We start from the raw sequence: 112,798 nt of genomic DNA, 5'->3' as shown, positions 1-112,798 counted from the left end.
GGCGGCGGCTATGTCACGAGCTTCATCGACATTACCGAGGACGCCCGCATTCGCGACGAACTTGGCCGGACCTTGGGAGAGCTGGAGACCCGTGTCGCGGACCGTACCCGGGAACTCAGCGACACCAATGCACGGCTTGCCGAGGCGACGAAGGACAAGACCCGTTTCCTCGCCGCCGCGAGCCATGACCTGCTCCAGCCGCTGCACGCAGCGCGATTGTTCGCCGCGGCCCTGCAACGCGAGGTCGAGGGAACGCCGCATGTGCTTGCCCAGCGCATCGACGGCGCAATCGTTGCGGCAGAGGGTCTGCTGCGCGCACTCCTCGACATCAGCAAGCTCGATGCCGGTGGCGTGCAACCGAGTCCGGAGCCGATCGATCTCGCGCCCTTTCTCACGAACCTCGCTGAAGGGTTCGCGCCGATGGCGAAGGAGAAGGGGCTGCGTCTGCTGACCGGCCCGCTTGCCGGTCATCTCGATACGGATCCGGGCCTGCTCCGCTCCGTATTGCAGAATTTCGTTTCCAACGCCCTGCGCTACACGCAGCATGGCGGGATATTGCTCGGCGTCAGGCGCAGGCGCGGCATGATCCGGATCGACATCGTCGACACCGGGGTCGGCATCGCCGCCGACCAGATCGAAACGATTTTCGGGGAATTCACCCGCCTGGGGGCGCTGGACGTCGAAGGATTGGGCCTTGGCCTGGCTCTCGCCCGCCGGATCGTCCGGCTGCTCGGCGGCAGCATCGAGGTGCATTCCGTTCCGGGAAAAGGCAGCCGGTTCAGCCTGCTCATGCCCGAAGGCACAGGACTGACCGCGCCGGAACCGGCCCCAGCAGTCAAGGCCGCTGTCCCGGAGGCGCGAGACCTTGCCGTGCTTGTGGTCGATGACGATCCAATGATCGTGGCGGCGACGGAGGCGCTGCTGGCCAGCCTAGGCCACCGGACCCTGACCGCCGGGGATGGCGAGACCGCCCGAAAGCTAGCGCATAGAGCGGACGCGGCGCTGGTCGACTTTCAGCTTGGCGGCGACGAGGACGGCCTCGCCCTGATCGCGGCGCTGCGGCGCCGGCAACCGGCCCTGCCCGCCGCGCTGGTCACGGCGGAAGATGAAGCGAGCCTTGCTGCACGCGCCGCCATGCTCGATGTCGCCTTCATCGCCAAACCCGCAGCGCCGGAAGCCATTTCGGCCTTCCTCGCGCGCGTCAGTGGTTGAGGTCGAGCCCCAGCGAACGCGCAACCAATGCCGCCTGGGTGCGGTTGTTCACATCGAGCTTGCGCATGATCGCCGTCATATGCGCCTTCACGGTCGCCTCGCTCATCATGAGGTCGTGCGCGATCTGCTTGTTGAGCTTGCCGTGCAGCACTTCCAACAGGACCTTCAACTGGGTCGGCGTCAGGGAGGCGATCTCCTTCTGCACCGCATCTTCGGGCCGTGACGGAGCGGGCGGAAGCCTATGGCCGCCCATGGCCCGCGCGATCGCCGTCTCGATCGTGGGCAGGTCGCTGTCCTTCGAGATGAAGCCGACCGCGCCCAGCGCCTGGGCTTCCTCCGCCGCCTTCGCCCCGTCGGCGCTCGAGACGACGAGGATCGGCACGCCGGGCTGTTCGGCATGCAGCAGCGCGATGCCCGAATAGCCGACCGCGCCGGGCATCTTCAGATCGAGCAGGATGAGGCGCAGGCCCACCGCTTCGCTCGCCGCCCGCACGGCGGCGGCGAGCGTGCCCGCCTCGATGATGCTGGCTTGCGGAGCGACCTTCATCACCGCCACCATCAGCGCCTGACGGAAGAGCGGGTGGTCGTCCGCGATGAGAATCGTCTCTATTGCGCCTCTTCCAACCATGGTCTGTTGGCCAGCAGATTATCGACCACGGAGGGATCGGCAAGCGTCGACGTGTCGCCAAGGTTCGAAACATCGTTTTCCGCGATCTTCCGCAGGATGCGCCGCATGATCTTGCCGGAGCGCGTCTTGGGCAGGCCGGGCGCGAACTGCAACACGTCCGGCGAGGCGATCGGGCCGATCTCGCTGCGGACCCAGCGGATCAGCTCGCCGCGCAGCGCTTCGTCCGGTTCGACATCGGCATTGGTGGTGACATAGGCATAGATGCCCTGCCCCTTGACCTCATGCGGCATGCCGACGACGGCGGCCTCGGCAACCTTGGGATGCGCGACGAGCGCGCTTTCGATTTCCGCCGTGCCCATGCGATGGCCGGAAACGTTGATGACGTCATCGATCCGGCCGGTGATCCAATAATAGCCATCCTCGTCGCGCCGGCATCCGTCGCCGGTGAAATAGCGCCCGGCGAAGGTCGTGAAATAGGTCTGGAAGAAGCGGTCATGATCGCCCCAGACGGTGCGCATCTGGCCCGGCCAGCTATCCGCCAGGACGAGACAGCCTTCGCCCGGTCCCTCGATCAGCCGCCCCTCGCCATCGACCAGCTCGGGTTTCACGCCGAACATCGGCAATGTCGCGGAGCCCGGCTTCAGCGCCGTGGCGCCGGGCAGCGGGCTGATCATCGCGCCGCCGGTCTCGGTCTGCCACCAGGTGTCGACGATGGGGCAACGCCCCTCCCCCACGATATGGTGATACCATTCCCATGCCTCGGGATTGATCGGTTCACCCACGCTGCCGAGCAGGCGCAATGTCTTGCGGCTGGTCTTGCGCACCCATTCGTCCCCCTCGCGCATCAGCGCGCGCAAGGCGGTGGGGGCGCCATAGAAAATCTCGACGCCGAACTTGTCGACGACCTGCCAGAAGCGGGAGGGGTCCGGGAAGTTGGGCACGCCCTCGAACATCACGGTCGTCGCGCCGTTCATCAGCGGCCCATAGACGACATAGCTGTGTCCCGTGACCCAGCCGATATCGGCGGCGCACCAATAGATCTGGCCGGGGCGATAGTCGAAGACATATTGGTGGGTCATCGCAGCCCACAGGGCATAGCCGCCGGTCGTGTGCAGCACCCCCTTGGGCTTGCCGGTCGAACCTGAGGTATAGAGGATGAACAGCGGGTCTTCGGCACCCATCTCCTCCGGCTCGCACTGGGCAGGCTGGTTTTCGACCGCGTTGGCCCAGTCGATGTCGCGTCCTTCGACCATGTTCACCCCGGCACCCGTCCGGCGGAGCATGATGACGGTCTCGACATCGGGACAATGGGCGAGAGCGGCGTCGACATTCGCCTTCAACGGAACCTTCTTGCCGCCGCGCAGACCCTCGTCTGCGGTGACGACGATGCGGCTCGCGCAGTCCTCTATGCGACCGGCGAGCGCTTCGGGCGAGAAGCCGGCGAAGACGATCGAGTGGATGGCGCCGATGCGCGCGCAGGCCAGCATCGCGACCGCCGCCTCGGGCACCATGGGGAGATAGAGGGTGACGCGGTCGCCCCGCTTCACGCCCCGCGCCTTGAGCAGATTGGCGAAACGGCATACCGCTTCATGCAATTCGCGATAGCTGATGCGCCGCTCAGGCTCCGCCGGATCGTCGGGCTCCCAGAGAATCGCTATGGCGTCGCCGCGCTCCTCCAGATGGCGGTCGAGACAATTGGCCGACAGGTTGAGCGTGCCATCCGCGAACCAGCTTATTCCGAAATCCTCCGCCGAAAAGCTCGTCGCCTTCACCTGGCTGAATGGCCGTATCCAGTCGAGACGCCGGGCTTCTTCGGCCCAGAAACGCTCCGGCTCCGCAATCGAGCGCGCATACATCTCCCGATATTGCGCGGCGTCGACCAGCGCCTCCTTCGCCCACTGGTTCGGAACGGGATAAACGCCCTGGTCCATAGTCTCGCACTCCTCTCCTCGATCGCTACCGATCCGTGGACCGCATCCTAAAGGCCGCCGGCGCATATCGGACCCTAGACGAAGGTCGTAGATCCCCGACCATGGTTCGGCTGTCGCCTTGCCGTGGCATGCGCGATCTTCACCCTATCCGGACAACGAGCCGGGGCCATGGAGAGGTCGATGCCAAAGCAAATGAGGCCATTGTTGCGCATCCTGCTGGGAGCGACGGCGCTTGCCGCCCCCCAACTGACTCATGCGCAGACCACGAAGGAGTCGGATCTGGCGGCGCGTCTGGAACGGCTGGAGAGCGAAGTCACCCAGCTCCGGACCGAACTCGCCGCAGCGCGCAACCAGCAGGATGAAACCGCGGCCACCGCAGCCGCCGCCGTCCGCAAGAGCGATGATGCTTCCGCGCAGGTGACCAAGCTGGCGGACAGCACGCCCAAGCTCGGTTTCCGTTCGGGCAACACCAATGTCGTCCTGTCCGGCTATGTGAAGCTGCTCGCCAGCAGCGCGCGATACAGCGGCGGCGACGACCCGAGCAACACGCTCGGCCGCGACCTCTACCTCCCGCAGTCGATCCCGGTCTTCAATCCCGCGTCCCCAACTTCGCCAACCCGCGTCACTGATTTCTCCGCAAAGCAGACGCGCTTCTGGGTGGACGCCACGACCAAGCTCGGCAGGCATGCGCTCAAGGCCTATATCGAGTTCGATTTCCAGGCCGCGCCCGGCACCCCGCAGGCGCTGGGCCAGGGCACGCAGCGCACGACCAACGCCTATGATCTGGCGATGCGCCGCGCCCTCATCCAGTTCGATCGCTGGACCTTCGGCCAGGACTTCACCAATTTCTCGAACCCGGCGGTTTTTCCGGAAAGCACCGACTATGTCGGGGGCGTCGACGGCCTGATCTTCGTGCGTCAGCCGATGGTGCGCTACAGCCTTCCGCTGAGCCACGGCCTGACCCTTCATCTGGCCGCCGAAAATCCGGAAACCGCTTCCGCGACCGCCGGCGCGCCCGCCCTCATCGAAAATGGCGAGGATCATGCGCCCGACATGACCGGCCGCCTCGAATATGCGGGTGGGTTCGGCTTCCTCGATCTTGCAGTGCTGGGGCGCCAATTGCGCGTCGACAATGCGAAGACTGGCGCTGCCCATATCGTCGATTCCCGTCTCGGTTGGGGCATCAGCACCTCCGGCAAGATATTCCTGGACGCCAAGCATGGCAGCGACATCCGATTCCAGGCGACCTATGGCGAAGGGATCGGGCGCTATCTCGGCCTGAACTTCGGGCCGGACGCGGTTCTCCAGACCAACGGGCAGCTCGCCGGCGTCCGCAACCTCGCCCTGTTCGGCGCGGGCCGCTATGCGCTGGACGATCAGTGGCGCGTCAATCTGATCGCGAGCTATCAGCGCATCTTCTACGCCGACGCCCTCGATCCCGCGACGACTGCGGGTATAGCCATGTTCAATCGTCAGGCATGGAGTGTCGCGGGCAACCTCTTCTATTCCCCGGTGAAGAATGTCGACCTCGGCATCGAGTACCGACATGGCGAGCGCCGGCTCGTCAACGATCTCAACGGCCACGTCGATCGCTTCGACGTCGCGGCGAAGTATAATTTCTGACAGGAGGGACTGTTATGGCTTCGACATATGACGGACTGCCAAAGCACCACCAGGCGACGCGAAGCGAGAAGCTGATCATCACCGCCAGCTCGCTCGGCACCGTGTTCGAATGGTATGATTTCTATCTCTATGGCCTGCTGACCGCGATCATCGCGGCGCAGTTCCTGACGGGTCTCAACCAGACGACCTCCTTCATCATGGCCCTGCTGATCTTCGCGTCCGGATTCATCGTCCGCCCCTTCGGCGCGATCTTCTTCGGCCGTATCGGTGATCTGTTCGGGCGCCGGTACACATTCATCATCACGCTGCTCGTCATGGGTCTGTCGACTTTCCTGGTGGGTTGCCTTCCCACCTACAAGTCGGTCGGGGTCGCCGCGCCGATCATGCTGGTGGTGCTGCGCATGTTCCAAGGCTTGGCGCTCGGCGGCGAATATGGCGGCGCGGCGACCTATGTCGCGGAGCATGCGCCCAACAACAGGCGCGGCTTCTACACCAGTTGGATTCAGATCACCGCGACCGCAGGTCTCGCAATGGCGCTGCTGATCGTCATCACGGTCCGTTCGCCCATCACCGGCGTCGGAGAGGAAGCGTTCAAGGACTGGGGATGGCGCATTCCCTATCTGGTTTCCGGCCTGTTCCTCATCGTCGGCCTGTGGCTGCGCCTGAAGCTGCATGAATCGCCTGTCTTCCAAAAGATGAAGGCAGAGGGCACCGGCTCCAAGTCACCGATCAAGGAGGCGTTCGGCCAGTGGAAGAACCTCAAGATCGTGCTCATCGCCTTTTTCGGCGCGATCGCGGGCCAAGCCGTGGTCTGGTATTGCGGCCAGCTCTACGCGATGTTCTTCCTTGAAAAGATGCTGAAGATTGACGGGCTGACCGCCAACACGCTCATCATCATCGCACTCATGATGGCCGCGCCCTTCTTCCTGTTCTTCGGCTGGCTGTCCGACCGCATCGGCCGCAAACCCATCATTCTCTCGGGCTGCGCACTCGCCGCGCTGACGCTGTTCCCGGTCTTCCACGCGCTCACCGATGCCGCCAACCCCGCGCTCGCCCGGGCGCAGGCCGCCGCGCCCGTGACCGTGACAGCCGACCCGTCGGAATGCTCTTCCCAGTTCGACCCGGTCGGCGCGAACAAGTTCGACAAGACGAGCTGCGACATCGTCAAGAACGCGCTGGCCAAGGCGGGCGTGAACTACACCAATGTCGTCGCCGCGCCCGGCACCGTCGCGACGGTCGCGGTCGGTGACAAGCGCTTCACCGCGCCCGATCCGTCCCGGCTTTCGGGCGAAGAGAAGAAAGCGGCCATCGCGGCCTTCTCCGCCCAACTGATCGGCGCGCCCGCAAGCCCCGCAAAGGCGGCCGAGGGCGACAAGCCAGCCGTCGCCGCCCAGCCCGTTGTCGAGGGAGAACTGGCCAGGGTCGGCTATCCCAGCAAGGCCAATCCCGACGAGATCAACAAGCCCCTCGTCGTCGCGCTGCTCTTCTATCTCGTCCTGCTGGTGACGGCGGTTTACGGCCCGATCGCCGCGATGCTGGTCGAATTGTTCCCCAGCCGCATCCGCTACTCCTCCATGTCGCTGCCCTATCATATCGGCAACGGGTGGCTGGGCGGGCTGCTGCCGGCCATCGGCTTCGCGATGGTCGCCGCGACCGGCGACATCTATTACGGCCTCTGGTACCCGGTCATCGTGGCGGCGGGAACCGTCGTCCTGGGCCTGATCTTCCTTCCCGAAACCTTCCGGCGTAATATCGACGGATAGCGGAACCCCCGGCCGGCGCGCCCAAAATCCTCTGACATTGTCGAGGATCAATGCGCGCCGGCACTCGGCCCCCTAAATCTGGCACCCTTGAAAAGGGAGACGTTTTCATGACCGACGCCACGCACATCCTCACCCTGCCGACCCGTTCAGGCCTCCAGCTTCACGTCCGCCCCGCGGAGGAAAGCGACGAACCTCTGCTCGCAGCCTTCTTCGACCAGGTCAGCGACGAGGATCGGCGCTTCCGCTTCTTTTCGGCCATCCCGCATGTCGGCCACGAACAGCTCGACCCGCTGATCCATGCCGATCATTTCCGCAGCGAAAGCATATTGGCATTCGATGGCGCCACCGGCGATCTCGTCGCCTCCGGCATTCTCGCCTGCGACAATGCGCTGGATACGGCCGAAGTCGCCGTTTCGGTGCGCGGGGACTATAAGGGCCGGGGCGTGGGCTGGACGGTGCTCGACCATCTGGCCAGCGAGGCGCAGAAGCGCGGCGTGCGGCGCGTCATCTCGATCGAAAGCCGCGACAATCACGGCACCATCGAACTGGAGCGCGAAAAGGGCTTCGCAGTCGAAGCCGTCGAGGGCGATCCGACCCTGGTGATCCTTGCCAAGACATTCCGCTGAACAAGGGAGGCATGATGAGCGCTTCGCGCAAGTCGGTTCCATGGCCATTGCCGAGCACCGCCGACTGCATTTTTTGGCTCGCATCGCCGCTCTACCTCGCAGCGGAAAAACTGCCCCGCATTGACGACCGACCCGCAACTTATGGAAAAATGGTGCACCCGACGGGATTCGAACCCATGGCCCTCAGATTAGGAATCTGATGCTCTATCCTGCTGAGCTACGGGTGCTCCGGTGACGGCTCTATTCTGCGAAAAGGGCGCGGTCAATTCTTCGCTTCGGGGGGAACCACCGGAAAAGGCAAGGGTGCCACTTCCACCCCTTCGGCAATCAAGGCTCGCGCCTCGCTGAGCGCGACTTCGCCATGGATGCTGGCCCGATCCTGCTCGCCATAATGCATGGCGCGGGCCTGTTCGGCAAAGCCGCGCCCGACCCAGGTGGAATCCTCCAGCGCCTTTTGCTGTGCCTTGGCCAGCGCCTGCACCAGTTCGCGCATCTTCGCCTCCTCGCCTGCGCCCATGATGATGGACGCGTCGCCCGAGGATGCGATTTGCGGCACGGTTTCCGTGCGGCTGTTACCCTTCGGCGCGACCGCCGGCGCCATCACGGCCTTGCCCACATGTTCATCGCCGCAGAGAGGGCAGGCCAACAGGCCCCGCGCCTTCTGATCCTCATAATCGGCGCTGGAGCCGAACCACGCCTCGAACACATGGCCTTGGGATTCGCATTTGAGGTCGAAAACGATCACGACACTGTCACATCCATGGGCAAGGATCGCCGATTGGCGAGCGCAGGCACCCGCCCGCGCACGTCCTCTATGCGCGACAGGTCGATCTCCGCAAGAGCAAGACCTGCCTGTTCGCCCATGTCGAGCACTATGTCCCCCCATGGGTCAGCGATCAGGCTGTGCCCATAGGTGTCGCGACCGTCGGCATGATGGCCGGTCTGGGCGGCGGCGATCACAAAGCAGCCCGCCTCGATCGCCCGCGCGCGGAGCAATATGTGCCAATGCGCCTTGCCGGTCGGGACGGTGAAAGCCGCAGGCGCGAGCAGCACCGTGGCGCCCGCATTGGTCAGCGCCCGGTAGAGATCGGGAAATCGCATGTCGTAGCACACCGACAGGCCCATGCGCGCCCAAGGCGTATCGACCGCGACGACCTGCTCACCCGGACCATAGACCGACGATTCGCGCCAACTTTCTCCCGTCGCCAGATCGACGTCGAACAGATGGATCTTGTCATAACGGGCACGGATTTCGCCGCTGCCATCGATCATGAAACTACGATTGGCCCAGCGCCCGTCGGTTCGCTCGTCCTTCAGCGGAAGGGAGCCGAGATGCACCCACAACCCCTTTTTCGCCGCCGCTTCGCGCACGGCGGCCAGCACGGGATCGTCCTTCTCCGAACGCAGCGTCGCCGCCGCCCGCTGCCGGTCGCGGTCCACATAACCGGCCATTTCCGGAGTGAAGAGCATGTCCGCCCCCTCCCCCTTCGCGCGCGCGGCCATGTCCACGATTGCGGCGGCATTGGCGGCGGGATCGATCCCGCTGGTCATCTGGAAGATCGCGGCGCGCATCCTGCTATGCTCCGAGCAACGCGTCGAGCTTGCCCTGGCGGTCGAGCGCCGCCATGTCGTCGCTGCCGCCGATATGTTGGCCATCGATGAAGATTTGCGGCACGGTGTTCCCGCCCTGGGCGCGCTCCAGCATTTCCTGGCGCTTGGGCCCGCCCATGGTGATGTCATATTCCTCGAACGCCACGCCCTTGCCGTCGAGCAAGGCCTTTGCCCGGGCGCAATAGCCGCACCAGGCCTTGGTATAGATTTCGACCTTCGCCATAATTCACTCCTTGGCCATCGAAATTGTGGTTCGACGGCCATTTGTCAATCGGCACTGTCCGGCAGTACCCGCGCCCAGCACAGCAGGTGAACGCTTGCCGCGCCGCCTCGTTTCAGCGTCCGGGCGCAAGCCGCCGCCGTTGCGCCGCTGGTGTGCACATCATCGATCAGCAGCACCGCGCGGCCCTTGAGTCCATGCTGCGGGGTCAGGGCAAAGGCGCCACGCACCGCCTTGGCCCGGAGTTTCGGGGTCATGCCGCGCAAGGGCTTGGTCCGGCGGGTGCGCAGCAGGGCGTGATTATCCACCGGCACGCCCGTCAGCCGCGCCAGATGCCGGGCGATCAGGGCCGACTGGTTGAAGCCGCGCCACCACAGCCGCCAGCGATGCAACGGCACCGGCACGATGACGGCATTCTCCACCACCGGAACCTGCCGCGCCATCTGCTTTGCAATCAGCCGAGCGAGACCAATGCGCCGGCCATATTTGAGGCGCAGCGCCACGGCGCGGGCGACATCGCCATAGGCCAGCACCGCCTGCGCGCTGTCGAAGGGCGGCGGATCGGCCAGGCAGGCGCCGCATTCCGCTCCGGCGCCGCGATCATAGTCGAACGGCACGCCGCACCGGGCGCAGCACGGAGCGCCCAGAAACCGCATTCCGCTCCAGCAACTCAGGCAGAAGGCATCGTCCGCGTCCACGATCTCGCCGCAGCCGGGGCAGCGCGGCGGCAGGGCGTAATCGAGCGCCGGGCGCCACAGGCTTTTGAGAAAGGGGGCGGTCTTGTGCAGCGGCGAAAGGGACATCATCTCCCTTGTTCCCGCTCCTTCGCCGTTGCACAAGGCCCGCCATGACCAATGCCGACATCTTCGATCGCGCTCTGCGCACCAGGCGGCGCGACCGGATGATGGAGCGCTTTGCCGAGCATGACTTTCTCTATCGCGCTATGCTGGACGAACTGCTCGACAGGCTGGGCGATGTGCAGCGGGATTTTACCGAAGTGCTGGTCATCGGCTGTCCCGACGGCAGCGCCAGGGCGGCGCTGGAGGCGATGGGCAAGCGCGTCATCTGCGCCGATCCCGGCTTTGCGGCGGCGAAGGCGCAGGGAGGCGTACAGGCCGATGAGGACGCCCTGCCCTTTGCCGATGAAAGTTTCGACCTGGTGATCGCTTGCGGAACGCTCGACAGCGTCAATGACTTGCCGGGCGCGCTAATCCTGATGCGGCGGGTGTTGCGGCCCGATGGGCTGATGCTGGCGGCCTTTACCGGCGCGGGGTCGCTGCCACGGCTGCGGGCGGCGCTGATGGCGGGCGAAGGGGACCGGGCCGGGCAGCATATCCATCCGCAGGTCGATGTGCGGTCGGCGGGTGATCTGCTGGCGCGGGCTGGATTCACCATGCCGGTCGCGGATGGGGATATGCTGACGGTGCGCTATGGCGGTGTCCTGCGGCTGATGCACGACTTGCGGGGGATGGGTGCGGGCAATGTGCTGGTTTCGCGGCCGCCTGCATTGCGGCGGGAGGCGCTGGCGGGAGCGGCGGAGCATTTCGCGGCGGCGGCGGACAGCGACGGGCGAACGGCGGAGCAGATGGCGATCCTGTACCTGAGCGGGTGGAAGGCCGATCCGAGCCAGGCCAAGCCAGCGCGACGGGGGAGTGCGAACATGTCCCTGGCCGAGGCGCTCAAGCCGAAGCATTGACGGCGGCGCGATAGGATTTGGGTGATATGAGTGACACGAAGCTATTGTAAAGCGGGCCGGTGCCCCTTGCGCCATTTGGTGAACAGGTGGCGCGCCAGCATGGCGGGCGGCATCCGCAACCAGTGCGAACGCAGATAAAAGGCGAAGCGGAGCAGCTTGCGCCGCTCCCGCCCCCAACCGTCCCGCGCCAGCAGCCGGGCCGCGACGATCCGATCCCGGACCGTCAGCCGCCCACCCTCGCCATAAAGCGCCGCTGCCAGCCGCCGCGCCTGCCGCACATGAGCCGCAAGACCATGCCGCGCCGCCCGCGCCTCCAGCGCGTCAGCATCCACCCCGTCCAGCAGGCAGTATATGTCCCAGAGATTGCGCAGCCCCCCCGCCAGATCGCCATCGGCCAGCAAATGCGCGGCGGCATGGCAGACCCTGTCCTCCGGCGAGAGCATATATAACTCATTGGTGATGGGAACTGCCTCAGCAATCATCGCTCCGGCATCGGGCGTCTGCCGCGCAGTCAAGGGCAGGACGGTATGGTGCACGTCGATCATCCGATCGCGCCCGGCATGGATCATCGGCGGCAGTTCATGCATCCATTGCCGGTAATAGGCGTCGTCATAAGGGTCGTCCTTGACCCACTCCCACCCTGCGCGGAGCAGCGCATGCTCGACCTGCTCCATGGCCTCACGCGGCACCAATATGTCGAGATCCCCGATGAAGCGCCCCTGCCCGGCGCGCAGCCCCGCCGCAGCATAGGCCGTGCCCTTGAGGAGCACGACCGGCACGTCGAGGCCCGCAAGCGCCTCCGCCGCACGATCCGCCTCCCACAGCGCCTGCCGCGCTTCCCGTTCCGCCTCCAGCCGCGCATCGCTCAATATCGGCCGCACCGCTTCGGGCACTGGCCGGTCCTCGATCCGCAAGGCCAGCGTGCCGATCAGCCGCTCTGCCCGCGCCATGGCGATCAGGTCGTTCCACCTGCGCGCATCCAGCACCATGACCCCATCGGGATCGCGCAAGGCCTGCACGAGCAGCCGAGCGCTCATGCCAGTTCCCCCCACAACCGCTCGACCAAGGCGATGGCCTCATTCCCCGAGGGAAAATCGATGGCGCGGGCAGGCACATTTTTGACGAAGCGGGTCAGGGCGGCAAAGCCCGGCTCGCCCAGAGCGACATAGTTGGTCGACGCCTGGGTCAGCCGCATGAAGACCTCACCCTGCCCAACGGTCCGGATATCGGCTTCATGACCGAAACGGGGAAACAGCAGCAGCGCGGGCAAGGCGCCCTCCTCCATGCGCCCGACGGCCTCACTGCGGGGAATGAGGTGGCGAATGTCGCCCTTGGCCGTCCCGGCGAGCAGCGGCCCCATGCGCGTCGGCGGCGCCTCCGCCGCCAGCACGTCGATGGCGCGGTTCTTGAGCGAAACCAGGCGCGGAAAGGGAAAGACCGCGCCCGTCTCCAGATCGAGCAGCGCGAACTCGTCGCCCATCAACCGCCAGCCTCGCTCACCCAATTGGGCGGCCAAAGTGGATTTGCCGGAACCGGACTCGCCCGTCATCACAAGCGCTCTTCCGTCCTTCTCGACGCTGGAGGCATGCAGCAACAGATGCCGCCGCCAGCCCAGCGCCATTTGCAGGTTCATCCCCATTTCCGCCGCCAACAGGCCATGTGCGAGGCTCATCGGCGCGGCATCGGCCAGGCCATGATCGCCGGTGATGTAGATCGATGGCCGCAACCAGCGCCGGAACAGACCCGCCGGCTCCAGCCGCACGGTGAAATCGGCTACCTCGTCCACGGGCGTGGGATAATCGGCATAGAGCCGCGCCAGCGCCTCCACCGGCTGGCGCCAGGCCGATCCGATGCGGAAGCTTGCCGGACCGATCTTCAGGGACAGCGCATGCTTCACGCGATGCGGACCAGTCCCAGGGTGGTCAGTTCAGCAAGATGGGCCTCTACTTGCGGCACCGCCTCCTCCGCCGGGCCCAGATCATAGAGCCGGGTCAATTCGACATGGACCTCACCCGCCGTCAGCGCCGCGCCTTCCTCCAACGTCGCCAATATCTCCGGCACCGGGCTGATCACCATATGGGTCTGTCCCGAAGGCCGGTGATAAAGCAGCACCATATCCTCCAGCACGCAGGAGGCGATGGCGTCCGGACTGTCCTGGCAATAGCGGCGGGGCATGGTCACGAAACGGAGCCTTCGGATGGGAATGTCGCGCCATCCTTAGGACAAAGGAGTAGCCAAGTGCCTAACGCGTCAGGCTATTTTGCGCGATGCCGCTCCATTGCACGCCATCGGTCCGGACCAGCCGGGCAAAGGCGCGCAAATAGGAGTCAAGGGCGCTTTCGACGCAATGCTCCCGTACCGCCTCCCCCAAGCGCGCGGGCGAAACCGGATGCTCCAGCGCCCAGAGGATCGCTTCGGCAAAGGCATCCGCATCGCCCACCGGCACTGGCGCATGCTGGCCCGCAGCAGCCAACGCCGGATGAATATTGGGCGTGGAATCGGTCGCCACCACCCCCGTTCCGCAGCCCAGCGCCTCTATCAGCGTCGCGACCAACCCCTCCCAGCGCGACGGTTGAAGCAGCAGATCGGCCTCGGCCATCAGCGCCGCCAGTTCCGCCTGATCATTCACAAAGCCCAGAAATTCGACCCGCCCGGCTATGTCCAGCCGCTGGCAAAGCGCCTCCAGGTCGCGGCGCAACGGCCCCTGCCCGACGATCTTCAACCGCCAGTCGAGATGCCTCAGCCGGGCAAGCGCGAGCAGCGCCGTCGCCTGATCCTTCTGCTCGGCCAACCGCCCGACCATCAGGAAATGCCGGGGCGTCCCCTCCGACCTCGCCTCGCGATCCTGCCGCAACCGTTGCAGCAAGGGGGTGACGGTCGGGCGCGGCAGCAGCGTCACCCGGCGCCCTTCCAGCGGCCCGGTTTCGGCCAGGGTCAGCCGGTCCGCCTCACCCATCACGATGGTCATGGCGCTGGTGCGGGCGATGGCGCGAAAACGGCTGCGCCTGACCCAGGCGGACAGCCCCCGCTGGTGCGGGCGGACGATCGGGTTGGAAATGCGGCAAACCGCCTGTGTCGCCGTGCCCAGCGCCGCCAGGGCGCACAGCATGTTGCTCTGATTGCCCGCCGAATAGAGAATATCGGGGCGGTGCCGCCGCACCATGGCCGCCAGAGCGGGGAATTGCGCGATCATCGACAGCCGCCGGTTGAGAGGCGGGGCAGGCACCCGGCGCACGGTCAACAGCGGGTCGATCAGCCCGGCCACCGGGCCGTCCACCCGCGTCATCCACAGTTCGACGTCCACGCCGCGCATCAGCAGATGATTGGCCAACAGAATGGCAACCCGATCCAGGCCGCCATCGCTGGGTTCATAAAGATAGATCGCGACCGAACAATTTTGCGTCACCCAATGGGGTGTATGGAACATGGGGTCGCCCTTGCTGCGTCTGACGGGATCGTCGAAGTCTCGACGCCGTCAACGCGGGCGATCCGTAAAAGTTCGGGCCGTAAAAGTTCGGGCCGTAAAAAGTTCGGTCGAAAATCCCGCCTTCGTTCAGCGGGGCATTTGCAGCGATGCGTAGCAGGTAAAGCCGCTCGTGCCGGATTGAAGGCGGCGGATATAGTTCAGATAGGCCTGATTCTGGTCATAGCTGGTGCCGGGCAGACGGCCGCCTCGCAGCGCCTGTTTCACCTGATCGCCGGTAAAGCCCTGCCCGGCGCCGGGGAAGGCGCCCTGCGTGCCTGCCGGCACGACCTGCCCATTGGCGGCGATATAATTGCCCGAACGACCCTGGTCGGGAACGGGGATCGTGCAATTGAGGACCGACGCGGCCGTATTCGCCAGCGCCGGGCGGATCGATATGATGGCAGATGCCGCGACCGCTCCGCCCATCAGCAACTGACGGCGCGACGGCACGGCAAGGTCCGGTCCGTCGTCCTGCGACTCGGCATTGTTCCGAGGGGGCAAAGGCTCGCTCATGTCATCCTGATCCGCTATCGCGCTTGCCAAACTGTAAAAATTGCACGCTATTGCGACGGTCTTTGCAGCAAATGCGTCAAATTTCCAGCTTGGTAACCATGAATCGCCTGACCGCTTCCCAAATCACCGCCTCGCTCGCCGTCCTGCTGCTGGCTACCGGGGGCGCGCTGATGATCGGCGCGGAGCCGCTCGACATCATCCTGCCGGTGCTGGCGGGGCTGGTGGTGCTGATCATCGCGGCGGGAGGCGGCCAGATCCCGGCGAAAACGCTGCCCGCTGCAGCCGTGGAGGCCACCGACATCATCGCCCATCCCGATGCCCGGAGCCTGCTGGAAGGCATTTCCGATCCGCTGATGCTGATCGAGCGGGGCCGGATCATCTCGGCCAACCGCGCCGCGCAGCGCTTGCTGGGCGCGCATATCGAGGGGGAAGATGCGCGCATCGCCATCCGTCATCCCGCCGCCGCCGAACGGCTCGCCAGCCTGGCGCCGATGGCCGAGCCGGTGATGATCGAGCTGGTCGGCCTGGGCAGCCGCGACCAACGCTGGCAGATGCGGATCGCGCCCGTGGGCGAAGACGGAAATGTCCGGCGGCTGGTCCATCTGGCCGACCATAGTGGCGCCCATGCGGCGGAAAAGATGCGCGTCGATTTCGTCGCCAATGCCAGCCACGAGCTGCGCACGCCGCTGGCGGGGATATTGGGCTTCATCGAAACATTGGCCGACCCCGATCTGGGCAAGGATGACGAAACGCGGCAGCGCTTCCTGAAGATCATGGACGGCGAGGCGCGGCGGATGCAGCGGCTGATCGACGATCTCATCTCCCTCTCCCGCATCGAGGCGGAGAAATATCGCGCGCCCGACAGCGCGGTCGACCTGTCCGGGCTGGTGGCCGAGGTGGTCGGCGTGTTCCGCACCAGCCATGGCGAGCGGGGGCGCGAGGTGGAGATGGAGATCGCGCCCGACCTGCCCGATGTGCAGGGCGACCGGGCGCAGCTATCGCAACTGCTCCACAATCTGATCGGCAATTCGGTCAAATATGGGCGCGCAGGCACGCCGATCCGCGTGACCTTGAACGAGGGGCCGAGCGGCATGATGCGGCTCAGTGTTGCGGACGAGGGGGAAGGCATCGGCCCCGATCATCTGCCGCGCCTGACCGAGCGATTCTATCGCGTCGATTCGGGACGTAGCCGCGCGGTCGGCGGCACGGGCCTGGGCCTTGCCATCGTCAAGCATATCGTTGAGCGGCATCGCGGGCGGCTCGATATCGCCAGCGTGCTGGGCAAGGGCACCACCATCTCCATATTGCTTCCCCGCATCGCCGTGGAAGAAAAGGCGCTCGCAGCAAAGGCTTGAACAAAAAAAGACAGCGACAGGCCGGGCTTCCGGCCCCATTGTCATAAAACTGCAATCCGATTGTCACAAAGGCGCGACGTACCGCGGCTACGGCGCATGCCCAGAGGGGGGCGGCGAGAAGCGAATCGCGGCCTTTGACGAAGGAGAATATCCCGTGAAGCATTTCGCTCTGATGGCTGCCACCGCTGCGGCCGCACTCACTCTCGCCGGTTGCGGTCAGCAATCCGGCGGCACGGCCGGCGGCACCCGCGACCAGATCCGCGCGGTCGGTTCGTCCACCGTCTATCCCTTCGCCACAGCGGTCGCTGAGATGTTCGTTCAGGGCAATCCCGGCATGAAGTCCCCGATCATCGAATCGACTGGCACCGGCGGCGGCATGAAGCTGTTCTGCGCGGGCGTCGGCGCCCAGCATCCGGACATCGAGGATGCTTCGCGCCGCATGAAGAAGTCGGAGTTTGAGGACTGCCAGAAGAATGGCGTCAAGGACATCATCGAAATCCAGATCGGCGTCGACGGCCTCGCCTTTGCCGAAGCCAAGAACGGCCCCGGCCTGAAGCTGACGCCAAAGATCGTCTATGAGGCGCTGGCCGCCAATCCCTATGGCAAGGGTCCGAACAAGGCCGAGACCTGGAAGGATGTCGACCCCAGCCTGCCCGCCACGCCGATCAGCGTCTTCGGCCCGCCGTCGACCAGCGGCACCCGCGATTCGCTGGCCGAGCTGATCCTGACCAAGGGCTGCGAGACCGACCCGGCGATGAAGGCGCTCAAGGAAAAGGACGAGAAGGAATTCAAGGCCACCTGCACCCGCATCCGCGAAGACGGCAAATATGTGGACTCGGGCGAGAATGATAACCTCATCGTCCAGAAGCTGGGCGCCAACCCCAATGCGCTTGGCGTGTTCGGCTACAGCTTCCTGGAAGAGAATAAGGACACGTTGAAGGACGTCACCATCAACGGCGTCGAGGCGACCTATGAAACCGTCTCCACCGGCACCTATCCGGGCGCCCGTCCGCTCTACATCTATGTGAAGAAGGCGCATATGACCGCGATCCCCGGTCTTCAGGCGTTCCTCAACACCTTTGCGGCCAATTGGGACCCCAATGGCGCGCTGACCAAGCGCGGCATGGTCGCGGCGCCGGAAGATGTGCGCAAGGCAAGCGTCGAAACGGTCAAGTCGCTGGCGGTCCTCGACGGCTCCAAGCTGAAATAAGACAGGGAATATGACAGGTCCTGCAATCCTTCTGCTGCTGGCCGGCCTGGGCGCGATCGCCTGGGTCAGCGCCCGCGCCCGCGCGATGCGGCTGCAAAGCGCGGCGCGGGCGTCGGGCCGCCGCGACGCCATGCATAGCCTGCCGGGCTATCATGGCTGGTATGTCGCGCTGTGGACGCTGGTGCCCGCCGGCATTTTCCTGGCGGTCTGGGCGAATGTCGCCCCCGGCCTCATCACGCAGGAAGTGCTGGGCAGCCCGGCGGCGCAGAGCCTGCCCGCCGACGGTTTCTCGCGCTCCGCCATTTTGGGCGAGGCGCGGGCGATCGCCACGGGCATGCAGGCAGGCGCGTTCAATCCGCTCTCGCAGGGCTTGGTCGAACCCTATAAGGACGCCATCGGCAAATATGGTCTGGCGGGCGCAGCCCTTGCCCTCGTGCTGGCCTTTGCCGGTGGCGCCTATGCCTTCACCCGCGTCCGCCCCGATTTCCGGGCGCGCACCCGGGTCGAGCGGCTGGTCATGGCGACCCTGCTGATCGCATCCCTGCTGGCGATCATCACCACGCTGGGCATCGTCGCCTCGCTGCTGTGGGAAAGCTTCCGCTTCTTCTCCATGGTCAACCCGATCGATTTCCTGTTCGGCGCCAAATGGAGCCCGCAGTCCGCTGCGCTTGGCTATGGCAATGACGATGCCTTCGGCGCGGTGCCGCTGTTCTGGGGCACGATCTTCATCGGCGCGATCATCGCCATGGTCGTGGCCATCCCCCTGGGCCTGATGAGCGCCATTTACCTGACGCAATATGCCAGCCCCACCTTCCGCAAATGGATGAAGCCGATATTGGAGGTGCTCGCCGGGGTGCCGACCGTGGTCTACGGCTATTTCGCGGCGCTTACCATTGCGCCCGCCCTGCGCGACTTTGCGGTGAAAATCGGCATTCATGGCGCCTCTTCCGAAAGCGCCCTCGCCGCCGGTCTGGTGATGGGCGTGATGATCATTCCCTTCGTCTCCTCCATGGCCGACGACAGCATCGCCGCCGTGCCGCAATCGATGCGCGACGGCAGCCTGGCTATGGGCGCCACCACCAGCGAGACGATCCGCAAAGTGCTGATCCCCGCCGCCCTGCCCGGCGTGGTCGGCGGCGTGCTGTTGGCGGTCAGCCGCGCTATCGGTGAGACGATGATCGTGGTGATGGCGGCGGGTCTGGCCGCCAACCTTACCTTGAATCCCTTTGCCAGCGTGACGACGGTGACGACGCAGATCGTCCAGTTGCTGACCGGCGACCAGGAATTCGACAGCGCCAAGACGCTGGCAGCCTTCGCGCTGGGGCTGGTGCTGTTCATCGTCACTTTGCTGCTCAACATCGTGGCCCTGCGGGTCGTGAAGAAATATCGCGAGGCTTACGAATGACCGCCAAACGCCTCCCCACCGACTGGAAGTCGGATGCGATGCGCAAGCGGATCGCCCGGCGTTATGCCGCGGAGCGCCGCTTCAAGGCGGCGGGTCTGCTGGCCGTCGCGCTCTCCGCCGCCTTCCTTGCCTTCCTGCTGTTCAGCATGCTGGGCAACGGCCTGCGCGGCTTCACCCGGACCGAGATTGCGGTGAAGGTGGACTTTCCCGCCTCCCCGCTGCTGCTCGACCCCAATGCCATCACCGACCAGGCGCTCGCCAACGCGAACCTGCCGATGGTGACGGGCGAGATCGTGAAGAAGGCGTTGAGCGCCGATGCAGAAGAGTGGGTGTCGCCCACCGCCTGGACGGTGTTGCGTGATGCGATCAAGGCTGACCCGAAAATCCTGGCGCGGACGGTGACGATTCAGTTGCCCGCATCGACCGCGATCGACCTCGCCGCCAAGAGCAAGGGTTCGCCCGACGCTGAAACAGCGGTAGAGCGTCTCAATAAGGCGAAGCTGCTGACGACCGGCATCAATTGGAGCTTCCTGACCGCGAGCGACGGCACCGATCCGACGCAGGTCGGCATTTGGGGCGCGTTCAAGGGCTCGCTGCTGACCATGTTGGTGACGCTGGCCTTGAGCTTCCCGATCGGCGTCGCCACGGCCGTCTATCTGGAGGAATATGCACGCAAAAACTGGCTGACCGACATCATCGAAGTGTCGATCAACAATCTCGCCGCCGTTCCCTCGATCATCTTCGGCCTGCTGGGGCTGTCGATCTTCCTCAACTTCCTGCACCTGCCGCGCTCGGCCGCTCTGATCGGTGGCATGACGCTGGCGCTGATGACCATGCCGGTCATCGTCATCGCGGGCCGCAACGCCATCAAGTCGGTGCCGCCCAGCATCCGCGACGCCGCGCTCGGCATCGGCGCCTCGCCGGTGCAAGTGGTGTTCCACCATGTGCTGCCGCTGGCCCTGCCCGGCATCCTCACCGGCACCATCATCGGCATGGCCCGCGCTCTGGGTGAGACGGCGCCGCTGCTGATGATCGGCATGCGCGCCTTCATCGCCACGCCGCCGGGCGGGATCACCGACCCTGCAACCGTGCTGCCGGTGCAGATCTTCCTCTGGTCGGACGAAGTCTCCAAGGGCTTTGTCGAAAAAACCTCCGCCGCCATCATCGTCCTGCTGGTGTTCCTGCTCGCGATGAACGGCCTCGCCATCTACCTGCGCAACAAGTTCGAAAGGCGGTGGTAACCGCGATGACAGCCATGATCCATGAACAGCAAAGCATGACTCCCGCCGTCGAAACCAAGATGACGGCGCGGGACGTCAAGGTCTTCTATGGCGAGAAACAGGCGATCAAGGGCGTGTCGATCGATGTCGACATGGACAATGTCACCGCCTTCATCGGCCCGTCGGGCTGCGGCAAGTCGACCTTCCTGCGGACGCTGAACCGCATGAACGACACGGTGGCGAGCGCCCGCACCGAAGGCACGATCACACTGGACGGCGAGGATATCTACGCCGCCAGCATGGACGTGGTGCAGCTCCGCGCCCGCGTCGGCATGGTGTTCCAGAAGCCCAATCCCTTCCCCAAGTCGATCTACGAGAATATCGCCTATGGCCCGCGCATTCATGGCCTGGCCCATGCGAAGGCGGACCTGGACGTGATCGTCGAAAAGTCACTGCGCCGCGCCGGGCTTTGGGACGAGGTGAAGGACCGGCTGCATGACAGCGGCACGGCCCTTTCGGGCGGCCAGCAGCAGCGCCTGTGCATCGGCCGCGCCATTGCGGTCGAGCCGGAAGTCATCCTGATGGACGAGCCCTGCTCGGCACTGGACCCGATCGCCACGGCCAAGATCGAGGAGCTGATCCACGAGCTGCGCGGCCGCTACGCCATCGTGATCGTGACTCACAACATGCAACAGGCCGCCCGCGTGTCGCAGCGGACCGCCTTTTTCCATCTGGGCGAGCTGGTCGAATATGGTGTGACGTCCGACATCTTCACCAATCCGCGGCAGGAACGGACCAAGGATTACATCACCGGGCGCTACGGCTGAGCCGGGGGAGAAAAAGACAATGGCAGAACATACGATCAAGGCCTTCGACCAGGAAATGGACAAGCTGCGCGGTCTGATCGCTGAAATGGGCGGTCGCGCGGAATCGGCGATCGAAAAGGCGATGCTGGCGCTGCAACGCCATGACAAGGAACTGGCGGCGGAAGTCGTGGCCGAGGACAAGCGCATCGACGCGATCGAGGCGGAAGTCGAAAAGCTGGCGATCGAGATCATCGCCCTGCGCGCGCCCATGGCGAACGATCTGCGCGACGTGATCGCGGCGCTGAAGATCGTCGGCGTGGTCGAGCGCATCGGGGATTATGCCAAGAACATCGCCAAGCGCGTTCCGCTGATCGCCGCCAACCAGCGCACGCAGGAGCCGATCGCGCTTCTTCCTTCCATGGGCCAGGTCGCGGGCGAGATGGTGCAGGATGCGCTGAACGCCTTTGCCGCGCGCGACGCGGACCTGGCCGTCGCGGTGGTCGAGCGCGATACGGTCGTGGACGATTTCTACAACAGCGTCTTCCGCACGCTCGTCACCTTCATGGTCGAAAATCCCAAGACGATCAGCGAATGCGCGCATCTGCTGTTCATTGCCAAGAATATCGAGCGCATCGGTGACCATGCCACCAATGTCGCGGAGATGGTCTATTATGCCGCGACCGGCCAGACCCTGCCCGACCGCGAACGCGGCGGTGCGCAGAGCCAGGAGGACTGAGCATGGCCCGGGCCAAGATGCTGCTGGTGGAAGATGACGCGGCGCTGGCCGAACTGCTCATCTGGCACTTCAAGCGGGAGGATTTCGAGGTCGCGCACACCGTCGACGGCGAGGAAGCGCTGCTGCTGGCGCAGGAAAATGTGCCCGACATCGTGCTGCTCGACTGGATGGTCGAAAGCCTGTCGGGGATAGAGGTCTGCCGCCGGCTGCGCCGCATGAACGGCACGGCGAACGTGCCGATCATCATGCTGACGGCGCGTGGCGAGGAAGAGGACCGGGTGCGCGGTCTGGAAACGGGCGCGGACGATTATGTGACCAAGCCTTTCTCGCCCCGCGAACTGGTGGCGCGGGTCGGCGCGGTCCTGCGGCGCGTGCGTCCGGCGCTGGCGGGGGAAACGCTGACCTTCGCGGATGTCGAAATGGACACGGTAGGGCACAAGGTCCGCCGCGGCGGGCAGGTGATCCCGCTCGGTCCCACCGAGTTCCGGTTGCTCAAGCATTTCCTGGAGCATCCCGGCTGGGTCTTCTCACGCGAGCGTTTGCTCGACAGCGTGTGGGGGCAGGACAGCGATATCGAACTGCGCACGGTGGACGTGCATATCCGCCGCCTGCGCAAGGCGATCAACGCGGACGGGCGCCATCATGACATCATCCGTACGGTGCGGTCGGCAGGTTATGCGCTGGATACGGATGGGGTAGCTTAGGAAGGCCGCTGCGGGTGCTTCGTGAAAGCACCCGCCCGGCTGGGGCTTACGCGGCCAGGCGCAGGAAGGGCACGGGTTCGGTCGAGCGCAGAACGATCGGCTTGCCTTCCGACGCCTCAAACAGTTCGCCGTCCAGAATGACGCTGCTATGATCCCCTTCGATGCGGATCACGTCGCCCTGTTCCAGATGGATGCCCTGCATCTGCGCCTTCCCCACCCGGTTGGTGACGCTTGCCCAGACGAGACGCAACAGCGCGGGCAGGTTCTGGTCGACGGCCATCAGCTTCATATTGCCACGCCGGCTGTCGCCCGGCTGCACGCCCAGCAACAGCTTCTCCAGCGTCGTCACGATCAGCACCGCGAAGCGTCCGGCCAATTGCCCGTCGCGAATCAGCGAGATGCGCACCGGATGGCTCGATTGCGGCAGGAATCGGGCACGAACGCCGAACAGCAGCGACACGACAACCGCCAGCGCCGTCAGGAAATGGCTGAGGCCGTTGGACAGGCCCAGCGGATAGATCTGGTTGCGGCAATAGAGCATGTAATCGGCCAGTCCCGCGCCCCCTAGGAACATGCCCAGCACCGGCCTGCTTTCCGCCTGCCCGTCGGACAGCGCGATCAATTCCCGCGCCACAACATGATCGTCGACGCCCGCCTTGGCGATCTGGACGATCCTTTCCAGCGCCTTGATCGGATCGCCATGAATGCCAAGGTCGAGCGCGATCAGATTGGTCTTGCCGTTGGGCAGCACCGCGATCGGCGGCACGCGGCCCTGGAAATGCTCGCCCTGATAGAGTTCCGTCAGCGCCGCCTGCACCGTGCCGTCGCCGCCGTTGATGACGATGACGACCGGATCGACGCGGGCGATGGTCTGGAGCGCCCGGCCGATCTGGTCGACATGCTCCACTTCATAATGGAAGATGTCGGGGTTGCTGGCGCAATAGCTGCGCACGCGCGGAAGCGTCTGCCGGTTGCCCGTGGATTTGGGATTGGACAAAAGGGCGACGCGAACCATGCTCGGGGGATCACATATATTTGAGGTTGATGGTGATTTTCGTCACGCCCGGACCGGCATAGAAGGCCGCCTTTTCGACCCCCGGCTTGCCCAGGTTGAAAATATTGATCGACGGATTGTTCGAAAAGCCGCCGCCGTCGCGTGAAATGTCGGTCTTGCCATTGCCGTCGCGGTCGTGGCGCACGGCGATGCCATATTTGCCCGGCTGCGGCACCGGCATGCAGAAACGCATCTCGCCATTGCTGGCCCTGACCGGCACGTCGATGCGGCCCAGCCATTGGCCCTTGGCCAGCCAGGCCGCCTTGGTCGCGGGATAGGATTGCACGCGCACCGTTCCGGTCGCGGCGGAAAAACCGCGAACATCGACCAGAACCGCCGGACCCTTGGCCGAAGCGGAACAACGATCCAGGTCGTTGCCGATCTCCATGCCATGGGCGATTGCCGGGGCGGCGGCGAACAAAGCCCCCACCGACATCAGACCCAATGCAACTTTGAACATGACCATCCAACTCCGTGAAGCTATAGCCGCCCGTTGAAACCGGACGGCGAGCCCCTGTTCGCCCCGCAAATCGACCTGACTCGCATATGGGGGGGGTTTGCGGCCAAATCATGGTGATGGGACGACCACATAGAGAAATGCTGACCGCCACCGACAGATATCTCGCCCGCCTGATCGCCTTGCCCATGTTGGGAACGCTGGTGATCTCCGCGATGCTGCTGGTGCTCGACAAGATGCTGAGCCTGTTCGACTTCGTCGCGGCGGAGGGCGGACCGGTCAGCGTCGTGTGGCGCATGCTGGCCAATATGATGCCCGAATATCTGTCGCTGGGCATTCCCATCGGCCTGATGCTGGGAATATTGCTGGCCTTCCGGAGGCTTGCCATGTCGTCAGAGCTGGACGTGATGCGGGCGGTGGGCCTGTCCTACGGCCGGTTGCTGCGCGTGCCCTATATGTTTGCGATCGCGCTGGCTCTGCTCAATTTCGGCATTGTCGGCTTCGTTCAGCCGCTGTCCCGCCACGCCTATGAGGCGCTGCGTTTCGAGCTGCGTTCAGGGGCGCTGGGCGCTTCGATCAAGGTGGGCGAGTTCACCAATCTGGGCAAGCGCATGACCCTGCGGATCGAGCGCAGCCTGGACGAAGGCCGCAATCTGCAAGGGATTTTCGTCCGCGCCGTGGGCAAGGATGGACAGACCGTCGCGGTGACGGCGGCACAGGGCAGTTTCCTGGCCACCGACGATCCTGACACCATCATCTTCCGCCTGCGCGACGGCGTGCTGGTCAATGACGCGCCCAAATATAAGTCACCGCGAATCCTGTCCTTTTCCAGCCACGACCTGCCGATCGACCTGCCGCAGATCGAGAAATTCCGTGGGCGCGACGTGGATAGGGAAAAGACCATCCCCGAACTGGTGGTGATCGGCCATGATCCAGGCACGCCCGACAAGCTGCGCAACGAGATTCGCGCCAATTTCCATTTCCGCATGGTCGAGGTGGCGATGATGCTGCTGTTGCCGCTGGCCGCACTGGCCTTCGCCATCCCGCCCAAACGATCCACGTCGGCGCTGGGCGTGTTCCTGTCGATCGTGTTCATCGTGACCTATCACAAGGTCAACGAATATGGGCAGGGCGTGGGGTCGCTGGGCAAGATCGACCCGATCATCGCTTTGTGGGCGCCGTTCCTGCTGTTCGCGGGGCTGATCCTGTGGATGTACCATGTGATCGCGCATCGGCCCGGAGGCCAGCCGATCGCCGCGCTGGAATATGCCTTCGCCAAGATCGCCAAGCAGGTCTTCCGGCTGCTGGGCCGTATCAGGCGGCGGCCAAGGGCGCAAACCATGGCGGAAGGAGCCGCCTGACCCATGCATCAGCTCAATTTCTTCCCGTCGCGTCAGCTTAGCTGGTACATGGCGCGACTGTTCCTGACCCGGACCTTCGCGGTGCTGGCGATGCTGGTGGCTGTGCTCCAGACGCTCGATCTGCTGGGCGAATCGGGCGACATCCTGGCCTATGCAGGCAATGGCGACGCGCAATTATGGCATTATGTGGCGCTGCGGGCGCCGCAGATCGTGGCCCGCTTCCTGCCCTTTTCCGTGCTGCTCGGCACGCTGATCATGCTCGCCAGCCTCAACCAGAATAGCGAGATCATCTCGATGAAGGCGGCGGGGCTGTCCGCGCATCAGATATTGGCGCCGTTGCTGGCCGCGGCGCTGGGCGTGGCACTGATCAGCTATGCCTTCAACGAGAGGATCGTGGCCCGCTCCACCGCCCGGCTTTCAGCCTGGCAGGCAGTGGAATATGGTCCCCTGCCCCCCGAAACCGGCATCAAGGCCAGCCCCTGGGTGCGTGACGGCAATAATCTGGTGACGGCGGCGATCGTCGCCGGTCGCGGCACGGGGGTTCAGCTACGTAAGGTGGAGATTTTCAACCGCATCAACAATACGCTGACGACGATCGTCCAGGCGCCCAAGGGCCATTATGATCCCGCGAGCAAAAGCTGGGTGCTGGAGGGCGCGCGGCAGTTCGACGTGGCAAGGGGGACCGAGCGGCAGATCGGCACGGTCCGCTTCGGCCATGATATCCGCCCCGATCAGTTCACTCTGGCCAAGGTCGATCCCGATGCGCTGACCTTCAGCCAGTTGCAGGCGGCGATCAGTGACCTGCATGACGCGGGACGGCCCACGGCGGAGCTGGAGGGAAGCCTGTGGCACAAGCTGTCGGGGCCTTTGTCCGCGCTGCTGATGCCGATATTGGGGTCGGTGGCGGCGTTCGGGCTGGCGCGTTCGGGGCAATTGTTCGTACGCGCCGTGATGGGGATGGCGCTGGGCTTCGCCTATTTCGTGGCGGACAATTTCTCGCTCGCCATGGGAAATTTGGGGGCCTATCCGCCCTTTTTGGCCGCTTGGGCGCCGTTCCTGCTGTTCCTGCTGGTGGGCGAGACGGTGCTGTTCCGGACGGAGGAATGAGAATCCGGTGACGCGCTCCCGCCAAAAACGCTGAACGTTCTAGCGGCGCACCATCGTGGAGCGGGCGATCTTGCCGACCAGCGGCCACATGCCGGGGTAATTGCCCTTGTGATAGGGAGAATCGCTCGCCAGCGTCGCCACCAGCCGCTTATGCGCTTCACTTAGCGCGTGATAGGGCACGCTTGGCAGCAGGTGATGCAGCGCATGATAGCGCAACCCTACCGGCGCCCAGATCGCGGCGAAGGGCGACGGCGGCGGGACGTTCACCGAGTCCAGATATTGCGCGGTCACGGTCATAGCCTCGCCCTCATTTTCCCAGAGATGCGCGACCAGCGTACGGAGCTGGTTGATGACGGTCATGGCCGAATGCACCGCCATATAGATGAGCAGCGGCTTCCAGCCGAAGGCGAAGATGCTGCCGATCAGCGCCAGCGCGAAGAGGCTCGCGCCCGCTTCCTGCCAGGCCCATTGGCGGGCGAACGCCCCCTCCGGCGCGCGGCGGCGATAGGCGGGATTGATCGAGAGAGCGGAAAATTCCGCCAACACCTTGCGGCGCAGCGGCGGGATGATCAAGCTGAGCGGCGTCAGCACGCCGAAACGCAGGATCAGGCCGACCGGCGCCAGCGCCGCCACCAGGATGAACAGCGGCAGCGACCAGGGCTTCATCAACGCCAGCGGCAGATATTCCGGATCGTTCGCCGTACCGTAACGAGTGCGCGCATGATGCTGTGTGTGCACGTCTTCATATAGGAAAGAGGGGATCATCAGCGGAATGCCGACGATCAGGTTCCAACCGAAGCGAAAGCCCGGCAGGGCGCCCTTGCGGATATGGGTCAGCTCATGGATGAAGCTTGCCGCGCGATAGAGCGCCAGCATCGCCACCAGCCCGAACGCCACCGCCAGCGCGGCATCGCCGGTCAGGATCGCTCCTGCCAACGCGCCGTAGCCAAGAAGGGCCGATGTCAGCATGTCGGGCCAGTAAATGGAAGGCCTGGCCGTCGACAGCTCGCGTGTCAGGTCGGCCGCGGCGCGCAGCATCGCCGCATCGTCGGGGATCGCGCTTTTCGTCCGCGACGCGGCGGCAATAAGGGGGTCGTGCACAGTCATGCCGTGGTTCCTAAGGGGTAAATGCGCTGCAATTGGGGCAGCAACATGACGATTTCGTCCTGTTGGGCCATCCGATCATGTCCCGATTGACATTCTCCAAACAAGCGACGAACTGCTCTGGGACCAACCCAAATCTCTCCAGCGAAAGCTCCGCCGTGGCCAATCAAGAACTGGTGATTACTCCTGTCATGTCCAAGGCCGACCGCAAGGCTTTTGTCGACCTGCCCTGGCGGATCTATGCCAATGATCCCAATTGGGTTCCGCCGTTGAAGGACGAGGTTTACAGCCTGATCACGCCGGGCAAGAACCCTTTTTTCAGCCATGCGGAGGCGCAATATTTCCTCGCCCGCCGGGGTGGCAAAGTGGTCGGGCGCGTGTCGGCGCATCTCGATCGTCTGGCGCTTACTCAGCCGTCCGAACAAGGCATGGGGCCGGGCACCGGCAATTTCGGCCTGTTCGAGGCGGAAGATGCGGAAGTCGGGGCGGCGCTGGTCGCGACGGCGGAGGGCTGGCTGCGGGCCAAGGGGATGACCCGTTCGCTCGGACCCATCTCACTGTCGATCTGGGAGGAGCCGGGCCTGCTGATCGAAGGTTTCGACCATAAGCCGACGGTGATGATGGGCCATGCCAAGCCGGAATATCAGGCCATGGTCGAGGGCGCGGGCTACAGGCCGATCAAGCAGCTCAAAACCTATGAGCTGGACATCACCCAGCCGTTCCCGCCGCTGATCCAGCGCATCGTCCTGTCGGGCGAGAAGAATGAACGCATCCACATCCGCAAGGTCGACAAGTCGAAATTCGACAGCGAGGCGGCGATCATCCTTGCCATATTGAACGACGCCTGGGGCAATAATTGGGGCTTCGTGCCGATCACCGACGAGGAAGTCGCGCATTTCGGCAAACAGTTGAAGCCGATCGTGTTCAACGACCTCATCATGATCGCGGAGCTGGAAGGGGAGCCGGTGGCCTTCATGATGACGCTGCCCGATCTCAATGAGGCGATAGCGCCGCTCAACGGATCGCTCTTTCCCTTTGGCTGGGCGAAGCTGCTCTGGTGGCTCCGCAAGCCGCAGGTGCGGACCATGCGCGTGCCGCTGATGGGCGTGGTGCAGCGGCTGCAATCGTCCCGCATGGCGAGCCAGCTTGCCTTCATGATGATCGAATATATCCGCCGCAACGCGACTGCGCATTATGGCGCGACCCGTGGCGAGATCGGCTGGGTGCTGGACGACAATCAGGGCATGAACGCCATTGCCGATGCGATCGAAAGCAAGGTGAACAAGGTCTATCAAGTCTACGAGAAGGATTTGTAACGCGCGTCTCAGCCCTGTCCGCGGGAGGGGGATGACCGTGCCTGGGGCACGGCTACATCCACCGCCCCCGCCGCGATCTTTACCGTCACGGGCGTCTTCGCCAGCACTTCTCCATCGATGGAGATGCGCTGTGGCGGCACCGTCTCCACCCGGAAGGATTTCCCGCGAAATTCCTCCGTATGCGCATCCCTGTCGCGCAGCTTGAAGAATTGGGCATACCAGTCCCAGGCCAGCCGCGCATGGCTGCGTCCCACCACCGCCTGGATCACGATCTCGCCCGTATCCACATCGGCCTGATCGGACAATTCTACCCCGCCATGATAGGGGCCGTTCAGGATGCGCACCTCCGTCGACCACATCCTGCGCTGATTGGTCCCATCGTCCAGCGCGAGCCGAAAGGCGCGGAAGCCTATGGAGCATTTGACCGCCCAGAGCAGATAGCCGATCCGCCCCAGATAGCGCTTCAATCTGTGCGGCACCGTTTCCCCGATCTTCGGTGACAGCCCCAGCGAAGCCGCATTCACGAAATAATCTTGGTCGATCATGCCCAGGTCGATCCGCCGCCGCCGACCACCGGCAATAACCGCCACCGCTCCCTCCAGATCGAGCGGAATGCCGAGCGTCCGCGCAAAGCTGTTCGCCGTGCCGAGCGGCAGGACGCCGAAGACGCAGTCCTTGCCCACCAGTTCATCCACCGTTCCGGACAGCGACCCATCGCCGCCGCCGACGATCACCATCGGCGCGCCCTTCGCGACCGCTTGCCCCACGGTTTCCTGCAAGCGGTCCGGCTCCTTCACCGCATGCGCGGCGATCAGGCGCAGGCCCGCCTGCTCCAGCAAGGTCTTGGCGTCCTTGAACAGCGCTTCCCCTCGGCGGGAATGCACATTGACGATCAGCACCGCCTCTCGCGGCAAGGGTTTCATTTCCATGCCTCAACAACACCCCAATGCGCGGCGGGGTCCGAAACCAATATCGGCCCGCGCTCGTTCATGACTCATGGCCCGCATCGCTCATCTGTCCGACATCCATTTCGGCGCGCATGATCCCAAGATCGTCGCCGCGACCGAAGCCTGGCTGCAACAGCATCAGCCCGACCTGGTCGTCATCAGCGGCGATTTCACTCAGCGCGCCAAACGCGACCAGTTCCGGCACGCCAGCGCCTGGATCAATCGGCTGCGCGCGGCGGGCATGAAATTGCTGGTCATTCCGGGCAATCATGACGTGCCGCTTTATAATTTGGCCCGCCGCTTCGGGGCGCCGCTACGTCGCTACCAGCGGTATATCAGCAACGATCTTTGCCCTTTTTACGAGGATGACGAGATCGCGATTCTGGGCCTCAACACCGCACGGTCGCTGACGATCAAGGACGGGCGGATCAATCATGACCAGATGCGGCTGCTGAGGGACCGTTTCGCGCGCGTGGCGGTGGGGAAGACGCGTATCCTCGTCACCCATCATCCGCTGTTCGCCATGCCGATCGGCAAGGGCGGGGAGTTGAGCGAAGCCGTCGGGCGCCATGAAGACGCGGTGCGGGCGGCGGCCGAGGCGGGCATCCACATCGCGCTGGCGGGGCATTTCCATCGCACCTATGCGGAGGCGGCGCAAAAGATGGTGGCCCATGCCGGAGGGGCGCTGGTGATCCAGGCGGGGACGGCGACCTCCACCCGGCTGCGCAATGCCGAGCCGCAGAGCTTCAACTGGCTGCATGTCCACCGCCATGACGAGATCGAATTGCAGGTGGTGGTGTGGGATGGCGCCAGCTTCCAACGGGGGCACCATGTCGCCTATTTTAAACGGAACGACACGTGGATCGGGCAGGATATGGTCGATCCTGGGGCATTGCCCGGTATCCAGGTGGCAGAGAAGGCGCGGGTTTAGGGATGCGTAGGCTATGCCGCCCTTCGGGGCGCTGGGATGACGATGTCGAAACCTACTCGGTCAGTTCCACCCAGGTCGGGGCATGATCACTGGCCTTCTCCCGCCCGCGGAAGTCCTTGTCGACCTGGGCGTCGATCAGCCGGTCGGCGGCGGCCGGACTGAGCAGCAGATGATCGATCCGGAACCCCGCATCGCGCGGCCAGGCGTTCATCTGATAGTCCCAATAGGTCCATAGTCCGCCGGCCGGATGGCGCGACGCAATGGCGTCCGTCCAGCCATCGCCCAGCAAGCGGCGATAGGCGGCACGGCTTTCCGGCTGCATCAGCGCATCGTCCGCCATGGCCTTTACCGAATAGACGTCCTTGTCACGCGGGATGACATTGTAATCGCCCGCGAGGATCGCCGGAACTTCCTCAGCCCAGATTTCCGCCGCGCGGGTCCGCAGCCGCTTCATCCAGCGCAGCTTGTAATCGAATTTCGGCCCCGGCTGCGGATTGCCGTTGGGCAGATAGATGCTGGCGACGCGCAGCCCCTTCACATCGGCTTCGAGATAGCGGCTATGCTCATCCTCCGGCTCGCCTTCCAGGCCGCGCCGCACTTCCACCGGGGTTTCGCCGCGAGCCAATATGGCGACGCCGTTGAACCCCTTTTGCCCATGCCAGATCGCGCCATAGCCGATATCTTCGATGTCCTTGACCGGAAAGGTGTCGTCGGAGGTCTTGATTTCCTGAAGGCAGGCGATGTCGGGGCGGGTTTCGTCCAGCCATTCCAGCAGACGCGGCAGGCGCGCCTTGATCCCGTTGATGTTGAAGGTTGCGATGCGCATGGACGAAATCTCCTTGCGCGCATCCCTAAAGAGGATGAGTGCCTTCCGGCAAGGGCAGTGCGGCGATTAAACCGAAAAGCTGGTGCCGCAACCGCAACCGGCGGTGGCATTGGGGTTCGTCACCTTAAACGCCTTGCCGCCCAGATCGGAGACGAAATCGACCGCCGAGCCCCGCACCAGGTCGATGCTGACATCGTCGACCACCAGCGTCACGCCGTCCCGCTCGACCGTGACGTCATCGGCCTCCACCATATCGGCCAACCCGAAACGATATTGAAAACCCGAACAACCGCCCCCCTCCACAGCCAAGCGCAAGATGGCGGGCTTGCCTTGCTTGGCGGCAATAGCGGCAACGCGGGCCGCGGCAGAAGGAGTCAGATCGATATCGGTCATGCCGCTTAGATAGGATCAAGCAAAAGGCCCGGCAAGCTTTCGCGGACCGGGCCTTTGAAAAGGGAGACGGAATGTCCGATTATTCGGCGGCCTTTTCCTGGGCCTTGGTCGGGCCACCCATGGCGATGGGCGGCTTGGTGTTCATCGCCACCAGATAGTCCGGTCCGGCGACGAAGGGGATCGGGTTGATCGCCTGGCCGTCCACGCGCACTTCATAATGCAGGTGACTGCCGGTCGAGCGGCCGGTCGAACCCATAAGGCCGATCAATTGGCCGCGATGAACATAGCTGTTGGAAGCGACCAGCAGCTTCGACATATGGCCGTAGCGCGTTTCCATGCCGCCGCCATGCGAAATCTGGACCAGATTGCCATAGCCGCTGGCCCAGCCGGCGCGGCTGACGATGCCGTCGGCGGTCGCGTAGATCTTGGTGCCGAGCGGACCCGGAATATCGATGCCCTTGTGCATCCGGGCGCCGCCGTTGAAGGGGTCGGAGCGGACGCCGAAATTGGAGGTCAGGGAGAGTTTCTCGACCGGACGCCCCGAAGGAATGTAGTTGGCCGACTTGGCCTGGCCATCGAGCCGCTGAAGGCTGGAGAAGAGATTGGAAAAGCCGACATCGGCCGGGCCGAGCGCGCTGGTGTTGATTTCCGACGCGTCCCCATAGGAATCGTCTTCGTCTGCCTTGGCCTGGGCAGGCACTGCGGCGCAAAGCGCTCCCGCCATGCCGGCTGCGCCAGCAATTTTAAGGACAGAACGGAACCATCGCGCAGCGCGCGCATTATCAGAATGAAGAACCAACATGCCGACCCCGACTATATGACCGGAGGCTTTTGCCTCTCGGTTCTCCCCACGTTAACCAAAATGCGGCTGATGCCGCCCCCGCTGTCATCAAGAGGACATGTCCCGACTCATTGTGCAAGCGGAGTGTAAAATTCCCGCGTTAAACCGGCTTGTCGGCGCGCCGAGTCGTTGAACGGAGGCTTCAACGCACCACGAAAGTGGCGTTTCACAAGGATTTGGTAATGATTTGCGGGGTTCACGCCCAATCGCTTCGTCGCGTGGCCGAACCATGTCGTCCCAGCCGCGACATGCCGAATCTCATCTGTCATGATCCGGCGTAACATGCGTGCGGAGACTTCATCTCCCGCCCCCTCGAACCTCTCTATGGTGGCGGGCGTGATGTCGAGGGCACGCGCTTCCAGAACCATCGGCACGATCGCGAGGCGCGCGAGCGCATCATGCGCCGTCTCACTGGCCGCCTGCCAAAGACCGTCATGTGCGGGCAGTGCGCCGTAAAAACTGCCAAGCTGCCGCAGCCGCCGGTCCAGCAGCGCGAAATGCATCGCTTCATCGGCGCCGACCCGCATCCACTCCTCAGTAAATTCCGGCGGAAATTCCGCGCCGAAGCGTCCGATCAGGTCGAAAGCGAGGTCAATCGCGACGAATTCGATATGAGCGAGCGCGTGAAGCATCGCGATCCGCGCCCGTTCGGAGCCGATCTTGCCGCGCTTGGGCATTTGATTGGGCGGCAGGAGTTCGGGCTTTTCCGGCCGGGCGGGCCGGTCCGGCATCGCGACGTCAAAGCGATGCGCCAGCCGCCCCAGCCGCCAGTTCCGCGCCACCGCCCGCGCCGTCATCAACTTGGGCACGGGATCGGGGGTCAACAGCACATGCGTGCAGGCTGCGCCCACGCCGTCGATGGAAACGGGCAAGGTCAAAGCGCTTTTGCCGCCTCCAGCACCTCGACAGCGTGGCCCTTGACCTTCACCTTCGGCCAGACGCGCAGGATTTTTCCGTCCGTGCCGACCAGAAAGGTCGCCCGCTCTATGCCCATATATTTGCGGCCATAGAGCGATTTTTCGACCCAAGTGCCGAAGGCTTCGCACATCTCGCCCGGCTCGTCCGAGGCGAGCGTGACGGTCAGGCCATATTTGTCCGCGAATTTCTTGAGCTTGGCGGGCTTGTCCTTGGAAATGCCGACCACCGGCACGCCCAATGCCGCGAAATCGGCGGACAGCGCGGTGAAATCCTTCGCCTCATTGGTGCAGCCGGGCGTATCCGCCTTGGGATAGAAATAGACGACCAGCGGCTTGCCCCGATAGCGGGACAGGGTGAAGTCGGCGCCCTCGGCATCCTTCAGCACCACTTCCGGGACAGCATTACCCACGTCCAGCATAGTCATTCCTCCTGATAGGACGCGGCGAGCGCCGTCCATGCGTCCCCGACCCTTTGCCGGGCCTGCGCGTAGCTTTCAAGCAGCGCTTCCCAGCTTTCGACGCCGCAGGCGCGCGCCACCAGCGGACGGGTGGCTTCGGGCGGCTCGGTCGATTTGGGCGAAACGAGGCGGGAGACCACGAGAAAGCGCGTGATGAGGTCATGCGCGGCGATCAGATCATCCGGCAGATGGCCTGCCGCGACCAACTGCTCCAACGCCTCGCGCAGATCGGGGTCGAAGGCCATATTATGGCGGAACTGCATGACATGGATCAGGAATTCCAGGTCGACAAGGCCGCCCGGCACCAGCTTCACGTCGAGATCGCTGGCCGGCGGCTTATGCTTGGCGATGTCTCCGCGCATCTTCACCGCATGGCGCGCCAGTTCGTCGAAATCCCGGGGCCGCTCCAGCGTTTCGGTAAGAATCGCATTGAGCGCCGCCCGCGCCGCGTCGGAACCAAATAGCGGCCGGGCGCGGGTGAGCGCCAGATGCTCCCAGGTCCAGGCCTCCTCCCGCTGATAGCGGGCGAAACTGTCGAGGCTGACCGCCAGCAAACCCTGCGCGCCGGAGGGCCGGAGGCGCGTGTCGACCTCATAAAGCGGCCCGGCGGCTGTCGAGACGGACAGCGCATTGGTGATCCGCTGCCCCAGGCGATTGAAATATTGCGTCGCGCCCAGCGGCTTGGGGCCATCGGACTCGGTCTCGAAACTGCCGGTGAAGAGGTAGACCAGATCGAGGTCGGAAGCATGGGTCAACACCCCGCCGCCCAGCCTGCCCAGCGCCAATATCACCATCTCCCCGCCGGGCACTTTCCCATGAGCGCGTTCGAACTCGGCCACGGTGGCGGCGCTCAGCGCTTCGATCGCGGCTTCGGCCACGCGGCTATAGCCCCGGCCCGCCTCCAGCGGATCGCCGCCCCGGATGATCTGCGCGCCCAGGGCAAAGCGTCGGTCGTTGACCCGCTGCCGCACCCGGTCGAGCAAGGCCTGATAATCCTCGCCCTCTTCCAGCCTCGCAAATTGTTCAGCCAGCACCTCCACGGAGGGCGGCGGATCGAAGGCGGAGGTATCGATGAGGCCATCGAGCAATTCCGCTCGCCGCCCCAAGGCATCGGCCAGGGTGGGCGCGTGGCTCAAAAGTTCCACCAGCAATTCCGCAAGGCCGGGACGCGCCGCCAGCAGCTTGAAGAAGTTGATCGCGCTCGGCAGGCGTCCAATGAGGTCGTCCAGCCGATTGAGCGCCCGCGCCGGATCGGGCGCCGCCGCCAGCGTGCGCATGAGGCCGGGCAGCAATTCCTCCAGCGCTTCCCGCGATGCCCCGCTGCGCAAGGCCCGGATCGTACCGGAACGCCAGCGGGTGATGCGCGCCAGCGGCGTTTCCGGATCGGCAAAGCCCAGTTCGGCAAGCTGCGCCTTTAACCGATCCTCATCATGGTACAGCGATTCCTCGGCCGCCGCCGGGGTCAGCCGGTCATAATTGCTCCCCACCCACTGCACATGCGGGCGCAGCAGGCCGAGCAGCGCCGCGCCATCCGCCACCCCATGCAGCCGCGCGACATTGTCCATCGCTTCCGCCGTCTTGGGCAGTTCGTGGGTCTGGCGGTCTTCGACCATCTGCAAGCGATGCTCGACGGTGCGGAACAGCACATAGGCCTCGTCCAGCTTCGCCGCGACCTCAGGCTCGAACACCCCCGCCGCCGCCAGCGCCTGCAAGGCCTCCCGCGTATTGCCGGACCGCAGCGAGGGATCGCGCCCGCCATGAATCAATTGATGCACCTGCGCGAAAAACTCGACCTCTCTTATACCGCCGCGCCCACGCTTGAGGTCATAGCCCGGCCCGAAGGCCTGCCCCTGCGAATAATGGTCGCGGATGCGCCGGGAGATGTCGGTGATCGCATCGATCGCTCCGAAATCCAGGCTCCGGCGCCAGACGAAGGGCCGGATCGCCTGCATGAAATAATCGCCCAGCGCCAGATCGCCCGCCGCCGGACGCGCCCGAATGAAGGCCGCCTGCTCCCAGCCGAGCGCGGTCGATTCATAATAGCCGATCGCCGCCTCCACCGGCAGCGCGATAGGGGTCGCTTCCGGCGAAGGCCGGAGCCGGAGGTCGACGCGGAACACATAGCCGTCGCCGTCCCGCGCATTCAGCAATTCGCTGACCCGCCGCCCGATCCTGACCGCCGCATCCGCCGGATCCTCCCGCTCGCCATGCGGCAGGGTCTTGGGATCGTAGAGCAGGATCGGGTCGATATCGGAGGAATAATTCAGTTCCCGGCTACCATGTTTGCCGAGCGCCAGCACGACGAACCCCCGGTTTTCCGCATCGGGATAACGCTCCGCCATGGCGGCGGCCAGCGCTTCCTCCAGCGCCTGGTCGGCAAAGTCGGACAGGGTGCGGGTGACCCGGTCCAATCCCCAGGCTCCCGCCAGATCAGCCGCCGCCGTGACCAGCGCCACCGCGCCGCGCCTGCGCCTCAAGGAGCGCGCAATGCCGTCGTCCGGGGCGGCGGCCTGCTGCGCGGCGGCCCAGGCGCCCTCGAAATCTCCGCTTTCCAAAAACCCGGCGACATCCGGGAAGCGATCCAACTGTCGCGCCAGAAAAGGCGAATGCGCCCGCATCCTGGCCGCAGCCGCCTTACCGTCCGTCACCCAAGTCTCTCCCATAATGGAGCCGATATCGTGTGCGTTTGCGACGAATGCCAGAAACTTTTATGTGCCTGGACAGTTATTTGAACATGGAAATGCAGCGTAAACCCCTCAGCCGGTCGGCCAAGATACAGGATGGCGCGATGCGCCGCGTCCTGAATATCGGCGTGCCGCAGCCCTATGAGGGCATCGGCAATGCGCTGCGTTCCACCTTCCGTGCCGGACGCGAGTCGATGCCCGACGATATGCTGGATCTGCTGGCGAAACTCGACCGGCATTAGGTTGGTTGAGGGATTTGGCTGGTTTTGGCCATTCCAAGACATTCCCCTCCCGCAGGCGTTCAAACGAGTCACGTGCCTCGTTTGAAGGGTTAGGGGTGGGCGCGAGCGAAGCGAGCTTCCGGGTTAGCCGTTGAAAATCGCCGCCAGTGTCGCGCCAGCCCACCCCCTGGCCCCCTCCCGCTTGCGGGAGGGGGGAACGACTGCAATCCACCCTGAACAGCAGCATTTTGTTTACGCTCCGCACCTATGATGGCGCGATCATCAACGGACGCGCCATATGATCTACAAGGCCTTTGCCGCCGTAACCTTGATCGCTGCACCGATAGTCGTGCTGACGGTACAGAGTTTCGTGCCTCAGACGAATGAGACGATGGCGCCTGTGATTCCGGCCCCCATTGCGGCGCCTACGGCCCAACCCGCTCCGCCTCCACTTCCGGTCAGTGACAGCTCCGACGGGATTGCCTCTTTCGGTCAGCCCATGCCGGAGGCTGGGAAACCTTTTCTGACGCCGGGCGCGGGCCTACCCGACGCTCCTGCGGTATCGCAGCCTCCGGTCGAGAACGCTCCGCCGCCGCCGGACGAAGTACCCCGATAAGGGGCGTCACGCTCCCTTGAACGTATCGCACTGGGCGGGATCGCCGCTGTCCAGTCCCTTGCGCAGCCAGCTCATCCGCTGCTCGCTGGTGCCATGGGTGAAGCTCTCCGGCACCGGACGCCTCCCCGCCGCCTTTTGCAGCGTATCGTCACCGATCGCCTGCGCGGCCTTCATCCCTTCCTCCAGATCGCCCGCTTCCATCAGCCCCGTGCGCTTGGCCCAGACGCCCGCATAGCAATCCGCCTGCAATTCCACCCGCACCTGCAAGGCGTTGCCCTCTTCTTCGCTGACGGCGCGCTGCTGCTGGTTCACCTGGCCCAGAGTACCCTCCAGATCCTGCACATGATGGCCGACCTCATGCGCGATCACATAAGCCTGGGCGAAATCGCCGGGTGCGCCGAAACGCTGGCGCAGTTCGGTGAAGAAGTCCGTGTCCAGATAGACCTTCTTGTCGTTCGGGCAGTAGAAAGGGCCCATGGCGCTCTGCGCCGCGCCGCAACCCGATGAACCGCTCTGCGAATAGAAGGACAGCACCGTCGGCTGATATTGCTGGCCCGCCTGTTGGAAAGCCGGTCCCCAGACCCGCTCGGTCGATCCCAGCACCTTCAACGACCAATGCTGGATATCGTTCAGCTTGGACGCGTCGCGACTCACCTCCCCGCTCTGCGGCATCTGACCGCCGCCGCCGCTCATCAGGCTCAGAGGATTGACGCCCATCACCGCCAGGACGATCAGCACCACGACGATCCCGCCACAGCCAAAGCGGCTGCCGATCAGCGGCAGCAGCAACCCAAGGCCACCGCCAAGCCCGCCGCCCATGCCGCCGCCACGGCCGTCCTGGACTTCGAAATTGGTGCTTTCCGGTTCATCGTCCAGCCGCATCTCGTCCCTCTCTTTCCTAACCCTGCCTAATCCATTCGGCTGCCTGTGGAAACGTCCCGTTGCGCCACGGGTTGCGGCGCATGAGCGGCCCGATGAACAGATTGTAACGAGACATTCAGTTGGAATGATGCGGCAGAATTCTATATTGCGCTGCGACATGGCCGATATCGAACCCCAGCCGCGCCACCGCGCCAATACGCCGCTGCCCCTTCCCCGCGAGGTCGCTCTGTTGTTGCAGGGCGGCGGTGCGCTCGGCTCCTTTCAGGCGGGGGTCTATCAGCGACTCGACGAGTTGGGGGTCGACATAAGCTGGGTGGCGGGAATTTCGATCGGCGCGGTCAACGCCGCCATCATCGCGGGCAATCCGCCGCACAAACGGCTCGGCCGCCTGAAGAAATTCTGGCTCACCGTTTCGGGCGGCATGCCCAACATCGTCCTGCCGGAAATCGATCATATCCGCGAAGCCGCCCATCTGATGGCGGCGGGCACGGTCGCCACCTTCGGCGTACCGGGCATGTTCCGCCCCCGCCTGTGGCCCGCGCCGCTGATGCCCGAAGGCACGCCGGGCGCGATCAGCTTCTATGACAGCGCGCCACTGAAGGACACGCTGGACGCCTGCGTCGACTGGGATCTGCTGAATGACGGGCCGGTACGGCTGTCGGTGGGCGCGGTCGACGTAGAAAGCGGCAATTTCGCCTATTGGGACACGCGCGGCCACGGCGGCAACACCCGGATCGACGCGCGCCACATCATGGCATCGGGTGCGCTGCCCCCAGGCCTGCCGCCGATCGAGATCGACGGGCGCTGGTATTGGGACGGCGGCATCGTGTCCAACACCCCGCTCGCCCATGTATTGGACCATCAGACCGACGACATGCTGGTGTTCCAGGTCGACCTCTTCCCCGCCGAAGGGCCGTTTCCCCGGCAGATGACGGACGTTTATTCCCGCGCCAAGGATATCCAGTTTTCCAGCCGCACCCGGCAGGTGACGGACCAGTATCTGCGGCTGCGCAAGGAGCATAAGGCCATCCGCGCCCTGCTCGACAAGCTGCCGCCCGAAATGCAGGACGATGCCGACGCCCAGCGGCTGCGCCAGTTGCTGGACGTGGGCTCGGTCAATATCGTCCATCTGATCTACCGCAGCCGCGCCTGGGAAAGCGGCGCGCGCGACTTCGAATTTTCCCGCTCCACCATGCTGGATCACTGGTCGCAGGGCCGCGACGCGGTGGAGGAAGTGATGCACAAGGGCGACCTCATTGCCCGCAACATCGTCAACGGGAAAAGCTCCACCTTCGACCTCGACGCCCCCGACCATCTCAAGGAGAAGCAGGCATGAGCAAATCCTTCGCCGGAAAGACCGCCCTCATCACCGGATCGACCTCCGGCATCGGCCTTGCCTATGCCAAGGCGCTGGCCGGGGAAGGCGCCAATGTGGTCATCAACGGCTTTGGCGATGCGGATGCCATCGAGAAGGAACGGGTCGGGCTGGAGACGCTGAGCGGGGCCAGGGCGCTCTATAGCGGCCATGACCTCACCAAGACCGACCAGATCGAGGCGATGATGAAGGAGGCAGCGGATGCCTTTGGCGGCGTCGACATCCTGATCAACAATGCCGGGATGCAACATGTCGCGCCGGTCGAGGATTTCCCGGTCGACAAATGGAACCTCATCATCGCGCTCAATCTCAACAGCGCGTTCCACACTTCGCGTCTCGCCATTCCCTATATGAAGTCGAAGAAATGGGGGCGGATCATCCAGACGGCGTCGGCGCATTCGCTGACCGCCTCGCCCTTCAAGAGCGCCTATGTGACGGCGAAGCATGGGCTGGCGGGCCTTACCAAGACGTTGGCGCTGGAACTGGCCACCTTCGGCATCACGGCCAATTGCATTTCGCCGGGCTATGTCTGGACGCCGCTGGTGGAAAACCAGATTCCCGACACGATGAAGGCGCGAGGGATGACGCGCGAGCAGGTGATGAACGATGTGCTGCTGGCGGGACAGCCGACCAAGCAGTTCGTCACGGTCGAACAGGTCGCCGCCATGGCGCTTTATCTGTGCAGCGATGTCGCGGCCAACATCACCGGGGCCAATATGAGCATCGACGGCGGCTGGACCGCGCAATAGTCTTGGAAGTTCTTTCCCCTTCCGCTTGCGGGAGGGAGGATATTGTTCCGGACCTGTCGCATAATCCCCCTTTAAAAACCCGATAAATTCCTCCTATGTTCCCATTCCTTCCAGGGAGACATATCGATGCGCCATGCGTTGACGGCCATCTTGGCCGCCGCCAGCCTTACATCCATTGCCCAGGCGCAAACCGAAACGGGAAAGCCCCCCGTCGGCTCACCGCCCAATGCAATCACGACGACCATCGCGAAGGACATGGATGGGCTGATGACCCTCTATCGCGACCTGCATGCCAGTCCCGAACTGTCTGAACAGGAAAGCGCCACCGCTGCCAAGCTCTCCCGGCGCCTGAAGGCGATGAAGTTTGACGTCACCGACAAGGTCGGGGGGACGGGCGTCGTAGCGGTGCTGAAAAACGGGTCCGGCCCGGTACTGCTGATCCGCGCCGACATGGACGGCCTGCCCGTAACCGAGCAGACGGGGCTGGAATTCGCCTCCAAGGTCAGGGCCAAGACCGCCGACGGCACCGAGACCGGCGTCATGCACGCCTGCGGCCATGACACGCATATGACCGCCTTCATCGAAACGGCGCGCCTCCTGTCCTCGATGAAGGACAGGTGGAAGGGCACGCTGGTGATGATCCTCCAACCCGCCGAGGAAGTGGGGCGCGGCGCCCGGCTGATGCTGGAGGACGGACTCTACACCCGCTTCCCGAGGCCGACCCACGCCATCGCCTTTCATGACGCGGCCAATCTGGAAGCAGGCAAAATCGGCTACACGCCCGGCTTCGCGCTCGCCAATGTCGACAGCGTCGACCTGCTGGTGCGCGGCACGGGCGGCCATGGCGCCTATCCGCAGGGAACGCGCGATCCGATCGTGCTGGGCGCGCGGATCGTGACGTCGCTGCAAACGCTGGTCAGCCGGGAACAGGATCCGCTGGACCCCGCCGTGGTCACGGTCGGCAGCTTCATGGGCGGCACCAAGCATAATATCATTCCCGACGACGCAAAGCTGCTGCTGACAGTGCGCAGCTATTCGGACGAGACGCGGGAAAAGTTGATCCGGGGCATAGAGCGCATTGCCAAGGGCGAAGCCATTGCGGCGGGCATTCCCGACAATAAGATGCCGGTGGTTTCGGTGAAGGACGAATTCACGCCCTCCACCTACAACCCGCCGGTCTTTGCCAACCAGATGGCGGATGTGCTGAAGGCCCATTTCCCGGCGGGCACGGTCAGCGAAACCAAGCCATCCATGGTGGGTGAGGATTTCGGCCGCTATTATCGGGCCGACAAGAGCATCGAGAGCTTCATCTTCTGGGTCGGCGGCGCACCTGCGGACCAGATGGCGAAGGCGGCGGCGGGCGAGATCAGCTTGCCAACCCTGCATAGCCCCTTCTGGGCGCCCGAGGCCGACAAGGTCATCGCCACTGCCAGCGAGGCCATGACGGTGTTGGCGATGAACATATTGAAGCGGGATTGAAGCGAAAGAGGCGAATTCGGGAATGGTGGGTTAGGGGGGACGCGGACTTTCAGTTTCCGTTCGCCCTGAGCTTGTCGAAGGGTCTTGCTGAGCAAAGGCGAAGCATGGAAGCCTCGCTCCGCTCGGCTGAGCGCTTCGACTTGCCGAAGGCAAGTTTATCCTGAGCGCCTGCCTTGGCAGGCAGACGAAGGGCTCAGCCTGAACGGATTTCTCTCGTCAGCAATTGGCCAAAACCGGCCTCCCCCACCTCACAAGAAACGCCCCGACTTTGCAGCCGGGACGTTTCTTGTTCAATCTGCCAAACCGCTCAGGCCGCCTTGCGCGCCTTGGTCAGCTTCTTCATCAGCATGTCCCGCTTCAACCGGGAGAGATGGTCGATGAACAGCACGCCCTGCAAATGATCCATCTCATGCTGGAGGCAAGTGGCGAGCAGCCCTTCCAGCCGCTCCTCATGGATGCGTCCATCGCGGTCCATCCAGCTCGCCCGGATGCTTGCAGGCCGTTCCACTTCCGCAAACTGGTCGGGAACCGACAGGCAGCCTTCATTATAGACTGACTGGTCTTCCGAGCCTTCCAGAATCTCCGGATTGATGAACACCATCGGCTTCTTGACCGGCGGCGCGCCTTCCTCGTCAGACTCCGGTTCCTGCAGGTCGATCACCAGCACCCGCTTGGGCACGCCGACCTGGATCGCGGCCAGACCGATGCCCGGCGCGTCATACATGGTCTCCAGCATGTCATCGATCAGACGCTGCAAATCGTCATCGATCGCCTCCACCGGAGACGAGATGGTACGCAGGCGCGGATCGGGCGCCTCTAGGATTGGAAGAATGGCCATCACCTTAAAATAATCCGGCGGCGGGAAAAATTCAAGCGATCGGCCTCCGCGCCCGAAGCGCCTGCGCCAAAGTGCCTTCGTCCAGATAATCCAGCTCCCCGCCGACCGGCACGCCATGCGCCAATTGGGTCAGGCGCACCGGGAACCGCTCCAGCCGCTCGGCCAGATAATGGGCGGTGGTCTGACCTTCCAGCGTGGCGTTCATCGCCAGCACCACCTCGTCAATGCCACCCGCCTCGACCCGCGCCACCAGCGCATCGATGCTCAAATCCTCCGGCCGCACGCCTTCCAGCGCGGAGAGCCGCCCGCCCAGCACATGGAAACGCCCCGGAAACAGCCGCGATTTGTCCAGCGCCCAGAGGTCCGCCACATCCTCCACGACGCAGAGCGCCCGTCCATCGCGCCTCGGATCGGTGCAGATGCCGCAGGGATCAACCGTGTCGACATTGCCGCATATGCTGCACGTCACCAGCCGGTCGTTCACTGCGTCAAGGGCGCGCAGCAGCGGCTCCAGCGCGGATTCGCGCTTCTTGAGCAGGTGCAGGACAGCGCGCCGCGCGGAACGCGGACCAAGGCCGGGCAGGCGGGACAGCGCCTGCGTCAGCGCTTCGATTTCAGGAGAAGCCATGGAACCGGAATAAGGGCTTGCAAGTCGTGGACACAAGGGGTTTGAGAGGGCGTCTTTGGAAATACGCCTTCGGCGCATTTCAGATGCGGCACCGGCCCGCGCCCCCACCCGGCCACCCATATGATATTGCCGTTGGGTGGCCGGGTGGGGGCGCGGGCCGGTGCCGAAACCCGATAAAAGGCCCACCATGCGTATCGTCTATATGGGAACCCCTGATTTCGCCGTTCCGGCACTGGTCGCGCTGGCGAAAGCCGGGCATGAGATCGTCGCGGTCTACAGCCAGCCGCCTCGTCCGGCCGGGCGCGGCAAGGCGCTGCGCCCCTCCCCCGTTCACGCCAAGGCGGAGGAAATGGGCATTGAGGTGCGCACGCCGGTTTCGCTGAAAGATGCCGATGTGCAGGCCGCCTTCGCCGCGCTGAACGCCGATGTCGCGGTGGTCGCCGCTTACGGCCTGATCCTGCCGCGCCCGATTCTCGACGCACCGCGCTTCGGCTGCATGAACATCCACGCCTCCCTCCTCCCCCGCTGGCGCGGCGCGGCGCCGATCCAGCGCGCCATTCTAGCGGGCGACAATGTCACCGGCGTCACCATCATGGACATGGAGGCGGGGCTTGACACCGGCCCGATGCGCGCCAAGCATGTCACCCCGGTCGAGGACAAGACCGCCGGCGCGCTGACGGAGGAGCTGGCCGATGCGGGCGCAAAATTGATGGTCGAGGTGCTGGACGATATCGCGCTCCATCCACCCATCGCGCAGCCCGAAGAGGGCGTCACCTATGCGTCCAAGATCGACAAGGCGGAATCGCGCATCGACTTCAGCCGCGACGCGCATCAGGTCGAGCGGCAGGTCCGCGCCTTCAACCCCTTCCCCGGCGCCTTCTTCGAATATCGCGGCGAGCGCTTTCGCATCCTGGCCGCCCATGTCGAGGAAAATGAAGGCCCGGCCGGGGAACTGCTCGACAACAGCCTGCTGATCGGATGCGGCCATGGCGCGATCCGCCCGACTCTGATCCAGCGCGCGGGCAAGGGCGCGATGTTAGCGGGCGAATTGCTGCGCGGCTATGACATGCCCGCCGGCAGCCGGGTCGACGCCTGAAAAGATGACGCGATTCGCCTTCACCGTCGAATTTGACGGCCGCCCTTTCATGGGCTGGCAGCGGCAGGCCCATGGCCCCAGCGTCCAGCAATCTATCGAGCAGGCGATCTTTGCCGTCACGGGTGAACGGGTCGCGATCCATGCCGCCGGGCGCACCGATGCGGGCGTCCATGGGCTTGCCATGCGCGCCCATGCGGACATTGCGAAGGACTTCACGCCATTTCGCCTGATGGAGGCGCTGAACGCGCTTCTTCGCCCCGCACCCGTCGCGATCCTCGCCTGCGAGGTGGTGCCCGATGACTGGCATGCCCGCTTTTCCTGCATCCGCCGGTCCTATGTCTATCGCATCGCCAACCGCCGTGCGCCGCTGACCTGGGAAAATGGGCTGGTCTGGCGGGTGATCCAGCCGCTCGATGCCGCTGCGATGCAGGAAGCGGCGCAACTTCTGGTTGGGCGGCATGACTTCACCACCTTCCGTTCGGTCCATTGCCAGGCGGAAAGTCCGGTGAAGACGCTGGACCGGCTGGACGTGGAGCGTTCAGGCGACCGGATCGCCATATATGCGGCGGCACGGTCCTTCCTGCATCATCAGGTGCGGTCGATGGTGGGATGCCTTGCCATGGTCGGCATGGGGCGCTGGTCGATCGGGGATCTGGAGGCTGCGCGGGATGCAAAGGATAGGGCGGCGCTGGGGCTGAATGCGCCGCCGGACGGGCTGTATTTCGTGAGCGCGCGTTACCCGGCGAGTGAAGCTAAAGACTCGCCCGGAACGGGGTGAAATTCGTGCTCTCATCGAACACGTCCAGCCCTTCGGCGCGCTTGAGGCTGCCGACCACCACATAGGTCACGGGCGTCAGCACCGCTTCCCAGGTTACTTTCATCAGCCAGTTAGTGATCATCACCGTCACCACCTGGGCATTGGTCCAGTCGCCATAGAAAGCCAGCGGATAGAAAAGCAGGCTGTCCACCCCCTGCCCCACGACGGTCGATCCGATCGTGCGCATCCATAGGTGCTTGCCCTCGGTCAGCAGCTTCATCTTGGCAAGGACGAAGCTGTTGGCGAACTCCCCGGCCCAAAAGGCCGTGACTGAGGCGAAGACGATGCGCCAGGTGCTGCCGAACACCGCCTCATAGGCTTTCTGGTCGGGCCAGCCCTCCGCCGGGGGCAGCTTCACCACCACCCAGCTCATCAGCGCCATAAACAGCATCGCGCCAAAGCCCGCCCAGACGCAGCGCCGCGCCCGCGCATAGCCATAGACTTCGGTCAGCACGTCGCCCAGAACATAGCCCAGCGGAAAGAAAAGAATGCCCGCGCCGAAGGTGAAGCCGCCCACGGTTGACAGCTTCGCCGCGCCGATCAGGTTGGAGAGCAGCAATATCGCGACGAAGGCCGCCATGCAGAAATCGAAATAGCGCAAAGGGCGGGCGCCCAGCGCATAGGCATCGATTTTCCTTACCCCCGGATCGGTCATGCGCCCCTGCATATCGGCCCGGCGGGCAAATGCAATGCCGCCTATGATTGCAAGCCGGCCAAAGCCCCGCTATCGAACGCCCCAACGGCCCCGTAGCTCAGCTGGATAGAGCATTCGCCTTCTAAGCGAATGGTCACAGGTTCGAATCCTGTCGGGGTCGCCATTTTCCTTTTCGGTCCGCGGGGCCACGGATCGGTCGCATCGCCGCATAGATCATGCCGCTTAAAAGCAGGCTGCCCTGGCGCGACAAATGATCGTCGTCCGAATAAAGCGGCACGCCATGCGCCATCGTCGCGCATTGGCCGCTGCGGCAGAGAAGATGGTGCGGATAGATGATGCCTACCGCGAAGCGCCGCTGCATTTCATCGAAAACGCCGAAAACTTGCCGCTGACGGCGCAGATAGTCCGCGCGCGACAGCACCAGTTGCGCCGGTTCGCTGTAGAGTTCCGCCCGCGCCAGGCTTTCGGGCACGTTGCGGCGGAATTCCGGAATGGGGGCGACCAGGATGACCCGCTCGCCCATGGCCGTCAGCGTCCCGACCGTTTCCTTCAAGCCCGAGCGGAACAGCAGTGCATCCTGGCTGAGACTCTTGTCGTCATTCTCATCCCGGCCGAGATAGCAGGGCGTTCCTCCCTCGGGTCGGCGGCCGTTGGCGCACAGACCCCATCGGGAGACGAGAAAGACGGTGTGGATGGTCGGGTTGTCGCGCAACATCGCCAGCACCTGGGCATTGAAGGCGCTGCAATCATGGCTAGGCGGTTGGTCGAGCCGGTCGAGGCCGAGCAGCGTCGGGCAGGCGGGATAGGAGGCGATCCGTCCCGAAAGCCCCAGCGCATCGCCTGCCTGATCGAAAGCGGGTTTCAGCGCATGGGCATGGGAATCGCCCCAGAGCAGAAAGCTGGGCGCCGTACCGTTATGCGCGCCCACCGCGCACAGCGTTCGGTGCCGCACCGCCGCCATGCCCGAACAGCGCTCCGGCAGATAGGCCATGCTCCGGCTCGCCGCGTCGAGCGCCGCGACCGAGGGCGCCACCCGCGCAGGTAGGCCGCCGGAAAGGTAAAGCAATGCCCCCGCCCCGCACCCGGCAACCACCATCGCCCCGGCAAAGGCGAAGGCGCGGCCGATCGTGAAGTAGTGCGCCCTGCGGAATGGTTCTTCGATGAAACGCCAGGAAAGGGCGGCGACCAGCAGCGAGAGCAGCACGATCAGCACCTGTTCCCGCAACCCCCAGTCGCCATCGGTGCGATAGGTCCAGAAAACGACGATCGGCCAATGCCACAAATAGAGCGAATAGGAGATGCGGCCGATCGCCACCGGCAGCGCGCCGCCCAACATCCGACCGACCGCCGAACCGCCCTGTCCCGCATGCAGGATCAGCATCGCCCCCAGCACGGGGTAAAGGGCGTTCAGGCCGGGAAAGGCGGTCCCGCCGGAAAAGCCGAAGACCGCCCAGCCGATCAAGACAATACCGGCAAGCGCGCAAAGCTGCGCCGCCCATCCGCTCCGCAACGGCGGCAACAGGCCGGTCGCCAGCAGCGCCCCAGCCAGAAACTCCCAGGCACGGGGGAAAGGCAGGTAAAAGGCCAGGACGGGCGCCCGGTCGACCAGCAACAGCGCGACGCCGAAGGAGAGGAGCGCCATCGCCGCCAGCAAAAGCCGGGTCCGTCCTCCCGCCCAGAAAGCGCAAAGCATCAGCAGCGGGAACAGGATATAGAATTGCTCTTCCACAGCCAGCGACCAGGTGTGGAGCAGCGGCGCTTCCTCCGCCGCGCTGCCGAAATAGCCGCTGTGCCGAGCGAAATAGAGATTGCTGGCGAACAGCACCGTTGCCGTCGCGCTCATCCCGAGCGCTCGATAATCCAGCGGCAGCAGGATCTGGCTGCCCGCCACTATGGTGACGGCGATCGTCGCGAACAAAGCGGGGAATATGCGGCGGATGCGCCGCGCATAGAAGGCGGTGAGGCTGAACCGGCCTTCCGCCAGTTCCCGCGCGATGATCGAAGCGATCAGATAGCCGGAGATGACGAAGAAGATGTCGACGCCGACAAAGCCCCCGGAAAAGGGCCAGAGGCGGACATGATAGAACAGCACCGGCAGGACCGCCAAAGCGCGCAACCCATCGATGTCGCGCCGATAGGCTGAGGCGGAACCCCCCTCTATCGCCAGGGGGACCGGCAATACGGAACAGGATGCGCTGGCGGCGATGCTCTTTCGCTCCTCTTTTCCAGGGACTTGGCAGGCAATCATGGTGATAGAGCCTGTATCGCCCGGCGCATCGGCGCATCGGGACAGCCGCAAGGGTCAAAGGTGTTAGAGGGCTGGCTGGAAGGTGCAGGGGAAGCGAACGGAAGGGATGCGGGCTTAGGCCGATCGGTCAGGCCGCTGCCGATCGCAGCAGCAGGTCGTCGATCACGGTCATGGTGAAGATCGGATCGGCGTCGGGCGGAACTTCCGCAATGGCATCGACGAAGGCGGCGCGAGTTTCCGGATCGTCATAGACCATCTTCTGGTCGAAGGCGGCGCGCCAGGTCGCTTCGTCCGGCCATTCGGCATAGCCGACGAAACGCCCGTCGGCATCGCGGTGCAGCCGCGATCCATAGCTGCCATATTTTTCGCGGATCAGGTCGGTTCCCCGGCGCCAGGCCTTGCGGAACTGTTCCTCCTTGCCGGGGTGGACCCGCCACCAATAGACCGCGACGAACATCGGCTCTCTCCTTTTCGGGAGAGAATGATGTGGCGCGGAAGAGGTTGCGAGCGAAAAGATGCATCACTGTGCTCCTGCGAAGGCAGGAGCACAGTTCAGACCTCGGGACTGGACTCCTGCCTTCGCAGGAGCACGTCATTCCATAGTCTATATTATCTGGAAATCAGAGAACCGACTGGCCGGTCTTTTCCCAGTCGGCCAGGAAGCCGGCAATACCCTTTTCGGTCAGCACATGGTTGAACAGCGCCTTGATGACCGAGGGCGGCGCGGTCATCACGTCGGCACCGATCTTGGCGGCTTCCAGCACGTGGATCGGGTGACGCACGCTCGCGACCAGAATCTCGGTGGCGAAGGAATAATTGTCATAGATCAGGCGGATATCCTCGATCAGCTTCATGCCGTCGAAGCCATTGTCGTCATGCCGCCCGACGAAGGGCGAGATGAAGCTCGCGCCCGCCTTGGCCGCCAGCAGCGCCTGATTGGACGAGAAGCAGAGGGTGACGTTGACCATCACGCCCTCGCCGGTCAGCGCCTTGCAGGTCTTGAGGCCGTCGATGGTCAGCGGCACCTTGATGCAGACATTGTCGGCAATCTTCCGCAGCACGGCGGCTTCCTTCATCATCGTCTCATGGTCGAGCGCGACGACTTCGGCCGATACCGGGCCTTCGACGATGCCGCAGATTTCCTCCACCACTTCCAGGAACTTGCGGCCCGACTTGTGGATCAGCGAGGGGTTGGTGGTGACGCCGTCCAGCAGGCCGGTGGCGGCCAGTTCGCGGATTTCGTTGGTGTCGGCGGTGTCGACGAAGAATTTCATGGGTCTGCTCCGGGGAGGGAAGGACGAATCGCGTCTCCTTTAGCGGCTCCATGCCCGATTAGCCATTATTGCCCGAACCCGGCCCTTTACCTTCGGCCCGGCGCAACATTATGACGGCGGCACCTTTCCAAAGGACCGATCCATGCTCTGCCTTTTGCGTCCGCGCCATATATGGGACGCGCTTGCCTCCATCGCAATATTCGCAGCCGCGCCCGCCGTCGCGGCGACCAGCGAAACCCAGGCATGGCTGACCGAATCGCTGACGATCAAGGCCAGCGATGCCGACATTATCAGCCTCGACCTCAGCCAGCGCTTCCGCCGCGACGCCTCCAACGGCGGCCAGCAGACGACGCGAATCTTGATCGATCATCGAATCGCGACCGGCGTGCAGATCGGCGGCGGCCTTGCCTATTTCCATTCGGGGCCGGAGCAGGAAATGCGGCTGTTCCAGCAGGTGACGCTGACCAGGGGGATATGGCTTTCCCGCACCCGGATCGAACAGCGCTTTTTCGACACCGCCGACGAGGCAAGCTGGCGGCTGCGCCAGCGGGTGCAGGCATCCATCCCGCTCGATGCGGCGCAAAAATGGACATTGATCGCCACGACCGAGCTGATGTTCCACCTGAACCGCGCCCGCCCGAGCGACAAGACCGGCCTTGCCGTCATGCGCAACCAGATCGGCCTGCGCCATCCGATCGGCAAGGCGCTGGACGTGCAATTGCTCTATATGCGTCAGCAGACCTTCCGCGATGCCCGTCCCGATGCGGTCGCGCATATCCCCTGGTTGACATTGAACTGGAAAATCTGACCCTTCTTGGCCTTGCCTCACCCGCCCCTGCCATTAGGGAGGAGGCCATGAGTTCGCGCGCCCGTGTCATCCTGCTGAACGCCGCCCTGGGGCCGCTCGACTATCGCGTGCCGCACGGGATGAACGCCAGGCCCGGCAGCATCGTCGTCGCGCCGCTGGGGCCGCGCCAGATCGTCGGCGTGGTATGGGAAGAGGACAGCTTCCCCGATATCGAGACGGTGGGCGACAATCGCCTGCGCAATATCGTGGGGCTGGTCGATGCGCCGCCGGTGCCCGAAACGCTGCGCCGCCTGATCGAATGGACGGCGGACTATTATCTTGCCCCCATCGCCGCCGTGCTGCGCATGACGCTGGCGTCGATGGCGGCGCTGGAGGGCGCGCGGACCGTCATCGAATATCGCGCTACGGGTGAATTGCCGGACCGGATGACCGAGCAGCGCAGCCAGGCCATGGAGCGCATCGGTGAGCGGCAGGGGCTGATCCGCGAGCTGGCGATGATCGGCGGGGTGAGCGACGCGGTGATCCGCGGATTGATCAAGGCAGGCGCCTTCGAGGCGGTGGAGGTCAGCGTCGACACGCCCTTCCCCACGCCCGATCCCGATCACGCCCCGCCGCTCCTGTCGGACAAGCAGGGCGCGGCCGCAGACCAGTTCATCGACGCGGTCAGGGAACGGGCCTTCGCGCCTTTCCTGCTCGACGGCGTGACCGGATCGGGCAAGACGGAGGTCTATTTCGAAGCCATCGCCGCCGCCATTCGGGAAGGACGGCAGGTGCTGGTGTTGCTGCCCGAAATCGCGTTGACCGAGCCTTTCCTCGAACGGTTCGAAAAGCGCTTCGGCACCGTGCCGGTGAACTGGCACAGCGGCCTGCGCCAAAGCGAGCGCCGGCGCGCCTGGCGGGCAATCGCGGCGGGCGAGGCGGCGGTGGTCGTGGGCGCAAGATCGGCGCTGTTCCTGCCCTATCCCAATCTGGGCCTGATCGTCGTCGATGAAGCGCATGAAGCCAGCTTCAAGCAGGAGGACGGGGTTCATTATCACGCCCGCGACGTGGCGGTGATGCGGGGACTGATCGAGAAATTCCCCGTCATCCTCGCCTCCGCCACCCCCGCCATAGAGACGCGGCATCAGGTCGAACTGGGCCGCTATCGCGAGATCAAGCTGCCCTCCCGTTTTGGCGGCGCGCAAATGCCTACGATCGAGGGCGTGAACCTGCTGACCGACCCGCCGGAACGCGGGCGTTGGATCGCCCCACCGCTGGTCCGCGCCATCGACGAGAATATGGCGAAGGAAGAACAGAGCCTGCTCTTCCTCAACCGCCGGGGCTATGCGCCGCTGACGCTCTGCCGACATTGCGGTTATCGCTTCCAATGCCCCAATTGCACCGCCTGGATGGTCGAGCATCGGCTGACCCATCGCCTTGCCTGCCATCATTGCGGCCATGTCATCCCGGCCCCGCGCTTCTGCCCCGATTGCAAGGAGGAGGATTCGCTGGTCGCCTGCGGTCCCGGCGTCGAGCGGATTGCGGACGAGGTGAAGGCTCTCTGGCCCAATGCGCGCACCGCCATCGTCACCTCCGACACGCTCTGGTCCCCTGCCAAGGTGGCCGAATTCGTGAAGTCGGTAGAGGCGGGCGCAGTCGACATCATCATCGGCACGCAGCTCGTCACCAAGGGCTATCATTTTCCGAACCTGACGCTGGTGGGGGTGATCGACGCCGATCTGGGGCTGGAGGGCGGCGACCTGCGCGCGTCAGAGCGCACCTTCCAGCAGATCGTCCAGGTGGCGGGCCGCGCCGGGCGCGGACAGAAGCCGGGCCGCGTCTTCATCCAGACGCGCATGCCGGAGGCGGAAGTGATCAAGGCGCTGATCGCCGGCGACTCCGAACGTTTCTACGAAGTCGAGACAGCCAATCGCCGTCACGCCAACGCCCCGCCCTTCGGTCGCTTCGCCGCGATCATCGTTTCCAGCGAGAATGCCGACGAAGCCGCCGAAATCGCCCGGCTGATCGGCAAGTCGGCCCCGCTGATCGAAGGGATGCGCGTCTACGGACCCGCCCCCGCGCCGCTTTCAGTGCTGCGCGGACGGCATCGCCACCGCCTGCTGATCCACGCCACGCGGCAGGTCGACGTACAGGGCGCCATCCGCGAATGGCTGGGCAACCTCACATGGAAGTCGGGCACGCGCGTCGCGGTGGACGTCGATCCCTACAGCTTCATGTGATGGAAAGCCCCTGCGTCAACATCTGCAAGCTCGACAAGGCCGGGCGTGTCTGTACCGGCTGCGGTCGCACGACCGACGAAATCCGGCGCTGGACAGGCATGAGCAAGGCACAGCGGCGGACGATCATGGAACGGTTGAAGGGCTTTTCTTCTTAATCGCCTCCGCATCGAAACGCTTCTTGAGCGCCAGCGCCGCGTCGCGCATGCCGGAGGGACGCGGCGAATAGGCCAGCGGATCGAGCAACCGGGATGCCTCGGCATATTTCCCCCGCGCAGCCACCGCCTGCGCGTAATTCATGCGATATTCGGGGGAGCCGCACCCTCTGCAACGACCCAGCTCCATGCAATAGCATTGAACCAGGGCCGCGTTGATGGCGGATAGTCTGCTGTAAGAAAAGCGAAAAGCGGTGGTTCAGCCCTGTCTTTCCCGCTCCAGCAAGGCCTGCTTGCGCTGCGCGCCATAGGCATAGCCGCCCAGGCTCCCATCGCTCCGCAAGACCCGGTGGCAGGGAATCAGCACGGCCAGATTATTGTCGCCGCAAGCCGTTCCGGCGGCCCGCACCGCCCCCGGCCTGCCGATCGCCGCCGCGATTTCGCCATAGGTCCGCGTCTCCCCCGGCGGTATGGCCCGCAGGGCAGTCCACACCGCCTGCTGGAAAGCCGTTCCGCACAGGTCCATCGGCAAATCAGGCGCATGCGCCGGATCATCCACCAGCCGCGCAACCTGCTCCGCCAATCCTGACAACGCCTCGTCGGCCGGCAGGATCTCCGCCTTGGGGAAGCGCCGCCGCAAATCCGCTTCATCCTCGTCGAAGCTGATCCGGCACAGGCCTCGCGCCGTGCCCGCCACCAGCACCGGACCCAGGCTGGTCGGCACCACGGCATGGCGAATCGCCACGCCCCGGCCGCCATCCTTCCAGGCGCTGGGCGTCATGCCCAGATGCCGCTCCGCATCGGCATAGGCGCGGCTGGGCGCATTATAGCCCGCTTCATAGATGGCGCCGGTGACGCTGCCCCCTTCCTCCAGCGCGTTTTTCAGCCGTTCGGTGCGCAGCGACCGGGCGTAGGCGGCAGGCGTCATGCCCGTTTCCCGCTTGAACAGCCTGTGGAAATGATGCGGCGCATAGCCTGCATGACCGGCCACTTCCTCCAGCGAAGGCAGCGTTTCGGCGGCGGCGATAAAAGCGACCGCGGCCTCCACCGCCAGCCGGTCGCGTCCCACCTCATCGGGGCGGCAGCGCAGGCAGGCGCGGAAACCCGCTGCCCGCGCCGCCTCCGGGTCAGGCAGGAAGATCATATTCTCCCGCCTGGGGTGCCGCGCGGCGCAGCTTGGCTTGCAATAGATGCCGGTGGTCAGCACGGCGCCCACGAACCGCCCGTCGAAGCCGCGATCCCGGCGCAGAAATGCGTCCCAGCAGGCATCGGCATCCGGCATGGCATGCATCGGGGCTTGGGGCTGTCTCATCTCGGTCATAGATAGGGCATAGCTGATGGGAAGACATCAGACTTCCCGCCGCTTGCGGTCAAAAAGCGGTTTCGCGCATTTCCGCATTGCCTCAATCCCACCATCGCATATGAATGCCGCCAATCATGGTCGCACTACTCCGTCGCCTCGCCCTAATCCTTGCTCTTGCCGCGCCCTTGAGCGCGCGCGCCGAGCAGCAGGATATCGCCGCCGCCGCCCGCGGGGTGGTCCGCGTCGTGCTGGTGGCGACCAACGGCTCCGACGCCTATTTCGTGGGGCATGGCAGCGGCTTTGCGGTCGCGCCGGACAAGATCATCACCAACGCCCATGTGGTCGAGCTGATGCGGGAGGAAAAAAATCTCGTCATCGGCGTCATCCCTTCGGAGGGGACCAAGACCTATGGCGGCAAGATCATCGCCTTTTCGGCCGGCAACGACCTGGCGCTGATCCAGTTGGAGGAAGGCAGGCTGCCGGTCAGCACCTTCTACGCTGGGGCGGTCAGCGATGGGCAGCATGTCACCGCCATAGGCTATCCCGGCACGGTCGACCGCGCCCAGGGTCTGGGCCTCAAGCAGTTGGTCGAACCGCTGGGCACGGTGAAGACCAGCGGCAATGTCTCCTCCGGCCGGGCGAGCCAGAATTTCGATACGGTGCTGCATACCGCGCCGCTCGCGGCGGGCAATAGCGGCGGCCCGCTGGTGGACGATTGCGGCCGGGTGCTGGGGGTCAACAGTTTCGGTTCCGTGTCGGACGGCAATGATGCGGAGTTCGGATTTGCGGTGTCGTGGCGGGAAATCGCATCCTTCCTGCGGCAAGCAGGCGTTGCATCGCTGCATACCGTCGTCCCCTGCCGGTCGATGGCGGAAGCGGACGCCGCCGAAGCCGCCCTCACCCAGCGCGAGGATGCGCGGAGCGAGCAATCCGAACGCGCCCGCGCCGATGCCCGCGAAGCCGCGATCAACAAGGCCCGCGACACCGCCGAGCGCGATGTCATCTCCGCCCGGGAGAACGCCATGGCCGGCGCGGCTGTGCTGCTGGCGCTGGCCGTGCTGGGGCTTGGCGCGGGCGGCCTTTTCTACAGCCAGGGACGGGAAAAACGCGCGACCTGGTGGCTGGCGGGCGGCGGCCTGCTGCTGTTCGGCGCGATCGGGCTGTTCTTCCTGAAGCCAAGCTTCTCCAGCATCGACGAACGCATCCAGTTGCCCGAGGACAAGAGCGTCACCGGCAACAATGCCTATGCCTGGGCAGGCGACAATATCTGTCGCGTGGACGTGAATCGCAGCCGGCTCACCATATCGGAACCCAATGACATCGGGTTCCACTGGGCCGAAGGCGGCTGCGTCGACGGCAACACCCAATATGTCTCGTCCGGCACCGGCTGGCAGCGGGCGAACGTGCCCGACGACCATGGTTTCGTGACGGTCAGCCGCTTCGATCCAGCCACGGGCATGCTGCGAGTCCAGCGCTGGCTGCCCGATATCGACACCATGGCCAAGATCCGTGCGCTTGGGGACGGGCCGATCAAGGGCTGCGGCAGCGATTCCACGCTGCTGGCGAAAATCGCCTCGTTGCAGAGCGATCTTGCCGCCCTGCTGCCCGCCCAGCCCAATGAGCGCATCGTCTATCATTGCCAAAAGGGTCGGCTCGCTCCGGCCGTCCGGTGAAGACGGCCTATAAAATCCTCGATTCGGGCGTCATAAAAACTCAGTCAAATCGCGATGTTTTCATCCGAACGGTCGAATCGCGTTCCATGACTTGCATAGTCACAATCCCACTGCTAACCGGCCCCCCAACAGGGGACCGGGACGGATCAGAACCGCGCCCCCTTTTTGCATGACCGGCAAATCAAATGCCAGGAAATCAAGTGGAGGACGGTAAGCGCGTGGAGACTACCGGCGGTATTCAGGCTAGCCTCAGCGGCCGCTATGCGGTGGCGCTGTTCGATCTGGCCCGCGACGGCAAGACGCTCGACACCGTCGCGGCGAGCTTGGCGGCGCTCAAGGCGGCTTTGGCCGAATCGACTGATTTCAAGGGGTTGATCAACAGCCCCGTCCTCAGCCGCGACGCAGCAGGCAAGACGATCGCGGCAGTCGCATCCTCCATGGGGATCGATGCGCTGACGACGAAATTTCTCGGCGTGCTTGCTGAGAACCGTCGCCTGTCGCAGCTTCCCGCCGTCATCCGCGCCTATGAGACGCTGCTGTCGAATCACAAGGGCGAAGCCCGCGCCGAAGTGACGAGCGCCCATCCGCTCAGCAAAACCCAGATTACCGCTCTGCAAAAGAGCCTCAAGGCCCGTGTCGGCCGCGACGTCGCGGTCGATGAAAAGGTCGATCCCGCGATCCTGGGCGGGCTGGTCGTCAAGATCGGCAGCCAGATGATCGATTCCTCCATCCGCACCCGTTTGAATAGTCTCGCTTTGGCGATGAAAGGCTGAACATGGATATCAACGCCGCAGAAATTTCGAAGGTCATCAAGGACCAGATCGCCAATTTCGGCACCGAAGCGCAGGTGAGCGAAGTCGGTTCCGTGCTGACCGTGGGTGACGGCATCGCCCGCGTCCATGGCCTAGACAACGTCCAGGCGGGCGAAATGGTCGAGTTCGCCAACGGCGTGCAGGGCATGGCGCTGAACCTCGAAGCCGACAATGTCGGCGTCGTGATCTTCGGCTCGGACGCCGAGATCAAGGAAGGCGACACCGTCAAGCGTACCGGCACCATTGTGGACGTGCCGGTCGGCAAGGGTCTGCTCGGCCGCGTTGTCGACGGCCTCGGCAACCCGATCGACGGCAAGGGTCCGATCGAGTATACTGAGCGCAAGCGCGTCGAAACGAAGGCTCCGGGCATCATCCCCCGCAAGTCGGTGCACGAACCCGTGCAGACCGGCCTCAAGGCCATCGACGCCCTCGTCCCCGTCGGCCGCGGCCAGCGCGAGCTGATCATCGGCGACCGCCAGACCGGCAAGACCGCCGTCGCGATCGATACCTTCATCAACCAGAAGGGCATCAACGCTTCGGGTGACGAAAGCAAGAAGCTCTACTGCATCTACGTCGCCATCGGCCAAAAGCGCTCGACTGTCGCGCAGATCGTCAAGCAGCTCGAAGAAAATGGCGCGATGGAATATTCCATCGTCGTCGCCGCCACCGCTTCGGAGCCCGCTCCGCTCCAGTATCTGGCGCCCTATACCGGCGTCACCATGGGCGAATATTTCCGCGACAACGGCATGCATGCCGTGATCGTGTATGACGACCTTTCCAAACAGGCCGTCTCCTATCGCCAGATGTCGCTGCTGCTGCGCCGTCCTCCGGGCCGCGAAGCCTACCCCGGCGACGTGTTCTACCTGCACAGCCGCCTGCTGGAGCGCGCGGCGAAGATGAACGACGCCAACGGCGCCGGCTCGCTGACCGCGCTGCCGATCATCGAGACGCAGGCGGGCGACGTGTCGGCCTACATCCCGACCAACGTAATCTCGATCACCGACGGCCAGATCTTCCTCGAAACCAACCTCTTCTACCAGGGCATCCGTCCGGCCATCAACGTCGGCCTGTCGGTGTCGCGCGTCGGCTCGGCCGCGCAGACCAAGGCGATGAAGAAGGTTTCCGGCTCGATCAAGCTGGAGCTGGCCCAGTATCGCGAAATGGCGGCCTTCGCCCAGTTCGGCTCGGACCTCGACGCTTCGACCCAGAAGCTGCTGAACCGTGGCGCCCGCCTGACGGAACTGCTCAAGCAGGCCCAGTTCTCGCCGCTGCCCTTCGAGGAGCAGACCGCGTCGATCTTCGCGGGCACCAACGGCTATCTGGACAGCGTGCCGGTCAAGGATGTGACGCGGTATGAGGAGCTGATGCTCGCTTACCTGCGCCACGACCATGCCGATGTCCTCGCCGCGATCCGCGACAGCAAGGATCTGGGTGATGAGCCGAAGGCGAAGCTGAAGGCGGCGCTCGATAGCTTCGGCAAGACTTTCGCGTAAAAGCACCAACCCGTCATTCCCGCGAAGGCGGGAACCCACCTCCTGACCGAGCGCCCAGACGCAACGCAAGGGAGATGGATCCCCGCTTCCGCGGGGATGACGGAAAAAGGAAGAACGAAGCTTCGATAATGCTGACTGCCCATTCCCTCCTTGCCTGGACCGTCATGGCGATCGGTCTGGTGCTGCTGCCGGGACCGGACACCATGTTGGTGGCTGGTCACGCGGCACGGCGCGGGCTGAAGGCGGGAATGGCGGCGATCGGCGGCATCCAGCTCGGCGGGCTGTTCTACATGGCGCTGTGCGGCTTCGGCTTCCTGAGCGTGCTGAACGCGGTGCCGGGGCTGTTCATGGCGGTGAAGATCGCGGGCGCGATCTACCTCGCCTGGCTCGGCCTTTCGATGCTGCGCGGCGCCGTGAAGCCCTCGCCCGCTTCGGAAGCGCCCAAGCTGCGGATCGGCGGATCGCCCTTCGCTCAGGGTTTCATCAGCACCGTGCTGAACCCGAAGGTCGCGATCTTCTTCCTCGCCGCGCTGCCGCAGTTCGTCGGCACCGGCCCGGACGCGCCGTGGCAGGGCATGCTGCTGATCGCGATCGTTTATGGGCTGGGCTTCTTCTGGTGCGCCCTTCTGGCGGCCCTTGCCACCAAGGCGGGCCGCAAGGTCGGGCAGAGCAGCGCGATGCGCTGGTTCGAAGGCGCCATGGGCGTCGGTTTCTTTGGTCTCGCGGGCCGTCTGGCCCTTGCTCGGAATGTTTGAACTATGGCTAGCCTCAAGGAACTGAAGCTGCGCATCGGGTCGGTGAAGTCGACCCAGAAGATCACCAAGGCCAAGCAGATGGTCGCCGCCGCGAAGCTGCGCAAGGCGCAGGCCGCAGCTGAAGCCGCCCGCCCCTATAGCAGCCGTCTGAAGGCAGTCGTCGCCTCGCTGGCTTCGAAGATCGCCGGCGGTTCGGGCGAAGGCGCCTCCCCGCTGCTGGCCGGCACCGGCAAGGATGAAGTCCATCTGCTGGTCGTCGCCAACTCCGACCGTGGTCTGGCCGGCGCGTTCAACGCGAACATCGTCAAGGCCGCCCGCGCCAAGGCGCAGGAACTGATCGACGCGGGCAAGACCGTCCGCTTCTATCTGATCGGCCGCAAGGGCCGTCCGGTCATCAACCGCACCTTCCCCGGCATGATCGTCGCCCAGTTCGACACCACCGGCGCCAAGGAACCCGGCTATTCGCAGGCCGAAGAAATCGCGCATGAGCTGACGCAGATGTATCTGAACGGCAAGTTCGACGTCGCGCATCTCTTCTTCTCGCGCTTCAAGTCGGCCCTCGCTCAGATCCCGACCGAGCAGCAGATCATCCCGGTCAAGATCCCCGAGGACGCCGACCGCAACGCCATCGCCGCGACGGTGGAATATGAGCCGAGCGAGGAAGCGATCCTCGACGACCTGCTGCCGCGCAACATCACGGTGCAGATCTTCAAGGCGCTGCTGGAAAACAACGCGTCCGAACAGGGCGCGTCGATGACCGCCATGGACAATGCGACGCGCAATGCCGGCGACCTCATCAACAAGCTGACCATTCAGTATAACCGCAGCCGTCAGGCCGCGATCACCACCGAACTCGTCGAAATCATCTCGGGCGCCGAAGCCCTCTAAGATCACGCACGCAAGGAAGCAGTCATGGCAACCACCAACAATGTAGGCCGCATCTCGCAGGTCATCGGCGCCGTCGTCGACGTGACCTTCCCCGATGCGGTGCCGTTCATTCTCTCGGCGCTGGAAACCAGCAACAACGGCCAGCGCCTGGTGCTGGAAGTCGCCCAGCATCTGGGTGAGAACACGGTTCGCACCATCGCGATGGACTCGACCGACGGTCTGACCCGTGGTCAGGAAGTGACCGACACCGGCGCGCAGATCCGCGTTCCGGTCGGCCCGGCCACGCTCGGCCGCATCCTGAACGTCGTCGGTGAGCCGATCGACGAGCGCGGCCCGGTGGAAACCACTCTCTCCGCGCCGATCCACGCCAAGGCGCCCGAGTTCGTCGACCAGTCGACCGACGCCAGCATCCTCGTCACCGGCATCAAGGTCATCGACCTTCTCGCCCCTTACGCGAAGGGCGGCAAGATTGGCCTGTTCGGCGGCGCGGGCGTCGGCAAGACCGTGCTCATCCAGGAACTGATCAACAACATCGCGAAGGGCCATGGCGGCACCTCCGTGTTCGCGGGCGTCGGTGAACGGACCCGCGAGGGCAACGACCTTTATCACGAGTTCCTCGACGCTGGCGTTATCGCCAAGGACGCCGACGGCAACGCGATTTCCGAAGGTTCCAAGGTGGCGCTGGTTTACGGCCAGATGAACGAGCCGCCGGGCGCCCGTGCGCGCGTCGCCCTGTCGGGCCTGACCATCGCGGAATATTTCCGCGATCAGGAAGGTCAGGACGTGCTGTTCTTCGTCGACAACATCTTCCGCTTCACCCAGGCGGGCGCGGAAGTGTCGGCTCTGCTCGGCCGTATTCCTTCGGCCGTGGGCTATCAGCCGACCCTCGCCACCGACATGGGCGCCCTTCAGGAGCGCATCACCTCGACCAACAAGGGTTCGATCACCTCGGTGCAGGCCGTGTACGTCCCCGCGGACGACTTGACCGACCCGGCGCCCGCGACCTCGTTCGCGCACTTGGACGCCACCACCGTTCTCAACCGCGCCATTTCGGAACTGGGCATCTATCCGGCGGTCGACCCGCTGGATTCGACCAGCCGCGTTCTGGAACCCCGCGTCGTGGGGCAAGAGCATTATGAAACCGCCCGCGCGGTTCAGGCGATCCTGCAGAAGTACAAGTCGCTTCAGGACATCATCGCGATCCTGGGCATGGACGAGCTGTCGGAAGAGGACAAGTTGACCGTCGCCCGCGCGCGCAAGATCCAGAAGTTCCTGTCGCAGCCCTTCCACGTTGCGGAGGTCTTCACCGGCATCTCGGGCAAGTTCGTCCAGATCGAAGACACGGTGAAGTCGTTCAAGGCCGTGGTCGAAGGCGAATATGACCACCTGCCCGAAAACGCCTTCTACATGGTCGGCGGCATCGACGAAGCCATCGAAAAGGCAAAGAAGCTGGCTGCCGAAGCGGCGTAAGACTTCTTATTCTCCCCTCCCTTTCAAGGGAGGGGATCAAGGGGTGGGTGGTGAGCGAAGCGAACCGGTAACCTATCCCGACAGGTTGCAGGCGATTGCTGCGCAATCGCATCCACCCCCGGCCCCTCCCTTAAAAGGGAGGGGGGAGTTTATTTGATGGCACTGCATTTCGAACTCGTGACCCCGGAAAAGCTCGTCCGCTCGGAAGAGGTCTATCAGGTGGTCGTCCCTGGCACCGATGGCGACTTCGGCGTGCTGGAGGGCCACGCGCCCTTCATGTCGACCGTCCGCGACGGCGCGATCCAGATCTTCGCCAGCGCGAGTTCCGCGCCTGAAGTCATCCCGGTTCGCGGCGGCTTTGCCGAAGTGAATGAAAAGGGACTGACCGTCCTTGCGGAGCATGCCGGCTGACAAGCCACAGAACGCCCGCTCCCGTCACAAGCAAAAGGCCGCCCCCCGTATCGGAGCGCGGCCTTTTTGGTTAGCAGCTCCTTAACTTTGCGCCGGTAATCGGATGCTCAATTGGGGAGTATCGATGTCCTATATGTTCCAAGACCTTGCAGGCCTTGCTCTCGCCACATTGCTGGCGCCGCTGGTCTTGTATTTGCCGGGTCTGGGCCTTGTCCGCCTGCTATCCCGAGCGGGACTTGCGATCGAAACCTATTGGCAGCGAATCGGCTGGGCCATGCTGCTCGGCCTCGCGATCCTGCCCGTCTTCGACACGCTGCTGATCCGCGTCGCGGGCATTCCGGGCATGCTCCTGTTGAACGGCATGCTCGCCCTTTGGGGGATGCCCTTGCTTAAGGGCCGGGACCGGATCACATACCTTATTCCCTTTCTTTTGCTTGCCCTCATCTGGTGGTTGATCTGCGCCTGGAGCCTCGTCGATGTCGACATAGAGGGTAAGCTTTATCAAAGCCTGATCGCGGTCGACATGGTCAAGCATGCCGCTGTGGTGGAGCAGATCGTCCACCACAGCATCCCGTTTGGAGATCCCTTTTTCGCGCGTGATGGCATCGCAGGCTATTATCATTATTTCTATGCATGGCCCGCCGCGATCAAATGGATTGGCGGAGAAGCGATCAGCGCCCGCATGGCTTTCAGCGGTACGATCTACTGGACAGGTTTCGGCGTGGTGGCGCTCCTTTGGCGCGTTGCCGCCGATGCCGCCTTCATCCGTCCCGGTCGCGGCCCACGCCTGTTGCTGTTGGCCGCCATCCTGTGTTTCGTCGCGGGCGCCGACCTGTTGTTCATGCTTTTGCGCTATCTTGTGGTCCATCGCATCGAACCGGAACTCGATAGCTGGAACACGGAAATCCGCATGTTGGGGACGTCCGTTCTTTGGGTGCCGCATCATGTATCCGCGATGGCCGCTACATGGACAGGGATGTTGCTGGTAACACGGGCCACGCCACGTAACCGGCTATTGCTCGGCTCGGCAGCGGGAGCCGCCTTCGCGACCATGTTTGGCGAGTCGGTATGGATCGCCCTGGCCATTGCGCCGCTGCTCATGGGGTGGACAATCCTGCGATTGTCGCGACGGGACTTCACGCTATTCATAGCGGGGGCGATCGCTCTCCTGCTGTCGTTCCCGCAATTGCACGACATCATTCACGGCCGCGCGCCAGAAACCTTTCCTATCGCCTTCAGCGTCCGGCCCTTCACTGTTCTCTTCGCGGCCGATACGCCGACGACGCAGCTTTGGTGCTTGATCCTTCTCCCCCTTAACTATGGGCTGGAATTCGGCCTTTGCGGTCTGGGCGCCTATCTCTACTGGCGCAGGCACCGGCGGCCGGACAGCCAGGGTCTGGCCGTTCGCCAACTTCTGTTGTGGAGCACGATCACCGCGCTATTTATCGCCAGCTTCTTCAAATCCGTCATCATCAACAATGATCTGGGCTGGCGCGCCGTTCTTTTTCCCGTAATGGCGGTGCTGATCTGGACCCTGAGACTGGCTCAGAGCGTCCCGTCCATCCGCCAACTCCACCCGATGGCGCTTGCACTTCTGGCATTGGGTTCAGCCGGAACAGCCTGGGATCTGTTTGGCATGCGCCTCATTCGACTGCCCCTGTTTGCGGTACGGCCGATCGGGCTCAATAACTCCCCGTCCACCAGCTATGCGCAACGACAGGCCTATGAATGGGCAGATCGCCATCTGCCGCCCGATGCCGTGTTGCAGCACAATCCCTCCATTACGTTAAGAGCCGTCGATTTCGGTCTTTACGGTCGCCATTGGCCTGCCGTCGCTGATGAGCAGGCCTATCTTTTCGGCGCCGGGGTAAAAGCGACCGCAGATCGCATGGCCTTGCTGTCTCCGATCTTTACCCGCCCTCTCCCCGCACAGGACACCCTCCGCCGCGTCCGCACCGCGCATATCGACTATCTGCTGTTCGCTCAGCGCGATCCAATCTGGCGCCTCCATGGCGGACCGCCCGCAGCCTTCCCCTGCGTATATCGCTCGCAGTTCATCTGCATCGCCCCCGTGCCAAAGGCTGATCGTCCATGAAAACCCTCATCACGCTCGTCCTCGCCTATGCGCTGACGATGGCGATCGGCTTCCTCCTTTATATCGGCCTGATCCGCAGCCCGTTGCTAAGCGATGTCGGCATCCTCTTCTATCGGGGGATCATCATCGCGGGCCTTGCCGCCCTGCTGATGCTGATCGCTGGCCTGCTGCTACGTCACCGGCCGCGATTGGACCATCCCACCCTGGTCGGCGCGATTGCCCTCTCGCTGTCTTTCAACATCTGCTTCCTCATCACCTTCCCCGTGACCTTCGACCGGTCGATCACCATGTTCCTGCTCGCCCGGATCGAGCGCCATGACGGGGCGTTGGACACCGCCAGGCTGGAGCAGCTCTATGTGCGGGAATATCTGGGCGATATGCGCCAGATCGACCGGCGCGTGGCGGAACAGACCCTGTCCGGCAATATCCGCATCGACCAGGGACGCATCCATATCACCCCGCAGGGGCGGCGCCTGCTGGCCGGTGGGCGGATGATCGGTGGCTGGTTCGGCGCCGACCCGCGTTTCGTTACCGCGCCTTCGCCGGCTCCACGCCATTAGCCATTTATCAAAGTTTCCACTCTATTCACCTTTAACAATCAGAGCTGATCCAGATCATTTCGGCGGAGAATTATGAGCGCGTTTGGACGAAAAAATGGACCCGCCGGCATCAAGCCGGGTTTCGGCATCGCTCGGCCAATGCAGGGAGGCGCGCCCAAGGAGGAGATCAAGGGCGGCGAGCAATTCCCGCCGCTGGACATGACGGCGCTGCCCACGGACGCCCCGCTCGATCCCCTTTCCGCGCCGACCGGCCAGATGCTGCGCAATGCCGATGCGATGCAGCGCCTGTCGGATCGCGCCAATGCCGAACATGCCGTCGATACCGGGCCGCAGGGCTTTGAAGCATCAGTCCACAAGATCAAGGAGCAGGTGCTGCCCCGCCTGCTGGAGCGCGTCGATCCTGAAGCCGCCGCGACGCTGACCAAGGATGAACTGGCCGAGGAATTCCGGCCGATCATCATGGAAGTGCTGGCCGAACTCAAACTGACCCTGAACCGGCGCGAGCAGTTCGCGCTGGAAAAGGTGCTGGTCGACGAGCTTCTGGGCCTCGGCCCGCTCGAAGAATTGCTGTCCGATCCGGACGTCACCGATATCATGGTCAACGGCCCCGACCAGACCTATATCGAAAAGAAGGGCAAGCTCCAGATCGCGCCGATCAAGTTCCGCGACGAGGAGCATCTGTTCCAGATCGCCCAGCGCATCGTGAACAAGGTCGGCCGCCGCGTCGACCAGACCACGCCGCTGGCCGACGCCCGCCTGCCAGACGGTTCCCGCGTGAACGTGATCGTGCCGCCGCTGTCGCTGCGCGGCACCGCCATCTCGATCCGTAAATTTTCCGCCAAGCCGATCACCATCGACATGCTCGCCCAGTGGGGCGCGATGAGCCAGAAAATGGCCACCGCGCTCAAGATTGCGGGCGCCTGCCGCTTCAACATCGTGATCTCAGGCGGCACCGGTTCGGGCAAGACCACCATGCTCAATGCGCTCTCAAAGATGATCGATCCGGGCGAGCGCGTGCTGACCATCGAGGACGCGGCCGAACTGCGTCTGCAACAGCCGCACTGGCTGCCGCTCGAAACCCGTCCGCCAAACCTGGAGGGCCAGGGCGCGATCACCATTGGCGACCTCGTCAAGAACGCCCTGCGTATGCGTCCCGACCGCATCATCCTGGGCGAAATTCGTGGCGCGGAGTGTTTCGATCTGCTCGCCGCGATGAACACGGGCCATGACGGCTCCATGTGCACGCTCCACTCCAACAGCCCGCGCGAATGCCTGGGCCGTATGGAGAATATGATCCTGATGGGCGACATCAAGATCCCCAAGGAGGCGATTTCCAAGCAGATCGCGGACTCGGTCGACCTGATCGTGCAGGTGAAGCGCCTGCGCGACGGTTCGCGCCGCGTCACCAACGTCACCGAGGTGATCGGCATGGAAGGCGACGTGATCGTCACCCAGGAACTGTTCAAGTTCGAATATCATGACGAGGATGACAGCGGGAAGATCATCGGAGAATATCGCTCCATGGGCCTGCGTCCTTACACGCTCGACAAGGCGCGGATGTTCGGTTTCGACCAGCCTTTCCTGGAAGCCTGCCTGTAACGACCGGCCCGTAAAAGCCGATCTGTGACAATCTGTTGCCGGCGGGACATTTCTCGCCGGCCCGCTTGCGCCAGCCCCGCATCGCCGGCACATCATCCCCTCTCCCCGTGAAGAGAGGATTGCCGATGAACCGTCTCGCCCGCGCCGCCCTGTTGCTGACCGGCCTCTCCCTGCCCCTGCTTCCCCTGGCCGCCCAGCATTCGGGGCACCATCAGGCGGCCGATCCGATCGCAGCCGCAATTGCAGCCCCCAGCCGCACGCCTGCCAATATCGCGCGCGACAAATACCGCCACCCAGCCGAAACGCTCGCCTTTTTCGGGGTGAAACCAGACCAGACCGTGGTCGAATATGCCCCCAGCGGCGGCTGGTACACGGAAATCCTGGCGCCCTTGCTCCGCGACAAGGGTATCTTCTACGCGCTCCAGCCGACAGGCCGCTACCTGGACGGCTACAAGGCATTTCTGGCCGCAAAGCCGGAGATTTACGGCAAGGTGAAGCTGGTTCCCTTTCCCGACCAGACCAGCCTGATCCCGGCAGGCAGCGTCGACACGCTCCTCACCTTCCGCAATGTCCATAATATGGTGATGGGCGGCACCGAGACGGCGACGTTCAAGGCTTTCTACGATCTGCTCAAGCCGGGCGGGACGCTAGGTATCGTCGATCATCGCCTGCCCGAAGGGCGCGATACGGCGCAGGAAAAGACCAGCGGTTACCTCAAGGTTTCGACCATCCGCCGTCTCGCGGAAGCGGCCGGGTTCGAATATGCCGGATCGTCGGAGATCAATGCCAATCCCAGAGACACCGCCGATTGGGAGAAGGGCGTGTGGACGCTCCCCCCGACCCTGCGCAATGGGGAAGTCGACAAGGTGAAATATCTTGCCGTCGGGGAAAGCGATCGGATGACGCTGCGATTTCGCAAGCCGGTGAAGTAATCCGGCACCTAAGCTATTGCGTCCTCCCGCGGCGGGACTAAGGCGGTCGCGTGCCGTCCCTTTCCCCTTTCAGTCGTCCGCATCGCCCGCTCACCGCCATCGGCCTTCGGCTGGTCGCGGTGATCTGCCTGTCGATCATGTTCGTGACGGTCAGGCTGGTAGATGCACGCGGCGTGCATCTGGTCGAATCGCTGTTCTACCGGCAGGCGCTGGCGCTGCCCGTGGTCTTCGCCTGGATCGTTGCGACCACCGGCGCCGGATCGATCCGCACTCGGCGCATCGGGGTTCATGCCACGCGCATGGTCGTCGGCTTGACCGGCATGGTGCTGAATTTCCTGTCCTATATCCTGCTGCTCCCGGCGGAGGCGGTCACCATCGGTTTCACCATGCCGATCTTCGGCACCATATTGTCTGCCCTGATCCTGCGCGACGCGACTGGCGTGCACCGGTGGAGCGCCGTTCTGGTCGGATTTCTGGGCGTGATCGTGATGGTCCGGCCGGATGCGGGGCATTTCCCCGCAATCGGCGTCGCCGTGGCCCTTTCCGCCGCGTTCATCACCGCCAGCGTCAGCCTGCTTCTGCGCGAACTTGGGCGGACGGAAAATGCCGGGGTGATCGTCTTCTGGTTCACCCTGCTGTCCCTGCCGCCGCTGGGCGCTGCCCTGCCATTCTATGGACAGACCCATGACGCCGCGACCTGGGGGCTGCTGCTGCTGATCGGCGTGACGGGAGGGATCGCGCAAATCTGCATGACCGCCGCCTTGCGCTGGGCGCCTGTGTCGGTGGTGCTGCCGATGGACTATAGCTCGATCGTCTGGACGACGCTGCTCGGCTGGGCGATCTGGGGCAATTGGCCGATGACGACGACCTGGATCGGCGCGGCCCTGATCATTGCAAGCGGCCTTTATATCGCCTGGCGCGAACATGTCCGCGCCAGACGATTCCGATCAGCCTAGCAGTTCCGCATCCAGGCTGATCTGCGCATTCAGCAGCTTCGAAACCGGGCAATTGGCCTTCGCCTTGGCCGCCAGTTCCTGAAACTGCGCATCGTCCGCGCCCGGGATGGTCGCTTTCAGGCTCAGCCTGCTCGCGGTGATGGCGAAACCGCCCTCCTGCTGCTCCAGCGTCACGACGGCGTTCGTCTCCATCTTCTCCGCCGTCAGCCCGGCCTCACCCAAAATCAGCGACAGCGCCATGGTGAAGCAGGAGGCATGGGCGGCGGCGATCAGTTCCTCGGGATTGCTGCCCGGCACCCCTTCGAAGCGCATCGCAAAGCCATAGGGATGCGCGTCCAGCGCGCCGCTCTGGGTCGAAATCGCGCCCTTGCCGTCCTTCAGACCGCCGCTCCACACTGCCGATCCGCTGCGATTGATCTTCATGACCGTCCTCCTGTCTGCGGATGGGGAACCCCGCCGCCGCCCCTTGGTTTCATCACCATAGCGCGATTCTTTCGCAGGAGAGTGACAATGTCTGACTTAGTTGGGGCCGAATTGGCCGCGGAAAATCATCACGACCTGATCGCATCCGACCGGGTTGAAGGCACCACCGTCAATAATCGCCAGGGCGAGAAACTGGGCCATATCTCCAATTTCATGGTCGACAAGCGAAGCGGACAGGTGCGCTATGCCGCGCTGTCCTTCGGCGGCTTTCTGGGCATGGGCAACGATCATTATCCGCTGCCCTGGTCGATGTTGAGCTACGACACCGACAAGGGCGGCTATGTCGTCGATCTGGCTAAGGAAACCCTGGACGACGCGCCCCGGCATCTGCCCGACGAACGGCCCGATTATGACGACGCCTATGGCCGCAGCGTCTTCCAATATTATGGGCTGATCTACCCCTGGTGACGGGTCTCAAACGCCGTAGATGGGCGCACAAAGGAGGTATTGAGCGACCCTTCCGGCTACATGAACGCCAGATGAATCGGGCTGCCCAGATTCCGACACATTTTGTCGCTTGACCATTGTCTACTGGATAAATAGAATTATCTCTCCCTCGACAATAGGACGAGGATCTGACCATGGAGCGATTCGGACATTCAGGTGACGCGCGCCAGCCGGTCGTGCTGACCATACCGGGTCTCAACAATAGCGGACCCGATCATTGGCAGACGCTGTGGGAAAAAACGCGCGGGGATTGCGAACGCGTCGATCTGGGAAGCTGGGCCAGCCCCAGCCGCAATAGCTGGGTCACGCGGCTGGACGCGGCGATCCGGGCGGCGGACGGACCGATCATCCTGGCCGCGCACAGCCTGGGCTGCCTGGCGGTCGCCTGGTGGGGCGCGTTGCAGAGCCAGGCCTATGGCTGGCCGGTGACCGGCGCGCTGCTGGTGGCGCCGCCCGATTGCGACCGGATGGAAACGCCCGAGACGATCGGCGGCTTCGGCCCCACGCCGCGCGCGCAACTGCCCTTCCCGTCGATCGTCGTGGCCAGCCGCAACGACCCCTATATCTTCTTCGAACGCGCCCATAGCGTCGGCAAGAATTGGGGCAGCAGCTTCGTCGACGCGGGCTTTTGCGGGCATATCAACGCGGAAGCTGGCCTGGGCGAATGGCGCTTCGGTCAAGCCTTGCTCGAAAAACTGATCGACAATGCGCATGAGCAGGCCTCTGCGATGCGCCAATTACGGCCCGCCATCCCGCTGGCGCATCAGGAGCGGCGATTGGCGGCGCTGCGGGTCAACGGCTAGATTTTTTCCGGGGCGCGACAAGAGAAACTTGAGCGCCCCTTATATTTGCTTTTTTGTCTATCAATACAGTTGAGATAAAGAGCGGTTAAGAGGTGTTTATGAGTGAAAACCGATCGATTGAATTTGCCCGCAACGGCCGCAGCGAAGGGCAGCGCCACGACATCGCCGTCAGCATCGAAAAGGTGCGCAGCGTGCTGGAGGCGCTTCGTTTCGGATCTGTCACGCTGACCGTGCATGACGCGCGCGTGGTGCAGATCGACGTCACGGAAAAGACGCGCCTGACCGCCTGAAGGAACAGCGGGGGCACAAGAATACGGGGTTGCTGAACAAGGCCCGCAAGAGGGCTGAATATAAGTGGCAAGGGGTGGGCCACATTTTCCATTCCCAGACCAACGGCTTTGAGCGGATCACCGCAGAGGCCGCGATCAACATTCACCGGACATCCGGAAGGGGAATATCCATGATTGCGCGTTTTCTGTTGCTCGCCGGCGTGGCGAGCGCATCCTTCATTGCGTCCACCGCATCTGCGCAGGACGCGCCTCAACCCGTTGCGGACAGCGCTGAACAAGCCACTGCCCGCGGGGAAGTGATCATCGTCACCGCCCGCCGCCGCGCGGAAACCGCGCAGGAGGTGCCGCTGGCGATCTCCGTGATTCGCGGCGACAGCATTGAGGCGACCGGCAATTTCAACGTCGTGAAGCTCCAGCAACTGGCGCCGACGCTTCAGGTCTACACCACCAACCCGCGCAACACCTCGGTCAACATCCGCGGCCTTGGCGTGCCGTTCGGCCTGACCAGCGACGGCTTCGAGCAGGGCGTCGGCATCTATGTCGACGACGTTTACAACAGCCGCGTCGCCGCCGCGACCTTCGACTTCCTCGATGTCGCCCAGGTCGAAGTGCTGCGCGGTCCGCAAGGTTCGCTCTACGGCAAGAACACCACGGCAGGCGCGATCAACATCACGACCAACCAGCCGACCTTCGATTTCGAGGGCCGCGCCGAGCTGACCGTCGGCAACCTCAACTACAAGCAGGCGAAGGCCGCCATTTCCGGCCCGCTGTCGGACACGATCGCCGCCCGCATCGCCGTCGCCGCGACCAGCCGCCGGGGCACGATCTACAACGTCACGTCCCAGCGCTGGATCAACGAGCAGGACAATCTGGGCCTTCGCGGGCAACTGCTGTTCAAGCCGACCGACAATTTCAGCCTCACTTTGTCGGGCGACTACAGCAAGCAGGACCCGGAATGCTGCGGCACCGTGTTCGTGCGAGTGGGCACGACGCAACGCCCGATCACGCGCCAATATGATGAGCTGGTCAAGGCGATCAACGCCAATCCGAACCCCGCCTATCCGGGCCGCAACTATGCCGTGCCCAGCCGCAATCCCTATGACCGGCTGACCGATCTCGACAGCAACCTGAACGCTGGCAACAAGATCGGCGGCGTGTCGGCCAAGATAAAGTGGGATGTCGGCCCCGGTACGCTGACCTCCGTCACCGCCTGGCGCTTCTGGGACTGGAAGCCGGAGAATGACCGCGACTTTACCGGCCTGTCGATCGTGTCGAAATCGCAGAATCCCTCGCAGCAGGACCAGTATAGCCAGGAATTCCGCTATAATTACGAAAGCCAGAAGATCGACTTCGTGGTCGGCCTGTTCGGCTTCAAGCAGCGGATCGACACGCAGGGCACGGAGCAGCAGGGCGCAGACGCCAGCCGCTGGAGCCTGACCGGCGCGAATGCCGGGAATCCGAGCATCCTGCAGGGCCTGACCGCGACCAACACGCAATGGCTCAAGAGCACCAGCGCGGCGCTGTTCGGCCAGCTAAGCTGGAAGGTGACCGACGCCCTGACCATCCAGCCAGGCGCGCGCCTGAACTACGACAAGAAGTCGGGCTTCTACCAGCGCGTGGTCACCACCGGCTCCGGCGCGGTCATCAACAGTTGCGCACCCACCGCGACGCAGGGCAATGCCGTGCTGACAGCGCAGTGCGGCGTCTACCAGCCGCAGCTCAGCGCGCCGTCCGACAGCGCCTGGAACTTCACCTACGACTTCAACGTCAATTACAAGATCGCGCAGGACATCCTGGCCTATGCGACCTATGCGAAGAGCTTCAAGACGCTGGGCATCAACCAGAATGGCTTGCCGCTCAATTCGGACAATACGGTGAACTACGACGCGGGCACGGTGAAGCCGGAACGGGTCAACCATTTCGAAGTCGGCCTGAAGACCCAGTTCTGGGACCGCCGGGCGACCTTCAACCTCACCGCCTTCCGCACGGAGATCAAGAATTTCCAGGCGACGGTGAACGGCGGCCAGTTCGGCACCGTGCGCGGCTATCTCGCCAATGCTGACAAGGTCCAGTCGCAGGGCATCGAAGCGGACTTGAAGGTCGTCGCCAGCGATCGCTTCACCGCTTATGCCAACGGCGCCTATACCGACGCCAAGTACAAGAAGTTCACCAACGCGCCCTGTCCGCCCGAACTGTCCGGCGGCACCTTCGTGACCGGCAACCAGACACCGGGCGCACCCGGACAGCCCGGACTCAGCCCACGGGCCTGCGACATTTCCGGCCAGGACCTGCCCGGCGTGTCGAAATGGGCCTTCTCCTACGGCGCGGAATATAACATTCCGGTCACGCTGCTGGACAAGGATGGGCAGCTCTATCTGGGCGTCGACGGCAATTACCGGTCGCATTGGAATTCCAATGCCTCGCCGTCCATCTATACGGAGGTGAAGGGCTATGCCCTGACCAACTTCCGCGCCGGCTTCCGGGGCGAAGGGTTCGACATCTTCGGTTGGGTCCGCAACGCCTTCGACGTCAACTATATCGAAAATCTGCAGGTCGCGCCGGGCAATACCGGCCTGATCGCCGGCCAGCCCGGCGACCCCAGAACCTGGGGCGGAACGATCAAATTCTCGTTCTGATAGCGCCCACGGCCTCATGATCGAGGCCGGCGTCTAACGAGGTTCACCCCTGCGGGGAGCGACACAGCCCTGTCGCTCCCCGCATTTTTCGATGCCGCCATGATCCGATTGGACATCTGCCCGATTTGCGCCCGGCGTCCCGCTGGGGTAGAGCGCGTCCCATGTCCACGACCTTCACGCTCGATACGTCGACCAGCCGCGCCAATCCCACGCCCGCGCCGATGAAGCGCTTGATGGTGCCCGCCATCCAGCGCCGCAAGTTCGAGGGGAAGACGGAGCAGCCGCTGGTGATGCTGACCGCCTATACGGCGCGGATGGCGCAATTGCTCGACCCGCATTGCGACATGCTGCTGGTCGGGGATTCGCTGGGCCAGGTGGTTTACGGCCTGCCCTCCACCCTTGCCGTCACGCTCGACATGATGATCGCCCATGGCGCCGCCGTGGTGCGCGGCAGCTATCATAGCGTCGTACTCGTCGACATGCCCTTCGGCAGCTATGAAGCCTCCCCGCAACAGGCCTTTGCCAGCGCCAGCCGCATCATGGCCGAAACCGGCTGCGCGGGCGTCAAGCTGGAGGGCGGCGTAGCGATGGCCGAAACCATCTCCTTCCTCAGCCAGCGCGGCATTCCGGTGATGGCGCATATCGGCCTGACGCCTCAGGCGGTGAACGCGCTGGGCGGCTACGGCGCGCGCGGCAAGAGCCAGGAGGAGCATGCCAAGATCATCTCCGACGCCCGCGCCGTCGCACAGGCGGGCGCTTTCGCCATGGTGATCGAGGGGGTGATGGAGGACATCGCCGTCGCCGTCACCGACAGCGTCGACGTGCCGGTGATCGGCATCGGCGCATCGGCCCATTGCGACGGGCAGGTGCTGGTGGCGGAGGACATGCTGGGCATGTTCGAGCGCGTGCCCCGTTTCGTGAAGCGCTATGAAAATATCGCGGAAACGATCGAAAAGGCCGCCGTCCAATATGCCGAAGATGTCCGAAACCGGAACTTTCCGACCGAAGATCAGGTCTATCGGCCCAAAAAGTGATTTGCGTGAGCGCAGTGCGCCGCTAATGATCGCGCCTTCCGCGTGCCTTATCTGACGAATTTCTGGAGACCCAAGTGGCCCTGACGCCGCAAAACAGCGAAGCCTTCATGCGTGAGGTCGACGAGGCCGTCCGGCAGGACCAGTTGCTGACCTTCTGGCAGCGCTTCGGCCGGTGGATCGTCGCGGCGGTGGTCATCGGCCTCGCGGTCTTCGGCGGCTGGCTCTATTGGCAGCATTACACCAAGACGCAGTCGCAGGCCGTGTCCGAGGAAATGGACAAGGCGATCGCCACGGCCGTCGGCGGCGGCACGCCCGACGCCAAGGAACTGGACAAGCTGACCCAGGCGAGCCAGCCCGGTTTCCGCGCCTCCGCCCTGCTGGTGAAGGCGGGCACGGCCGCGCGCAAGGGCGACAGCAAGGCCGCCATCGCCGCCTATCAGGCGATGGCCAATGACAGCTCGCTCGACCAGCCCTATCGCGACCTGGCGCTGATCCGCCAGACCACGCTGGAATATGAAAATCTGCAACCGCAGCAGGTGGTCGACCGGCTGAAACCCCTCGCCGTGGAGGGCGCGCCCTGGTTCGGCAGCGCCGGGGAACTGGTCGCCATCGCCTATATGAAGCTGCGCAAGCCTGACCTGGCCGGGCCGCTGTTCGCCGCCATGGCGAAGGACAGGAACGTGCCGCAGTCGATCCGTTCACGCGCGCGACAGATGGCGGGTTTATTGGGTGTGGATGCAGTCGAAACGCCGATCGTGGCGGGACAGGAATGATTGGGCGCATGGGAAAGCACAGCATGACGAAATTTTCGGGCGCCAGTCGCGCCGTGACTGTGGCCGCGATGATCGCCCTGCTCGCGGGCTGCGGCGTGATCGGCGGCAAGAAGGGCGGCCCCAAGACCCCGGTGATCGGCAAGCGCACCTCGATCCTCAGCAATGAACAGGGGGTGGAGGTCGATCCGACCCTGGCCGACGTGCCGGTGGCCCTGCCCGAACCCTATGCCAATGACCAATGGTCGCAGCCGGGCGGCAGCCCCGCCAAGACCATGGGCAATCTTGCGCTGGGCGCTTCGCCTTCGCAGGCCTGGACCGCTTCCATCTCGGGCAGCACGCCTCAGGCGCGCCTCGCCTCCGCCCCGGTGGTGGTCGGCGGCAAGCTCTATGTCATCGACGCCGATGCGCGGGTGATCGCATTCGACGCCAATAGCGGCGCGAAGCTGTGGCAGACCGCCCTGCCCGCCGAAGGCAGCGGCCGCGCCCTGTTCGGCGGCGGCGTCAGCGTGATCGACGGCAAGCTCTATGCCAGCACCGGCGTGGGTGACGTCGCCGCCATCGACGCCAATACAGGCGCAGTCCTGTGGAAGAAGCGCCCCGGCGGCCCGCTGCGCGGCGCGCCGACGCTCGCCAACGGCCATGTCTATGTGATGGGCCAGGATAATCAGATCTTCGCGCTCAACCAGACGGACGGCGAAGTGCAGTGGACCGACAGCGGCACGTTGCAGGTCACCGGCATTTTCGGCGTGGCCGCTCCGGCCGCTGCGCAGGGCACGGTGATAGCAGGCTACAGCTCGGGCGAGCTGACCGCCTATCGCTACGAAAATGGCCGGACGCTGTGGGGCGACGCGCTGTCGCGCACCAGCATCTCGACGGCGGTGGCGTCGCTAACCGATATCGACGCCGATCCGGTAATCGATCGCGGCCGCGTCTTCGCCATCGGCCAGGGCGGCCGCATGGCCAGTTACGAACTGGTGAGCGGCCAGCGCCTCTGGGAAATCAACATTGCCGGCATTTCCACCCCCTCGGTCGTGGGCGAATGGGTGTTTGCGGTGACCAGCGATGCCAAGCTGCTTTGCGTGGCCCGCGCCACGGGCAAGATCCGCTGGATCAGCCAGTTGCGCCGCTGGGAGAAGGAAAAGAAGAAGGACAAGGCGATCCGCTGGACCGGGCCGGTGCTGGCGGGCGGTCGCCTGATCCTGGTTTCGACCCATGGCGACCTCAACTATGTCGATCCGACGACCGGCAAGATCCAGGCGGAAATCGATCTCGACCGGTCTATGTCGCTGTCGCCGGTCGTGGCGAACAACACGCTTTATATCCTTGCCGACGACGGCAAGCTCACGGCGTTTCGTTAACGACCTCAATGATGTTAAGTAACCGTGCTCCTGCGAAGGCAGGAGTCCAGTTCCGCTGTTTGGACTGGACTCCTGCCTTCGCAGGAGCACCAATATTTTGAAGGATACGGGCCTTTTATGCTGCCCACCGTTGCCATCGTAGGACGCCCCAATGTCGGCAAGTCCACCCTGTTCAACCGGCTCGTCGGCAAGAAGCTGGCGCTGGTCGACGACCAGCCCGGCGTGACCCGCGACCGGCGGGAAGGGCAGGCGAATCTTCTCGGCGTCGAATTCACCATCATCGACACCGCCGGTTATGAGGATGAGGATCCGCAGACCCTGCCCGGCCGCATGCGCATGCAAACGCAAGCGGCAGTGGAAAATGCCGACGTCGCGCTGTTCGTCGTCGACGCCCGCGCCGGGATTACCCCACTGGACGAGGAAATCGCCCGCTGGCTGCGCGAAGGCGACGCGCCAGTCGTGCTGATGGCCAACAAGGCCGAGGGCAGGGCGGGCGACGATGGCGTGATGGAAGCGTTCAGCCTGGGCCTGGGCGACCCCATCCCCTTCTCCGCCGAACATGGCCAGGGTTTGGCCGATCTGTTCCAGGCTCTCCTCCCCTATATCGACCGTGAGGAGGAGGAGGAGGAGGAGGAAGCGGAGCCAAGCGAGGCCGACCTCGAATCCGCGCCGTTGAAGCTGGCCATTGTCGGCCGCCCCAATGCGGGCAAGTCGACGCTCATCAACCGGCTTCTCGGTGAAAACCGCCTGCTGACCGGCCCGGAAGCCGGCATCACCCGCGACAGCATTGCCGTCGACTGGCAATGGACCAGCCCCGACGGCAATGAACGCCCCGTCCGCCTGATCGACACGGCTGGCATGCGCAAGCGCGCCAAGGTGCAGGACAAGCTGGAAAAGCTGGCCGTGTCCGATGGCCTCAACGCGGTCAATTTCGCGGAGGTCGTGGTGCTGTTGCTCGATTCCACCCGCGGGCTGGAGGCGCAGGATCTGCGCATCGCGGACAAGGTGGTGGAGGAAGGCCGCGCCTTGGTCGTGGCGCTCAACAAATGGGATACGGTGGAGCACGGCTCGGCGCTTTACCAGGGCATCAAGCAGGCGCTGTCCGACGGCCTCGCGCAGATACGCGGCGTGCCGATCATGACCGTGTCGGGGGCAACCGGCAAAGGACTGGACGACCTCATCCGCGTTGCCTTCGAAACCCGCACCGCCTGGTCGCAGCGCGTCTCTACCGGCATCCTCAACCGCTGGTTCGAACGCGCGCTGGAGGCTAATCCGCCACCCGCGCCCGGCGGTAAGCGGATCAAGCTGCGCTACATCACCCAGAACAAGACCCGCCCGCCGACCTTCGTGCTGTTCGGCACGCGGCTGGACGAGCTGCCGGAAAGCTATCGCCGCTATCTGGTGAACGGCATCCGCAAGGAACTGGGCTTCGGCGCGGTGCCGGTGCGGCTGACGCTGCGCAGCGCCAAAAACCCCTATGCCAACAAGTGAAGCGGCGCATATCGATGCCAGGGGCATGAAATGTCCCTGGCCCGCGCTGCGTGTGGCGCGGGCGATGCGCTCGGGCGATGCGGTGACGATCGAGGCTGACGATCCCATCGCGCCGACGGAGCTGGAGGCGCTGGCCCGGCAGCAAGGCTGGACCTTCACGGCCAAAGGGCCGCACCTCTTCACGATTGGCCGGTCACCCCAGCCCATGGCCATCACAGCTTAACCCCATATTTACGCCCCTCTTCTATAGTCTCTACGGCAGAACAGGGAGTGTCGCAGCGTGTCATATCAAGAGGCCGAACTGGTCAACTGGACCGATTTTGCCAAATCCCGATCGGAGCTGGGCACCGCCTTCCTGCGGATTCTCGGCTATTTCCGGGAAGATGGCGGCAAGGCGATCGGCGTGATCGAGGAAGCCTTTCGCGCGCGCAACGCCGCCGCGCTCGTCACCCCGGCCCATACGCTTAAAGGCGAGTCGGCGCAGTTCGGCGCCTATCGTCTGAGCGCCATGGCCGAAAAGATCGAGATGGTCGCCCGTCGCTGCGTCGAAAGCCGGGAAGGCCCGGACGAGCTGATCGAGGATGTCGTGGCGCTGCGCCCCTGCTTCACCGAAACCATGGCCCTGCTGGACCGCGATGCCAATCCATTGGTCGCCCGCCGGCCGCAAGGTTTCGGCCGCCGCGTCGACGGTCCTGCGCAGGGATTCGGCCGCGCCGTCTGAACCGTGTCACATAAGTATTGAAATAAAACGGGTCATCCCCCCATATGCGGGCCATGACTCGTTTTTCCATTCTGGACCTCGTCCCCGTCAATGAAGGCAGCAGCCCCGGCGAAGCGCTCCGCCGCGCCGCCGCCTTTGCCGTCCATGCCGAAAGCCTTGGCTTCCACCGCTATTGGGTGGCCGAACATCATGGCATGCCGGGGATCGCGTCGGCCGCAACCGCCGTGGTGCTGGCGCATGTCGGCCAGGCTACCCGCCACATCCGCATCGGCGCGGGCGGCATCATGCTGCCCAATCATGCGCCGCTGCTGATCGCGGAGCAATTCGGCACGCTCGCCGCCCTGTTTCCCGGCCGCGTCGATCTGGGATTGGGCCGGGCGCCCGGTTCGGACCAGCGCGTGGCACAGGCGATGCGGCGGACGCTGAGCGGCGGCCCGGATGAATTCCCCCGCGACGTGATGGAGTTGCAAGCCTATTTCGCGGGCGATGCGCGCCTGGGCTTCCAGGCGACGCCCGGCGCTGGCGAGGATGTGCCGCTCTGGATTCTCGGCTCCAGCCTCTATGGGGCGCAATTGGCCGCCGCGCTCGGCCTGCCCTATGCCTTCGCCTCCCATTTCGCGCCGGGCGCTCTGGACGAGGCGATCGCCATCTACCGCCGCGATTTCCGGCCATCGGTGCAGCTCAAATATCCCTATGTGATGGCGGGCTATAATGTCTTCGCCGCCGACACCGTGGAGGAAGCGCAACTGATCGCGACCTCCATGCAGCAGGCCTTCGTCCGGCTGCGCACTGGCCAACCGGGCAAGCTGCAACCCCCTGTTCCCGGCTATTATGAAAGCCTGCTGCCCCAGGCGCAGGCCATGCTGGCCGACGTGCTGAGCGCTTCGAGTATCGGCACCCAGGCCGATGTCGAGCGGGATCTGGCCGCCTTCATCCGCCGCACCCAGGTCGATGAGATCATCATCGGCGGCCATATCCACGATCTGGAGGCCCGCAAGCGCAGCATCGAAATCGCCATCGCCGCAGGGCGAGCCGTGTCAGGCGGCCATGAGGCGGCCGCCGCTCAATAGCTTTGCCAGTCCCGGCGCGGCGCGGCTGAGCAGCGACCCCAGCAGCACCACGGCGACCAACACCAGCAGGGGCTGCACCAGAAGATAGGCGGGATAGAAAGGCGAGCCGAGCTTGCCGAACAGCGTCCCCAGCACCGGCCCGCCCAGCCAGATCAGGATGAGGTGCGAGCAGAAGAGGAAGAAGGCGAAGGGCTCGATCCGCAGCAGCATGCCCCGCGCCGCGCTGGCCGCCAAGGACCAGGCCAGCCGCCAGAAGAACAGCGCCGCCGCGATCCGCACCGCCATGTCCAGCACCGCCATGCCGATGCCCGGCGACAAAGCGCCCACATGCAGGGAAACATAGAGCTGCGCGGTCATCAGCAGCGCGAAAGGCGGCGCCGCGACCGTCCAGGGCAGCGCCGCCGCCCGATCGGCCAGCCCTTCGCGCCGGGCGATGATGCCCATGATGAAGAAGAACAGGATCGACGCCCGCATCAGCACCGGCGGTCCCCAGCCCATGATCTGGCACAGCGCCGCCATCGCCGCGACCGCGACCAGCGCCCAGCCGGGCAGGCGGACAAACAGCGGCGCGGCGATCATGCACAGGAACAGGTCGCGCAGGAACGGCATCTGGACATTGATGTCGGGATTGCGGCTGACGATGAACAGTTCCTGGAACATCCAGTCGGTGGACGACGGCACCGGCGCGGACAGACCCAGCACCCAGGCCGCGCCGGACACGAACAGGATCGCCAGCGCATTCCACAGGATCATCGGCAGCAGGATCGTCCGCACCTTGCGCCCGACATGGCGCACCCAATCCTGCGTGCGCGCCGATCCCGCGACCAGCCAACCGGAAATCAGGCCCAGCAACGGCACCGCGCTGCGCCCGAAAATCTCCATCAATCCCCATCGCAGGCTGTCCTGCGGTGTTCCCCGCAGGCTTTCCAGATCATGGCCGCTCAGACCCGTCCAGGCGTGGACGTACACCACCCCCAAAATGCAGATAACGCGAGCGATGGAGATCGCATCGGATCGCCGCGCCGCGTCGGTCGTCAGCACGGCAGTCAAGCGATTTTCCCGATTTTCGGCAAATGTTTCAACGACCAAGCCTGACACGCATTTCCTCTGACATCGCGGCGCAGGCATCCGGCCGCTTCCTGTTTATGGGGCCGGAATAAGCAGATTCTTTACCAGTCGCCGGTTAAATCGATCCGACGTGCCGGAATCCCGTCCGGTCGAGGGGAAAAAGGTTCATGACCCAGATGCACGGTGCCGACCATTTCGCAGGCGCGCAGCCGCATGTCTTTCAGGCTTCGGTCGACGCCATGGGCATGGTTTTCCAGATCGCGGGATCCAGTTCGCAGTTGATCATCGACGCCACGCGGATTGCCGCGCTGTCGCATAATCCCGATCCTTCCCTTGCCATGGCGGGGCAAGTCGGCTCCCAGGTGAAGATGCGCGTCGGCCATGTCTGGCTGATTGCCAGCGTGCGCCGCATGGCGATGGACCGGCAGGACAGCAACAGCATCGTCGTCGACATCGACTTTCTGGGCGAAGGCGATGAGGAAAAGCTGACGGGCCGCATCTACCGCTTCCGCCGCGGCGTGACCCGCTATCCGACGCCGGGGACGGAAGTTTATCCGGTGTCCAGCCAGGACATGCAGCAGATCTATTCCGCCGACGACCGCCCTCATGTGCAGATCGGCACCGTCTATCCCACCGCCGACACCCGCGCCGCACTCTATGTCGACTCCATGCTGGGCAAGCATTTCGCGCTGCTGGGCTCGACCGGCACCGGCAAGTCGACCAGCGCCGCGCTGATTCTGCACCGCATCTGCGACCTGTCGCCGCAGGGGCATATCGTGATGATCGACCCCCATGGCGAATATGGCGCGGCTTTCCAGACCAATGGCGCGGTCTATGACGTCAACAATCTCGCCCTCCCCTATTGGCTGATGAATTTCGAGGAGCATTGCGAGGTGTTCGTCACCTCCGAGGGTTCCGAGCGGACCGTCGATTGCGATATTCTCGCCAAATGCCTGCTTGCCGCTCGGTCGAAGAACCGGCTGGCGGAGAGCATCGGGCGGCTGACGGTCGATTCGCCGGTTCCCTATCTGCTCTCCGATCTCACCAACATCCTTCAGAACGAGATGGGGAAGCTGGACAAGGGCACCGGATCGCTGCCCTATATGCGGCTCAAGACCAAGATCGACGAAATCAAGAGCGACCCCCGCTACAGCTTCATGTTCTCCGGCATGCTGGTCGCGGATTCGATGCAGGAATTCATCGCCAAGATCTTCCGCCTGCCCTCGGGCGGCAAGCCGATCTCCATCATCGACGTGTCTTCCATGCCGTCCGACATCACGTCGGTCGTCGTGTCGGTGCTGTCGCGGCTGGTGTTCGACTATGCCCTGTGGGCGCGTGACGAGCCGCAACGGCCGATCCTGCTGGTCTGCGAGGAAGCGCATCGCTACATCCCCTCCTCCACTACCGGATCGGGTCAGGCCGTGCGCCGCATCCTGGAGCGCATCGCCAAGGAAGGCCGTAAATATGGCGTGTCGCTGGGCCTCATCACCCAGCGTCCGTCGGACTTGGCCGAAGGCGTGCTGTCGCAATGCGGCACGATCATTTCGATGCGCCTCAACAACGACCGCGACCAGGCCTTCGTGAAGGCCGCCATGCCCGAAGGCGCGCGCGGCTTCCTCGATTCCATCCCCGCGCTGCGCAACCGGGAGGCGATCATCTGCGGCGAAGGCGTCGCCGTGCCGATCCGCGTCGCGCTCGACAATCTGGAGGAGGAACGGCGTCCCGCTTCGGGCGACCCGAGCTTCACGGAGCTGTGGCGTCAGTCGGGCGGCGAGGCGGAGATCCTCGACCGCACCATCACCCGTTGGCGCAGCCAGGGGCGGTAAGACTTTACCCCGCCGGGACGATCCGGCCGGCGGGCTCACTCTCCGCATTGACGCTTTCGCGGCACTCTTCCTCGTTTACGGGGACGAGCAGCTTCGCCTTGCGCCAGCCGCCTTGCCAATAGACGAGTCCGGCCAACAGGAAGGCCGCTGCCGAACCCGCCGGAAAGCTGAGCCACAGCGCATCCGCCCCGATATGCGGATATCCCAGATGATAGAAGCCTAGCCGCACCGCGAAGAGGGTGAAGATCAGGATCAGCAACGGTCTTACCACCACGCCATTGGCCCGCATCACGCCGAACAGGATCATCGTGCCGCCGAATAGCATGAAGCTCCAGCTCGCCAAAAGCTGCATATGCCAGGCCGCGGCGATGGCAGCTACGTTCCGCCCAAGGAACAGCGACAACAGCGGCGCGTGGAACAGCAGGATCACGGCCACCATCGTGCCGGTGATCAGCAACAGATAGCCCATGCCATAGCCGGTGATCCGGCTGATCCGGTCCCATCGCCCGGCGCCGATATTCTGCGCCGCCATGGCGCTGACCGCCGCGCCCATCGCCATCGCCGGCATCTGGAGGTAGGTCCAGATCTGCTGGGCCGCGCCATAGGCGGCGGTGACGAGGAAACCCTCCCGATTGACGAGGCCGATCATCACCAGCCCGGAAGCGGACATGACGATCATCTGCAATCCCATGGGCAACCCCTTGCCGAACAAGACCCCCATCTGCTCCGGCGCCGGGCGCAGATAGGCCAGTTCCCGCCCGCGCAGACGCAGCGGCAGATCCTTGGCATAGGTATAGAGGATGAGGCCGATCAGGCTGATGACACCCGCCGCCGCCGTCGCCGCGGCCGACCCGCCGATGCCCATCGCCGGTATCGGTCCCAGGCCCAGGATCAGCAAGGGGTTGAGGACCAGATCGACGCCCACGCTCACGAACATGAAGATCAGCGGCGTGCGCGCATCGCCCGTCCCGCGCAGGCCCATCATCATCATGACGCTGAGCAGGGAGGCCGGCATGGCGATAAAGATCACCCGCAAATAGATGAGCGCCAGGTCGAACGCCTCCACCGGCGTCGCCAGCAGCCGCAGCAAGGCGGGCGCGCCAATCCAGCCGGCGGTCGCGACGATGAGACCCAACAGGGTGCAGAAGCCGACGGCCGAACCGAAAGCGCGGCGCGCCGCGTCAAGATCGCCCCGCCCCGCCGCCTGCGCGATCATCACGGTCGACGCCATGCCGAAGCCGAAAACGACGGAGAACATCAGGAACATGGTGATGTTCGCATTGGCGGTGGCGGCCAGCGCCTGCGCGCCCAGGAAACGGCCGACCCAGACGGCGTTGATCGATCCGTTCAGGGACTGGAGAATGTTGGACGCCAATGTCGGCATCGCGAACAGCAGCAGGGTCGATGCGATCGGCCCTTGGGTCAGATCCCTGGCCCGATGTTCCCCTATAGCCATGACCGTCCCTCCCCCTTGCGGATGCGACCGAGGGCACCGCATCCGATCCTGCGCAGCGCCTGCTGGCCCTTCGTCAACGCATCCCGATCGGATGCGCCGGCCGATCAGGCGAGCCGTTCCAGCGCCGCCTTCAATCTTTCCGCTTCGGCGGCTTTTTCGCCATGGTCCTCACGCGCCTTGGCGACGGCTTCGGGCTTGGCCTTTTCGACGAAGCTGGGATTGGAAAGACGCCCGGAGAGGGAATCCCGTTCCTTCTCCGCCGCTGCCAGAGCTTTGGCGAGACGGGCTTTTTCAGCGACAATGTCGATCACGCCTTCCAGCGGCAGGATGAAGGTCGCTTCGTCAACCACGATCTGCGCCGCGCCACCCTCGACACTGTCACCAAAGGACAGGCTTTCGACCCGGCCCAACCGCGCCAGCGCCGCGCCCTGACGATCGATGCGGCGGCGGGTTTCCTCCGACGCGTCCTGAACGACCACGCCCAGCTTCGCGCCCGGCGGCACGTTGAGTTCGGTTCGGGCCGTGCGCATCGCGCTGATCAGGCGGATCAGCCAGTCGATCTCCGCCTGCGCCTCGCTATCCACAGCATAGAGCGCCTGCGGCCAGCGCGCGACGATCAGCGCCGTCTCCCGCTCGCCCGTCAGATGCCACAGCTCTTCGGTGATGAAGGGCATGAAGGGATGCAACATCACCAATATCTGATCGAACGCCCAACCCGCGACGGCGCGGGTTTCGTCATCCATCGCGCTCTTGGTCAGTTCGATATACCAGTCGCAAAACTGGTCCCAGACGAAGTGGTAGATGGCGTTCGCCGCTGCATCGAAACGCAATTCGGTCATGGCGGTGTCGATCGCCTGCACGGTCGCGACCGTCTCGGCAATGATCCAGCGGTTGACCGGCGCCTCCGCATGGGGCGCCTCATGGCTGGTCGAAGCAGTGACGCCATTGGATTGCAGGAAGCGCGCCGCGTTCCACAGCTTGGTCGCGAAGTTGCGATAGCCCTCGACGCGCTTCTCATCCATCTTCACGTCGCGGCCCTGGCTTTCCATGGCAGACATGAAGAAACGCAGCGCGTCGGCGCCGAACTTGTCGATCAGGCCCAGCGGGTCGACGACATTGCCCTTGGACTTGGACATTTTCTGTCCGTCCGCGGCGCGCACCAGCCCGTGGAGGTAGAGCTTGCGCCACGGCACATCGCCCATGAACTCCAGCCCCTGCATCGCCATGCGCGCATCCCAGAAGAACAGGATGTCGAAGCCGGAAATCAGCAGGTCGTTGGGATAATGGCGCTTGAGCGTATCGGTCTCCTCCGGCCAGCCGAGCGTGCCGAAGGGCCAGAGCGCTGAGGAAAACCATGTGTCGAGCACGTCGGGATCGCGCCAGATGCCGAGCGTTTGACCAGATCTAGTGGCAGCATGCAGCGGATTGTCAAAAATCGTAAACTGGGTATCGGATCCATAGTATTCCCGCGCAGCCTCTAGCGCTTGTTCTTCAGATTCGGCAACGAAAACCTCAAAATCGCCCCGCATCTCCTGACCTCTTCCGAGGTCATACATCAACCCTATTTCTTCCTTCTTAGGCCCATACCAAACTGGAATCTGGTGCCCCCACCAGAGCTGGCGCGAGACGCACCAGGGCTGGATATTCTCCATCCAGTTGAAGAAGGTCTTTTCCCACGTCTTGGGGACGATCTCGATCCGCCCATCGCGCACCGCCTGCATCGGCGCGACCGCGAGTTTCTCCGCATCGACATACCATTGATCGGTCAGCCACGGCTCGATCACCACGCCCGAACGATCACCAAAGGGCGTCTGGATGGTGCGTGGCTCGGCGTCGGATTCGACTTCCTCGCCTTCCTTGGTCTTGCTGATGTGCGGGACCAGCAGGCCCAGCGCCTTCATCTCCGCCACGACCAGCTCGCGCGCGCCGTCCACGCCGTCGCGGCTGAAGCGGTGCAGGCCCAGGAAGCGCTCCGGGATCAGGCCGTCGGCGGTCTGGATCACATTGGCTTCGGCATCGAACATGTTGAGCATGTCGGCGGCCTTGAAGCCTGCGCGCTTGCCGACTTCGAAGTCGTTGAAGTCATGCCCCGGCGTGATCTTCACCGCGCCCGACCCCAGTTCCGGGTCGGCATAGTCGTCGCCCACGATCTTGAACCGGCGGCCAGTGATCGGCTGGAGGATATCCTTGCCGATGACGTCCTTGTAGCGCGGGTCTTCGGGATGCACAGCGACCGCCATGTCCGCCAGCATCGTCTCGGGCCGCGTGGTGGCGACGACGATATGGTCCGCGCCATTGGCCAGTTTCGCCCCATCGGCCAGCGGATAGCGGAAATGCCAGAAGCCGCCCTTCACTTCCTTGGTCTCGACCTCCAGGTCGGAGATGGCCGAACGGAAATGCGGGTCCCAGTTCACCAGGCGCTTGTCGCGGTACAGCAGGCCGCGCTTGTGCAGTTCCACGAACGTCTTGATGACGGCCTTCGAAAAGCCCTCATCCATGGTGAAGCGCTCATTGGCCCAGTCCATCGAGCAGCCCAGACGGCGAAGCTGGCGCGTGATCGCGCCGCCGCTCTCGGCCTTCCATTCCCAGACCTTCTCGACGAACTGGTCGCGCGTGTAATTGGTGCGCTTGTCCTGCCGCGCCTCCATCTGCCGCTCGACCACCATCTGCGTCGCGATGCCCGCATGGTCGGTGCCCACCACCCACAGCGCATCCTTGCCGCGCAGCCGCTCATAGCGGATCACGATGTCCTGCAACGTATTGTCCAGCGCATGGCCGATATGCAGGCTGCCCGTCACGTTCGGCGGCGGGTTAACGATGGTGAAGGGCTCCGCGCCAGGCCGCTCCGGGCGGAACAGGCCATTTTTCTCCCAATGGGCGTACCAGCGGGACTCGATATCGGCGGGGTCGAAGGTCTTGGGCAATTCGGTCATGAGAAGGCGCCTTAATGCGCCTTCTCATGGCATTCCAGCTTTACTTGCCAGTCCACTTGTCAAGCCAGCCCAGCGCCTCATCATACCATTGCAGCGAGTTGCGCGGCTTCAAGACCCAGTGATTCTCATCCGGAAACACCAGCAGCTTGGAAGGCACATTGCGCCGCTGCAACGCCGTGAAGGCCGCCAGCCCCTGGGTATAGGGAATGCGGAAATCCTTCTCGCTCGTCACCACCAGCATCGGCGTCTTCCATTGGGTCACATGGTTGACGGGATTCCATTTCTCGAACTCTTGCGCCTTTTCATAATAAGGCCCGCCATGTTCCCATTCGTCGAACCATAGCTCTTCGGTCTCATAAGCCATGGCGCGGGCGTCGAACACGCCATCATGCTGGACGATGCACTTGAAGCCGTTGGGCCAATTGCCCTCGATCCAGTTCATCATATAGCCGCCATAGCTGGCGCCGAGCGCACAGCCATTGCCCGCATCGACCTGCGCATCCTTCGCCGCAGCCGCCGCCAGACCCAGTTTCAGATCCTCCAGCGGCTTGCCGCCCCAATCCTGGTTGATGCTGTCGACAAAGGCCTGGCCGTAGCCGGTCGAGCCATGGAAATCGACGATCACCGCCGCATAGCCATGCGCCGCGAAAGCCTTGGGATTCCAGCGATAGGACCAGCTATCGTTGAAGCTCCCCTGCGGCCCGCCATGGACCAGGAAAGCGACCGGCAGCTTCCCCGTAACGCCTTTGGGCTTCACGATCTGTCCCCAGACGGTGTCGCCATTGGCGCCCTTGAAGCTGTAGCGCTGGACCGACACGTCATCCACGCCTGTCAGCTTCTCCGCATTGACGCTGGTGAGCCGCACGGCTTTCCCCTTGGCCGGCATTTTCCAGAAGTCGGCCGGAGACTGGATGCTATCGAGCGAATACACGAAGCCGCCCTTGGGTAGCGGCACGACGCTGCCTGCATGGCCCGCCTGCGTCAGCCGCGTGACCTTGCCCGAAGCAGCATCCACTCGAAACACCGGACGGTCCAGCACATCGTCGGCGGTGACGAATATGCCCTTCCCATCCGCCGCCCAGGCGATGGACGCCACCGAACGGTCCCAAGCCTCGGTCAGCACTTTCGTCTCGGCCGTCGCGATGTTGCGGAGCATCAGCACCAGCCGGTCGCTCTCATAGCCGGGCCGTTTCATCGCCGCATAAGCGAGCCATTTCCCGTCCGGCGACACGGCGGGCATGGTGTCGGTCGCATCATTGGCGTCGGTCAGGTTCACGGGCGCCGTGCCGCCATCTGCCGGGACCGCGAAAATATCGAGATTGGTCGACAGCGACTCGATCCGCCCCGCCTCGCGCAGCGCGAAGAACAGCGTCTTGCCGTCGGCACTCCATGCGATCTCCTCGGCCCCGCCAAAGGGCTTGGACGGGCTGTCCCCGACCAGCGCGCCCATCACCGACGCGGCCTTGCCGCCCGAAAGCGGCATCACGAAGATCTGCGAGCGCTGCCCGTCCGCCCATGTGTCCCAATGGCGCACGAAAAGCTGTTCATAAACGCGCCCCGTACCAGCGCCCGGCGGCGTCGCGGGCTTTGCATCGTCGATCGTCTTCGCCCCTACCGGCCGGTCCGCCCACAGCGCGACCCGATCGCCCGCCGGGCTGAGCAGAAAGCCTGAAATCCCGCCCGGTGCCTGCGTCACCTGCTCGCCCTTGCCGCCCGCGATGGCCACCCGCCAGAGCTGATCGTCACCGCTCTGGTTGGAAAGATAATAAAGCGACTTCCCATCGGCCGAAAAAGCGGGTGCGCTTTCATTCTTGTCCGCGACTGAGGCGACCATGCGCGGCGCCGCGCCCGCCTTGCTCAAGTCCAGCAGATAGAGGTCCGTCCGTCCCTTGTTCGCGGCAAGATCGGTCACCCGCAATTGATAGGCGAGCCATTGCCCGTCAGGCGAAACCGCCGGGGCCGACGCGCGATGGAGACTGGCCATGTCGCTGGGCGTGAACGGCCGGGCTGCCGCCGGCGAAACGGCCAGCGCCGATTGGGCCAAGGCCAGAGCGCCAAGTCCCGCGTGCAGAAGATATTTCATGGATGAACACCCTTGAATCAGGTCGCGCCGCTCTCTTGGGGGCAGCGTCGACAGCTATGGAAAGGGTGTAGGCAGCGCCTCGCCTGCTCGCAAGGATCAACCACCAAAGCGTAATAAAAGAACAAAGACGATGAAATCGGCGTTCAGTTATGCGCAGGCGGAATATAGGACAAGCAACCGCCCGCCATGCGCCCGCGAATCACCAAGACCTCTCGACTCAACGGCCAGTGATGCGGGCGATTTCCTTGGCGACCATATCCTCGACCATCTGCGGCAGCCGCAGGTCCAGCCATTCCTTCAGCATCGGCTTCAGCATCGAGCGGACCAACCCGTCGAGCGTATTGTCCTCGCCTTCCTTGGGCGTCACCAGCATGGACGACAGGGCCGAAAGCGAATGGCGGGCCGCGACCTCGCTCTCGACCGACAGGATGGACACACCCTCCTGTTCGGCCACGGGCCGGGGCGCACGGGACGTTCGATGGGCAGGCATGGGTTCCTCCACAGCAACCTCGTCGGTCAGTTCCAGCACTTCATCGCTGGCAGGCTCCGATACCGCCTCCGGGACGGGTTCAGGCCGGGCCTTCTGCGCCGCCTCGCCCCGCACGCGGCGCGGCAAAGTCTGCACAGCTTCTTCGCCTTCTTCCGCGATGATCCGCTTGATGGACGAGAGAATGTCCTCCATCGAGGGTTCCTTGCTCATATCGCCCATGGTTAACCCCTGTTCCAGTTCCCGTTAACGCTATACCACCAAAGGAACGCTTTTGGGGTTAAAATTGCGTTAAGGCTGCGCCAAAGCGGGGTCCACATTGGCGTTTTGCGCCGGCGAGTCAACGGTCCGCGTCGATTGCAGTTTCGGCGCGGGGTCGAAATCCCAATCGAACCACTTGCCCTTCACCCGATCATAATTGACCACCGGGTCGTAGAGCGTGCCCGCATCCAGGTTCAGATCGTCCGCCTCGGCATGGCCCATGGCGGCGAGCAGGCTGAAACCCGCGACATAGGCATTGCGCCGCGCCGTCACCAACTGGACCTTGGCGTTCACCGCTTCCTGCTCGGCATTCAATATGTCGAGGATGGTGCGGCTGCCGACGGAATTTTCCGCCCGCACGCCTTCCAGCGACAGGTTCGCCGCATCGACCGCCTTCTGATTCGACTGGATGCTTTCCAGGGAGGCTTGCCAGCTCGCATAAGCGGACCGAGTCTGCGCGATCACGTTGCGCTCGACCTCGATCTCCTTTTCCATCGCCTGAGATTCGAGAGCCTGGCTGCGCCGCACCTGCGCCGCCGGACGGCCGCCCTGATAGAAGGGGATGTTCAGTTGAACACCCGCCGACGCCTGCTTGTTGATTTGCGATCCGGTGGCGCTGCTGGTCAGCGTGTCGAGATAGTTGGTGTAGCCCGCCTGGGTGAAGGCGGATACCGTCGGCAGCACCGTGCCCTTGGCCGCGCGCACGTCGAATTGCTGCGCCTCCCGCAGCTTTTTCGCGGCGGAAATGTCCGGATTGTCCTTGAGCGCCACCTGCACGGCGCTGTCCGGGGTCGCGGGCAGGCCCGGCAAGGGCGGCGGCGGCTCCAGATTGTCCGGCGCCTCGCCCACCAGCGCGATGTAATTTTCCCGGGCGGTAATGAGATTGGCCTCAGCGCCCTGCAGGTCGGACCGTGCCAGCGCCAAGCGCGACTCGGATTGCGCGACGTCGGTGCGGGTCACGTCGCCTACCTCGAACCGGTCGCTGGTCGCCTGGAGATTGACCTCCAGCGCCCGCACATTGGCCTGGTTGAGCGCAACCACCGCCCCGTTGCGGATGACGTCCATATAGGCGGCGACGACCTGCGAAAAGACGCTGGCCTCCGTTGCGCGCAGATCGGCCTGCCCGGCGGCCACCCGTGTCTTGGCGGCCTTGATGCCGTTGCGCACGCTCCCGCCTGTATAAAGCGGCACGCTCAACTGCGCATTCGCATTCAGCGTCCGCTGCGGCGAAGTGAAGCTGATCGTCGGCTTGAGAATGCTTTCGGAATAGCTGCCCGTCGCATCCAGCGCGGGCCGCCCCGACGCCTTCTGGATCGGCACATTCTCATCCGTCGCCCGCTGCCCCGCGCGCGCGCCCGTCAGGGTCGGATTCGACCGATAGGCCTTGGCGAGCGCGCCCTGCAACGTCTCCGCATGGGCCGCGCCGGCCATGGCGGAGGACACCGACAGCAACAGGAACAGGGCGCAACGCCCAGAAAACCGATGTCTCGCCGTCATGTCTCCCCCAATCGGTCCTTCAGAACACAAACCGTTCCGGCGCGGCAAAGCCCGGAAGCACAACCATTTCCAAATCAGCGAGACTGGAAAGACCCAGCACGCCCGACACCACCCGGCCGCTGCACAGACGGGTAACGCCGCGCTCGACGATGCCCGTCACGACCCGCGCGCCATCGGCAAGCTGCTGAACGAGCGGGGCGGGCACTTCCTCCACTGCGCCGTCGATGAACAGCACGGTATAAGGCGCCCCGGCAACCGCACCGGCATTCAGCGGACCGCGAACGACCGTCACGCTCTCGACAGAAATCTCGGCCCCGCCTTCTTCCTCGACCGCCGTCACCTGCGCGCCCAACGCCGTCAGCAGCGCCGCGCTGTAGCCGGTAGCGGCACCGATCAGCAGCACCTTGTCGCCCTCAGCGATCTGCGCTTCCTTAAGCAGGCGGCCGGTCACCAGCGGCGGATTGAGCGCGCGCCCTCCCGCCAGCGGAATCGGCCGGTCGACATAGGTCATCGCGCGCCGCTCGGCCGGCACGAAATCCTCCCGCGCGACATGCGCCATCGCCGCGATCACACGCTGATCATCCACATCGCTGGTGCGAAGCTGGCTTTCGACCATGGCGGTCCGCATCGATGAAAAATTCTGCTCGGTCACGACAATTCCTCGATCAGGATAGCTTCTATGATGACTGTATTAATAAGGCAATACAGCAAAGGATATAATTCCGGACCTCTAAATCAGCGCAAAGGCCACGCCAAGCGGCTTTGCGCGCCCAGGTGCCGGAATCTTGCCCGACAATATCACAGCGCTGCTTGACTTTGCATCAAAAGCCGCACATTTGCGGCCACCCACGCCGAGGCCCGATGGCGGAGTGGTGACGCAGCGGACTGCAAATCCGTGCACGCCGGTTCGATTCCGGCTCGGGCCTCCAGATATTCCGAACAAAAGATTGAATTTACAGCGCTTTTTCGGATTATCCGATCAGCGTTCCCTCACTCTTGCCCTCATTCGCTCGCGGTTGGAGGCGAGTGAGAGCGAACTGTGGCGGTAAGATCACTGTTGAGAAATATTTGCGCGTATCGTCTGATCGACCCGCCGCGCAACCTCCTTCCACAGCGCCACGCCTTCCGCCTTTCCCTCGCTGGCAAGCTGCTCGATCCTCTCCGCCACCACGACCGGCGCACGGTCGCCATGCTGGCGCAGGACCATCGACGCCATGCCCCATAGCTCCTGATCGCGGGTCATCATCTGGGCAGGATATGAGAAAGCACCCCTGGGACAATAGGGACGATAGGTCGCGTTCACCTGTATCTCGCCACGCCCCATCAAAAAGCGGCTGAAACCTCCGCGCCCTGGGTGCATCGATCCGTCTCCAGTAAATCGCTGGAGAGGAGAGAACCATGAGAACGACCATGGAAGACAGAAGGTCTCTTTACGAGCAGGGGCTGAACGATTGCCAGATAGCGCGACGCATAGGAGTGGATAAATCTGCCGTCCGTCAGTGGAGGAAGCGCAATGGACTGGCCCCCAACCTGCCTTCGTCGGCGCCGGGCGAAGTCGATCTCATTCCCATGCGCAAGCTGCTCTTCGATTTGGGCTGGGGTGTCGCGCGCGTCGCCCGTCACCAAGGTGTGAGTAAAGCATCGGTGAGCACCTGGAAAGCGAGGCAGCGCCTCAACACTGGTGGTCCCCAACATTCCTCCAATTCCAGTCGCGACGATGGAAATGAGCTAAGACGCCTTCAGCGGCGCATTATCAAGGCTGTAGGGGGCAGGCTGCCGTTCGACATTGCGGCAGACGCCGCCGCGTCCTTGATGCTGGATGTGATCGAGGGGAAGGTGCCAGTTCAGCAGATAGAGCGCGTTGCACGCCGATACGGCAACAAGGCGCTCGGTGAGTATGCTGATGCCTTCAAGTCCCAGTCGCTCGACGTGGATGTTCGCGGCGCTGAAGGCCTCCGTCCCATTGATATGCTCGTGGATGAGTCCTCCAGCGCGTGGCTCGAGGAGATGGGGGCAACCTGGCATTGAACCACCGGGGAACGGAAAGCCGCTCCCCATCCTATCACAGCAAAGGCTGCCTGACTCGACTCCCGGTTGTTCCTCTGCCGTAATGGCAGGACGATTCGGGGGAAAGATTTATGACAACGTACACAGTTAGTTACGACCTGATTAAGCGCAAAGACTACCCCGAACTATGGGGTGAGCTAGAGCGATTGGGTGCGCATCGAACACAAGATTCCTACTGGCTCCTCAGCGCCAGTAATACTGCCAAAGAAGTCCACGACCATCTCAAACGGTATGTTGATGGCGATGACCGGCTATGGGTTTCGGAACTGACGCGGAACCACCATTTTTCCAACGCCAAGCCAGGAACCAACAATTGGCTTAAGAACAATCTCCCGGCTCGATGAGCGCAGACGCGCCATAAGGCAGGCCATTGACCTTGAAATGAATGCCCAGAAGGCGTGCAATCAGTGACAGGAAGCGTAGTCGCATTTGTTCATTCCTTTAATGGAAGCGCTGGGCACTCATTGCTTCAAGGTGAACCCAGGCGGAGGCGGAGGGATCGAGAAGCCAGGAGGTGGAGGCGGGATATCTCCCGCACCCACGCCCATATTCTCCTTCGCCAACTTGCGCGCCGCCTTCACGATCTTGTTCACCGCCTCTTGCTTATCGTCGCCCGGCATCGCCGCCCAATCCGACGAACCGATCAACCCGGCAATGTCATTGTAGCTGGTCGCGCCCGCCATCTCCCGGAAGCGCCCATATTCATCGGGCGTCATGTCCTTGCGGATAAAGGATGGAACCGTGACGTCGGCATTCAGCAGGGCGTTGTTGACCGGATCGCCTTGGCGCGTCGAAAGCCAGATGGGCGACACGATGTCAGGACCAACCCCGCCTTCGCTGGTGACAGGGCGGCCCCACACGTCCCGCTGCACCGGCAGGGATTGCGACATGCCCGGCACGCGGCGGCGGATCGCATCAAGCACTGTGTCAGCCTCCCTAAGCGTCGGATCGACCGTCCGCGCCACCTGGGCAACGCCAGCCGGGATCGCGAGTGACCCAGCCGTGCGCTTCATCCAGCCTTTGGCGTAGCGGCTCGGATCGTTCACCGCATCGACCAGATCGCCCAGGCCAGAAAGCCATGTCTTGCTGGAAAGGTTCTGCATGACAGACGCCGTGACCAGTAAGGCCACATCTTCGCGCTGCTTCTCGGTCATGTGATCCTGAAGCTCGACCATCCCGGCAGCAACGCCGAGCGTCGAGGCGAAGGGATCGAGGCGCTGATAGCTCATATACTGGTCCCCGATCTTGATGGAGTAGGGTTGCCAGCCATCGGCTAGAAGCAGGGCGCGGGCCTTTTCGTCTGCGGGACCGTTCCCCGTGACAAGCCCCTGCGAAGCCAGTTCCATCACCAGCGCGCCGACACCCGATCCTACCATGGCGCGGGCCACAGCAAGATCGCGCTTCGCTCCGCCTGCCCGAAAGTCCCGCCGCCATTCAGACAGCAGCGGTGCGGCTGGCGAACGCTCCAGCGAGAATTTCAGAAGATTGGTGGGCGTCCGCACGAACGGCAGCACCATTTTCATGACCGGGCTGGAATTGCTCAGCATCGTAGCGGCCTTGCCGACCTTGCCCAGCGGACGCTGGAAGGTCAGATAGCGGCCATAATCGAAAGCCTGTTCCAGCATGTCGTCGGTCGGATTGGCGACCAGTTCAGCGGCGCGGCGCTTACCCGCTTCACCGCGCAGCCCTTCCGCCGCAGCTTTGCGAACCGCCAGCCCGTTCAATTCCATGCGGCGCGCCATCGCCTTGTATAGCTCGTCCGCCGAGGACAGGAGGCGCGTGGGCATGCGGATGATCTTGCCTTTCACGCCGCCAATCGCGTCCTGATGCACGGTATCGACCTTGTTCGCGAAGTCCGAGGCCTCACCCGTTCGAAGGGTGCGCGCCGCCTGACGTAACCCGTCCTTCACGCCCTGGATCAGCCCGACCGATCGCGCACCCAATTCGGAGAACAGCACGCGGTCAGCGACCTTACCCCGCGCCGCCAGATTGCGGACGCCCCCGAAGGAAGCGGCAATGGCATGCTCCGGTATCTGGGCGAGCGCCGTCATGGTGTTGGACACCGCGTTGACGACATGGGTTTGCGGCCCCGACAGAAGCGAGTTGATCCACAATTCCTTGAACTTGTCGCCCCAGCCCGGCTTGAGCGCATCGCGGGCGGCGCGGTTCATGGAGGCCGGATCGACGGCCCCACCTTCAAGGATCAGATCGGCGGCATCCTTCAGGCGATCCTTGCCCCCCCCGCCTTCCGACAGGGCATTGAGGACATTGCCACGCACATTGCGCCCATCGGCCACCATGCGGAACTGCGCCAGCGTGCGCCCCGCCTCCGCCGTCGCCCCGGCAATCTGTTCCTGAATGGCGACATGACGGACGAGCGCTTGCCGGAAAGCCGACAGAGCTTCTTCGCCCGGATCATCCATGCGCTGGATGCGCCGCGCCATGTTGACCAGATCGTTCCCCGACTTGGCGAGGATTTGCCGGGCGGCCAGCGCTTCCTCCGCGTTGAACGCCTGCCCCTTGCGCCGCGAAAGCAATTGGTCGGGCGTCATCCCCAATTCATCGGCAAGGCTCTGCGTTTCGGCCTGCGTGATGCGACCACGCCGGGCGGCATCGAATCCACCTGTCATTCGCTCCGTCTGTGCCAGTGCCCGCTGGATCGACTGCGGGCTGTCCAGCTTCGACAGGCGGATGTTGCCCGCAAAGTCGGGCGCCTGATTGCCCCATTCCTCATAGGCCGAAACGGGCGGCTGGTTCGCCTCCAGATCGTCCATGGTGACAGGCTGGCCGCGATCCTCCGCAAGCGGCGCCCCCTGATCCTGCGCCCGCTCGACCGCAAGCCGCTGATCGCGCGCCCCGTTGAAGGCGTCGACCTCCGCAAGATCATCGGGACGGAACGACCGATTGACGCCCCGGTTCGTGTTGTCCACCGCGTCCAGAAATTCCCCGATGGTCGGGCGCTCCGCATGGTCGGGGAAGTATCCCGAACGCCACGCCAGATCAGCGGCCTGATCGAGCGGCATGCCGTTCTCATTGTCCACCAGCCTGCCGAAGCGCTGTTCCCCGCGTGCAAAGTCGAGATCGCGCCCGGCATTGTCGCTGATCCCCAAGGCGCGTAATTCGCCACCCTGATCGATTACGCCGCCTTGGCTGCGCAGGAAAGTGACAAGATCAGCAGGGCCACGCTTCGGCAGTGCCCGTTCCGGATCGTCGCCACGCGGCATCATGCGACCTTCCAGCGCCGATGCCTCGTTGGGCGCCTTGATCGTCGGATACAGCCCGGCACCGATCGATGCGGACTCTTCCTGGCTGGCAACGACATTGGATGGCAGCGGCAGAAGATCGGCGGGGTTCACCCGCTCCGCCATGGCGCGGCGCTGCATCTCCGTTGCCGGATCGAGAAGCGGGCGCGGCCCAGCGTTCACCTCGATGCGATCAACCGGGCGCGGCGAGGTGATGGATGGCATGGGCGCAGCGGCATCATTCTCCATGCTCATGCGGAAGCCGGGCGGAGGCGGGGGCACGTTCCTGCCGTCCGGCATGGCATTCAGTGCCTCATCCATGCCAACGCCGGGCGCCTGTTTTGCCGCGGCCTCAATTGCGCTGCGCCCCCTGATGCGATTGATCGCATTCATCATGACTGGGCCAAGCTCCTGCGAGAGCGCCGCCGTGCCATAACCCAGCCCCGCGCCAGCGATAGCGCCAACACCTGCTGATGGCAGGCGATCCACCACGCCGCCCTCACCAGCGCCGAAACCGGCCAGTCCGCCTTCCGCACTACCGGCCATGGCCAGCCTGCGCCGAATAGCAGCCCTTGCGGCTTGCTCAGCCGCAAACCGCGACCCGCTTTCCCGCAGTGCTGCACGCGCTGCCGCCAGACCCACGCCCTCGACCGATGCGCCGGGCAGAACGAAGCCGCTCGCGAGTTGGCCGCCGAAGCGCGCATAGGGGTGGTTCGCATCGTCATAGGCTAGGATGCTGCGATTCTGGTCGATGTTGTTCGCCAGAATGTCGGCAAAGCGGCGATCACTGCTCCACAGGTTCTCGCGGCCCGGCGTCAGCCCCAGCGTGTCGACAACCCCGCCCATTTCATCGAGCATGTTGATCGGATCGGACAGGCCGCGCACACCAGCGCCCAGCGCGCCATCACCCTGGTTGGTCATCAGCTTGGGCGGGGTCGTATAACGCAAGGTGGGATCAGCGCCGCGCTTGGCGCGCTCGATATAGGATTTGCGCGTCGTTTCCGGATCGATGATGAAGCCATTGGCCTTCGCATAGGCCAGCAGATCGTCGGGCGTGGATTTGGGGTCGGTCCAGATTTTCTGATATCCCGCCTCGATGTCCGGCCGCAACCCTTGGAAGGGCGTCGGGTCATCGAAGAACACCGCTTGGCTGCCCGGCTGGGGCTTGTCCACCCATTCCGGCTGCGCCCATGGATCAGGCTTGCCCTTGCGGAAGTCAGCGGGGTTCTGGAACTGCCCCGCGAACGCGCCCCGACGGTTGAGCCGGGCAAGCCGTTCGACCTCCATATAGTCGGGCAGGAGGGGGCTGTTCTGGAGATATTGAGGAGCGGCGAGCGCCATGCCTTGATCGAGCAGCCCGCGTCCCGCATCCTTGCCACCAGCGGAGAGAGACACCACCGGGCGATTATAGGTCTGCGATCCGGTCGCCGTGACGTTGGCGTTCGGTAGGAGATAGGGGAGCAATGAACTGCGCGCCTGCTGCCCGAGAGGGACGATCTCCCCGCCCCGCATACCCTGCTGGTTTAACTCGAAGGCATCAACGCCATAGAGCCGTCCATTCTGCCCGCTGTTCAGGCGGAACGTGTCACCGTCATGCGCTTCGCCTGTTGGCGCCAGATTGAAACCAGGCGGCGGAGGAGGAATGTCACTCCCCTTCGCGCGCGGCGCAGGCTGGTCGATGATCCGAAAACCGGGAGGCGGCGGCGGGCTGCTACCCATCAGCGCACCGGCGCCCAGGCTTTTCCGTTCCACTGGACCTTGTTGCCCTTGCCGTCAGTGGCAATTGGGCCTGAAGCCTGCGACGGCGCAGCGCCAGAGCCACGACCCGCACGCCCGCCGCGCCCATACATGCCGATTACCTGCCGCTCTCCAGCCGATAGCTGTTGCCCTGCCGCAATCTTCGCCAGTATCGGCGCATAGACGCTTCCTGTGTTGCGCGGCGCGGCGTTGCCGCCCGAACGGCCAGAGGTCGGGCGGGGGTGCAGGTTAGCATAAGTCGGCATCTGGCGCAGGGTTGTGCGATTGTCCTGTCTGACCCCTTCCAGAGAAATCCGATTGTCCTGACGCAAACCTTCCAAGCCCTCGCGGCCTTCCTGCGCGGTCGGGCCATTGGCACGCAGCACATAATCCTGCACGGCCTCGTTATATTCGTCCGTGCCGGGCTGGAGGCCGAGAACGCCCGCATATTCTTCGAAGTCGGCGGGCGCCTCATAGATGGTCTGCGATTGGTTGCTTGTCGGGTCAAAGCGCACGCGATTGCGGCCCACCGTGAAATAGTCGGGCTTGCTTGCGTCGATCCGCGCCCGCTCCTGCATCTCGGCCACCCGTGCCTTATCTTGCCGTACCTGTTCTTCGATGCCCTGCGCGTAGGGCATATAGGTGGGACGCCCGCCGCCCATGGCCTGCATCGCATCCCCGATGATGCCCATGATCTGCCAGCCCTTGCCGCCCTGGGAGAACGCGCCGGGTTTCTTGACGCCGGGCATCTGGGGGAGCGGTGGTATGCCTTGTTGGTCGCCGGGCATGATCGCCTGCTGCAAGGGCGTGTCGAGCGGGAGAAGGGAGGCAAGCCCCTGCTGCTCCTGCTGCGCCAGCGGATAGATGCCTTGCATCAGTGAGGCGAGGCTGGAACCGCCCTGCGGCGCAATCGAGTTAGGCGCGGCGGGAGAGATGCTCATTGTGCAGATTCCTTCAGATTTTTTGCGGCTAGGGCGACTTGCGGGGGCAGATTCTCGATCAGGCTGTTTATGCACTCAGCGCCAAGCTCGTTTCCCTCGTCCGCCAATTCTTCGAGGATCACGATTGCCTCCGCGACCGTTTCCACAGCTAAATCTTCATGGCCCGCCCGCCTCAGCGTGTCAGAGAGATTGCACAGGCAGCCCGCGAGCATCTGCCGGTCTTCTGCATGACCATGGGCCGCCGCAATCCGCGCCCAGATCAGCAGGCTATTATGACCAAGTATCGGATCGCATTGCCCCGAATTGAGCAGATCGAGCGAGGCGCTGACAAACTCCCGCTGTGCCTCGACAACGCCCGCAGCGGCAGCGCGAAGAAGGGATTGATCGCCGCTCGTCATGCCGCGTCCTTCACTTCCTTGCGTACTGCATGGCGCAGCAGTTCCGACAGGCTCATGCCCTCCCGCCGCGCCTTCTCCGACGCGGCAGCGATCAGGGCGTCATTGGCCCGAAAACGAACCGCGATATTGTGAACACTCTCGCGCATAACGCCTCCCAATATGACGGGTATCTGAATACCACATTGGGGATACGAGGCCAAGCAAATGCTCAAGCGGGAATCCCCTTTTGTTCTTACCGCTTGCGCTTTGGAATACATCAGTCATACATGGCTGATCCGTCATCGAGCGGGCGCTGTTCCGGGTTGGCTCAAAACTCTGGCGGAACAGGCGGACGCGCTACCAGAAGGGGTCCAGCAAAGCGCACCCGAGTCCGAAAGGCAGAGCGGGGTTGGCGGGGCGGGGGAAAGCCTCGGAAGCAACTGCTAAGTGACTGGCGACCTCTCGCCCAGACACGTCCTTGTAGCGGCGGTTGGCTCCGGGGGTCATAACGTCGAAAAGGACCGGACTGCCTCTGTCTGATGACAGGGGTAGTTGTCCTGTGTCCTTTTCACAGCAGTTCCACCAAAGGTCATCTAGCTACTACGCAACGAGCCTAGAGCATACGCACACGCGAGAAACACTCTTCTCAGGGTCTCAAAATCACGGCGGGCGAAATTTGCCCCCCCCAAAATTGAAAATTTTTCGGCTGTCCTCTCACCCCTCATCGCCCTGCTCTAATATTCGATGTGCCGACGGTCCATCTCATCGATGATCGCTTGATCAGCGGGAGTAAGGTTGTCGTGATCGTTCACCTTCTCCCAAGCGCGGCACAATTCCTCATTGGTCATCTCGCGAGGGTCGGGCTGAAGCTGCTGTTGTGACATGACGGTTCTCCATCACGGGAGCGGGCATTATCTCATGCCAGGATGGCGGAGGCAACGCCGCAGCCGGGCTTGCCAGCTTGCGGGAGGCATGGGAAATTGGACGCATGACGATAGGGGGCAGCAGATATGCGCGTTGTGCTGGGCAGGATCGGGGCTAAGGCGGATTACCTGATTGAGCGGTGGAAGCGAGGCGTCTTCCTCATGCTCATACCGGCGTTGTGGGCCGCCGTTTGCTCCATCTCTGTTTATATCCCAATGTGGTTGATCGGCGCCGCGTTAGGCGAACCGGCTTGGTCCGCCTGGCAGAATGTTGCCACCGTTGCGGCGATATTCGCCATGCCGTTCTATCTCACATCCAGCGCATCACTATCAGCGTTCCAAGATATGGCGAAGGATCAGCGCGAAGCGGACAAGGCCGAACGCACTAGGCGGCAAGCGCGCCGCCAGCCGGGCTGGTAGGTGAATACAGCCGGGTTGAATTAGGCCTTCCTCATCCCGCCATACACAGCCCCACGCATGGGGCCATTCTCAATGAATTTGACGCGCTTCGCCTCCATAGCGCCTTTCATTGCGGTTATACTTTCCGGCGAAACAGCGCTGCCGCCCTCGAAGCGGACAACAGTTGCCACCCCGAGGCCAGCCGCCTCCGCCAAGTCCGCACGCGACCAGCCCAAAGCTGCCCGACCCATTGCACATTGCTTGCTGTCCATCTGATAAAAATATTATCATTGGGCGCTTGACGCAAGCAAAAGCAGTGATAAGTTTTTTATCACCGTCACAATGACGGCGACCGAGCGGCAAGGCTGCAACCGCGCCACTCGGTCTAACTTCAACCCTTACCCTAGAAGGGCCAAAGCTATGAACGAACTACACAGTTCGCGGCGCGAAGTCATGCGCGCTCTTGTTATCGTAACGTCCATAATTGCGACACCTGTCGCTGCCAGCGCCGCTACCGGGCTGGTCTGCACCCCGACCGCCTCACAAGACCCGGCATGGCTGGCGCTGCTGGAGGATGAGCGCCGCGCCGCTGCCGCCGCACGCCGCGCAGGGGTATCCGCCGACGAGGCTTTCAGCCGCTTTTCCAACGCCCGCTCCGCCGTGACGCCGAGAAGCGGGAGGCCGTCAAAGCCCTCCTGATGACCTCCAGCCCAAGGGAGGCGGTGCAATGATGGTCTATCGCCAGAACCACGCCGCACGCGGAACGCCACGCCCGTTCGTCAGCCGGGATGATGACGACCTCACCAGCGCAGCACCCATTCCCCTGTTCGAACCCCTGCGCGGTGCACACCTTCCCCGCTCTGCCCGATCAAGAGAAGGAAGCTATCGGGCGCCGATCCTGTTGGAAATCGAACGCTGGCTGAAATGCCATGACCTGACCGCAACGCAGTTCGGCAAGGCCGCGATTGGTGATCCCGGACTGGTGGCCGACATCCGCGCCGGTCGTGATCCCTCATCCCGCACTGTCGCCCGCATCCGGGCCTTTATGGAAAGGGAGGGCTGACATGGCGAGCAAAGCACCACGCGCCAGAGCCTACCAGCCGCGCCGGGATCGCAAATCGCGGCGGCGTCGTGATCGGCGCATGATCCAGCCCGTCCCGACGCTGGCGGCCCTGCTGACCGTCATTCCGAGCCTGTCCCGTCCAGAGCTTGGGCGGCTGGTTCAACGGATGATCGATCACATGGACGCCATGGACGGCGATACCGACCTAGGGCCGAACGGCGATGAACTGGACGGCTCCATGGGTGAGGACGATTTTTGCGTCCACAAGACCTACATGGCCGGTCCCGGATGTCCCGTCAGCGACCCGGGCGGCGGCAACGTCGAGGACGAAGGGCAGATTAACGAGGTGATGCCCTACACGGGCCCGATCGGAGTTAGCGCCGCTCGCGCCGCCACCAGCATCATGCAGAGCGCGCTGGCGCACCCCTGACAGCAAAAGCCCCGCGCCGGGGTGGGCGCGGGGCAGTCAAGAGCAGAGCAACGGTAGCAGCGGATAAGAGCGGTTACGATATGGCGCACGATGTATGTCCGTCAGCCGCGTGCAATTCCGAATTATATCGATCGCTGAATGGTAGAATCAGGCGGGGCTGACCATGATGACCTTCCCTCTCCCTTGGAGGGTCCCATAGCCCCGCATCAACCCCCTTCATGATGCGGGGCTAACTGCAACGTCGTGGTGCGGTGCCGCGCTTTTTTGGAAAATACCGAAAAAGGCCGCCGCATGGCTCTAAAGCCCTACTTTAGAGGGAGGGGCAAGCCGCGCCAGTCTTGCGCCCAACCTCATTGCATTGAACCTCCCGCTCGGATCGGGTCAACAATGATGCGGTAAATCACCCCGTCGATTCCGATGACGCCATGCAAGGTCTCATGCGCCGCAAGCGCGTCCGCCGCGCACTGGCCGTCAACGATGACCCGGCGCCAACGCATGGACCAAGGCGTGGACTTGCCTTCCAGCACCGTGATCCGCTTGCGCATGTTACCCATGGCTGGCCTCATATTCTGCGACCTCGGCAGGATCGAACCAGTCCCGCAGATGTCCGGGGCCGGGCACAAGGTCAACGAACAGGCCGTAGCCCTGCATCCGGAGAACATCGTCGGCCGTCCAGTCGAGGAATGAGCGTTGCGACAAGATGTCTTCCAGCGCGTCCAAGGCCTCATCCGTCACATGCTCCAGCGACAGCCGCCTTTGCGTGTGGTGGCTCTCGAGCGCGACAACCCGCCTTTCAATGGCCTTCATGCCTTCGCCTCCAGTGCCGTGATCCGCGCTTCCAGGTCGCCCGCTTCCACAATGCCTTTGTGCGCCGTCAGCAACGCCATCACGCGCCCAGCCTCGTCAGGGGTGATCTCACCAGCAGCGACCGCCGCTAGCAAGGCCGCAGATGCTTCCACCGCATCCGCAGCGGAACGCACGCCCGGTAGGTCGATCGATACCGGGGCATCCTTGCGGGGAGGGGCGAGGCGATCCAAGCAGAGGCGCAGTGCCACCATGTCGCCCTCCAGTGCCTTTTCGATCGCCTTGCGGGTCAGCGCCTCATGCTCATTGTCCAACAGCGCTTCGATCGCCCGCGTTGTCTTGTGGCGTGCACCGGGGGTTTTGCCGCCGAGCGAATTGCCCTCCGCAAAAGTGCCGTCCGTATTTCGCCCGATATTTTTCGGCTGCTTTGCCATTATACCCCCAACTCCCACACCGGCACACACCGCTGCGCCAAGCAGTTTTCCAGATAGCCCCGCGCAAACCGGCTGGTCCGATCCGAGAAGGGCCAGCGGTAGGTTGCGCAATTGTCATCCATGGCAATGATCCGCCCGCCGTCGAGACGCCGGATCAGTCCCGCCACAATGCCGCCTGCTGGATCGAAGCCGAATAGATCGATGGTCGACCAGCCCAACCCCGCCGCGCTCCTGCCGAAGTCCGCAATCAGGTTGTCGCAGTCACGGACAATCCGCCGCCAGTGGTCAGGATCATAGCCGCCCAATGGGTGGTCAGGATCAAGGGATGCAACGCCGCGCTCCCATTCTTCCAGCAGGAACACAGGGCCAGGCCTATTTTTTGGGTGTTCTTGGTGTTCCGTGTGTTCCTCTTTGTTTTTCAATGCTTTGTGTTCTTCAATTGGTGTTCCAATCCGTGTTCCAAGGTGTTCCGGCAGGTGTTCCGGAACACCGGGAACACCTCGCGAAAAAGCAGGTGTTCCAGCGAAACCCACGGTTTTCTGCGGCGGAACACCGGGAACACCCGGAACACGCATATCTGGTAGGGAGTCGAGCCATTCGACCTTCATCATTCTTCTCCGAAGATGGCAGGGAGGACGATGTAGAAGCGCGATTTGCCGATGCCGGGGACCGTGACCGGAACCGAATACTTGCCCGCGCCATCGACGCCGAGGAAGCCGCGAGCAGCCAGCACTTGAGCTACCGATTTGGGGTCCATGCCTTGGCAGACTTCCCCCTTCCACGTCGCAGCCGGGATCAGATATTCACGCCGCTCCATGGCATCGGCACGCCAGAACCCGGCTCGATTATAGATCGGCGCCGATGTGTCATCGTGGACCGGCTGAAAGCGGGACATGCCATGCGCCATGAGGAAGGTCCGCACCTGATCGGCCGCCGCCTCATCCTCCGCCGCGCCGACGCCCCCGCGAGAGACGAGCCATGCGGAGAATACCTTTTTGGCGGCATCGATCGCCACGCCCTCACCCCATGGCAGCACACCAAGGCGGGCGGCAGTTTCGCCAGCAGCAGCAATCAGACCGAACCGGCGACAGGCCCGCGATACCTGGCCGTTGCCGCCCTTGGGCATGTTCTCAGCTACGAATGCGTCGATGCCTTGGCGCACCCCCTGCGCGACCACCTCGAGCCGACCAATGAGGCGTTCGACAAAGGACGGTCCAGCTATCCCATAGGATTCGGCTGCACCCGCCTTGATGATCCGGGACAAGGCTTCGCCCGACGCCGCCCCATGCAGGGTTTCGAACAGGCCCAGCCCTTCGCCCGCGTCCGCCTCGATGTCGAGAATGCGGACCTCCTGACCCGCAGCGGAGCGACGCCCCCGGCCATCGGACTTTGCATGATCGCTCAGGCTGATCTCACCCGATGACAGGAAGAATGCGCGCCAGCGCTTCGCGGCCTTCGCTTCACCCGATTGCGAGGCGCGGGATTTTCCCGTCCCGTTCGCCAGCAGATAGGCCACGCTGCCCGCTTCCTTCGCGTCTAGCTGGGCCAGTTCATCCAAGATCAGCAGGGTTTCATTCGCCTGCTCCGCCAGCCCTTCCAGCCCGTTCTGGGTTGCGCGCCACTGGCGGACGAAGGAAGGCGGACCCCATACCGACGCCGCCGCAAGGAGCGTGGTGGACTTGCCGATGGATGACGGACCCCGGAAATGGACGCCGCCACCTTCCTCCCCGATCGCAGCCAGCAGTGGCCCGACGAAGGCGGAAGCGAGCGCCACGGCGATGCGGCTGTTGCCGACGCCATAAACGGCAACGGACTTCTGCCACTGGCCTAGATCCCCGCTCACCCTGTATTCGTGATCGAGCGCCGCCGTGCCCTGATAGACCACAAGATGCCCATTTTCCCCGATGGTGCGATCCGGCAGAGCGAAAGCGCCATCGGTCCAGCCCACCCGCGTTACGGCACGGGCGCGATCTTCGACCCGGATCGACGCGAGGAAGGTTTGCAGCGCATTGCGGTGGCTGGTTCTGGGGCTGACATAAAGCCCGCCGTCCAGCAGGGCGGAACGGACTTCGCGACCATCGCCCGCCATCAGCGAACGGGGCAGCGACCATTGATGCTCCACCCCGTCATCGTCGCGCCAGCGCAGGAGCAGACCCCATGCCTGGCTGTTGCGGTCGCGGGTCTGCGCCACCACGCGCACCGGTCCCGCGATCTTCTCCGGACCTTCGCCGCCGTCGAAATAGAGGCCGTCAGGCTTGAGATAATAGCCGCTGGGGAGATTCGCCTCCCGCTTCGACCCGATGTTGATGGCATCAGCCAGCGCAGCGTCGTCCTTCATGTCCGCCATGTCCATGGCAGTTGCGACCTTAGCCATTATTGCTGTCCTCCCGAACCGGAAGCGCCACACGTCCACCAACTGCCTGAGCAGCGGCGCGGGCAGCTTCCAGCCCTACATTTGCTTTGATTGTCGGATGGTCGATCAGGTGCGCGTCATCGTCCGCGAGGATCACCAGATCGCAGTCAGGATAGGCGGCCTGCATCGCCAGCGCGGTTGCCGTCAGATTCTTCGCGGAGAAGCCGACCGCCACCCCATGGCCCGTTGCCCGGCGTGCTGCGGCACAGGTGGCAAAGCCTTCCCCGACCATCACCACCGCGTCAGGCTGGCCGATCAGGCAGAACAGGCCCGCCTGCCGCCCGCCCTTGGCAAAGCGCTTCGAACCATCGGGCGCAATCGCCTGGAGGTTCCACAGCACCCCGCCAGCATCGAACATCGGCACCAGCAGCCGATTGCCTTCCTGCCGCAGCCCTTCGCCTGATACCCGCTTGCGGATCAGATAAGAGTGGCGAGGATCGGCGCTTTTCGCATTGCTCCACCGGACCCGGCACCGCTCCGCCGCTTCGCCCTGTTCAGCCAGCTTCGCGGCCTCCCGCTTTGCCTTCTCCTCACGGTAGCGGGCAGCACGCTCCCGCCGCTCTGCTGGCGACAGCCGTTCAACAGTACCAGCCCGCCACCGCTCAGAGATTTGCAGACGGTAATTGCCGAATGCGCCGGCTGGGTTCCCGTCCATGTGCAGGATCGCCCAACCGTTCTGTTTTCCCTTGCCGTCGCCGTCGCAGGCGAAGCGGATCAGGTCAGGGCCAAGGCGATCGGCAATAGGTTCTGCGGGACGCATCCCCGCCGCTTCCATGGCCGATATGAAGGCCGCGACCGTATCTTGTTCCATTGGATCCGAACGATAGGGGCGTTGAGTTTGATAGGAAAATTCCCTCATAGCTCGACGCCTCCCCGCGTGAGATCGACCACGCTGCCGAAGATATCACCCCAGACCAGAAGCAACTCATCGGCATAGGCGCGGGCGCTATGCGCATCATCGAAATGGCAGAAGACGGCTTGCTCTTCCGGCGTGTTAGCCGGGGTCATATCCACCCGCACCTGTTCGGCGTCGTGGCGGATACCCTAGCCGCGCCACCGGCTCACGCCCGCGCTTCCGCGAGGTGAACGACATTTCCGCTTTGCCCGCCGACGAATCGGCCCCACGCGTCGAGTAGATCGCGGCGCAACTCGATGAAGGTTGTCCGTTTATAGGCGGCCACCACCTTATCGGGCACGACATGCGCAAGGGCGGCCTCCGCCACAGGATCAGGGATTGATGGCATGCGCTCCGCCGCCCAATCCCGGAAGGAAGACCGGAAGCCATGAGGCACAAAGGCCAAACCCTTGTCCCGCATGATCTTTGATATGGTCATGTCGCTAAGAGGCTGGCCCTTGCTGCCGGGGAACACCAGCGAATCGGGATTGCTTCCGTTAAGCTCCGCGACCCGGTTCAGGATCGCTATGGCGGGGGCGTTGAGCGTGACGCTGTGCGCCTTTGCTTTGCGGCCCTTCATGATCTCGGCGGGCCGGTTCCACATCTTACCCTCAAGGTCGATGTTCGCCCAGGTCGTCTTGCGTACCTCTCCTGATCTAGCGGCGGTGAAGATCAGGAAGCGGAGGGCCAGCTTGCCCATCGTCTCCGCGTCGGCCTCAAGGCCCGCGACAAACGCAGGCACATCTTCGAAAGGCATCGCCGGATAGTTGCCGCCAGTCGGCCTATCGCCCAGCATGAACGACAATGCGCGTAAGGGAGCTTCCATAGGGCGCCACCCCTCGCTGTTGGAATAGTTTAGGACGGCAGCGATTCGCTGGCGAAGTTTCCCGGCTGTGACCGGCATCGTTGTCCAGATCGGGGCCAGCGCGTCACGCATGGCGGCGGCGTCAATCTGATCGACCGCCTTAGCGCCGATATGCGGGAAAACGTGTTCCGTCAGAGAATTGATGAAGCGAGAAGCGTGGGGCTTCGTCCATGTCCCGGCCATGCTCTTTTTGTAGGCTTCGGCGGCATCCTTGAATGTCCGGCTTGCGCGGCGGTCCTTATCCCGCTCTGCGACGGGATCGCGACCAGCCTTCGCCAGTCGACGCAGGATCGCAGCTTTTTCCCGAGCCTCGGCCAAGGTGAGCAGCCGCCGTTCAAGGATCGGAATGTCATCGATCGGATCGCCAGATGCCCCCGGTGCGGCAAGCCTGCGTGGCGTCAGATCGACAGACCCAAGACCAATATCGCGGCGACTACCATCAAACTGGACACGCAGCAGCCATGACCGCCCGCCTGTTGGCTTCACCAGCAGATAAAGCCCCTCACCATCGGCATGCCGACCTGGCTTCGCGTTCTTGACTGTGGTCGCTGTCAGACTGCCCATGCGTCACCCCATTCGTTCCCTCATAATGGAGCGGTTTGGGGCGAACGTCAACGAACGGAAGCGGAACAGATTAGGCGATCATAAAGAGAACAGTGGCAGATTCCCGAACCATTGCGAACCACGGCGATCAGGGGTTATAAGTTGGCTCGGGCCTCCAGATATCATGCCGGTCAAACGATCAGGCGCCACCCCACCACCACCAGCACCGTCGCCAGCAAGGGCTGAAGCACCCGGTCCGACGTGCGCGTGGCCAGCAGTGATCCGATCACGATGCCCGGCAGCGATCCGGCCAGCAGGTTGACCAGCAGGACCGGATTGACGTTTCCGATCCACAAATGCCCAAGCCCCGCGACGAGCGTCAGCGGCACGGCATGAACGATGTCCGTCGCCACCAGCCGCTGCATCCGCATGCGCAGCGGATAGAGCGCCAGCAACAGCGTCGCCCCGATCGCGCCCGCCCCGACGGAGGTCAGCGTCACCATCCCGCCCAGCAATGCGCCCGCCAGCACGGTCAGCGCCGGCTGCCAGCGGGTGAAGCGATCGGCCGTCCCGACCCTGCGGGCCAGCGCCCATTTGTGGAAACGCCCGCGCAGCAAGGTCGCGATCGCCGTGCCGATCAGCACCACGCCCAGCGCACCCGTGATCACGCCGGTCTTTACCTGCCCAATATGCATTTGCGACAGGATCGCCAATACGATCAGGGAGGCAGGGATGCTGCCGATCATCAGGCGCTTCACCACTTCATAGTCCGGACCGCCATCGGCGCCGCCCTGATGGTGATGCACCGCGCCCCCGACCGCCTTGGTGATCGATGCGAACCATAGGTCCGTGCCGACCGCCGTCGTGGGCGCGACGCCGAACAGCAGGATCAGGATCGGCGCCATCAGCGACCCGCCCCCCACTCCGGTCATGCCGACCATCAGGCCCACAAAAAGGCCTGCGATCGCGTGCAACCAATCCATATTCCGCCCCAAACTCTCTATGAGTAATTTGGTAGACATCTAAGGCCTGTGGACATTCACCGCATAGCGATTTTGATGGCGGCGAGATTGATCATGGCGCGATAGCTTTGATCGGTCTTTTCGTAGCGGGTGGCGACGCGGCGGAAAGCTTTGAGTTTGCAGAAGAAGTGCTCGACGAGGTGGCGCCAGCGATAAGTATGGAAGTCGCAGTCGATCCGTTGCGTTCGGTTGGACTTGGGAGGGATCACGGCGATGGCGCCCCTGTCGTCCAGTTCCGCCCGCAGCCAGTCGGCATCGAAGGCCTTGTCTCCCAGGAACATGTCGAACTCGACGCCCTGGATCAGCGGCTTGACCCCGACAAGATCGTGGGCCTGGCCGGGCAGCAGCACGAAACGGACAAGGTTTCCCAGCGCATCGACCAACGCGACGATCTTGGTCGTCAAGCCTCCCCGCGAGCGCCCGATGGCCTGACCCTGAGTCCCCCCCTTGCGCCGGTGCCCTGCTGGTGGACCCGGACGATCGTGCCGTCGATCATGGCATATTCAAAGTCGGGCTCGCCGGATAATCGTTCGAACAGAACATCGAAGACCCCCTTCACCGCCCAGCGGCGGAAACGCCGGAAGTTCGAGTTCCAGTTGCCAAAGCGCGCCGGCAAATCCCGCCATGCCGCCCCCGTGCCCGCGATCCACAGCACCGCTTCCACGAATAGCCGGTTGTTCACTCCGGAACGCCCGCGGTCACCCACTTTACCCGGTACCAGAGGTTCAATCTTCTCCCACTGCTCGTCGCTCAAGGCATGTCGATCCAAGACGGCTCTCCTTCGCCACCCTTGAATCCGATCTCACCCGAAAAGGGAATCCCATAAATGTCAACAGGCCTTAGAGCCCAAAGCCCGCGCCAGCCAGCCCCCTTTTTGGATTGGAAATTTATCGCCATCAAAACAAATGCTGTTCAGCGAGCCAATAGCGCGATGCTCTCGACTTCCCTTGCTCCCGCCGTCTAAAGACAGGGCATGATGAAGCTGTTCATTGGCAACAAAGCCTATTCGAGCTGGTCGCTGCGCGGCTGGCTGGCGTGCAAGCTGTCCGGCCTTCCTTTCGAGGAAGTGGTCGTGCCGCTCTATGACGAAGCATGGGAGAAGCGGCGCGAAGGCGACGAATTCGCGCCGTCGTCCGGCAAGGTGCCGATTCTCTGGGACGGCGACGATACGGTCGTTTGGGACAGCCTGGCTATCGTCGAATATCTCAATGAAAAGTCGGGCGGCGACAAATTCTGGCCCGCTGACACCGCCGCGCGCGCCATGGCGCGGTCGATGGCGGCGGAAATGCATTCGAGCTTCGCCGCGCTGCGCCGCGAGCACAGCATGAACATCCGCCAGATCTACGCGCCCGTCCCGCCGTCCGAAGCGGTGGCGCAAGATATCGGCCGGATCATGCAGCTCTGGGCGCAGGCCCGCGCCCGCTATGGCGGCGAGGGGGAGTTTCTGTTCGGGGAGTTCGGCGCGGTCGACGTGATGTTCGCGCCGGTCGTGACCCGCTTCATCACCTATCAACTCCCCGTGGCCCGCTTTGCCGAGGCCTATATGGGCGCAGTCATCAACCATCCCTGGATGCAGGAATGGATCGGCGGCGCCCAGGCGGAGGAATGGGTGATCGACCGCTTCGAGGCGCCGCCGCAATTGGGATGAGTGGTCGTTAGTGGCCAATTGCTGACGAGAGAAATCCGTTCGGGCTGAGCCCTTCGTCTGCCTGCCAAGGCAGGCGCTCAGGATAAACTTGCCTTCGGCAAGTCGAAGCCCTCAGCCGAGCGGAGCGAGACTCCCATGCTTCGCCTTCGCTCAGCAGAGCCCTTCGACAAGCTCAGGGCGAACGGAAACTGAAAGTCCGCCTTCCACCCAACACCACCACAAAAAAAGAGCCGGCGGGCTTATAGCCCCCGGCCCTCTTTCCAAGCTATCGTGCCGGATCAGCCGACGATTTCGTCCGCCTTGAAGAAATAGGCGATCTCGATCGCGGCATTTTCCTCGCTGTCCGAACCATGGACCGAATTGGCTTCGATCGATTCGGCATAATCCTTGCGGATCGTGCCTTCATCGGCATTGGCCGGGTTGGTGGCGCCCATGATGTCGCGGTTGCGCTTCACGGCGTCTTCGCCTTCCAGAACCTGCACGACCACCGGGCCGGAGATCATGAACGCGACCAGATCGGCAAAGAAGGGGCGTTCCTTGTGCACCGCGTAAAAGCCTTCGGCCTGCTCGCGGCTCATGCGGATGCGCTTCGAAGCGACGACCCGCAGGCCCGCTTCTTCCAGCTTCTTTGTCACGGCGCCCGTCAGGTTGCGACGGGTCGCGTCGGGCTTGATGATCGAAAAGGTGCGGGTAACGGCCATGAGGCTCAAAAGCTCCGAATTATTTGGGATAAGATGGCGCGCCTTTAGACCGGGCCGATGCCTATCGCAAGAGGGGCTGATTTACGGCCCCTGGACCCATTTGCGGCCTTCCTGCCGCCAGAAGCGGGGAGTCACGCCTTCGCGCTTGGCAAGATCGCGCCAGCTTGCCCGAGCGGCTTCAATGGTTTCCGCGTCGAAGAAATAAAAGGCGCGCTCGAATTCCAGCGCTTCCTCGCGCCAAATGCCGTCCGCCAATGCGACATGCCGTGCTCCATTGGCGGCCAGATCGGCGGTTGGGCAATCCGTCGCCAGCAAAACCGGCTGCATCGACTCGGCGCCCTCGCCCACCTTCCCGTGCGCCAGGAAGCTCTCCGGCGGTCCGGCCCACAGGCCTTCAGAAATCCGATCCAGCCGATCGGACTCCTGCGCCACCACCAGCAACCGCTCGCCCAGTTCCAGAATGCGGCCCGCAATGGCGGGCAGCACCTGTTCCACCGGATCGCGGCTGAGCTGGTAGAAGTCGACCTGTATCGGGCTTTCTGGCATCAACCTTCAAACTTGTCCGCGACATAGCGGTCGAGCAGCCGCACGCCATAGCCGGTCGCGCCCTTGTCCCAGGTCGCGCCGGGCTTGTCCGCCCAGACCATGCCGGCAATGTCGAGATGCGCCCATTTGACGCCTTCGTCGACGAAGCGCTTGATGAACTGTGCCGCCGTGATCGACCCGCCATAGCGCGGCCCGATATTCTTCATGTCGGCAATCGGGCTGTCGATCAGCTTGTTATAGGCGTCGCCCAGCGGGAAGCGCCACAACTGGTCGCCCGCCGCCTTGCCCGCCGCGATCAGATCGTCGGCCAGACCGTCATCATTAGAGAAGATGCCCGCATATTCATTGCCAAGCGAGATGATCATCGCCCCGGTCAGCGTGGCGAGATCGATGATGACCTCCGGCGCATAGGTCTTCTGCGCCCAGGTGATGACATCGCACAGCACCAGACGGCCCTCGGCATCGGTGTTCAGCACCTCGATCGTCTGCCCGGACATGGAGGTGACGATGTCGCCCGGCCGCTGCGCATTGCCGTCAGGCATATTTTCGACCAGGCCGCAAATGCCGACGACGCGGACCTTCGCCTTGCGCCCGGCCAGCGCCTTGATCGCGCCCGCCACGGCCCCGGCGCCGCCCATGTCCCACTTCATATCTTCCATGCCCGCGCCGGGCTTTAAGGAAATGCCGCCCGTGTCGAAGGTCACGCCCTTGCCGACGAAGACCAGCGGCTTTTCGGTCGCGCCACCAGCACCCGCAGATGGCGTGCCGTCCCACTCCATCGCCAGCAGGCGCGGCTCGCGCACGGAACCCTGCGCCACGCCCAGCAGCGCGCCCATGCCAAGGTCCGCCATCGCCGCCTTGTCCAGCACGGTGATCTTGACGCCCAGCTCTTCCAGAGGCTTGCAG

The 112,798-nt window shown here is 63.8% G+C and carries 111 protein-coding genes, 3 tRNA genes and 1 pseudogene (2 of these 115 only partly in view); 57 read left to right on the top strand and 58 right to left on the bottom strand.

Annotation, left to right across the window (positions count from 1 at the left end; genetic code table 11):
- Window positions 1-1,212: the 3' end of a PAS-domain containing protein gene (locus tag VVT58_RS02440; RefSeq protein WP_327751758.1), read on the top strand. It extends 2,118 nt beyond the left edge of the window; only the last 1,212 of its 3,330 coding nucleotides appear in the window; its start codon lies off the left edge, out of view; its stop codon occupies window positions 1,210-1,212.
- Here the strand turns inward: VVT58_RS02440 and VVT58_RS02435 are convergent.
- Together VVT58_RS02435 and acs are read right to left on the bottom strand one after the other, a co-directional pair.
- The gene (locus tag VVT58_RS02435) at window positions 1,202-1,840 is read right to left on the bottom strand and encodes a response regulator transcription factor (protein WP_327751757.1); all 639 of its coding nucleotides are present in this window, start codon (window positions 1,838-1,840) and stop codon (window positions 1,202-1,204) included. The two genes, VVT58_RS02440 and VVT58_RS02435, sit on opposite strands and share 11 nt — an antisense overlap.
- On the bottom strand, window positions 1,819-3,771 hold the full coding sequence (gene acs / locus VVT58_RS02430) for an acetate--CoA ligase (protein ID WP_327751756.1): 1,953 nt from the start codon (window positions 3,769-3,771) through the stop codon (window positions 1,819-1,821). The genes VVT58_RS02435 and acs overlap by 22 nt, the downstream gene beginning before the upstream one ends.
- A gap of 180 nt (window positions 3,772-3,951) precedes the next feature.
- Here acs and VVT58_RS02425 point away from each other — a divergent pair, with 180 nt between their 5' ends.
- The 3 genes from VVT58_RS02425 to VVT58_RS02415 all read left to right on the top strand — a co-directional run bounded on the left by VVT58_RS02425 (window position 3,952) and on the right by VVT58_RS02415 (window position 7,783).
- Window positions 3,952-5,394 (top strand): DcaP family trimeric outer membrane transporter, encoded by a 1,443-nt coding sequence (locus VVT58_RS02425; RefSeq protein WP_327751755.1) that lies wholly within the window; start codon window positions 3,952-3,954, stop codon window positions 5,392-5,394.
- Between the two features lie 14 nt (window positions 5,395-5,408).
- Window positions 5,409-7,157, top strand: coding sequence for an MFS transporter (locus tag VVT58_RS02420; protein WP_327751754.1), 1,749 nt, complete (start codon window positions 5,409-5,411; stop codon window positions 7,155-7,157).
- Between the two features lie 107 nt (window positions 7,158-7,264).
- Window positions 7,265-7,783, top strand: coding sequence for a GNAT family N-acetyltransferase (locus VVT58_RS02415; RefSeq protein ID WP_327751753.1), 519 nt, complete (start codon window positions 7,265-7,267; stop codon window positions 7,781-7,783).
- A gap of 150 nt (window positions 7,784-7,933) precedes the next feature.
- Here VVT58_RS02415 and VVT58_RS02410 read toward each other — a convergent pair.
- The 5 genes from VVT58_RS02410 to VVT58_RS02390 form a co-directional block, all read right to left on the bottom strand.
- A tRNA-Arg gene (locus VVT58_RS02410) sits at window positions 7,934-8,010 on the bottom strand.
- Window positions 8,011-8,045: 35 nt separating this feature from the next.
- A complete protein-coding gene (locus VVT58_RS02405) occupies window positions 8,046-8,528 on the bottom strand; it encodes a DUF1178 family protein (RefSeq protein ID WP_327751752.1) in 483 nt (160 codons plus the stop codon).
- A complete protein-coding gene (locus tag VVT58_RS02400) occupies window positions 8,525-9,355 on the bottom strand; it encodes a carbon-nitrogen hydrolase family protein (RefSeq protein ID WP_327751751.1) in 831 nt (276 codons plus the stop codon). The genes VVT58_RS02405 and VVT58_RS02400 overlap by 4 nt, the downstream gene beginning before the upstream one ends.
- A 4-nt stretch (window positions 9,356-9,359) precedes the next feature.
- Window positions 9,360-9,617: a glutaredoxin 3 gene (gene grxC, locus VVT58_RS02395; protein ID WP_327751750.1), complete on the bottom strand. Its 258-nt coding sequence runs from the start codon at window positions 9,615-9,617 to the stop codon at window positions 9,360-9,362.
- Between the two features lie 44 nt (window positions 9,618-9,661).
- On the bottom strand, window positions 9,662-10,420 hold the full coding sequence (locus tag VVT58_RS02390) for a ComF family protein (protein ID WP_327751749.1): 759 nt from the start codon (window positions 10,418-10,420) through the stop codon (window positions 9,662-9,664).
- Between the two features lie 41 nt (window positions 10,421-10,461).
- Between VVT58_RS02390 and VVT58_RS02385 the strand changes: the two genes are divergently transcribed.
- The gene (locus VVT58_RS02385; protein ID WP_327751748.1) at window positions 10,462-11,310 is read left to right on the top strand and encodes a methyltransferase domain-containing protein; all 849 of its coding nucleotides are present in this window, start codon (window positions 10,462-10,464) and stop codon (window positions 11,308-11,310) included.
- Window positions 11,311-11,351: 41 nt separating this feature from the next.
- Here VVT58_RS02385 and VVT58_RS02380 read toward each other — a convergent pair whose 3' ends face one another.
- From VVT58_RS02380 to VVT58_RS02360, 5 genes are all read right to left on the bottom strand, one after another.
- The gene (locus tag VVT58_RS02380; protein ID WP_327751747.1) at window positions 11,352-12,347 is read right to left on the bottom strand and encodes a nucleotidyltransferase family protein; all 996 of its coding nucleotides are present in this window, start codon (window positions 12,345-12,347) and stop codon (window positions 11,352-11,354) included.
- Window positions 12,344-13,207: an HprK-related kinase A gene (locus VVT58_RS02375; protein ID WP_327751746.1), complete on the bottom strand. Its 864-nt coding sequence runs from the start codon at window positions 13,205-13,207 to the stop codon at window positions 12,344-12,346. The genes VVT58_RS02380 and VVT58_RS02375 overlap by 4 nt, the downstream gene beginning before the upstream one ends.
- The gene (locus VVT58_RS02370) at window positions 13,204-13,485 is read right to left on the bottom strand and encodes an HPr-rel-A system PqqD family peptide chaperone (RefSeq protein WP_327751841.1); all 282 of its coding nucleotides are present in this window, start codon (window positions 13,483-13,485) and stop codon (window positions 13,204-13,206) included. Before VVT58_RS02370 ends, VVT58_RS02375 begins: the two co-directional genes overlap by 4 nt.
- Before the next feature lie 67 nt (window positions 13,486-13,552).
- Window positions 13,553-14,737, bottom strand: coding sequence for a glycosyltransferase (locus tag VVT58_RS02365; RefSeq protein WP_327751745.1), 1,185 nt, complete (start codon window positions 14,735-14,737; stop codon window positions 13,553-13,555).
- A 126-nt stretch (window positions 14,738-14,863) separates the two neighbouring features.
- Window positions 14,864-15,289: a hypothetical protein gene (locus VVT58_RS02360; protein ID WP_066561843.1), complete on the bottom strand. Its 426-nt coding sequence runs from the start codon at window positions 15,287-15,289 to the stop codon at window positions 14,864-14,866.
- A 98-nt stretch (window positions 15,290-15,387) separates the two neighbouring features.
- Between VVT58_RS02360 and VVT58_RS02355 the strand changes: the two genes are divergently transcribed.
- The 7 genes from VVT58_RS02355 to phoB all read left to right on the top strand — a co-directional run bounded on the left by VVT58_RS02355 (window position 15,388) and on the right by phoB (window position 22,725).
- Complete coding sequence (locus VVT58_RS02355) at window positions 15,388-16,644, top strand: ATP-binding protein (RefSeq protein ID WP_327751744.1); 1,257 nt, start codon at window positions 15,388-15,390, stop codon at window positions 16,642-16,644.
- A gap of 154 nt (window positions 16,645-16,798) precedes the next feature.
- Entirely contained in the window at window positions 16,799-17,854 is a 1,056-nt protein-coding gene (locus VVT58_RS02350) for a substrate-binding domain-containing protein (RefSeq protein ID WP_327751743.1), read from the top strand.
- Between the two features lie 10 nt (window positions 17,855-17,864).
- Window positions 17,865-19,259, top strand: a complete 1,395-nt coding sequence (gene pstC, locus VVT58_RS02345; protein ID WP_327751742.1) for a phosphate ABC transporter permease subunit PstC — start codon at window positions 17,865-17,867, stop codon at window positions 19,257-19,259.
- The gene (gene pstA / locus VVT58_RS02340) at window positions 19,256-20,500 is read left to right on the top strand and encodes a phosphate ABC transporter permease PstA (RefSeq protein ID WP_327751741.1); all 1,245 of its coding nucleotides are present in this window, start codon (window positions 19,256-19,258) and stop codon (window positions 20,498-20,500) included. Before pstC ends, pstA begins: the two co-directional genes overlap by 4 nt.
- Before the next feature lie 5 nt (window positions 20,501-20,505).
- Window positions 20,506-21,306 (top strand): phosphate ABC transporter ATP-binding protein PstB, encoded by an 801-nt coding sequence (gene pstB, locus VVT58_RS02335; RefSeq protein ID WP_269465587.1) that lies wholly within the window; start codon window positions 20,506-20,508, stop codon window positions 21,304-21,306.
- 19 nt (window positions 21,307-21,325) lie between these two features.
- On the top strand, window positions 21,326-22,021 hold the full coding sequence (phoU, locus tag VVT58_RS02330) for a phosphate signaling complex protein PhoU (protein WP_066558761.1): 696 nt from the start codon (window positions 21,326-21,328) through the stop codon (window positions 22,019-22,021).
- A gap of 2 nt (window positions 22,022-22,023) precedes the next feature.
- The gene (gene phoB, locus VVT58_RS02325) at window positions 22,024-22,725 is read left to right on the top strand and encodes a phosphate regulon transcriptional regulator PhoB (protein ID WP_066558764.1); all 702 of its coding nucleotides are present in this window, start codon (window positions 22,024-22,026) and stop codon (window positions 22,723-22,725) included.
- Window positions 22,726-22,771: 46 nt separating this feature from the next.
- Here phoB and VVT58_RS02320 read toward each other — a convergent pair whose 3' ends face one another.
- Window positions 22,772-23,740: a diacylglycerol kinase family protein gene (locus tag VVT58_RS02320; protein WP_066558766.1), complete on the bottom strand. Its 969-nt coding sequence runs from the start codon at window positions 23,738-23,740 to the stop codon at window positions 22,772-22,774.
- Between the two features lie 10 nt (window positions 23,741-23,750).
- Entirely contained in the window at window positions 23,751-24,245 is a 495-nt protein-coding gene (locus VVT58_RS02315; RefSeq protein WP_066558768.1) for a DUF2141 domain-containing protein, read from the bottom strand.
- A gap of 131 nt (window positions 24,246-24,376) precedes the next feature.
- Here VVT58_RS02315 and lptF point away from each other — a divergent pair, with 131 nt between their 5' ends.
- Complete coding sequence (lptF, locus tag VVT58_RS02310; RefSeq protein WP_087573401.1) at window positions 24,377-25,597, top strand: LPS export ABC transporter permease LptF; 1,221 nt, start codon at window positions 24,377-24,379, stop codon at window positions 25,595-25,597.
- A gap of 3 nt (window positions 25,598-25,600) precedes the next feature.
- The gene (gene lptG / locus VVT58_RS02305) at window positions 25,601-26,704 is read left to right on the top strand and encodes an LPS export ABC transporter permease LptG (protein WP_327751739.1); all 1,104 of its coding nucleotides are present in this window, start codon (window positions 25,601-25,603) and stop codon (window positions 26,702-26,704) included.
- 39 nt (window positions 26,705-26,743) lie between these two features.
- On the opposite strand, the gene VVT58_RS02300 is transcribed toward lptG, so the two are convergent.
- Window positions 26,744-27,811 carry a fatty acid desaturase gene (locus tag VVT58_RS02300; protein ID WP_327751738.1) on the bottom strand — a complete coding sequence of 356 codons (1,068 nt, stop codon included), beginning with the start codon at window positions 27,809-27,811 and terminating at the stop codon, window positions 26,744-26,746.
- A gap of 155 nt (window positions 27,812-27,966) precedes the next feature.
- On the opposite strand from VVT58_RS02300, the gene VVT58_RS02295 reads away from it, so the two are divergent.
- A complete protein-coding gene (locus VVT58_RS02295) occupies window positions 27,967-29,124 on the top strand; it encodes an N-acetyltransferase (protein ID WP_327751737.1) in 1,158 nt (385 codons plus the stop codon).
- Window positions 29,125-29,132: 8 nt separating this feature from the next.
- Here the strand turns inward: VVT58_RS02295 and VVT58_RS02290 are convergent, their stop codons facing one another.
- Window positions 29,133-30,053, bottom strand: a complete 921-nt coding sequence (locus VVT58_RS02290; RefSeq protein WP_327751736.1) for a diacylglycerol kinase family protein — start codon at window positions 30,051-30,053, stop codon at window positions 29,133-29,135.
- Between the two features lie 67 nt (window positions 30,054-30,120).
- Between VVT58_RS02290 and VVT58_RS02285 the strand changes: the two genes are divergently transcribed.
- Window positions 30,121-31,002 (top strand): metallophosphoesterase, encoded by an 882-nt coding sequence (locus VVT58_RS02285; protein ID WP_327751735.1) that lies wholly within the window; start codon window positions 30,121-30,123, stop codon window positions 31,000-31,002.
- Window positions 31,003-31,054: 52 nt separating this feature from the next.
- Here VVT58_RS02285 and xth read toward each other — a convergent pair whose 3' ends face one another.
- From xth to VVT58_RS02255, 6 genes are all read right to left on the bottom strand, one after another.
- A complete protein-coding gene (xth, locus tag VVT58_RS02280) occupies window positions 31,055-31,828 on the bottom strand; it encodes an exodeoxyribonuclease III (RefSeq protein WP_066558787.1) in 774 nt (257 codons plus the stop codon).
- A 66-nt stretch (window positions 31,829-31,894) separates the two neighbouring features.
- Entirely contained in the window at window positions 31,895-32,221 is a 327-nt protein-coding gene (erpA, locus tag VVT58_RS02275) for an iron-sulfur cluster insertion protein ErpA (protein WP_066558789.1), read from the bottom strand.
- Between the two features lie 79 nt (window positions 32,222-32,300).
- Window positions 32,301-33,023, bottom strand: coding sequence for a M23 family metallopeptidase (locus tag VVT58_RS02270; RefSeq protein ID WP_350339854.1), 723 nt, complete (start codon window positions 33,021-33,023; stop codon window positions 32,301-32,303).
- A gap of 107 nt (window positions 33,024-33,130) precedes the next feature.
- Window positions 33,131-33,940, bottom strand: coding sequence for a ferritin-like domain-containing protein (locus tag VVT58_RS02265; protein ID WP_327751733.1), 810 nt, complete (start codon window positions 33,938-33,940; stop codon window positions 33,131-33,133).
- On the bottom strand, window positions 33,937-34,398 hold the full coding sequence (bcp, locus tag VVT58_RS02260) for a thioredoxin-dependent thiol peroxidase (protein ID WP_327751732.1): 462 nt from the start codon (window positions 34,396-34,398) through the stop codon (window positions 33,937-33,939). The genes VVT58_RS02265 and bcp overlap by 4 nt, the downstream gene beginning before the upstream one ends.
- Window positions 34,399-34,400: 2 nt before the next feature.
- Window positions 34,401-37,100 carry a bifunctional [glutamine synthetase] adenylyltransferase/[glutamine synthetase]-adenylyl-L-tyrosine phosphorylase gene (locus VVT58_RS02255; protein WP_327751731.1) on the bottom strand — a complete coding sequence of 900 codons (2,700 nt, stop codon included), beginning with the start codon at window positions 37,098-37,100 and terminating at the stop codon, window positions 34,401-34,403.
- Between the two features lie 71 nt (window positions 37,101-37,171).
- Between VVT58_RS02255 and VVT58_RS02250 the strand changes: the two genes are divergently transcribed.
- Window positions 37,172-37,363: a hypothetical protein gene (locus VVT58_RS02250; protein ID WP_066561846.1), complete on the top strand. Its 192-nt coding sequence runs from the start codon at window positions 37,172-37,174 to the stop codon at window positions 37,361-37,363.
- A gap of 601 nt (window positions 37,364-37,964) precedes the next feature.
- Here the strand turns inward: VVT58_RS02250 and VVT58_RS02245 are convergent.
- On the bottom strand, window positions 37,965-38,840 hold the full coding sequence (locus VVT58_RS02245; protein ID WP_327751729.1) for a neutral zinc metallopeptidase: 876 nt from the start codon (window positions 38,838-38,840) through the stop codon (window positions 37,965-37,967).
- 157 nt (window positions 38,841-38,997) lie between these two features.
- Between VVT58_RS02245 and VVT58_RS02240 the strand changes: the two genes are divergently transcribed.
- The 3 genes from VVT58_RS02240 to VVT58_RS02230 all read left to right on the top strand — a co-directional run bounded on the left by VVT58_RS02240 (window position 38,998) and on the right by VVT58_RS02230 (window position 42,443).
- Complete coding sequence (locus tag VVT58_RS02240) at window positions 38,998-40,176, top strand: DUF3734 domain-containing protein (protein WP_327751728.1); 1,179 nt, start codon at window positions 38,998-39,000, stop codon at window positions 40,174-40,176.
- Window positions 40,173-40,964 (top strand): 3-hydroxybutyrate dehydrogenase, encoded by a 792-nt coding sequence (locus VVT58_RS02235; RefSeq protein WP_327751727.1) that lies wholly within the window; start codon window positions 40,173-40,175, stop codon window positions 40,962-40,964. The genes VVT58_RS02240 and VVT58_RS02235 overlap by 4 nt, the downstream gene beginning before the upstream one ends.
- 126 nt (window positions 40,965-41,090) lie before the next feature.
- Complete coding sequence (locus tag VVT58_RS02230; protein ID WP_327751726.1) at window positions 41,091-42,443, top strand: amidohydrolase; 1,353 nt, start codon at window positions 41,091-41,093, stop codon at window positions 42,441-42,443.
- A 307-nt stretch (window positions 42,444-42,750) separates the two neighbouring features.
- On the opposite strand, the gene def is transcribed toward VVT58_RS02230, so the two are convergent.
- Both def and recR read right to left on the bottom strand, forming a co-directional pair.
- Window positions 42,751-43,281 (bottom strand): peptide deformylase, encoded by a 531-nt coding sequence (gene def / locus VVT58_RS02225; RefSeq protein WP_327751725.1) that lies wholly within the window; start codon window positions 43,279-43,281, stop codon window positions 42,751-42,753.
- Window positions 43,282-43,312: 31 nt separating this feature from the next.
- Window positions 43,313-43,909 carry a recombination mediator RecR gene (recR, locus tag VVT58_RS02220; protein WP_327751724.1) on the bottom strand — a complete coding sequence of 199 codons (597 nt, stop codon included), beginning with the start codon at window positions 43,907-43,909 and terminating at the stop codon, window positions 43,313-43,315.
- Between the two features lie 187 nt (window positions 43,910-44,096).
- On the opposite strand from recR, the gene fmt reads away from it, so the two are divergent.
- Both fmt and truA read left to right on the top strand, forming a co-directional pair.
- A complete protein-coding gene (gene fmt / locus VVT58_RS02215; protein WP_327751723.1) occupies window positions 44,097-45,005 on the top strand; it encodes a methionyl-tRNA formyltransferase in 909 nt (302 codons plus the stop codon).
- Window positions 45,006-45,009: 4 nt separating this feature from the next.
- The gene (truA, locus tag VVT58_RS02210) at window positions 45,010-45,783 is read left to right on the top strand and encodes a tRNA pseudouridine(38-40) synthase TruA (protein ID WP_327751722.1); all 774 of its coding nucleotides are present in this window, start codon (window positions 45,010-45,012) and stop codon (window positions 45,781-45,783) included.
- On the opposite strand, the gene VVT58_RS02205 is transcribed toward truA, so the two are convergent.
- Window positions 45,758-46,477 carry a queuosine precursor transporter gene (locus VVT58_RS02205; protein ID WP_066561854.1) on the bottom strand — a complete coding sequence of 240 codons (720 nt, stop codon included), beginning with the start codon at window positions 46,475-46,477 and terminating at the stop codon, window positions 45,758-45,760. The genes truA and VVT58_RS02205 overlap by 26 nt on opposite strands.
- An 86-nt stretch (window positions 46,478-46,563) precedes the next feature.
- On the opposite strand from VVT58_RS02205, the gene VVT58_RS02200 reads away from it, so the two are divergent.
- A tRNA-Arg gene (locus VVT58_RS02200) sits at window positions 46,564-46,640 on the top strand.
- Here VVT58_RS02200 and VVT58_RS02195 read toward each other — a convergent pair.
- The 3 genes from VVT58_RS02195 to fsa form a co-directional block, all read right to left on the bottom strand.
- On the bottom strand, window positions 46,611-48,656 hold the full coding sequence (locus VVT58_RS02195) for an acyltransferase family protein (RefSeq protein ID WP_352000014.1): 2,046 nt from the start codon (window positions 48,654-48,656) through the stop codon (window positions 46,611-46,613). The two genes, VVT58_RS02200 and VVT58_RS02195, sit on opposite strands and share 30 nt — an antisense overlap.
- 196 nt (window positions 48,657-48,852) lie before the next feature.
- Window positions 48,853-49,182, bottom strand: a complete 330-nt coding sequence (locus VVT58_RS02190) for an antibiotic biosynthesis monooxygenase (RefSeq protein ID WP_327751720.1) — start codon at window positions 49,180-49,182, stop codon at window positions 48,853-48,855.
- A 163-nt stretch (window positions 49,183-49,345) separates the two neighbouring features.
- Window positions 49,346-49,999, bottom strand: coding sequence for a fructose-6-phosphate aldolase (gene fsa / locus VVT58_RS02185; protein WP_327751719.1), 654 nt, complete (start codon window positions 49,997-49,999; stop codon window positions 49,346-49,348).
- Window positions 50,000-50,141: 142 nt separating this feature from the next.
- Between fsa and VVT58_RS02180 the strand changes: the two genes are divergently transcribed.
- The 3 genes from VVT58_RS02180 to VVT58_RS02170 are packed head-to-tail and all read left to right on the top strand — an operon-like array spanning window position 50,142 to window position 53,181.
- Entirely contained in the window at window positions 50,142-50,807 is a 666-nt protein-coding gene (locus VVT58_RS02180) for a DUF2490 domain-containing protein (RefSeq protein ID WP_327751718.1), read from the top strand.
- A gap of 47 nt (window positions 50,808-50,854) precedes the next feature.
- On the top strand, window positions 50,855-53,026 hold the full coding sequence (locus tag VVT58_RS02175; RefSeq protein ID WP_327751717.1) for a primosomal protein N': 2,172 nt from the start codon (window positions 50,855-50,857) through the stop codon (window positions 53,024-53,026).
- Window positions 52,954-53,181 (top strand): DUF1289 domain-containing protein, encoded by a 228-nt coding sequence (locus VVT58_RS02170; RefSeq protein ID WP_327751716.1) that lies wholly within the window; start codon window positions 52,954-52,956, stop codon window positions 53,179-53,181. The genes VVT58_RS02175 and VVT58_RS02170 overlap by 73 nt, the downstream gene beginning before the upstream one ends.
- Here VVT58_RS02170 and VVT58_RS02165 read toward each other — a convergent pair.
- Window positions 53,150-53,323, bottom strand: coding sequence for a hypothetical protein (locus VVT58_RS02165; RefSeq protein WP_327751715.1), 174 nt, complete (start codon window positions 53,321-53,323; stop codon window positions 53,150-53,152). The two genes, VVT58_RS02170 and VVT58_RS02165, sit on opposite strands and share 32 nt — an antisense overlap.
- Window positions 53,324-53,437: 114 nt before the next feature.
- Entirely contained in the window at window positions 53,438-54,499 is a 1,062-nt protein-coding gene (ada, locus tag VVT58_RS02160; protein ID WP_327751714.1) for a bifunctional DNA-binding transcriptional regulator/O6-methylguanine-DNA methyltransferase Ada, read from the bottom strand.
- Window positions 54,500-54,615: 116 nt separating this feature from the next.
- Between ada and VVT58_RS02155 the strand changes: the two genes are divergently transcribed.
- From VVT58_RS02155 to VVT58_RS02100, 12 genes are all read left to right on the top strand, one after another.
- The gene (locus tag VVT58_RS02155; protein WP_327751713.1) at window positions 54,616-56,154 is read left to right on the top strand and encodes a serine protease; all 1,539 of its coding nucleotides are present in this window, start codon (window positions 54,616-54,618) and stop codon (window positions 56,152-56,154) included.
- Window positions 56,155-56,372: 218 nt separating this feature from the next.
- A complete protein-coding gene (locus tag VVT58_RS02150; RefSeq protein WP_327751840.1) occupies window positions 56,373-56,927 on the top strand; it encodes a F0F1 ATP synthase subunit delta in 555 nt (184 codons plus the stop codon).
- Window positions 56,928-56,929: 2 nt separating this feature from the next.
- Window positions 56,930-58,459 carry a F0F1 ATP synthase subunit alpha gene (atpA, locus tag VVT58_RS02145; RefSeq protein WP_327751712.1) on the top strand — a complete coding sequence of 510 codons (1,530 nt, stop codon included), beginning with the start codon at window positions 56,930-56,932 and terminating at the stop codon, window positions 58,457-58,459.
- A gap of 128 nt (window positions 58,460-58,587) precedes the next feature.
- Window positions 58,588-59,214 carry a LysE family translocator gene (locus tag VVT58_RS02140; RefSeq protein ID WP_327751710.1) on the top strand — a complete coding sequence of 209 codons (627 nt, stop codon included), beginning with the start codon at window positions 58,588-58,590 and terminating at the stop codon, window positions 59,212-59,214.
- 3 nt (window positions 59,215-59,217) lie between these two features.
- Window positions 59,218-60,102, top strand: coding sequence for a F0F1 ATP synthase subunit gamma (locus tag VVT58_RS02135; protein ID WP_327751709.1), 885 nt, complete (start codon window positions 59,218-59,220; stop codon window positions 60,100-60,102).
- A gap of 24 nt (window positions 60,103-60,126) precedes the next feature.
- Entirely contained in the window at window positions 60,127-61,572 is a 1,446-nt protein-coding gene (gene atpD / locus VVT58_RS02130) for a F0F1 ATP synthase subunit beta (RefSeq protein WP_066558844.1), read from the top strand.
- Window positions 61,573-61,728: 156 nt separating this feature from the next.
- Window positions 61,729-61,983 carry an ATP synthase F1 subunit epsilon gene (locus tag VVT58_RS02125; protein ID WP_327751708.1) on the top strand — a complete coding sequence of 85 codons (255 nt, stop codon included), beginning with the start codon at window positions 61,729-61,731 and terminating at the stop codon, window positions 61,981-61,983.
- Window positions 61,984-62,107: 124 nt separating this feature from the next.
- On the top strand, window positions 62,108-64,078 hold the full coding sequence (locus VVT58_RS02120) for a hypothetical protein (RefSeq protein ID WP_327751707.1): 1,971 nt from the start codon (window positions 62,108-62,110) through the stop codon (window positions 64,076-64,078).
- Window positions 64,075-64,638, top strand: coding sequence for a hypothetical protein (locus tag VVT58_RS02115; protein ID WP_327751706.1), 564 nt, complete (start codon window positions 64,075-64,077; stop codon window positions 64,636-64,638). Before VVT58_RS02120 ends, VVT58_RS02115 begins: the two co-directional genes overlap by 4 nt.
- 72 nt (window positions 64,639-64,710) lie before the next feature.
- Window positions 64,711-66,237 carry a CpaF family protein gene (locus tag VVT58_RS02110; RefSeq protein ID WP_066558849.1) on the top strand — a complete coding sequence of 509 codons (1,527 nt, stop codon included), beginning with the start codon at window positions 64,711-64,713 and terminating at the stop codon, window positions 66,235-66,237.
- Window positions 66,238-66,362: 125 nt separating this feature from the next.
- Window positions 66,363-67,169: a methyltransferase gene (locus VVT58_RS02105; protein ID WP_327751705.1), complete on the top strand. Its 807-nt coding sequence runs from the start codon at window positions 66,363-66,365 to the stop codon at window positions 67,167-67,169.
- A 137-nt stretch (window positions 67,170-67,306) separates the two neighbouring features.
- Window positions 67,307-68,125 (top strand): DMT family transporter, encoded by an 819-nt coding sequence (locus VVT58_RS02100; RefSeq protein ID WP_405053732.1) that lies wholly within the window; start codon window positions 67,307-67,309, stop codon window positions 68,123-68,125.
- On the opposite strand, the gene VVT58_RS02095 is transcribed toward VVT58_RS02100, so the two are convergent.
- The gene (locus VVT58_RS02095; RefSeq protein WP_327751703.1) at window positions 68,117-68,548 is read right to left on the bottom strand and encodes an OsmC family protein; all 432 of its coding nucleotides are present in this window, start codon (window positions 68,546-68,548) and stop codon (window positions 68,117-68,119) included. The two genes, VVT58_RS02100 and VVT58_RS02095, sit on opposite strands and share 9 nt — an antisense overlap.
- 87 nt (window positions 68,549-68,635) lie before the next feature.
- Between VVT58_RS02095 and VVT58_RS02090 the strand changes: the two genes are divergently transcribed.
- The 11 genes from VVT58_RS02090 to VVT58_RS02040 all read left to right on the top strand — a co-directional run bounded on the left by VVT58_RS02090 (window position 68,636) and on the right by VVT58_RS02040 (window position 79,231).
- Complete coding sequence (locus VVT58_RS02090) at window positions 68,636-69,016, top strand: PRC-barrel domain-containing protein (RefSeq protein ID WP_327751702.1); 381 nt, start codon at window positions 68,636-68,638, stop codon at window positions 69,014-69,016.
- Window positions 69,017-69,189: 173 nt separating this feature from the next.
- Window positions 69,190-69,858, top strand: a complete 669-nt coding sequence (locus tag VVT58_RS02085) for an alpha/beta hydrolase (protein WP_066558859.1) — start codon at window positions 69,190-69,192, stop codon at window positions 69,856-69,858.
- Window positions 69,859-69,956: 98 nt separating this feature from the next.
- Window positions 69,957-70,148, top strand: a complete 192-nt coding sequence (locus VVT58_RS02080; protein WP_176596446.1) for a YezD family protein — start codon at window positions 69,957-69,959, stop codon at window positions 70,146-70,148.
- 170 nt (window positions 70,149-70,318) lie between these two features.
- Entirely contained in the window at window positions 70,319-72,784 is a 2,466-nt protein-coding gene (locus VVT58_RS02075; RefSeq protein ID WP_327751701.1) for a TonB-dependent receptor, read from the top strand.
- Between the two features lie 161 nt (window positions 72,785-72,945).
- Complete coding sequence (gene panB, locus VVT58_RS02070) at window positions 72,946-73,818, top strand: 3-methyl-2-oxobutanoate hydroxymethyltransferase (RefSeq protein ID WP_327751700.1); 873 nt, start codon at window positions 72,946-72,948, stop codon at window positions 73,816-73,818.
- Between the two features lie 74 nt (window positions 73,819-73,892).
- Window positions 73,893-74,591, top strand: coding sequence for a tetratricopeptide repeat protein (locus VVT58_RS02065; protein ID WP_327751699.1), 699 nt, complete (start codon window positions 73,893-73,895; stop codon window positions 74,589-74,591).
- The gene (locus tag VVT58_RS02060) at window positions 74,588-75,949 is read left to right on the top strand and encodes a PQQ-binding-like beta-propeller repeat protein (protein ID WP_405053718.1); all 1,362 of its coding nucleotides are present in this window, start codon (window positions 74,588-74,590) and stop codon (window positions 75,947-75,949) included. The genes VVT58_RS02065 and VVT58_RS02060 overlap by 4 nt, the downstream gene beginning before the upstream one ends.
- A 117-nt stretch (window positions 75,950-76,066) precedes the next feature.
- The gene (gene der / locus VVT58_RS02055; protein WP_327751697.1) at window positions 76,067-77,440 is read left to right on the top strand and encodes a ribosome biogenesis GTPase Der; all 1,374 of its coding nucleotides are present in this window, start codon (window positions 76,067-76,069) and stop codon (window positions 77,438-77,440) included.
- Window positions 77,427-77,663 carry a sulfurtransferase TusA family protein gene (locus VVT58_RS02050; RefSeq protein ID WP_327751696.1) on the top strand — a complete coding sequence of 79 codons (237 nt, stop codon included), beginning with the start codon at window positions 77,427-77,429 and terminating at the stop codon, window positions 77,661-77,663. The genes der and VVT58_RS02050 overlap by 14 nt, the downstream gene beginning before the upstream one ends.
- Before the next feature lie 57 nt (window positions 77,664-77,720).
- Entirely contained in the window at window positions 77,721-78,161 is a 441-nt protein-coding gene (locus VVT58_RS02045; protein WP_327751695.1) for an Hpt domain-containing protein, read from the top strand.
- A 53-nt stretch (window positions 78,162-78,214) separates the two neighbouring features.
- Complete coding sequence (locus tag VVT58_RS02040; protein WP_327751694.1) at window positions 78,215-79,231, top strand: LLM class flavin-dependent oxidoreductase; 1,017 nt, start codon at window positions 78,215-78,217, stop codon at window positions 79,229-79,231.
- Here VVT58_RS02040 and VVT58_RS02035 read toward each other — a convergent pair.
- On the bottom strand, window positions 79,199-80,320 hold the full coding sequence (locus VVT58_RS02035) for an acyltransferase (RefSeq protein ID WP_327751839.1): 1,122 nt from the start codon (window positions 80,318-80,320) through the stop codon (window positions 79,199-79,201). The two genes, VVT58_RS02040 and VVT58_RS02035, sit on opposite strands and share 33 nt — an antisense overlap.
- A 146-nt stretch (window positions 80,321-80,466) precedes the next feature.
- Here VVT58_RS02035 and VVT58_RS02030 point away from each other — a divergent pair, with 146 nt between their 5' ends.
- Window positions 80,467-82,125 (top strand): ATP-binding protein, encoded by a 1,659-nt coding sequence (locus VVT58_RS02030; protein ID WP_066558879.1) that lies wholly within the window; start codon window positions 80,467-80,469, stop codon window positions 82,123-82,125.
- A 4-nt stretch (window positions 82,126-82,129) separates the two neighbouring features.
- Here VVT58_RS02030 and VVT58_RS02025 read toward each other — a convergent pair whose 3' ends face one another.
- From VVT58_RS02025 to VVT58_RS02000, 6 genes are all read right to left on the bottom strand, one after another.
- Window positions 82,130-83,581 carry an MATE family efflux transporter gene (locus VVT58_RS02025; protein ID WP_327751693.1) on the bottom strand — a complete coding sequence of 484 codons (1,452 nt, stop codon included), beginning with the start codon at window positions 83,579-83,581 and terminating at the stop codon, window positions 82,130-82,132.
- Window positions 83,582-83,685: 104 nt separating this feature from the next.
- Window positions 83,686-86,514, bottom strand: a complete 2,829-nt coding sequence (locus VVT58_RS02020) for a valine--tRNA ligase (protein ID WP_327751692.1) — start codon at window positions 86,512-86,514, stop codon at window positions 83,686-83,688.
- 40 nt (window positions 86,515-86,554) lie between these two features.
- Window positions 86,555-88,597 carry a S9 family peptidase gene (locus VVT58_RS02015; RefSeq protein ID WP_327751691.1) on the bottom strand — a complete coding sequence of 681 codons (2,043 nt, stop codon included), beginning with the start codon at window positions 88,595-88,597 and terminating at the stop codon, window positions 86,555-86,557.
- Window positions 88,598-88,814: 217 nt separating this feature from the next.
- Window positions 88,815-89,306 (bottom strand): DUF2497 domain-containing protein, encoded by a 492-nt coding sequence (locus tag VVT58_RS02010; protein ID WP_327751690.1) that lies wholly within the window; start codon window positions 89,304-89,306, stop codon window positions 88,815-88,817.
- A 69-nt stretch (window positions 89,307-89,375) separates the two neighbouring features.
- Window positions 89,376-90,842: a TolC family outer membrane protein gene (locus VVT58_RS02005; RefSeq protein WP_327751689.1), complete on the bottom strand. Its 1,467-nt coding sequence runs from the start codon at window positions 90,840-90,842 to the stop codon at window positions 89,376-89,378.
- 19 nt (window positions 90,843-90,861) lie between these two features.
- Window positions 90,862-91,494, bottom strand: coding sequence for a protein-L-isoaspartate O-methyltransferase (locus VVT58_RS02000; protein ID WP_327751688.1), 633 nt, complete (start codon window positions 91,492-91,494; stop codon window positions 90,862-90,864).
- 203 nt (window positions 91,495-91,697) lie between these two features.
- On the opposite strand from VVT58_RS02000, the gene VVT58_RS01995 reads away from it, so the two are divergent.
- Window positions 91,698-91,771: transfer RNA gene (locus VVT58_RS01995), tRNA-Cys, on the top strand.
- A gap of 122 nt (window positions 91,772-91,893) precedes the next feature.
- Here the strand turns inward: VVT58_RS01995 and VVT58_RS01990 are convergent.
- Window positions 91,894-92,085 carry a DUF6961 family protein gene (locus VVT58_RS01990; protein ID WP_405053731.1) on the bottom strand — a complete coding sequence of 64 codons (192 nt, stop codon included), beginning with the start codon at window positions 92,083-92,085 and terminating at the stop codon, window positions 91,894-91,896.
- A 155-nt stretch (window positions 92,086-92,240) separates the two neighbouring features.
- Between VVT58_RS01990 and VVT58_RS01985 the strand changes: the two genes are divergently transcribed.
- Window positions 92,241-92,870: a helix-turn-helix domain-containing protein gene (locus VVT58_RS01985; RefSeq protein ID WP_327751686.1), complete on the top strand. Its 630-nt coding sequence runs from the start codon at window positions 92,241-92,243 to the stop codon at window positions 92,868-92,870.
- A 500-nt stretch (window positions 92,871-93,370) separates the two neighbouring features.
- On the opposite strand, the gene VVT58_RS01980 is transcribed toward VVT58_RS01985, so the two are convergent.
- The 5 genes from VVT58_RS01980 to VVT58_RS01960 form a co-directional block, all read right to left on the bottom strand.
- Window positions 93,371-97,903, bottom strand: a complete 4,533-nt coding sequence (locus VVT58_RS01980) for a hypothetical protein (RefSeq protein ID WP_327751684.1) — start codon at window positions 97,901-97,903, stop codon at window positions 93,371-93,373.
- Window positions 97,870-98,829, bottom strand: coding sequence for a hypothetical protein (locus VVT58_RS01975; protein WP_327751683.1), 960 nt, complete (start codon window positions 98,827-98,829; stop codon window positions 97,870-97,872). Before VVT58_RS01975 ends, VVT58_RS01980 begins: the two co-directional genes overlap by 34 nt.
- The gene (locus tag VVT58_RS01970) at window positions 98,826-99,227 is read right to left on the bottom strand and encodes a hypothetical protein (protein WP_327751682.1); all 402 of its coding nucleotides are present in this window, start codon (window positions 99,225-99,227) and stop codon (window positions 98,826-98,828) included. Before VVT58_RS01970 ends, VVT58_RS01975 begins: the two co-directional genes overlap by 4 nt.
- Complete coding sequence (locus VVT58_RS01965; RefSeq protein WP_327751681.1) at window positions 99,224-99,373, bottom strand: ribbon-helix-helix protein, CopG family; 150 nt, start codon at window positions 99,371-99,373, stop codon at window positions 99,224-99,226. Before VVT58_RS01965 ends, VVT58_RS01970 begins: the two co-directional genes overlap by 4 nt.
- Before the next feature lie 567 nt (window positions 99,374-99,940).
- On the bottom strand, window positions 99,941-100,090 hold the full coding sequence (locus VVT58_RS01960; RefSeq protein WP_327751680.1) for a hypothetical protein: 150 nt from the start codon (window positions 100,088-100,090) through the stop codon (window positions 99,941-99,943).
- A gap of 126 nt (window positions 100,091-100,216) precedes the next feature.
- On the opposite strand from VVT58_RS01960, the gene VVT58_RS01955 reads away from it, so the two are divergent.
- From VVT58_RS01955 to VVT58_RS01940, 4 genes are all read left to right on the top strand, one after another.
- Complete coding sequence (locus VVT58_RS01955) at window positions 100,217-100,549, top strand: hypothetical protein (RefSeq protein ID WP_327751678.1); 333 nt, start codon at window positions 100,217-100,219, stop codon at window positions 100,547-100,549.
- 399 nt (window positions 100,550-100,948) lie between these two features.
- Window positions 100,949-101,227 (top strand): hypothetical protein, encoded by a 279-nt coding sequence (locus VVT58_RS01950; protein WP_352000012.1) that lies wholly within the window; start codon window positions 100,949-100,951, stop codon window positions 101,225-101,227.
- Between the two features lie 28 nt (window positions 101,228-101,255).
- Window positions 101,256-101,591, top strand: coding sequence for a hypothetical protein (locus tag VVT58_RS01945; RefSeq protein WP_327751676.1), 336 nt, complete (start codon window positions 101,256-101,258; stop codon window positions 101,589-101,591).
- A 1-nt stretch (window position 101,592) separates the two neighbouring features.
- On the top strand, window positions 101,593-102,021 hold the full coding sequence (locus VVT58_RS01940; protein WP_327751675.1) for a hypothetical protein: 429 nt from the start codon (window positions 101,593-101,595) through the stop codon (window positions 102,019-102,021).
- A gap of 350 nt (window positions 102,022-102,371) precedes the next feature.
- Here the strand turns inward: VVT58_RS01940 and VVT58_RS01935 are convergent, their stop codons facing one another.
- From VVT58_RS01935 to VVT58_RS01890, 10 genes and pseudogenes are all read right to left on the bottom strand, one after another.
- The gene (locus VVT58_RS01935) at window positions 102,372-102,575 is read right to left on the bottom strand and encodes a hypothetical protein (protein ID WP_327751674.1); all 204 of its coding nucleotides are present in this window, start codon (window positions 102,573-102,575) and stop codon (window positions 102,372-102,374) included.
- Complete coding sequence (locus tag VVT58_RS01930) at window positions 102,568-102,828, bottom strand: hypothetical protein (RefSeq protein WP_327751673.1); 261 nt, start codon at window positions 102,826-102,828, stop codon at window positions 102,568-102,570. The genes VVT58_RS01935 and VVT58_RS01930 overlap by 8 nt, the downstream gene beginning before the upstream one ends.
- A complete protein-coding gene (locus VVT58_RS01925; RefSeq protein WP_327751672.1) occupies window positions 102,825-103,259 on the bottom strand; it encodes a hypothetical protein in 435 nt (144 codons plus the stop codon). Before VVT58_RS01925 ends, VVT58_RS01930 begins: the two co-directional genes overlap by 4 nt.
- Window positions 103,259-103,870, bottom strand: coding sequence for a hypothetical protein (locus VVT58_RS01920; protein WP_327751671.1), 612 nt, complete (start codon window positions 103,868-103,870; stop codon window positions 103,259-103,261). The genes VVT58_RS01925 and VVT58_RS01920 overlap by 1 nt, the downstream gene beginning before the upstream one ends.
- A complete protein-coding gene (locus VVT58_RS01915) occupies window positions 103,867-105,633 on the bottom strand; it encodes a DUF927 domain-containing protein (RefSeq protein WP_327751669.1) in 1,767 nt (588 codons plus the stop codon). Before VVT58_RS01915 ends, VVT58_RS01920 begins: the two co-directional genes overlap by 4 nt.
- A complete protein-coding gene (locus VVT58_RS01910; RefSeq protein WP_327751668.1) occupies window positions 105,626-106,483 on the bottom strand; it encodes a toprim domain-containing protein in 858 nt (285 codons plus the stop codon). Before VVT58_RS01910 ends, VVT58_RS01915 begins: the two co-directional genes overlap by 8 nt.
- 44 nt (window positions 106,484-106,527) lie before the next feature.
- Window positions 106,528-106,680 carry a hypothetical protein gene (locus VVT58_RS01905; protein WP_327751667.1) on the bottom strand — a complete coding sequence of 51 codons (153 nt, stop codon included), beginning with the start codon at window positions 106,678-106,680 and terminating at the stop codon, window positions 106,528-106,530.
- Between the two features lie 53 nt (window positions 106,681-106,733).
- Complete coding sequence (locus tag VVT58_RS01900) at window positions 106,734-107,996, bottom strand: phage integrase central domain-containing protein (RefSeq protein WP_327751666.1); 1,263 nt, start codon at window positions 107,994-107,996, stop codon at window positions 106,734-106,736.
- A 170-nt stretch (window positions 107,997-108,166) separates the two neighbouring features.
- The gene (locus VVT58_RS01895; RefSeq protein ID WP_327751665.1) at window positions 108,167-108,958 is read right to left on the bottom strand and encodes a sulfite exporter TauE/SafE family protein; all 792 of its coding nucleotides are present in this window, start codon (window positions 108,956-108,958) and stop codon (window positions 108,167-108,169) included.
- A gap of 56 nt (window positions 108,959-109,014) precedes the next feature.
- Window positions 109,015-109,703 (bottom strand): annotated as a pseudogene (locus VVT58_RS01890) (IS5 family transposase).
- Between the two features lie 267 nt (window positions 109,704-109,970).
- Between VVT58_RS01890 and VVT58_RS01885 the strand changes: the two are divergent.
- A complete protein-coding gene (locus VVT58_RS01885; RefSeq protein ID WP_327751664.1) occupies window positions 109,971-110,645 on the top strand; it encodes a glutathione S-transferase family protein in 675 nt (224 codons plus the stop codon).
- 278 nt (window positions 110,646-110,923) lie between these two features.
- Here VVT58_RS01885 and ndk read toward each other — a convergent pair whose 3' ends face one another.
- The 3 genes from ndk to VVT58_RS01870 form a co-directional block, all read right to left on the bottom strand.
- A complete protein-coding gene (ndk, locus tag VVT58_RS01880) occupies window positions 110,924-111,346 on the bottom strand; it encodes a nucleoside-diphosphate kinase (protein WP_046766171.1) in 423 nt (140 codons plus the stop codon).
- Window positions 111,347-111,427: 81 nt separating this feature from the next.
- Window positions 111,428-111,877 (bottom strand): DNA polymerase III subunit chi, encoded by a 450-nt coding sequence (locus VVT58_RS01875; protein ID WP_327751838.1) that lies wholly within the window; start codon window positions 111,875-111,877, stop codon window positions 111,428-111,430.
- Between the two features lie 14 nt (window positions 111,878-111,891).
- A protein-coding gene (locus tag VVT58_RS01870; RefSeq protein WP_327751663.1) for a leucyl aminopeptidase crosses the window boundary here: on the bottom strand, window positions 111,892-112,798 show its 3' portion. It continues 554 nt past the right edge of the window; the window shows 907 of its 1,461 coding nt (coding positions 555-1,461); its start codon lies beyond the right edge, outside the window — the gene reads right to left on this strand; it ends in the stop codon at window positions 111,892-111,894.

This window comes from Sphingobium sp. SJ10-10 (assembly GCF_036038995.2).
In the GTDB taxonomy this organism is placed as follows: domain Bacteria; phylum Pseudomonadota; class Alphaproteobacteria; order Sphingomonadales; family Sphingomonadaceae; genus Sphingobium.
The sequence above is the reverse complement of the archived record's forward strand: the minus strand, read 5'-3'. Positions and strand labels throughout refer to the sequence as shown.

Coding starts and splice junctions, on each gene's coding strand:
- VVT58_RS02435 (WP_327751757.1), bottom strand. CDS start 1,840: ATGGTTGGAAGAGGCGCAATAGAGACGATTCTCATCGCGGACGACCAC.
- acs (WP_327751756.1), bottom strand. CDS start 3,771: ATGGACCAGGGCGTTTATCCCGTTCCGAACCAGTGGGCGAAGGAGGCG.
- VVT58_RS02425 (WP_327751755.1), top strand. CDS start 3,952: ATGCCAAAGCAAATGAGGCCATTGTTGCGCATCCTGCTGGGAGCGACG.
- VVT58_RS02420 (WP_327751754.1), top strand. CDS start 5,409: ATGGCTTCGACATATGACGGACTGCCAAAGCACCACCAGGCGACGCGA.
- VVT58_RS02415 (WP_327751753.1), top strand. CDS start 7,265: ATGACCGACGCCACGCACATCCTCACCCTGCCGACCCGTTCAGGCCTC.
- VVT58_RS02400 (WP_327751751.1), bottom strand. CDS start 9,355: ATGCGCGCCGCGATCTTCCAGATGACCAGCGGGATCGATCCCGCCGCC.
- grxC (WP_327751750.1), bottom strand. CDS start 9,617: ATGGCGAAGGTCGAAATCTATACCAAGGCCTGGTGCGGCTATTGCGCC.
- VVT58_RS02390 (WP_327751749.1), bottom strand. CDS start 10,420: ATGATGTCCCTTTCGCCGCTGCACAAGACCGCCCCCTTTCTCAAAAGC.
- VVT58_RS02385 (WP_327751748.1), top strand. CDS start 10,462: ATGACCAATGCCGACATCTTCGATCGCGCTCTGCGCACCAGGCGGCGC.
- VVT58_RS02380 (WP_327751747.1), bottom strand. CDS start 12,347: ATGAGCGCTCGGCTGCTCGTGCAGGCCTTGCGCGATCCCGATGGGGTC.
- VVT58_RS02370 (WP_327751841.1), bottom strand. CDS start 13,485: ATGCCCCGCCGCTATTGCCAGGACAGTCCGGACGCCATCGCCTCCTGC.
- VVT58_RS02365 (WP_327751745.1), bottom strand. CDS start 14,737: ATGTTCCATACACCCCATTGGGTGACGCAAAATTGTTCGGTCGCGATC.
- VVT58_RS02360 (WP_066561843.1), bottom strand. CDS start 15,289: ATGAGCGAGCCTTTGCCCCCTCGGAACAATGCCGAGTCGCAGGACGAC.
- VVT58_RS02355 (WP_327751744.1), top strand. CDS start 15,388: ATGAATCGCCTGACCGCTTCCCAAATCACCGCCTCGCTCGCCGTCCTG.
- pstC (WP_327751742.1), top strand. CDS start 17,865: ATGACAGGTCCTGCAATCCTTCTGCTGCTGGCCGGCCTGGGCGCGATC.
- pstA (WP_327751741.1), top strand. CDS start 19,256: ATGACCGCCAAACGCCTCCCCACCGACTGGAAGTCGGATGCGATGCGC.
- pstB (WP_269465587.1), top strand. CDS start 20,506: ATGACAGCCATGATCCATGAACAGCAAAGCATGACTCCCGCCGTCGAA.
- phoU (WP_066558761.1), top strand. CDS start 21,326: ATGGCAGAACATACGATCAAGGCCTTCGACCAGGAAATGGACAAGCTG.
- phoB (WP_066558764.1), top strand. CDS start 22,024: ATGGCCCGGGCCAAGATGCTGCTGGTGGAAGATGACGCGGCGCTGGCC.
- VVT58_RS02320 (WP_066558766.1), bottom strand. CDS start 23,740: ATGGTTCGCGTCGCCCTTTTGTCCAATCCCAAATCCACGGGCAACCGG.
- VVT58_RS02315 (WP_066558768.1), bottom strand. CDS start 24,245: ATGGTCATGTTCAAAGTTGCATTGGGTCTGATGTCGGTGGGGGCTTTG.
- lptF (WP_087573401.1), top strand. CDS start 24,377: ATGCTGACCGCCACCGACAGATATCTCGCCCGCCTGATCGCCTTGCCC.
- lptG (WP_327751739.1), top strand. CDS start 25,601: ATGCATCAGCTCAATTTCTTCCCGTCGCGTCAGCTTAGCTGGTACATG.
- VVT58_RS02300 (WP_327751738.1), bottom strand. CDS start 27,811: ATGACTGTGCACGACCCCCTTATTGCCGCCGCGTCGCGGACGAAAAGC.
- VVT58_RS02290 (WP_327751736.1), bottom strand. CDS start 30,053: ATGGAAATGAAACCCTTGCCGCGAGAGGCGGTGCTGATCGTCAATGTG.
- VVT58_RS02285 (WP_327751735.1), top strand. CDS start 30,121: ATGGCCCGCATCGCTCATCTGTCCGACATCCATTTCGGCGCGCATGAT.
- xth (WP_066558787.1), bottom strand. CDS start 31,828: ATGCGCATCGCAACCTTCAACATCAACGGGATCAAGGCGCGCCTGCCG.
- erpA (WP_066558789.1), bottom strand. CDS start 32,221: ATGACCGATATCGATCTGACTCCTTCTGCCGCGGCCCGCGTTGCCGCT.
- VVT58_RS02270 (WP_350339854.1), bottom strand. CDS start 33,023: ATGTTGGTTCTTCATTCTGATAATGCGCGCGCTGCGCGATGGTTCCGT.
- bcp (WP_327751732.1), bottom strand. CDS start 34,398: ATGCTGGACGTGGGTAATGCTGTCCCGGAAGTGGTGCTGAAGGATGCC.
- VVT58_RS02255 (WP_327751731.1), bottom strand. CDS start 37,100: ATGGGAGAGACTTGGGTGACGGACGGTAAGGCGGCTGCGGCCAGGATG.
- VVT58_RS02250 (WP_066561846.1), top strand. CDS start 37,172: ATGGAAATGCAGCGTAAACCCCTCAGCCGGTCGGCCAAGATACAGGAT.
- VVT58_RS02245 (WP_327751729.1), bottom strand. CDS start 38,840: ATGCGGCTGGACGATGAACCGGAAAGCACCAATTTCGAAGTCCAGGAC.
- VVT58_RS02240 (WP_327751728.1), top strand. CDS start 38,998: ATGGCCGATATCGAACCCCAGCCGCGCCACCGCGCCAATACGCCGCTG.
- VVT58_RS02235 (WP_327751727.1), top strand. CDS start 40,173: ATGAGCAAATCCTTCGCCGGAAAGACCGCCCTCATCACCGGATCGACC.
- VVT58_RS02230 (WP_327751726.1), top strand. CDS start 41,091: ATGCGCCATGCGTTGACGGCCATCTTGGCCGCCGCCAGCCTTACATCC.
- def (WP_327751725.1), bottom strand. CDS start 43,281: ATGGCCATTCTTCCAATCCTAGAGGCGCCCGATCCGCGCCTGCGTACC.
- recR (WP_327751724.1), bottom strand. CDS start 43,909: ATGGCTTCTCCTGAAATCGAAGCGCTGACGCAGGCGCTGTCCCGCCTG.
- fmt (WP_327751723.1), top strand. CDS start 44,097: ATGCGTATCGTCTATATGGGAACCCCTGATTTCGCCGTTCCGGCACTG.
- truA (WP_327751722.1), top strand. CDS start 45,010: ATGACGCGATTCGCCTTCACCGTCGAATTTGACGGCCGCCCTTTCATG.
- VVT58_RS02205 (WP_066561854.1), bottom strand. CDS start 46,477: ATGACCGATCCGGGGGTAAGGAAAATCGATGCCTATGCGCTGGGCGCC.
- VVT58_RS02190 (WP_327751720.1), bottom strand. CDS start 49,182: ATGTTCGTCGCGGTCTATTGGTGGCGGGTCCACCCCGGCAAGGAGGAA.
- fsa (WP_327751719.1), bottom strand. CDS start 49,999: ATGAAATTCTTCGTCGACACCGCCGACACCAACGAAATCCGCGAACTG.
- VVT58_RS02180 (WP_327751718.1), top strand. CDS start 50,142: ATGCTCTGCCTTTTGCGTCCGCGCCATATATGGGACGCGCTTGCCTCC.
- VVT58_RS02175 (WP_327751717.1), top strand. CDS start 50,855: ATGAGTTCGCGCGCCCGTGTCATCCTGCTGAACGCCGCCCTGGGGCCG.
- VVT58_RS02170 (WP_327751716.1), top strand. CDS start 52,954: ATGGCTGGGCAACCTCACATGGAAGTCGGGCACGCGCGTCGCGGTGGA.
- VVT58_RS02165 (WP_327751715.1), bottom strand. CDS start 53,323: ATGAATTACGCGCAGGCGGTGGCTGCGCGGGGGAAATATGCCGAGGCA.
- ada (WP_327751714.1), bottom strand. CDS start 54,499: ATGACCGAGATGAGACAGCCCCAAGCCCCGATGCATGCCATGCCGGAT.
- VVT58_RS02155 (WP_327751713.1), top strand. CDS start 54,616: ATGGTCGCACTACTCCGTCGCCTCGCCCTAATCCTTGCTCTTGCCGCG.
- atpA (WP_327751712.1), top strand. CDS start 56,930: ATGGATATCAACGCCGCAGAAATTTCGAAGGTCATCAAGGACCAGATC.
- VVT58_RS02140 (WP_327751710.1), top strand. CDS start 58,588: ATGCTGACTGCCCATTCCCTCCTTGCCTGGACCGTCATGGCGATCGGT.
- VVT58_RS02135 (WP_327751709.1), top strand. CDS start 59,218: ATGGCTAGCCTCAAGGAACTGAAGCTGCGCATCGGGTCGGTGAAGTCG.
- atpD (WP_066558844.1), top strand. CDS start 60,127: ATGGCAACCACCAACAATGTAGGCCGCATCTCGCAGGTCATCGGCGCC.
- VVT58_RS02125 (WP_327751708.1), top strand. CDS start 61,729: ATGGCACTGCATTTCGAACTCGTGACCCCGGAAAAGCTCGTCCGCTCG.
- VVT58_RS02120 (WP_327751707.1), top strand. CDS start 62,108: ATGTCCTATATGTTCCAAGACCTTGCAGGCCTTGCTCTCGCCACATTG.
- VVT58_RS02115 (WP_327751706.1), top strand. CDS start 64,075: ATGAAAACCCTCATCACGCTCGTCCTCGCCTATGCGCTGACGATGGCG.
- VVT58_RS02110 (WP_066558849.1), top strand. CDS start 64,711: ATGAGCGCGTTTGGACGAAAAAATGGACCCGCCGGCATCAAGCCGGGT.
- VVT58_RS02105 (WP_327751705.1), top strand. CDS start 66,363: ATGAACCGTCTCGCCCGCGCCGCCCTGTTGCTGACCGGCCTCTCCCTG.
- VVT58_RS02100 (WP_405053732.1), top strand. CDS start 67,307: ATGTTCGTGACGGTCAGGCTGGTAGATGCACGCGGCGTGCATCTGGTC.
- VVT58_RS02095 (WP_327751703.1), bottom strand. CDS start 68,548: ATGAAGATCAATCGCAGCGGATCGGCAGTGTGGAGCGGCGGTCTGAAG.
- VVT58_RS02090 (WP_327751702.1), top strand. CDS start 68,636: ATGTCTGACTTAGTTGGGGCCGAATTGGCCGCGGAAAATCATCACGAC.
- VVT58_RS02085 (WP_066558859.1), top strand. CDS start 69,190: ATGGAGCGATTCGGACATTCAGGTGACGCGCGCCAGCCGGTCGTGCTG.
- VVT58_RS02080 (WP_176596446.1), top strand. CDS start 69,957: ATGAGTGAAAACCGATCGATTGAATTTGCCCGCAACGGCCGCAGCGAA.
- VVT58_RS02075 (WP_327751701.1), top strand. CDS start 70,319: ATGATTGCGCGTTTTCTGTTGCTCGCCGGCGTGGCGAGCGCATCCTTC.
- panB (WP_327751700.1), top strand. CDS start 72,946: ATGTCCACGACCTTCACGCTCGATACGTCGACCAGCCGCGCCAATCCC.
- VVT58_RS02060 (WP_405053718.1), top strand. CDS start 74,588: ATGATTGGGCGCATGGGAAAGCACAGCATGACGAAATTTTCGGGCGCC.
- der (WP_327751697.1), top strand. CDS start 76,067: ATGCTGCCCACCGTTGCCATCGTAGGACGCCCCAATGTCGGCAAGTCC.
- VVT58_RS02050 (WP_327751696.1), top strand. CDS start 77,427: ATGCCAACAAGTGAAGCGGCGCATATCGATGCCAGGGGCATGAAATGT.
- VVT58_RS02040 (WP_327751694.1), top strand. CDS start 78,215: ATGACTCGTTTTTCCATTCTGGACCTCGTCCCCGTCAATGAAGGCAGC.
- VVT58_RS02030 (WP_066558879.1), top strand. CDS start 80,467: ATGACCCAGATGCACGGTGCCGACCATTTCGCAGGCGCGCAGCCGCAT.
- VVT58_RS02025 (WP_327751693.1), bottom strand. CDS start 83,581: ATGGCTATAGGGGAACATCGGGCCAGGGATCTGACCCAAGGGCCGATC.
- VVT58_RS02020 (WP_327751692.1), bottom strand. CDS start 86,514: ATGACCGAATTGCCCAAGACCTTCGACCCCGCCGATATCGAGTCCCGC.
- VVT58_RS02015 (WP_327751691.1), bottom strand. CDS start 88,597: ATGAAATATCTTCTGCACGCGGGACTTGGCGCTCTGGCCTTGGCCCAA.
- VVT58_RS02010 (WP_327751690.1), bottom strand. CDS start 89,306: ATGGGCGATATGAGCAAGGAACCCTCGATGGAGGACATTCTCTCGTCC.
- VVT58_RS02005 (WP_327751689.1), bottom strand. CDS start 90,842: ATGACGGCGAGACATCGGTTTTCTGGGCGTTGCGCCCTGTTCCTGTTG.
- VVT58_RS01990 (WP_405053731.1), bottom strand. CDS start 92,085: ATGACCCGCGATCAGGAGCTATGGGGCATGGCGTCGATGGTCCTGCGC.
- VVT58_RS01985 (WP_327751686.1), top strand. CDS start 92,241: ATGAGAACGACCATGGAAGACAGAAGGTCTCTTTACGAGCAGGGGCTG.
- VVT58_RS01975 (WP_327751683.1), bottom strand. CDS start 98,829: ATGAGCATCTCTCCCGCCGCGCCTAACTCGATTGCGCCGCAGGGCGGT.
- VVT58_RS01970 (WP_327751682.1), bottom strand. CDS start 99,227: ATGACGAGCGGCGATCAATCCCTTCTTCGCGCTGCCGCTGCGGGCGTT.
- VVT58_RS01965 (WP_327751681.1), bottom strand. CDS start 99,373: ATGCGCGAGAGTGTTCACAATATCGCGGTTCGTTTTCGGGCCAATGAC.
- VVT58_RS01960 (WP_327751680.1), bottom strand. CDS start 100,090: ATGTCACAACAGCAGCTTCAGCCCGACCCTCGCGAGATGACCAATGAG.
- VVT58_RS01955 (WP_327751678.1), top strand. CDS start 100,217: ATGCGCGTTGTGCTGGGCAGGATCGGGGCTAAGGCGGATTACCTGATT.
- VVT58_RS01950 (WP_352000012.1), top strand. CDS start 100,949: ATGAACGAACTACACAGTTCGCGGCGCGAAGTCATGCGCGCTCTTGTT.
- VVT58_RS01945 (WP_327751676.1), top strand. CDS start 101,256: ATGATGGTCTATCGCCAGAACCACGCCGCACGCGGAACGCCACGCCCG.
- VVT58_RS01940 (WP_327751675.1), top strand. CDS start 101,593: ATGGCGAGCAAAGCACCACGCGCCAGAGCCTACCAGCCGCGCCGGGAT.
- VVT58_RS01935 (WP_327751674.1), bottom strand. CDS start 102,575: ATGGGTAACATGCGCAAGCGGATCACGGTGCTGGAAGGCAAGTCCACG.
- VVT58_RS01930 (WP_327751673.1), bottom strand. CDS start 102,828: ATGAAGGCCATTGAAAGGCGGGTTGTCGCGCTCGAGAGCCACCACACG.
- VVT58_RS01925 (WP_327751672.1), bottom strand. CDS start 103,259: ATGGCAAAGCAGCCGAAAAATATCGGGCGAAATACGGACGGCACTTTT.
- VVT58_RS01920 (WP_327751671.1), bottom strand. CDS start 103,870: ATGATGAAGGTCGAATGGCTCGACTCCCTACCAGATATGCGTGTTCCG.
- VVT58_RS01915 (WP_327751669.1), bottom strand. CDS start 105,633: ATGGCTAAGGTCGCAACTGCCATGGACATGGCGGACATGAAGGACGAC.
- VVT58_RS01910 (WP_327751668.1), bottom strand. CDS start 106,483: ATGGAACAAGATACGGTCGCGGCCTTCATATCGGCCATGGAAGCGGCG.
- VVT58_RS01905 (WP_327751667.1), bottom strand. CDS start 106,680: ATGACCCCGGCTAACACGCCGGAAGAGCAAGCCGTCTTCTGCCATTTC.
- VVT58_RS01900 (WP_327751666.1), bottom strand. CDS start 107,996: ATGGGCAGTCTGACAGCGACCACAGTCAAGAACGCGAAGCCAGGTCGG.
- VVT58_RS01895 (WP_327751665.1), bottom strand. CDS start 108,958: ATGGATTGGTTGCACGCGATCGCAGGCCTTTTTGTGGGCCTGATGGTC.
- VVT58_RS01885 (WP_327751664.1), top strand. CDS start 109,971: ATGATGAAGCTGTTCATTGGCAACAAAGCCTATTCGAGCTGGTCGCTG.
- ndk (WP_046766171.1), bottom strand. CDS start 111,346: ATGGCCGTTACCCGCACCTTTTCGATCATCAAGCCCGACGCGACCCGT.